The 111,793-nt window shown below is 63.0% G+C and carries 111 protein-coding genes and 1 tRNA gene (1 of these 112 cut by a window edge); 45 read left to right on the top strand and 67 right to left on the bottom strand.

Features of this window, described 5'->3' with window-relative positions:
- A protein-coding gene (purE, locus tag AC1Q6J_RS13915; RefSeq protein ID WP_492279872.1) for a 5-(carboxyamino)imidazole ribonucleotide mutase crosses the window boundary here: on the top strand, positions 1–436 show its 3' portion. 56 nt of this gene lie to the left of the window's left edge; the window shows 436 of its 492 coding nt (coding positions 57–492); its start codon lies off the left edge, out of view; its stop codon occupies positions 434–436.
- Between the two features lie 155 nt (positions 437–591).
- Positions 592–1,692, top strand: coding sequence for a 5-(carboxyamino)imidazole ribonucleotide synthase (locus AC1Q6J_RS13910; protein ID WP_492279871.1), 1,101 nt, complete (start codon positions 592–594; stop codon positions 1,690–1,692).
- Between the two features lie 49 nt (positions 1,693–1,741).
- Here AC1Q6J_RS13910 and aqpZ read toward each other — a convergent pair whose 3' ends face one another.
- Positions 1,742–2,455 (bottom strand): aquaporin Z, encoded by a 714-nt coding sequence (gene aqpZ / locus AC1Q6J_RS13905; protein WP_492279870.1) that lies wholly within the window; start codon positions 2,453–2,455, stop codon positions 1,742–1,744.
- A gap of 275 nt (positions 2,456–2,730) precedes the next feature.
- Between aqpZ and rpsU the strand changes: the two genes are divergently transcribed.
- Positions 2,731–3,033 carry a 30S ribosomal protein S21 gene (gene rpsU, locus AC1Q6J_RS13900; RefSeq protein WP_492279869.1) on the top strand — a complete coding sequence of 101 codons (303 nt, stop codon included), beginning with the start codon at positions 2,731–2,733 and terminating at the stop codon, positions 3,031–3,033.
- A gap of 108 nt (positions 3,034–3,141) precedes the next feature.
- Here rpsU and AC1Q6J_RS13895 read toward each other — a convergent pair whose 3' ends face one another.
- Positions 3,142–4,629 carry an aldehyde dehydrogenase family protein gene (locus tag AC1Q6J_RS13895; RefSeq protein WP_492279868.1) on the bottom strand — a complete coding sequence of 496 codons (1,488 nt, stop codon included), beginning with the start codon at positions 4,627–4,629 and terminating at the stop codon, positions 3,142–3,144.
- A 115-nt stretch (positions 4,630–4,744) separates the two neighbouring features.
- Here AC1Q6J_RS13895 and AC1Q6J_RS13890 point away from each other — a divergent pair, with 115 nt between their 5' ends.
- On the top strand, positions 4,745–5,854 hold the full coding sequence (locus AC1Q6J_RS13890; protein WP_492279867.1) for a substrate-binding domain-containing protein: 1,110 nt from the start codon (positions 4,745–4,747) through the stop codon (positions 5,852–5,854).
- Between the two features lie 87 nt (positions 5,855–5,941).
- Positions 5,942–6,388 carry a hypothetical protein gene (locus tag AC1Q6J_RS13885; RefSeq protein ID WP_492279866.1) on the top strand — a complete coding sequence of 149 codons (447 nt, stop codon included), beginning with the start codon at positions 5,942–5,944 and terminating at the stop codon, positions 6,386–6,388.
- A 75-nt stretch (positions 6,389–6,463) separates the two neighbouring features.
- On the opposite strand, the gene AC1Q6J_RS13880 is transcribed toward AC1Q6J_RS13885, so the two are convergent.
- The 8 genes from AC1Q6J_RS13880 to AC1Q6J_RS13845 form a co-directional block, all read right to left on the bottom strand.
- The gene (locus AC1Q6J_RS13880) at positions 6,464–7,423 is read right to left on the bottom strand and encodes a cell envelope biogenesis protein TolA (protein WP_492279865.1); all 960 of its coding nucleotides are present in this window, start codon (positions 7,421–7,423) and stop codon (positions 6,464–6,466) included.
- A 142-nt stretch (positions 7,424–7,565) separates the two neighbouring features.
- Positions 7,566–7,871 (bottom strand): copper-binding protein, encoded by a 306-nt coding sequence (locus AC1Q6J_RS13875; protein ID WP_492279864.1) that lies wholly within the window; start codon positions 7,869–7,871, stop codon positions 7,566–7,568.
- Positions 7,872–7,967: 96 nt separating this feature from the next.
- Complete coding sequence (locus tag AC1Q6J_RS13870; protein ID WP_492279863.1) at positions 7,968–8,438, bottom strand: cupredoxin domain-containing protein; 471 nt, start codon at positions 8,436–8,438, stop codon at positions 7,968–7,970.
- A gap of 13 nt (positions 8,439–8,451) precedes the next feature.
- On the bottom strand, positions 8,452–9,840 hold the full coding sequence (locus AC1Q6J_RS13865) for a multicopper oxidase family protein (RefSeq protein ID WP_492279862.1): 1,389 nt from the start codon (positions 9,838–9,840) through the stop codon (positions 8,452–8,454).
- Between the two features lie 11 nt (positions 9,841–9,851).
- Entirely contained in the window at positions 9,852–11,273 is a 1,422-nt protein-coding gene (locus tag AC1Q6J_RS13860) for a TolC family protein (RefSeq protein WP_492279861.1), read from the bottom strand.
- Between the two features lie 46 nt (positions 11,274–11,319).
- Positions 11,320–11,628: a hypothetical protein gene (locus AC1Q6J_RS13855; protein ID WP_492279860.1), complete on the bottom strand. Its 309-nt coding sequence runs from the start codon at positions 11,626–11,628 to the stop codon at positions 11,320–11,322.
- A gap of 43 nt (positions 11,629–11,671) precedes the next feature.
- The gene (locus AC1Q6J_RS13850) at positions 11,672–12,133 is read right to left on the bottom strand and encodes a hypothetical protein (protein WP_492279859.1); all 462 of its coding nucleotides are present in this window, start codon (positions 12,131–12,133) and stop codon (positions 11,672–11,674) included.
- Positions 12,134–12,238: 105 nt separating this feature from the next.
- Positions 12,239–13,336 carry a calcium:cation antiporter gene (locus AC1Q6J_RS13845; RefSeq protein ID WP_492279858.1) on the bottom strand — a complete coding sequence of 366 codons (1,098 nt, stop codon included), beginning with the start codon at positions 13,334–13,336 and terminating at the stop codon, positions 12,239–12,241.
- Positions 13,337–13,450: 114 nt separating this feature from the next.
- Between AC1Q6J_RS13845 and AC1Q6J_RS13840 the strand changes: the two genes are divergently transcribed.
- Entirely contained in the window at positions 13,451–13,834 is a 384-nt protein-coding gene (locus AC1Q6J_RS13840) for a VOC family protein (RefSeq protein ID WP_492279857.1), read from the top strand.
- A 60-nt stretch (positions 13,835–13,894) separates the two neighbouring features.
- Here AC1Q6J_RS13840 and AC1Q6J_RS13835 read toward each other — a convergent pair whose 3' ends face one another.
- The 5 genes from AC1Q6J_RS13835 to AC1Q6J_RS13815 form a co-directional block, all read right to left on the bottom strand.
- A complete protein-coding gene (locus AC1Q6J_RS13835; RefSeq protein WP_492279856.1) occupies positions 13,895–15,295 on the bottom strand; it encodes an NAD(P)(+) transhydrogenase (Re/Si-specific) subunit beta in 1,401 nt (466 codons plus the stop codon).
- Between the two features lie 13 nt (positions 15,296–15,308).
- Positions 15,309–15,629 carry a proton-translocating transhydrogenase family protein gene (locus AC1Q6J_RS13830; protein ID WP_492279855.1) on the bottom strand — a complete coding sequence of 107 codons (321 nt, stop codon included), beginning with the start codon at positions 15,627–15,629 and terminating at the stop codon, positions 15,309–15,311.
- Between the two features lie 11 nt (positions 15,630–15,640).
- Positions 15,641–16,768, bottom strand: a complete 1,128-nt coding sequence (locus AC1Q6J_RS13825) for a Re/Si-specific NAD(P)(+) transhydrogenase subunit alpha (RefSeq protein WP_492279854.1) — start codon at positions 16,766–16,768, stop codon at positions 15,641–15,643.
- Between the two features lie 71 nt (positions 16,769–16,839).
- Positions 16,840–16,992 (bottom strand): aa3-type cytochrome c oxidase subunit IV, encoded by a 153-nt coding sequence (locus tag AC1Q6J_RS13820; RefSeq protein ID WP_492279853.1) that lies wholly within the window; start codon positions 16,990–16,992, stop codon positions 16,840–16,842.
- A gap of 188 nt (positions 16,993–17,180) precedes the next feature.
- Entirely contained in the window at positions 17,181–19,070 is a 1,890-nt protein-coding gene (locus AC1Q6J_RS13815; RefSeq protein ID WP_492279852.1) for a M3 family oligoendopeptidase, read from the bottom strand.
- Between the two features lie 154 nt (positions 19,071–19,224).
- Between AC1Q6J_RS13815 and AC1Q6J_RS13810 the strand changes: the two genes are divergently transcribed.
- The 3 genes from AC1Q6J_RS13810 (at position 19,225) to mepK (ending at position 25,258) form a co-directional block, all read left to right on the top strand.
- Positions 19,225–20,739: a sigma-54-dependent transcriptional regulator gene (locus tag AC1Q6J_RS13810; protein ID WP_492279851.1), complete on the top strand. Its 1,515-nt coding sequence runs from the start codon at positions 19,225–19,227 to the stop codon at positions 20,737–20,739.
- A 333-nt stretch (positions 20,740–21,072) separates the two neighbouring features.
- Complete coding sequence (locus tag AC1Q6J_RS13805; RefSeq protein WP_492279850.1) at positions 21,073–23,169, top strand: L,D-transpeptidase family protein; 2,097 nt, start codon at positions 21,073–21,075, stop codon at positions 23,167–23,169.
- 427 nt (positions 23,170–23,596) lie between these two features.
- The gene (mepK, locus tag AC1Q6J_RS13800) at positions 23,597–25,258 is read left to right on the top strand and encodes a peptidoglycan L,D-endopeptidase MepK (RefSeq protein ID WP_492279849.1); all 1,662 of its coding nucleotides are present in this window, start codon (positions 23,597–23,599) and stop codon (positions 25,256–25,258) included.
- A 177-nt stretch (positions 25,259–25,435) separates the two neighbouring features.
- Here the strand turns inward: mepK and AC1Q6J_RS13795 are convergent, their stop codons facing one another.
- Together AC1Q6J_RS13795 and AC1Q6J_RS13790 are read right to left on the bottom strand one after the other, a co-directional pair.
- Positions 25,436–25,708, bottom strand: a complete 273-nt coding sequence (locus tag AC1Q6J_RS13795) for a DUF2312 domain-containing protein (RefSeq protein ID WP_492279848.1) — start codon at positions 25,706–25,708, stop codon at positions 25,436–25,438.
- A 173-nt stretch (positions 25,709–25,881) separates the two neighbouring features.
- Positions 25,882–26,184 carry a DUF1244 domain-containing protein gene (locus AC1Q6J_RS13790; protein ID WP_492279847.1) on the bottom strand — a complete coding sequence of 101 codons (303 nt, stop codon included), beginning with the start codon at positions 26,182–26,184 and terminating at the stop codon, positions 25,882–25,884.
- Positions 26,185–26,481: 297 nt separating this feature from the next.
- On the opposite strand from AC1Q6J_RS13790, the gene AC1Q6J_RS13785 reads away from it, so the two are divergent.
- Both AC1Q6J_RS13785 and pyk read left to right on the top strand, forming a co-directional pair.
- A complete protein-coding gene (locus AC1Q6J_RS13785) occupies positions 26,482–27,009 on the top strand; it encodes a DUF1036 domain-containing protein (RefSeq protein WP_492279846.1) in 528 nt (175 codons plus the stop codon).
- Positions 27,006–28,442 (top strand): pyruvate kinase, encoded by a 1,437-nt coding sequence (gene pyk / locus AC1Q6J_RS13780; RefSeq protein WP_492279845.1) that lies wholly within the window; start codon positions 27,006–27,008, stop codon positions 28,440–28,442. Before AC1Q6J_RS13785 ends, pyk begins: the two co-directional genes overlap by 4 nt.
- Before the next feature lie 16 nt (positions 28,443–28,458).
- Here the strand turns inward: pyk and AC1Q6J_RS13775 are convergent, their stop codons facing one another.
- From AC1Q6J_RS13775 to ykgO, 6 genes are all read right to left on the bottom strand, one after another.
- Entirely contained in the window at positions 28,459–29,934 is a 1,476-nt protein-coding gene (locus AC1Q6J_RS13775) for a DUF1254 domain-containing protein (RefSeq protein ID WP_492279844.1), read from the bottom strand.
- Positions 29,935–30,374: 440 nt separating this feature from the next.
- Positions 30,375–30,776 carry a phasin family protein gene (locus AC1Q6J_RS13770; RefSeq protein ID WP_492279843.1) on the bottom strand — a complete coding sequence of 134 codons (402 nt, stop codon included), beginning with the start codon at positions 30,774–30,776 and terminating at the stop codon, positions 30,375–30,377.
- A 164-nt stretch (positions 30,777–30,940) separates the two neighbouring features.
- The gene (locus AC1Q6J_RS13765; RefSeq protein WP_492279842.1) at positions 30,941–31,324 is read right to left on the bottom strand and encodes a hypothetical protein; all 384 of its coding nucleotides are present in this window, start codon (positions 31,322–31,324) and stop codon (positions 30,941–30,943) included.
- 176 nt (positions 31,325–31,500) lie between these two features.
- Entirely contained in the window at positions 31,501–32,469 is a 969-nt protein-coding gene (locus AC1Q6J_RS13760) for an alpha/beta fold hydrolase (RefSeq protein ID WP_492279841.1), read from the bottom strand.
- Positions 32,470–32,570: 101 nt separating this feature from the next.
- On the bottom strand, positions 32,571–33,227 hold the full coding sequence (locus AC1Q6J_RS13755) for a tetratricopeptide repeat protein (RefSeq protein ID WP_492279840.1): 657 nt from the start codon (positions 33,225–33,227) through the stop codon (positions 32,571–32,573).
- A gap of 135 nt (positions 33,228–33,362) precedes the next feature.
- Entirely contained in the window at positions 33,363–33,488 is a 126-nt protein-coding gene (gene ykgO / locus AC1Q6J_RS13750; protein WP_002713372.1) for a type B 50S ribosomal protein L36, read from the bottom strand.
- A 338-nt stretch (positions 33,489–33,826) separates the two neighbouring features.
- Between ykgO and AC1Q6J_RS13745 the strand changes: the two genes are divergently transcribed.
- Positions 33,827–34,858 carry an acyl-CoA desaturase gene (locus tag AC1Q6J_RS13745; RefSeq protein WP_492279839.1) on the top strand — a complete coding sequence of 344 codons (1,032 nt, stop codon included), beginning with the start codon at positions 33,827–33,829 and terminating at the stop codon, positions 34,856–34,858.
- 253 nt (positions 34,859–35,111) lie between these two features.
- Here the strand turns inward: AC1Q6J_RS13745 and AC1Q6J_RS13740 are convergent, their stop codons facing one another.
- The 5 genes from AC1Q6J_RS13740 to AC1Q6J_RS13720 form a co-directional block, all read right to left on the bottom strand.
- Positions 35,112–36,077 carry a tripartite tricarboxylate transporter substrate binding protein gene (locus tag AC1Q6J_RS13740; RefSeq protein ID WP_492279838.1) on the bottom strand — a complete coding sequence of 322 codons (966 nt, stop codon included), beginning with the start codon at positions 36,075–36,077 and terminating at the stop codon, positions 35,112–35,114.
- A 63-nt stretch (positions 36,078–36,140) separates the two neighbouring features.
- Entirely contained in the window at positions 36,141–37,124 is a 984-nt protein-coding gene (locus AC1Q6J_RS13735; protein ID WP_492279837.1) for a Bug family tripartite tricarboxylate transporter substrate binding protein, read from the bottom strand.
- A gap of 38 nt (positions 37,125–37,162) precedes the next feature.
- Positions 37,163–38,401, bottom strand: a complete 1,239-nt coding sequence (locus AC1Q6J_RS13730) for an FAD-dependent monooxygenase (RefSeq protein ID WP_492279836.1) — start codon at positions 38,399–38,401, stop codon at positions 37,163–37,165.
- A gap of 16 nt (positions 38,402–38,417) precedes the next feature.
- Positions 38,418–38,867 (bottom strand): MaoC family dehydratase, encoded by a 450-nt coding sequence (locus AC1Q6J_RS13725; RefSeq protein WP_492279835.1) that lies wholly within the window; start codon positions 38,865–38,867, stop codon positions 38,418–38,420.
- 21 nt (positions 38,868–38,888) lie between these two features.
- Positions 38,889–39,365 (bottom strand): MaoC family dehydratase, encoded by a 477-nt coding sequence (locus tag AC1Q6J_RS13720; protein ID WP_492279834.1) that lies wholly within the window; start codon positions 39,363–39,365, stop codon positions 38,889–38,891.
- 105 nt (positions 39,366–39,470) lie between these two features.
- Here AC1Q6J_RS13720 and AC1Q6J_RS13715 point away from each other — a divergent pair, with 105 nt between their 5' ends.
- The 3 genes from AC1Q6J_RS13715 (at position 39,471) to AC1Q6J_RS13705 (ending at position 41,742) form a co-directional block, all read left to right on the top strand.
- Entirely contained in the window at positions 39,471–40,241 is a 771-nt protein-coding gene (locus tag AC1Q6J_RS13715) for an IclR family transcriptional regulator domain-containing protein (RefSeq protein ID WP_492279833.1), read from the top strand.
- Between the two features lie 95 nt (positions 40,242–40,336).
- On the top strand, positions 40,337–41,206 hold the full coding sequence (locus AC1Q6J_RS13710; RefSeq protein ID WP_492279832.1) for an amidohydrolase family protein: 870 nt from the start codon (positions 40,337–40,339) through the stop codon (positions 41,204–41,206).
- Between the two features lie 53 nt (positions 41,207–41,259).
- Positions 41,260–41,742 (top strand): YbaK/EbsC family protein, encoded by a 483-nt coding sequence (locus AC1Q6J_RS13705; protein ID WP_492279831.1) that lies wholly within the window; start codon positions 41,260–41,262, stop codon positions 41,740–41,742.
- A 7-nt stretch (positions 41,743–41,749) separates the two neighbouring features.
- Here the strand turns inward: AC1Q6J_RS13705 and AC1Q6J_RS13700 are convergent, their stop codons facing one another.
- Together AC1Q6J_RS13700 and AC1Q6J_RS13695 are read right to left on the bottom strand one after the other, a co-directional pair.
- The gene (locus tag AC1Q6J_RS13700; RefSeq protein WP_492279830.1) at positions 41,750–42,748 is read right to left on the bottom strand and encodes a tripartite tricarboxylate transporter substrate binding protein; all 999 of its coding nucleotides are present in this window, start codon (positions 42,746–42,748) and stop codon (positions 41,750–41,752) included.
- Positions 42,749–42,824: 76 nt separating this feature from the next.
- On the bottom strand, positions 42,825–43,709 hold the full coding sequence (locus tag AC1Q6J_RS13695) for a LysR substrate-binding domain-containing protein (protein ID WP_492279829.1): 885 nt from the start codon (positions 43,707–43,709) through the stop codon (positions 42,825–42,827).
- A gap of 317 nt (positions 43,710–44,026) precedes the next feature.
- Between AC1Q6J_RS13695 and AC1Q6J_RS13690 the strand changes: the two genes are divergently transcribed.
- The 4 genes from AC1Q6J_RS13690 to AC1Q6J_RS13675 all read left to right on the top strand — a co-directional run bounded on the left by AC1Q6J_RS13690 (position 44,027) and on the right by AC1Q6J_RS13675 (position 47,140).
- A complete protein-coding gene (locus AC1Q6J_RS13690) occupies positions 44,027–44,347 on the top strand; it encodes a DUF485 domain-containing protein (RefSeq protein WP_492279828.1) in 321 nt (106 codons plus the stop codon).
- Between the two features lie 198 nt (positions 44,348–44,545).
- Positions 44,546–45,865, top strand: coding sequence for a solute symporter family protein (locus AC1Q6J_RS13685; protein WP_492279827.1), 1,320 nt, complete (start codon positions 44,546–44,548; stop codon positions 45,863–45,865).
- A gap of 75 nt (positions 45,866–45,940) precedes the next feature.
- Positions 45,941–46,684, top strand: coding sequence for a haloacid dehalogenase type II (locus AC1Q6J_RS13680; protein ID WP_492279826.1), 744 nt, complete (start codon positions 45,941–45,943; stop codon positions 46,682–46,684).
- A gap of 132 nt (positions 46,685–46,816) precedes the next feature.
- On the top strand, positions 46,817–47,140 hold the full coding sequence (locus AC1Q6J_RS13675; RefSeq protein ID WP_492279825.1) for a hypothetical protein: 324 nt from the start codon (positions 46,817–46,819) through the stop codon (positions 47,138–47,140).
- A gap of 70 nt (positions 47,141–47,210) precedes the next feature.
- On the opposite strand, the gene AC1Q6J_RS13670 is transcribed toward AC1Q6J_RS13675, so the two are convergent.
- Entirely contained in the window at positions 47,211–48,788 is a 1,578-nt protein-coding gene (locus tag AC1Q6J_RS13670; protein ID WP_492279824.1) for a gamma-glutamyltransferase family protein, read from the bottom strand.
- Positions 48,789–48,871: 83 nt separating this feature from the next.
- On the bottom strand, positions 48,872–49,786 hold the full coding sequence (locus tag AC1Q6J_RS13665; RefSeq protein ID WP_492279823.1) for a LysR family transcriptional regulator: 915 nt from the start codon (positions 49,784–49,786) through the stop codon (positions 48,872–48,874).
- Positions 49,787–49,952: 166 nt separating this feature from the next.
- On the opposite strand from AC1Q6J_RS13665, the gene AC1Q6J_RS13660 reads away from it, so the two are divergent.
- The 4 genes from AC1Q6J_RS13660 (at position 49,953) to AC1Q6J_RS13645 (ending at position 53,135) form a co-directional block, all read left to right on the top strand.
- A complete protein-coding gene (locus AC1Q6J_RS13660; RefSeq protein ID WP_492279822.1) occupies positions 49,953–50,651 on the top strand; it encodes a pirin family protein in 699 nt (232 codons plus the stop codon).
- Positions 50,652–50,809: 158 nt separating this feature from the next.
- Positions 50,810–51,409 (top strand): NAD(P)H:quinone oxidoreductase, encoded by a 600-nt coding sequence (wrbA, locus tag AC1Q6J_RS13655; RefSeq protein ID WP_492279821.1) that lies wholly within the window; start codon positions 50,810–50,812, stop codon positions 51,407–51,409.
- 156 nt (positions 51,410–51,565) lie between these two features.
- A complete protein-coding gene (locus AC1Q6J_RS13650; RefSeq protein ID WP_492279820.1) occupies positions 51,566–52,390 on the top strand; it encodes an alpha/beta fold hydrolase in 825 nt (274 codons plus the stop codon).
- A gap of 262 nt (positions 52,391–52,652) precedes the next feature.
- On the top strand, positions 52,653–53,135 hold the full coding sequence (locus AC1Q6J_RS13645; RefSeq protein WP_492279819.1) for a tetratricopeptide repeat protein: 483 nt from the start codon (positions 52,653–52,655) through the stop codon (positions 53,133–53,135).
- 84 nt (positions 53,136–53,219) lie between these two features.
- On the opposite strand, the gene AC1Q6J_RS13640 is transcribed toward AC1Q6J_RS13645, so the two are convergent.
- Positions 53,220–53,417: a DUF3606 domain-containing protein gene (locus AC1Q6J_RS13640; RefSeq protein ID WP_492279818.1), complete on the bottom strand. Its 198-nt coding sequence runs from the start codon at positions 53,415–53,417 to the stop codon at positions 53,220–53,222.
- 139 nt (positions 53,418–53,556) lie between these two features.
- Between AC1Q6J_RS13640 and AC1Q6J_RS13635 the strand changes: the two genes are divergently transcribed.
- Positions 53,557–53,880, top strand: coding sequence for a polyhydroxyalkanoic acid system family protein (locus tag AC1Q6J_RS13635; RefSeq protein WP_492279817.1), 324 nt, complete (start codon positions 53,557–53,559; stop codon positions 53,878–53,880).
- 185 nt (positions 53,881–54,065) lie between these two features.
- On the opposite strand, the gene AC1Q6J_RS13630 is transcribed toward AC1Q6J_RS13635, so the two are convergent.
- Both AC1Q6J_RS13630 and cpdR read right to left on the bottom strand, forming a co-directional pair.
- Positions 54,066–54,140, bottom strand: a tRNA-Val gene (locus AC1Q6J_RS13630).
- A gap of 105 nt (positions 54,141–54,245) precedes the next feature.
- Complete coding sequence (gene cpdR / locus AC1Q6J_RS13625; RefSeq protein WP_002713397.1) at positions 54,246–54,608, bottom strand: cell cycle two-component system response regulator CpdR; 363 nt, start codon at positions 54,606–54,608, stop codon at positions 54,246–54,248.
- Between the two features lie 224 nt (positions 54,609–54,832).
- Here cpdR and AC1Q6J_RS13620 point away from each other — a divergent pair, with 224 nt between their 5' ends.
- On the top strand, positions 54,833–55,720 hold the full coding sequence (locus AC1Q6J_RS13620; protein ID WP_492279816.1) for an N-formylglutamate amidohydrolase: 888 nt from the start codon (positions 54,833–54,835) through the stop codon (positions 55,718–55,720).
- Between the two features lie 532 nt (positions 55,721–56,252).
- Positions 56,253–57,035, top strand: a complete 783-nt coding sequence (hisN, locus tag AC1Q6J_RS13615; RefSeq protein ID WP_492279815.1) for a histidinol-phosphatase — start codon at positions 56,253–56,255, stop codon at positions 57,033–57,035.
- A gap of 19 nt (positions 57,036–57,054) precedes the next feature.
- On the opposite strand, the gene AC1Q6J_RS13610 is transcribed toward hisN, so the two are convergent.
- The gene (locus tag AC1Q6J_RS13610; protein WP_492279814.1) at positions 57,055–57,948 is read right to left on the bottom strand and encodes a LysR family transcriptional regulator; all 894 of its coding nucleotides are present in this window, start codon (positions 57,946–57,948) and stop codon (positions 57,055–57,057) included.
- A gap of 95 nt (positions 57,949–58,043) precedes the next feature.
- Here AC1Q6J_RS13610 and AC1Q6J_RS13605 point away from each other — a divergent pair, with 95 nt between their 5' ends.
- Together AC1Q6J_RS13605 and arfB are read left to right on the top strand one after the other, a co-directional pair.
- Entirely contained in the window at positions 58,044–58,811 is a 768-nt protein-coding gene (locus AC1Q6J_RS13605; RefSeq protein ID WP_492279813.1) for a sulfite exporter TauE/SafE family protein, read from the top strand.
- A 24-nt stretch (positions 58,812–58,835) separates the two neighbouring features.
- Entirely contained in the window at positions 58,836–59,255 is a 420-nt protein-coding gene (gene arfB, locus AC1Q6J_RS13600; RefSeq protein ID WP_492279812.1) for an alternative ribosome rescue aminoacyl-tRNA hydrolase ArfB, read from the top strand.
- A gap of 230 nt (positions 59,256–59,485) precedes the next feature.
- Here the strand turns inward: arfB and AC1Q6J_RS13595 are convergent, their stop codons facing one another.
- Positions 59,486–59,797: a hypothetical protein gene (locus AC1Q6J_RS13595; protein WP_492279811.1), complete on the bottom strand. Its 312-nt coding sequence runs from the start codon at positions 59,795–59,797 to the stop codon at positions 59,486–59,488.
- 310 nt (positions 59,798–60,107) lie between these two features.
- Here AC1Q6J_RS13595 and mutL point away from each other — a divergent pair, with 310 nt between their 5' ends.
- The gene (gene mutL, locus AC1Q6J_RS13590) at positions 60,108–61,922 is read left to right on the top strand and encodes a DNA mismatch repair endonuclease MutL (protein ID WP_492279810.1); all 1,815 of its coding nucleotides are present in this window, start codon (positions 60,108–60,110) and stop codon (positions 61,920–61,922) included.
- Between the two features lie 380 nt (positions 61,923–62,302).
- On the opposite strand, the gene rsmD is transcribed toward mutL, so the two are convergent.
- Complete coding sequence (gene rsmD / locus AC1Q6J_RS13585; protein ID WP_492279809.1) at positions 62,303–62,875, bottom strand: 16S rRNA (guanine(966)-N(2))-methyltransferase RsmD; 573 nt, start codon at positions 62,873–62,875, stop codon at positions 62,303–62,305.
- Between the two features lie 136 nt (positions 62,876–63,011).
- Positions 63,012–65,093, bottom strand: a complete 2,082-nt coding sequence (locus AC1Q6J_RS13580) for a pseudouridine synthase (protein WP_492279808.1) — start codon at positions 65,091–65,093, stop codon at positions 63,012–63,014.
- A 162-nt stretch (positions 65,094–65,255) separates the two neighbouring features.
- Between AC1Q6J_RS13580 and AC1Q6J_RS13575 the strand changes: the two genes are divergently transcribed.
- On the top strand, positions 65,256–65,702 hold the full coding sequence (locus tag AC1Q6J_RS13575; protein WP_492279807.1) for a nucleoside deaminase: 447 nt from the start codon (positions 65,256–65,258) through the stop codon (positions 65,700–65,702).
- 9 nt (positions 65,703–65,711) lie between these two features.
- Here the strand turns inward: AC1Q6J_RS13575 and AC1Q6J_RS13570 are convergent, their stop codons facing one another.
- The 3 genes from AC1Q6J_RS13570 to purD all read right to left on the bottom strand — a co-directional run bounded on the left by AC1Q6J_RS13570 (position 65,712) and on the right by purD (position 68,494).
- Positions 65,712–66,158 (bottom strand): GNAT family N-acetyltransferase, encoded by a 447-nt coding sequence (locus AC1Q6J_RS13570; RefSeq protein ID WP_492279806.1) that lies wholly within the window; start codon positions 66,156–66,158, stop codon positions 65,712–65,714.
- Positions 66,158–67,066 (bottom strand): alpha/beta fold hydrolase, encoded by a 909-nt coding sequence (locus tag AC1Q6J_RS13565; RefSeq protein WP_492279805.1) that lies wholly within the window; start codon positions 67,064–67,066, stop codon positions 66,158–66,160. The genes AC1Q6J_RS13570 and AC1Q6J_RS13565 overlap by 1 nt, the downstream gene beginning before the upstream one ends.
- Positions 67,067–67,225: 159 nt before the next feature.
- Positions 67,226–68,494, bottom strand: a complete 1,269-nt coding sequence (gene purD / locus AC1Q6J_RS13560; RefSeq protein WP_492279804.1) for a phosphoribosylamine--glycine ligase — start codon at positions 68,492–68,494, stop codon at positions 67,226–67,228.
- An 81-nt stretch (positions 68,495–68,575) separates the two neighbouring features.
- Here purD and xseA point away from each other — a divergent pair, with 81 nt between their 5' ends.
- Together xseA and AC1Q6J_RS13550 are read left to right on the top strand one after the other, a co-directional pair.
- Positions 68,576–70,036, top strand: a complete 1,461-nt coding sequence (gene xseA / locus AC1Q6J_RS13555) for an exodeoxyribonuclease VII large subunit (RefSeq protein ID WP_492279803.1) — start codon at positions 68,576–68,578, stop codon at positions 70,034–70,036.
- Positions 70,037–70,130: 94 nt separating this feature from the next.
- Positions 70,131–70,355 (top strand): DUF2093 domain-containing protein, encoded by a 225-nt coding sequence (locus tag AC1Q6J_RS13550; RefSeq protein WP_492279802.1) that lies wholly within the window; start codon positions 70,131–70,133, stop codon positions 70,353–70,355.
- A 3-nt stretch (positions 70,356–70,358) separates the two neighbouring features.
- Here the strand turns inward: AC1Q6J_RS13550 and lpxK are convergent, their stop codons facing one another.
- The 6 genes from lpxK to AC1Q6J_RS13520 are packed head-to-tail and all read right to left on the bottom strand — an operon-like array spanning position 70,359 to position 75,883.
- On the bottom strand, positions 70,359–71,369 hold the full coding sequence (lpxK, locus tag AC1Q6J_RS13545) for a tetraacyldisaccharide 4'-kinase (protein WP_492279801.1): 1,011 nt from the start codon (positions 71,367–71,369) through the stop codon (positions 70,359–70,361).
- Positions 71,362–72,666, bottom strand: coding sequence for a 3-deoxy-D-manno-octulosonic acid transferase (locus tag AC1Q6J_RS13540; RefSeq protein ID WP_492279800.1), 1,305 nt, complete (start codon positions 72,664–72,666; stop codon positions 71,362–71,364). The genes lpxK and AC1Q6J_RS13540 overlap by 8 nt, the downstream gene beginning before the upstream one ends.
- On the bottom strand, positions 72,659–73,372 hold the full coding sequence (locus tag AC1Q6J_RS13535) for a lysophospholipid acyltransferase family protein (protein WP_492279799.1): 714 nt from the start codon (positions 73,370–73,372) through the stop codon (positions 72,659–72,661). Before AC1Q6J_RS13535 ends, AC1Q6J_RS13540 begins: the two co-directional genes overlap by 8 nt.
- A complete protein-coding gene (locus tag AC1Q6J_RS13530; RefSeq protein WP_492279798.1) occupies positions 73,369–73,617 on the bottom strand; it encodes a DUF4170 domain-containing protein in 249 nt (82 codons plus the stop codon). Before AC1Q6J_RS13530 ends, AC1Q6J_RS13535 begins: the two co-directional genes overlap by 4 nt.
- A 60-nt stretch (positions 73,618–73,677) precedes the next feature.
- On the bottom strand, positions 73,678–74,499 hold the full coding sequence (locus tag AC1Q6J_RS13525) for a 3'(2'),5'-bisphosphate nucleotidase CysQ (RefSeq protein ID WP_492279797.1): 822 nt from the start codon (positions 74,497–74,499) through the stop codon (positions 73,678–73,680).
- Positions 74,486–75,883, bottom strand: coding sequence for a TldD/PmbA family protein (locus AC1Q6J_RS13520; protein WP_492279796.1), 1,398 nt, complete (start codon positions 75,881–75,883; stop codon positions 74,486–74,488). The genes AC1Q6J_RS13525 and AC1Q6J_RS13520 overlap by 14 nt, the downstream gene beginning before the upstream one ends.
- A 433-nt stretch (positions 75,884–76,316) precedes the next feature.
- Between AC1Q6J_RS13520 and AC1Q6J_RS13515 the strand changes: the two genes are divergently transcribed.
- The gene (locus AC1Q6J_RS13515) at positions 76,317–76,847 is read left to right on the top strand and encodes a DUF6101 family protein (RefSeq protein ID WP_492279795.1); all 531 of its coding nucleotides are present in this window, start codon (positions 76,317–76,319) and stop codon (positions 76,845–76,847) included.
- A gap of 165 nt (positions 76,848–77,012) precedes the next feature.
- On the opposite strand, the gene ubiA is transcribed toward AC1Q6J_RS13515, so the two are convergent.
- On the bottom strand, positions 77,013–77,945 hold the full coding sequence (ubiA, locus tag AC1Q6J_RS13510; RefSeq protein ID WP_492279794.1) for a 4-hydroxybenzoate octaprenyltransferase: 933 nt from the start codon (positions 77,943–77,945) through the stop codon (positions 77,013–77,015).
- A gap of 25 nt (positions 77,946–77,970) precedes the next feature.
- Complete coding sequence (locus AC1Q6J_RS13505) at positions 77,971–78,681, bottom strand: hypothetical protein (RefSeq protein WP_492279793.1); 711 nt, start codon at positions 78,679–78,681, stop codon at positions 77,971–77,973.
- A 166-nt stretch (positions 78,682–78,847) separates the two neighbouring features.
- On the opposite strand from AC1Q6J_RS13505, the gene AC1Q6J_RS13500 reads away from it, so the two are divergent.
- The 6 genes from AC1Q6J_RS13500 to AC1Q6J_RS13475 all read left to right on the top strand — a co-directional run bounded on the left by AC1Q6J_RS13500 (position 78,848) and on the right by AC1Q6J_RS13475 (position 84,910).
- Entirely contained in the window at positions 78,848–79,603 is a 756-nt protein-coding gene (locus AC1Q6J_RS13500) for a 16S rRNA (uracil(1498)-N(3))-methyltransferase (RefSeq protein WP_492279792.1), read from the top strand.
- A 117-nt stretch (positions 79,604–79,720) separates the two neighbouring features.
- The gene (locus AC1Q6J_RS13495) at positions 79,721–80,863 is read left to right on the top strand and encodes an ATP phosphoribosyltransferase regulatory subunit (RefSeq protein WP_492279791.1); all 1,143 of its coding nucleotides are present in this window, start codon (positions 79,721–79,723) and stop codon (positions 80,861–80,863) included.
- On the top strand, positions 80,860–81,837 hold the full coding sequence (hisG, locus tag AC1Q6J_RS13490; RefSeq protein WP_492279790.1) for an ATP phosphoribosyltransferase: 978 nt from the start codon (positions 80,860–80,862) through the stop codon (positions 81,835–81,837). The genes AC1Q6J_RS13495 and hisG overlap by 4 nt, the downstream gene beginning before the upstream one ends.
- A 132-nt stretch (positions 81,838–81,969) precedes the next feature.
- Positions 81,970–83,016 carry a glycosyltransferase family 2 protein gene (locus tag AC1Q6J_RS13485; RefSeq protein ID WP_492279789.1) on the top strand — a complete coding sequence of 349 codons (1,047 nt, stop codon included), beginning with the start codon at positions 81,970–81,972 and terminating at the stop codon, positions 83,014–83,016.
- On the top strand, positions 83,013–83,864 hold the full coding sequence (locus AC1Q6J_RS13480; RefSeq protein WP_492279788.1) for a ChbG/HpnK family deacetylase: 852 nt from the start codon (positions 83,013–83,015) through the stop codon (positions 83,862–83,864). The genes AC1Q6J_RS13485 and AC1Q6J_RS13480 overlap by 4 nt, the downstream gene beginning before the upstream one ends.
- 233 nt (positions 83,865–84,097) lie before the next feature.
- Positions 84,098–84,910 (top strand): DUF2076 domain-containing protein, encoded by an 813-nt coding sequence (locus tag AC1Q6J_RS13475; protein ID WP_492279787.1) that lies wholly within the window; start codon positions 84,098–84,100, stop codon positions 84,908–84,910.
- Positions 84,911–84,983: 73 nt separating this feature from the next.
- Here AC1Q6J_RS13475 and AC1Q6J_RS13470 read toward each other — a convergent pair whose 3' ends face one another.
- Positions 84,984–85,799: a L,D-transpeptidase gene (locus AC1Q6J_RS13470; protein WP_492279786.1), complete on the bottom strand. Its 816-nt coding sequence runs from the start codon at positions 85,797–85,799 to the stop codon at positions 84,984–84,986.
- A 289-nt stretch (positions 85,800–86,088) separates the two neighbouring features.
- Here AC1Q6J_RS13470 and AC1Q6J_RS13465 point away from each other — a divergent pair, with 289 nt between their 5' ends.
- Positions 86,089–86,859, top strand: coding sequence for a protein phosphatase CheZ (locus AC1Q6J_RS13465; protein WP_492279785.1), 771 nt, complete (start codon positions 86,089–86,091; stop codon positions 86,857–86,859).
- Between the two features lie 60 nt (positions 86,860–86,919).
- Here the strand turns inward: AC1Q6J_RS13465 and AC1Q6J_RS13460 are convergent, their stop codons facing one another.
- Together AC1Q6J_RS13460 and AC1Q6J_RS13455 are read right to left on the bottom strand one after the other, a co-directional pair.
- Positions 86,920–88,116, bottom strand: a complete 1,197-nt coding sequence (locus AC1Q6J_RS13460) for an MFS transporter (protein WP_492279784.1) — start codon at positions 88,114–88,116, stop codon at positions 86,920–86,922.
- A gap of 56 nt (positions 88,117–88,172) precedes the next feature.
- Complete coding sequence (locus AC1Q6J_RS13455) at positions 88,173–88,709, bottom strand: hypothetical protein (protein WP_492279783.1); 537 nt, start codon at positions 88,707–88,709, stop codon at positions 88,173–88,175.
- A 320-nt stretch (positions 88,710–89,029) separates the two neighbouring features.
- Here AC1Q6J_RS13455 and groES point away from each other — a divergent pair, with 320 nt between their 5' ends.
- From groES to AC1Q6J_RS13435, 4 genes are all read left to right on the top strand, one after another.
- Positions 89,030–89,326, top strand: a complete 297-nt coding sequence (groES, locus tag AC1Q6J_RS13450; RefSeq protein WP_006022237.1) for a co-chaperone GroES — start codon at positions 89,030–89,032, stop codon at positions 89,324–89,326.
- An 83-nt stretch (positions 89,327–89,409) separates the two neighbouring features.
- Positions 89,410–91,062: a chaperonin GroEL gene (gene groL / locus AC1Q6J_RS13445; protein WP_492279782.1), complete on the top strand. Its 1,653-nt coding sequence runs from the start codon at positions 89,410–89,412 to the stop codon at positions 91,060–91,062.
- A gap of 154 nt (positions 91,063–91,216) precedes the next feature.
- The gene (locus AC1Q6J_RS13440; protein ID WP_492279781.1) at positions 91,217–92,419 is read left to right on the top strand and encodes a hypothetical protein; all 1,203 of its coding nucleotides are present in this window, start codon (positions 91,217–91,219) and stop codon (positions 92,417–92,419) included.
- A 217-nt stretch (positions 92,420–92,636) separates the two neighbouring features.
- Entirely contained in the window at positions 92,637–94,181 is a 1,545-nt protein-coding gene (locus AC1Q6J_RS13435) for a phytoene desaturase family protein (protein ID WP_492279780.1), read from the top strand.
- A gap of 7 nt (positions 94,182–94,188) precedes the next feature.
- Here the strand turns inward: AC1Q6J_RS13435 and AC1Q6J_RS13430 are convergent, their stop codons facing one another.
- Both AC1Q6J_RS13430 and AC1Q6J_RS13425 read right to left on the bottom strand, forming a co-directional pair.
- Positions 94,189–94,587 carry an META domain-containing protein gene (locus AC1Q6J_RS13430; RefSeq protein ID WP_492279779.1) on the bottom strand — a complete coding sequence of 133 codons (399 nt, stop codon included), beginning with the start codon at positions 94,585–94,587 and terminating at the stop codon, positions 94,189–94,191.
- A gap of 167 nt (positions 94,588–94,754) precedes the next feature.
- Complete coding sequence (locus AC1Q6J_RS13425) at positions 94,755–96,419, bottom strand: L-lactate permease (RefSeq protein WP_492279778.1); 1,665 nt, start codon at positions 96,417–96,419, stop codon at positions 94,755–94,757.
- Positions 96,420–96,719: 300 nt separating this feature from the next.
- Between AC1Q6J_RS13425 and AC1Q6J_RS13420 the strand changes: the two genes are divergently transcribed.
- On the top strand, positions 96,720–98,465 hold the full coding sequence (locus tag AC1Q6J_RS13420) for an ABC transporter ATP-binding protein/permease (protein WP_492279777.1): 1,746 nt from the start codon (positions 96,720–96,722) through the stop codon (positions 98,463–98,465).
- Here AC1Q6J_RS13420 and AC1Q6J_RS13415 read toward each other — a convergent pair.
- The 12 genes from AC1Q6J_RS13415 to ybgF form a co-directional block, all read right to left on the bottom strand.
- Positions 98,462–98,938: an HPP family protein gene (locus tag AC1Q6J_RS13415; protein WP_492279776.1), complete on the bottom strand. Its 477-nt coding sequence runs from the start codon at positions 98,936–98,938 to the stop codon at positions 98,462–98,464. The two genes, AC1Q6J_RS13420 and AC1Q6J_RS13415, sit on opposite strands and share 4 nt — an antisense overlap.
- Positions 98,939–99,093: 155 nt before the next feature.
- Complete coding sequence (locus AC1Q6J_RS13410) at positions 99,094–100,110, bottom strand: TorF family putative porin (protein ID WP_492279775.1); 1,017 nt, start codon at positions 100,108–100,110, stop codon at positions 99,094–99,096.
- Positions 100,111–100,508: 398 nt separating this feature from the next.
- Positions 100,509–100,913 (bottom strand): histone, encoded by a 405-nt coding sequence (locus tag AC1Q6J_RS13405; protein ID WP_492279774.1) that lies wholly within the window; start codon positions 100,911–100,913, stop codon positions 100,509–100,511.
- Positions 100,914–100,954: 41 nt separating this feature from the next.
- The gene (gene glcF, locus AC1Q6J_RS13400; RefSeq protein WP_492279773.1) at positions 100,955–102,322 is read right to left on the bottom strand and encodes a glycolate oxidase subunit GlcF; all 1,368 of its coding nucleotides are present in this window, start codon (positions 102,320–102,322) and stop codon (positions 100,955–100,957) included.
- 16 nt (positions 102,323–102,338) lie between these two features.
- Positions 102,339–103,571, bottom strand: coding sequence for an FAD-binding protein (locus AC1Q6J_RS13395; protein ID WP_492279772.1), 1,233 nt, complete (start codon positions 103,569–103,571; stop codon positions 102,339–102,341).
- A 203-nt stretch (positions 103,572–103,774) separates the two neighbouring features.
- Entirely contained in the window at positions 103,775–105,268 is a 1,494-nt protein-coding gene (locus AC1Q6J_RS13390; protein ID WP_492279771.1) for an FAD-linked oxidase C-terminal domain-containing protein, read from the bottom strand.
- A 171-nt stretch (positions 105,269–105,439) separates the two neighbouring features.
- On the bottom strand, positions 105,440–106,132 hold the full coding sequence (locus tag AC1Q6J_RS13385) for a TetR/AcrR family transcriptional regulator (protein WP_492279770.1): 693 nt from the start codon (positions 106,130–106,132) through the stop codon (positions 105,440–105,442).
- Positions 106,133–106,283: 151 nt separating this feature from the next.
- Complete coding sequence (locus tag AC1Q6J_RS13380; RefSeq protein WP_492279769.1) at positions 106,284–106,601, bottom strand: AzlD family protein; 318 nt, start codon at positions 106,599–106,601, stop codon at positions 106,284–106,286.
- Complete coding sequence (locus AC1Q6J_RS13375; RefSeq protein ID WP_492279768.1) at positions 106,598–107,359, bottom strand: AzlC family ABC transporter permease; 762 nt, start codon at positions 107,357–107,359, stop codon at positions 106,598–106,600. The genes AC1Q6J_RS13380 and AC1Q6J_RS13375 overlap by 4 nt, the downstream gene beginning before the upstream one ends.
- A 429-nt stretch (positions 107,360–107,788) precedes the next feature.
- Positions 107,789–109,705 (bottom strand): ATP-dependent zinc metalloprotease FtsH, encoded by a 1,917-nt coding sequence (gene ftsH / locus AC1Q6J_RS13370; RefSeq protein WP_492279767.1) that lies wholly within the window; start codon positions 109,703–109,705, stop codon positions 107,789–107,791.
- A gap of 192 nt (positions 109,706–109,897) precedes the next feature.
- On the bottom strand, positions 109,898–110,941 hold the full coding sequence (gene tilS / locus AC1Q6J_RS13365) for a tRNA lysidine(34) synthetase TilS (RefSeq protein WP_492279766.1): 1,044 nt from the start codon (positions 110,939–110,941) through the stop codon (positions 109,898–109,900).
- Between the two features lie 241 nt (positions 110,942–111,182).
- Positions 111,183–111,793 (bottom strand): tol-pal system protein YbgF (ybgF, locus tag AC1Q6J_RS13360; protein ID WP_492279765.1); only part of this gene is annotated, 611 nt, incomplete at its 5' end.

The following is a 111,793-nucleotide window of genomic DNA, read 5'->3' as shown; positions in this document are numbered from 1 at the left end:
CCATGCCGCAGAGACCCTGACCGCGCTCGGCGTCGCGCACGAGGCGCGCATCGTCTCGGCGCACCGCACCCCCGAGCGGCTCTACAGCTTCGCCGGGGGGGCCAAGGCGGCGGGGTTCCAGGTCATCATCGCAGGCGCCGGAGGTGCCGCGCATCTGCCCGGCATGGCGGCCGCCCTGACGGAACTTCCGGTGTTCGGCGTGCCGGTGGAATCCAAGGCGCTGTCGGGCGTGGATTCGCTGTACTCCATTGTGCAAATGCCCGCCGGAATCCCGGTCGGCACCTTGGCGATCGGAAAGTCGGGCGCTATCAATGCCGCCCTGCTCGCCGCAAGTGTGCTGGCGCTCAACGATGCCGGCCTTGCAACCCGGCTTGCGACATGGCGCAAGCAACAGACCGAGGCCGTGAGCGAGCGCCCAGAGGAAGAAAACCAGTGATCCGGTTCTGACATTCGTACCCCATCTTCGCGGGCACAATACGAATGTCAGAACCAAAGGATCACTGGAATTATAATTTGTTAGTGTCCTTTCGTATCCGGCGTTCGCTCGGAAGGCGCTGCAGAGTGAAGCGAACGTCGGATACGGGACACTAAGTGACATCTTCAGGTCGGGTGACGCTGAAACCAGGCGACACCATCGGAATTCTCGGCGGCGGACAATTGGGCCGGATGCTCGCGCTCGCTGCCGCACGCCTCGGCCTCAAGGCGCAGGTGTTTTCGCCGGACCCGGATTCGCCGGCCTTCGACGTGGTGCAGAATGCGACCTGCGCGGAGTATGCCGATGTCGAGGCGCTTGAACTGTTCGCATCCGACGTCGCCGTCATCACCTACGAATTCGAGAACATTCCCTCCTCGACCGCGATGATCCTGTCGGCCCGCCGCCCGGTGCTGCCGGATCCGAAGGTGCTGGAAACCGTGCAGGACCGGCTCGCGGAAAAGAATTTCGTGAGCAAGCTCGGCATCGCCACCGCGCGCTATGCCGATGTCTCCTCCGCACAGGAATTGAAAACCGCCATCGGCCAGATCGGGCTGCCTGCCGTACTCAAGACCCGGCGCTTCGGTTACGACGGCAAGGGCCAGGTCGTGGTCCGCGAGGGCGACAATCCGGAAACGGTGTGGGCCGATCTTGAAACGCGATCCGCGATCCTCGAGGCCTTCGTGCCGTTCGAGCGCGAGATTTCCGTGGTCGCGGCGCGCAGCGCCAATGGTGAAGTGGTCTGCTACGACGTCACCGAAAACGAGCATCGCGACCACATCCTGAAGTATTCCTACGCACCGGCGCGCATCTCCGGCGAGCTCGCGGCGCAGGCCCGCGCGATTGCCGAGAAGATCGCGACGGCGCTGGACTATGTCGGTGTGCTGGCGGTGGAACTGTTCGTGGTGCCCGGCAAGGACGGGCCGAGCCTGCTGGTCAACGAGATCGCACCGCGGGTGCATAATTCCGGCCACTGGACGCTCGACGGCGCGTCGGTGTCGCAGTTCGAGCAGCATATCCGCGCCATCGCCGGCTGGCCGCTGGCGCATCCGGTCCGGCATGGCGATGTCACCATGACCAACCTGATCGGCGACGACATTCTCGACTACGGCAAGTGGCTGGGCGTCCCCGGCGCCACGGTGCATCTGTACGGCAAGGGCGCATCCCGCCCCGGCCGCAAGATGGGCCATGTGACCGAAGTCAAACCTTCCCAGAAATAAAAAGGGCTGCCGCGATCGTTCGCGGCAGCCTTGATCCGGAAATCAAGCGTCACTTGCCCGCGACGATTCCTTCCGGCTCGCCGCTCAGCCAGCGATAGACCACGCCGCCGATGACGCCGCCGATCAGCGGTGCGACCCAGAACAGCCAGAGCTGCTGAATCGCCCAGCCGCCGACGAACAGAGCGGGACCGGTGCTGCGCGCCGGGTTCACCGAGGTATTGGTCACGGGGATGCTGACGAGATGGATCATCACCAGCGCAAGGCCGATGGCCAGCGGCGCGAAACCGGCCGGCGCCTTGCCATGAGTCGCGCCCATGATGATGAACAGAAACATGGCCGTCATCGCCACTTCAGAGACGAAACAGGCCAGCAGGCTGTATTTGCCCGGCGAATGGTCCGCGTAGCCATTGGAGGCGAAGCCGCCCGCGAGGTCAAAACCGGCCTTGCCGCTGGCGATCACGTAAAGCAGCGCGGCGCCCAGAATCGCGCCGACCACCTGTGCAACGATGTACGGAATGACCTGCCCGCCGGGAAAGCGGCCGCCCGCGGCAAGCCCGACCGTCACGGCAGGATTGAGGTGGCAGCCGGACACATGACCGATGGCGAATGCCATGGTGACAACGCTCAAACCGAAGGCAAAAGAGACCCCGAGCAGGCCGATACCGACCTGTGGAAAGGCGGCCGCAAGGACGGCACTGCCGCAGCCCGCAAATGTCAGCCAGAACGTGCCGATCACCTCGGCGGCGTATTTCTTCGCATTCATGTCACGTCTCCCCTGAATCGCGGTGTTGAATCACCTCAATGGCGGGAACCGTAGAAATGGGAGTCTTAAGCCTTCCTGAATTCCCCCGAATCGCGGGCCCGGCGCGTTTAATTTGCCCCGGAATCATGACTTTCAGACCCCTGAAAATGGCCATCCACAGGTGGACATTCCCGGTTTGATCTGGTACATCCGCGCCTTCGATGAGAAGGGCATGGCCTTTAGCCGGTCCTTTGTCGTCTCCAGAATTTCCTGATTGAAACCAAAGAGGATGCCGCGTGCAGGTTCTCGTCCGCGATAACAATGTCGACCAGGCTCTCAAGGCGCTGAAGAAGAAGATGCAGCGCGAGGGCATTTTCCGCGAGATGAAGCTCCGCGGTCATTACGAAAAGCCCTCCGAGAAGAAGGCCCGCGAAAAGGCGGAAGCCGTTCGCCGCGCCCGCAAGCTCGCGCGCAAGAAGTTGCAGCGTGAAGGTCTGCTCCCGATGAAGCCGAAGCCGGTGTTCGGCGCAGGTCCGGGCGGCGACCGTGGCGCAGCCGGCGGCCGTGGCGGCGCTGGCGCACCGCGTGGACCGCGCTAAGCGTTTCGACCATTTTTGAATACGAAAACGCGGGCCTTGCGGCCCGCGTTTTTGTTTGAGTTATGCGCCTCTTCGCCTCTCCCCGTTCACGGGGAGAGGGAGCTATTTTCACACGTTCAGGTTCATCCACACCGCTTTCGGCTCGGTGAAATTCGCGAGAGCCTCAGTGCCGTGTTCACGGCCGAAGCCCGAATCGCCCGCACCGCCCCATGGCAACCGCACGTCGGTGTAGCCATAGGTGTTGATCCAGACAGTGCCGGCCTTCGCTTTCTTGGCGAAACGTTGTGTGCGTCCGATGTCGCGGCTCCACACACCTGCCGCGAGGCTGAACGCCGTGCCGTTGGCGATGCGGATCGCATCGGCCTCGTCCCTGAACCTGATGACGCTGACCACGGGGCCGAAGATTTCTTCCTGCGAAATCCGCATCTCGTGCTTCACATTCGCGAACACGGCCGGGCTGATGTAGTAGCCGCGGTCGCCGACACGCTGGCCGCCGGTCACCAGCGTTGCACCTTCCTTCTGGCCGATGTCGACGTAATCGAGGATCGACTTCATCTGCTTCTCGGAGATCACAGGCCCGAGTGCCGTGGTCTTGTCGGCGGTGTCGCCCATGCGCAGCGCCTCGGCACGCGCCGTGAGACGCGCGACCACTTCGTCATAGACCTTCTCCTGCGCCAGCACGCGCGAGCCCGCCGAACACACCTGCCCGGCATTGAAGAAGATGCCCGCCGCAGCCGCTTTGGTGGCCGCGTCGAGATCGGCATCGTCATAGATCACGTTGGCCGACTTGCCGCCAAGTTCGAGCGACACGCGCTTGAAGTTGCCCGCCGCGCCTTTGAGAATTCCGCGACCGACACCCGGCGAGCCGGTGAAGGTCACCTTGTCCACACCGGGATGATTGACCAGCGCATCGCCGACCACGCGGCCGGGACCCGGCACGATGTTGAGCACGCCGGGCGGGAGACCTGCCTCCAGCGCGAGTTCGCCGAGGCGCAGCGCCGACAGCGACGTCAGCTCAGCAGGCTTCATCACGATGGTGCAGCCGCAGGCCAGCGCAGGCGCCAGCTTCCACATGCCGATCATCAGCGGGAAATTCCACGGCACGATCGCGGCCACGACGCCGACCGGCTCACGCACCGTATAGGTCAGCGCATCGCTGCGGGTTGGGACGGTGTCGCCGTGAATCTTGTCGGCCCAGCCGGCGTAATAGGTCAGCGTATCGATGGCGGCGGGAATATCCTGCCGCAGCACGGCGGCGATCGGCTTGCCGGCGTCGCGGCTTTCCAGTTCGGCCAGTTCAGCGCTGTGCTGCTTCATCAGTTCTGCAAGCCGAAACAGGATGTGGCCGCGCTCGGCGGGCCGCATGGTGCTCCAGACCCCCTCGAAGGCGCGGCGCGCAGCGGCAACGGCGCGCTCGACATCGGCCTCGTTGCCTTCGGAGATGGTCGCGATGACCTGCCCGGTGGCGGGATTAAGGGTGTTGAAGGTCCGCCCCGACACGGACTCGACGTGCTGGCCGTCGATCAGCAGTTGCTTGCGCAGAACGACGGCGGCGTCGCGGGAGGTTTCGTGGGAGTACTCATATGCAATCGACATCATATTCCTCCTGTTATTTTCTCAGCTTCCGCCCCGAAATAACCGGAGTAAATATGATATGGTTTGCCAAAGGCTCGCGATCATATGAAATCCATTTCATAATAAAGGCGTCCCGATGCTTCAGATCGAAATCGAACCCGTCTGGCACTTTCACAAGGAAGGCAGCCCGCAAACCGCCGTGGTCATGCTCGGCGTGCTCAACGAAATCCGCAAAACCGGCAAACTCACCAATGCGGCAAACCACGCCGGCCTGTCCTACCGCCATATCTGGAATCTGGTCGAGCAATGGTCCGCGTTCTTCGGCGTGCCGCTGGTCGAAACCCATCGCGGCAAGGGCACGACGCTGACAGCGTTCGGCGAAAAGCTGGTCTGGGCCGGACAGCGCATGCAGGCCCGGCTCGGTCCGCAGCTCGAGAACCTCGCGCAGGAACTCGTCACCGAGATCAAGCCGTTCCTGCACCAGCGGCCCAGCGTCATCCGCGTTCATGCCAGTCATGGCTTCGCGGTTTCCAAGCTGCGCGAACTGCTCGATCGCGAGCCCGGCATCGGCGTCGACCTGCGCTATGTCAGCAACCAGAACTCATTGGTGTCGCTGGCGCAGGGCGCCTGCGATCTGTCCGGTGTCCACATCCCGCGCGGCGAGTTGCGCGCACAGGCCATCAAGGCCTGCCGGGAGTGGCTCGATCCGCGCGAGGATCGCGTCATCAATTTCGTGACCCGCGAAATGGGCCTGATGGTGAAGTCCGGCAATCCGCTCAAGATCGGATCGTTGCATGACCTCGTCGAGACCAGGGCGCGCTTCGTCAACCGGGATCATGATTCCGGCACACGCACGCTGTTCGATCAGTTACTGGCGCAGCAGGGGATCGATGAAGCAAGGATCAACGGCGCGCAGCAGATGGAGTTCACCCATGCCGCCGTCGCCGCCTACGTGGCGAGCGGCATGGCGGATGCGGCCTTCGGTGTCGAGGCAGCCGCCAAGCAGTTCGGGCTCGATTTCGTCCGTCTGCTGACGGAGGACTATTTCTTCGTTTGCCGCCGCGCGTTTCTCGACACCGAGCCGATCCAGCGCGTGCTCGATGTGATGAAGGGCGAAGCGTTTCACGATGCGATCACGCAGCTTCCCGGCTACGTCGCGGCAAATCCCGGAACGGTCAGCACGGTCAAGGAATTTCTGGATATCGTCGACCCTGCAACCAGGTCGCCCGTTAAGATTAAGCCTTAACCAATTATTAAGTCTGCGCTTGCGCCCGAAAGGCCCCGACCTAGCGTGCATGGGGCTGCTGTTTGCAAACCAGAACGGGTGCGTACCATGGCGTATGGAATGTATGGAGCGCTGATCGCCTCGCTCGGCGTGGTCGCGGTAACCGTTGTTCCGAACGAGGCATTTGCCGATCCGGCAGCCAGGCCTGTTGAAGGCTCTGTTTTGTCGAAGCCGGCTTTCCGTCCGTCAGCCGGCCGGCCGGTGCAACGTCACCGGGGACACAACGCCAGGGCATTCTGGCCGGCGGGCACCGCCGGCTATTTCTACGAGCCGCCGTATGCCGAATCCGGCGTCGATGTGGTGCCGCCTGTGTCAGGCGATGTCCGTTACACTTACACCTACGATGTGCCTTGGGATTGGTCACACCGATATCCACCGGCGGTCGCACCGTCCGACAGGCCTTATGTGCAGGATTGCACCAGGCAGACCGTCAAGGTCCCACGGCGCGAGGGCTCTGAGGAAACCGTCAGCGTGAATATCACACGGTGCTACTAGGAGACTTGCGCAGCATTCGGCACTGAATGAGAGAAGCCGTTGGTTCTCTCATTTCCGGTTGGCCGAAGTACCGATCTAGTTCGGCGATTCAGGCACCACGGCATGAAACACCGACTTCGCGGCCGAGACCACATCTTCCGTCACGGAAGAGAGCCGGCCCTGTTTGGCGCGCAGATCCAGCGGACGCGACGGAATGTCGGCCGGCGGGGTCAACCGCAAGCCATCGTCGGCCCGGATCTCGGACGATCCTGAGATCGGCTCAGGAAATGGCTTTGGTGGCGCGACCGCGGCTTCGCTCGGTCCCGGCGCGACAGTCACCGCAGGCGGCAGCGGCTGCATCGCCGACTGCTGCGGGACGGACGGCGCGTAGACCACACTGTTGACCCTGGCACGCTCCTGCGCTCTCGCCGGCTGCTCCTCGGCACGCGCGGCTTCCGGCGCGCGCGGCTGCTCGGCGCTCTTCTCGGAAGATTTGGCATTGCGCAGCCGCTCGATCGCGGCCCGCGCCAGATCGTTGGCATCACGCCTGTCATCAGGCGCGGCATTGGCCTCGGCCGGCAGCAGCGCAGCGGGAGCTGACTTCGCAACCGGCTTCTCACGCTTCTCGGCAGCAGCTTTCTCGCTGGCGAGTTTCTCGGCAGCAGCTTTCTCGCTGGCGAGTTTCTCGGCGGCAGCCTTGTCGCTGGCAGCTTTCTCGGCGGCAAGTTTTTCGGCGGCTCGCTTCGCGTTCTCCGCCCGATCGGCCGCAGACCGCTCCGCCGCGGCCTTTTCGAGGGCAAGCTTTTCGGCCTTGAGCCGGGCGGCCTCGGCCTTCGCGCTCTCAACTTTCGCGGCCCTGTCGCCGGAGTCGTCAGCTTTCAGCGTTTGGGGGGCAGCATCCTTCAAGGTCCCTGAGGGGGCCGATATCGCAGCCTTCGGCTTGTCCGCATCCGACTTGGCATTGATGTAGTGGGTGACGATGTACGCACCGACCACCGTCGCCACGATCGACGGAACAACCTCTAAAAAGTACTTGGTGAACAGCTTCTTGATCATCGCAACTCCCCGCGCCGTTGGATGCGGGAACTTTAGGGCCGATTGAGGGATCAACTGCGACGGATCGATGGCAATTGGAGAGAAAGGCCGGGTAACGGCTTTGTCAGGAATTTCAGGCGTTACCCGGCGCACGCAGGCTCCGCTATTTCGCCTTCGCGATCCCGGTCACGGTCATCTGCCCGTTAACCCTGTCGGCGTCGAACTTGACCTTGTCGCCGACTTTGACCTGCTTCAGCATCTCCGGGGTCTGGGCCTTGAAAACCATGGTCATCCCCTCGTCCATATCCAGCTTCTTGATCGGCCCATGCCTGAGGGTGATCTTCCCCGCCGCCTCGTCGATTTTCGTGACCGTTCCATCCACGGGCAGCGACTGGGCAAGCGCCTGCGTTCCGCCGGCAAAACCCGACATTGCCGCGAGGCAGGATGCTACAAGAACAAGTTTCCGCATGTTTTTTTTCCTCTGCTTCTCTTTGACCTGAAAGATGATTTCCAAAAATCAAGCGCTGCCCTGGAGGCGAACCTGAGGGCATGCCCGGAACCCGGTTCATTTCACGATGATTGTGCCAGACATGCCGGCTTCCCGGTGACCGGGGATGAGGCAGGAGAAGTCAAACTCCCCGGCCTTGGTGAATTTCCAGAGGATAGCGCCGGTCTTGCCCGGCGCCAGGCGCTTGGCATTGGGATCGTCATGCTCCATGTCCGGATTCTTCATCATCGCGGCCATGTGCTTGAGATTTTCGTCGAGCGTGCCGACGACAATTTCGTGATCGAGTTCGCCGCTGTTGCGAATGGCGAACTTGATCTGTTCGCCCTTGCGGACGTCGATCCGGTTCGGGACGAACACCATTTTCCCGTCCGTTTCACGCATGGTGATCTGAATGGTGCGTCCCGGCTTCCTGGGATCGCCGGGCTCGCCATAGGCGCGGCCATCCCCGTGGGAATGACCAGAGTCGGCTAGCGCCGCGGTGGACAGAGAGAGAGCCGCAAGCGCAGCGATAAGGAGTCGTGGTTGCATGTGGATATCCTTCTCAATGATTATGACGGGGAGATTTTCTGCCGGGCTTCACGACGTCGAACTCGGCAGCTTTCTTCTTCTCCAACGCGGCGGGAGGCTCGCGTTCGACCTTCTTCGGTTCACCCTTCCACTCGAAGGCGACCGTCCCTTCGGGGTGCTTGAACCAGCCCGGATCCTTGTAGTCGCCGGATGCGAGCCCCTCGCGCACCTTGACGACCGAAAACATGCCGCCCATTTCGACCGCGCCGAACTGGCCGAAGCCGGTCATCATCGGCAGCGTATTGTCCGGCAGCGGCATTTCCATCTCGCCCATGTCGGCCATGCCGGCGTTTCCCATCGGCATGTAATCCGGCACCAGTTTGCGCACCGACTTGACGAGATCGCTCTTTTTCATTCCGACGAAATTGCGAAGATCGTGACCCATGGCGTTCATGGTGTGATGCGACTTGTGGCAGTGAATCGCCCAATCGCCGGGCTTGTCGGCGACAAAATCGAAGGCCCGCATCTGACCGACGGCGCAATCGATCGTGACCTCTGGCCAGGCGGCAGCCTCCGGCACCCAGCCGCCATCCGTGCAGGAGACCTTGAAGTCGTATCCATGCATGTGGATCGGGTGGTTTGTCATTGTCAGATTGCCGAACCGGATGCGGACCTTGTCGCCCTTGCCGGCAACGATGTGATCGATGCCGGGAAAGACCCGGCTGTTCCATGTCCACATATTGAAGTCGGTCATCTCCGAGACTTTCGGCAAATAACTGCCGGGATCGATGTCGTAGGCCGCCATCAGAAACACGAAATCCCGGTCCACGCGCCGGAAGGCCGGGTCCTTCGGATGCACCACGAAGAAACCCATCATGCCCATCGCCATCTGGACCATCTCGTCCGCGTGCGGGTGATACATGAAGGTGCCGCTTTTCGTCAGCACGAACTCGTAGACGAAGGTCTTTCCGACTCCGATCGCTGGCTGCGTGAGACCCGTCACACCATCCATGCCGTTCGGCACCAGCATGCCGTGCCAGTGGACGGTGGTATGTTCCGGCAGCTTGTTGGTGACGAAGATGCGGACCTTGTCGCCTTCCACCGCTTCGATGGTGGGGCCCGGCGACTGGCCGTTGTAGCCCCACAGATGCGCGACCATGCCTGGTGCGAACTCGCGTTTCACCGGCTCGGCGACCAGATGGAATTCCTTCCAGTCGCCGTTCATGCGCCAGGGCAGCGTCCAGCCGTTCAGCGTCACCACCGGCTGATAATCCGGCCCGCTGGAAGGAAACAGCGGCGGCTGCATCGTGGTCGCCGTCGAAGTCGCGGCTTCGGGAATGCTGGCGGCCTGAACGCGGCCGCTGACAGCACTGGCGCCTGCCAGCACCGCCGCCGATCCGAGAATTGCTCTGCGAGAAATCATCGTTCGTCCTTTCAATGCTGAGGTGCTTCGGCGGATGCGCCGGGGATCGATCGTGCGGCTTCGCTGCGCCCAAGGACGCCGCCGCCCATCACCGCGGTGTTGAGATTTGTCGTCGCCAGCCAGAAATCCCGCTTCGCCTCGATCGCGGCCGTCGTCGCAGCGATGCGCTGACGCGCCTCCGCCAGCAACGCGAACACGTCGATCAGCATGCCGTTGTAGCGAAGCAAGGTCTCATCCGAGATGATCTTGCGCAGCGGCAGGACTTCGCGCTGGTAGTGGATCGCGATGTCATAGGCTGACCTGTAGCTGCGATAGGCATCGCGCGCCTCCGAACGGACGTTGACCGCCCGCTCCATCAGGCGATTGACCGCGTGCATGTAGGTGGCCTCCGCTTCCCTGACGCGAACTTCGCCGAAATCGAAAATCGGAATCTGGAGTTCGACGTCGAAGCCGCGATCGCGGACTTTCTCTCCGGTTGCTTTCTCGCGGGTCGTCTTTTCCGCGAATCCCGCATCGAGTACATTGATGAAGCGGGTTGCCTGGGTCAGTCCCCACGACTTCGCCAGGGCATCGAGTTCGATCCGGCCGATCTGCAAATCGACGTGACGGCGAACCGCCTCGGCCTCGATCCCCGGCAGCGATTGCGGCCGCGACGGCAGCGCTGGAAGCGCAGCCGTCATCCTGAACGCCAGATCGTCGCCCCACAGTCCCATGGCGCGGATCAGCGATTCCCGTTCACTGGCCGCGCGCTGACGCGTGGTGGCGAGCTGCGCCGTGAGATCGGCGTAGAACACCTGCTCGCGCGCCTGATCCAGCTTGTTCATGCCGCCGGTTTCGCCAAGCCGGGTTGCGAACTTCGCCGCGGTCTCCGCCCCGGACTGGGCCTGCGCAAGAAAGCTCGCAAGCTCACGCGCGGCGACGGCGCGATAGTAGGCCCGCCGCGTATCCGCTGCGACCCTCAGCGTTTCGCTCAGGGCGATGGTTTGCGCTTGCCGGAAGCGGGCCGCCGCGATCTCCGAGCGAACCGGCAACGTCGCCAGCGCCAGGACATTGGCGACGATCTTGCGTTCGACTTCGACCTCGACCGATCCCGCGATCCGCGACAGCGAAATGGCGGGATTCGGCGGCAGGCTGCCTTCCACGGCACGCGCTTCCGCGATGGCGAGTTCATTGTAAGCCGCCTGCAATCCGCGATTGTTGAGCAACGCGATCTGAACAGCCGCGTCCGCAGATAGCGGCTTTGACAACAGCCGCGCCGTTACGTTGCTGGCGGCCGCTGTTTCGTCCGGCGTGCGCAATGCGGCGGCGTCCTTGCCGAGGTCCTGCGAGACCGTGGCGGTGACGATGCCCATGCCGCCATCCGGCGAGAACGATGCACAGCCCGACAGCACAATGGCGCTGCCGGCAACCATCCATCGTCCGGCACGGCGCATGGCGTGATCTATGAAAGTCCTGAAATCCCGAGCTGGCATGTTGCACCTACTCGCTGGATTTCGGCACTGGCGTCACAAGCTCGTTTTGCTTCTGCCAGGCTGAGGGGGTGACGGGTCTCTGGCGCGTGTAGCGCCCGATCGTGGAACTGTAGCCGGCGCGCGGCGTCAGCACCGCGGGATCGGACGGGTCCGGGCCGGATGAGGCCGGAGGCTGTGTGGCGCAGCCTGCAAGCGACAGCAGGGCAACCAGCAGGAGCGGGGTACTGATTCGTCGTGGCACGAGCGCCGCCGCCGCCGAACCAACGGCAGCGAGCCTCGCCGGATTTTGCGCGGGCATCATATCCTCGAATGTCAAACGGCTTCGAAGGCGCGCGGCCGTTCAGCCGCTGCGCCGGCGATCACATCGACAGGAGGACGATTGGAGGACGATAGAGGAGGTCGGGAGCCTCGCCGGAAATTCCGGCGTCGGAAGACGCAACGACCGATGTGTGAATCATCGTTCGGAGTGTCAGCTCGAACAGGCTGGCGGGGAGCGCGCTGACACACATCACGCCGCAGCAGGCCGGCGTGCTAACGCCTTTCATGCCTGTATCGTCGACATTTGCGCCGGCATCGTCAGCTATCGCCATCGCACCATGATCATGACCGTGAGCGGCATGGTCTTGATGGGCCGCATCGTGCTGATGCCCCGAATGCTGGGTCAGCACCACACCCGGCGACACATCCGCCAGGCAATGCAGCGCCGTGGCGCTGTTGCCGAATGCAAATCCGGCGACCGGCATGACAACGCAAAGGGCATACAGCGCGACGAGAATGCGCGCCGCGTTGACCCTTGCTGCTCTGCTCAGCCTTTTCAGCATCCGGAACCGATACCCCATGACGACCGCGCGGACGGCGACGGTTCGGCTTCGAGGATTACCGTCAGAACACGGCGCAGGCAAGGCGCGCCGGGACCGTGATACGCATCAAGGTACCAGCACCAGGAAGATAAACACCGCGAACACCAGGATGTGAACCAGGCCGAACAGGATGTTGGTCCGCCCCGTTCCGAACGTCATCATGCTGACCAGCATGGTCATCGCCAGCAGCACCATGTCGCGCGCGTCGAGACCCAGCACCAGCGGTTTGTCGAGCACATAAGCGGCGACGGCGACCGCCGGAACCGTCAATCCGATGGTGGCGATCGACGATCCAAGCGCCAGATTGATGCTCTTCTGCAAATCATTTTTCCGCGCGGCGGCAAGCGCCGCGATGCTTTCCGGCAGGAGAACGAGAAGCGCCACAACGACGCCCGCGAAGGCCGGCGGCGCACCGATCGCCGCGGCGCCCGCATCGACCACCAGCGAGAATTTTTTGGCGAGCAGCACGACCGCCACCAGCGACACCAGCAGCAAGGCGATGCTCAGGATCAGTTCGCCGCCGGACGCGGAGGCATGATCGGCGGCCTCTTCCTCGCTCTCGATAATGAAGTAATCGCGATGACGAATGGTCTGGGTGTAGAGAAAGACGCTGTACAACACGACGGTGACAACGCTGACAAAGCCAAGCTGCGCTGCGGAATAGACCGGTCCGGGCGAGGACAGCGTGTAGTTCGGCAGGATCAGCGTGATGGTGGCGATCACGATGAGAACGCAGAGATAGACGTTGACGCCTGTGACCTGAAAATCCTGCTCGCGGTAACGCAAACCGCCGGCGAGGATGCAGACACCGACGAGACCGTTGCAGACGATCATCACCACCGCGAACACGGTGTCGCGCGCCAGGGTCGGAACGGACTTGTCGCCGAGCATGATGGTGGCGATCAGCGCGACCTCGATGACGGTGACGGAGAGGGTCAGCAGCAGCGTGCCGTAGGGTTCGCCGATCCTGTGGGCGATCACCTCGGCATGATGCACGGCCGCGAACACGGTACCGAACAGAACGACAAGCAGCACCGCCGCGAAGGCGAAGCCCGCAGGAGAGTGCGTGAAGCCGACGCCGGGAATCATCGTACTCGCGAACAGCAAAACAGCCAGCGCGGGGTAAATCCAGGCTGACCGCGGCATGTGTGGGGGGGCACTCATGCGTGCGATACTAACGGCACAGTAGCCAAAGGCCCAGTCAGCCCGGAGAAAATTTGCACGCGAAAGCGAGATGCCATAACAAAAAGAACTGTCTTTTGGAAGGAAACGAAAACAATGTTCTCTCACGTCATGATCGGGACGAACGATCTCGACAGGGCCAAGGCCTTTTATGACAAGCTGCTGGGCACGCTCGGCGTACCACCGGCCATCGTCGATCGGCATCGCATCTTTTATCGCACCAAGACCGGGACCTTTGCCGTCTCGAAGCCGATCGACGGCAAGCCGGCAACGCACGCGAACGGCGGAACCATTGGATTTGCCGCGGCCTCGCCGGAGGAAGCCCAGGCCTGGCACACGACCGGCATCGAGAACGGCGGCACAACGTGCGAAGATCCGCCGGGCATCCGGGGCATGGGCGACCTCAAGATGTATATCGCCTATTTGCGCGACCCGGACGGCAACAAGCTCTGTGCCATCCATCGCTTGCCCAAAGCATAAAAAGAGGCCGTGCATAGCGCACGACCTCGATTGTTTTCGAGAATTGAAAGCGCCGCCGCCCTACATCGCCTTAACGATGTTCTCGGTCATCTTCTTGGCGTCGCCCAGCAGCATCATCGTGTTGTCACGATAGAACAGCGGGTTGTCGACGCCGGCATAACCGGAAGCCAGCGAGCGCTTGATGAACATCACGGTGCCGGCCTTCCAAACCTGTAACACCGGCATGCCATAGATCGGCGACTTCGGATCTTCTTCCGCCGCCGGGTTGGTCACGTCGTTGGCGCCGATCACGAAGGCGACGTCGGCCTGCGCGAATTCCGAGTTGATGTCCTCAAGCTCGAACACCTCGTCGTAAGGCACGTTGGCTTCGGCCAGCAGCACGTTCATGTGGCCGGGCATGCGGCCCGCGACCGGATGGATGGCGTACTTCACCTCGACGCCTTCCTTTTTCAGCGTGTCGGCCATTTCGCGAAGCGCGTGCTGCGCCTGCGCCACCGCCATGCCGTAACCCGGCACGATGATGACCTTCTGCGCGTTCTTCATGATGAAGGCCGCATCGTCCGCCGAGCCGAGCTTGACCGGCTTCACTTCGCCGGTGCCCGCCGCGGCAGGGCCGCCGCTGTCGCCGCCGAAGCCGCCGAGGATGACCGAGATGAAAGAACGGTTCATCGCATGGCACATGATGTAGGACAGGATCGCACCCGACGAGCCGACCAGCGCGCCGGTGATGATCAGTGCCGAGTTGCCGAGCGTGAAGCCGATGCCCGCCGCCGCCCAGCCCGAATACGAGTTGAGCATCGAGATCACGACCGGCATGTCCGCGCCGCCGATCGGAATGATCAGCAGGGCGCCGAGCACCAGCGCGAGGATCGTGATCATCCAGAAGTCGAACGAGCTCTGCGAAACCACGAGGCCATAGATGAAGAACACCAGCGCCAGCGCCAGCACGATGTTGATGATGTGGCGTGCCGGCAGAATGATCGGCGCGCCGCTCATGCGGCCCGACAGTTTCAGGAACGCGATCACCGAACCGGTGAAAGTGAGAGCGCCGATGGCGACGCCGAGCGACATTTCAACAAGGCTCGATGCATGGATGCTGCCGCGGGCGCCGATGTCGAACGCGGCGGGCGCATAGAACGCGCCGGCTGCGACCAGCACGGCGGCCATGCCGACCAGCGAGTGGAAGGCGGCGACCAGTTCCGGCATCGAGGTCATCGGGACGCGGCGGGCGATCACCGCGCCGATGCCGCCGCCGATGGCGATGCCGAGGATCACGAGGGCCCAGCCGATGGTGCTGGTCGGCGGATGCGCCGCGAGCGTGGTGGCGATGGCGATGGCCATGCCGATCATGCCGAAGAAGTTGCCCTGGCGGGAGGACGCCGGGCTCGACAGACCGCGCAACGAGAGAATGAAAAGGACGCCTGCGACGAGATACAGCAGCGCTGCGAGATTCGCGTTCATGTGCCCTGCCCCGTCACTTCTGCTTTTTCTTGTACATCGCCAGCATGCGCTGGGTGACAAGGAAGCCGCCAAATATGTTGATGCACGCAAAAATCAGCGCCACGAAACCGAACGCGCGTGCCCACAACGGGCCGTCGTCGTTGCCGACCAGCGCAACGCCGGTCGCCAGCAGCGCGCCGACCACGATGACCGACGAAATCGCGTTGGTCACCGACATCAGCGGCGTATGCAGCGCAGGCGTCACCGACCACACCACGAAATAACCAACGAAAACCGCAAGAACGAAAATCGACAACCGGAACACAAACGGGTCGACAGCCTCAATTCCATGCATGTCGGCTCTCCTTATGCTTTCGGCTGAAAATTCGGATGGATGACAGCGCCGTCCCTGGTCAGCGCGGTGGCCTTCACCAGTTCGTCGTCCCACTTCACGGCGAGCGACTTGGCGGCCTTGTCGTAAAGCGTCTCGATGAACGACAGCAGATTGCGCGCATAAAGGCTCGACGCCGATGCCGCGACCTTGCCGGCGAGATTGGTGTAGCCGACGATCTTCACGCCATCGACATCGGCGATCTCGTTGGCCTTCGCGCCTTCGACATTGCCGCCGCGTTCGACCGCGAGATCGACCAGCACGGAGCCCGGCTTCATCGACTTCACCATGTCGGCAGTGACGAGTTTCGGCGCGGGACGGCCCGGGATCAGCGCCGTGGTGATGACGATGTCCTGCTTCTTGATGTGCTCGGCCGTCAGAGCGGCCTGCTTGGCCTGATACTCTTTCGACATTTCCTTGGCGTAGCCGCCGGCGGTCTGCGCGTTCTTGAATTCCTCGTCCTCGACGGCGAGGAACTTGGCGCCCAGCGATTCAACCTGCTCCTTCGTCGCGGGACGCACGTCGGTCGCGGTGACCACGGCGCCGAGGCGGCGCGCGGTGGCGATCGCCTGCAATCCGGCGACACCGACACCCATCACGAACACTTTCGCCGCAGGCACGGTGCCGGCCGCGGTCATCATCATCGGAAACGCACGGCCAAAGGCTTCAGCGGATTCGATCACAGCGCGGTAACCGGCGAGGTTGGCCTGCGAGGACAGCACGTCCATCACCTGTGCGCGGGTGATGCGCGGCATCAGCTCCATCGCGAAGGCCGCGACGCCGGCATCGGCCAGCGCCTTCAGCGCGGCTTCGTTGCCGTAGGGGTCCATGATCGCGATGACCAGCGCGCCCTTCTTGTATTTCGTAACTTCTGAAGCCTCCGGGCGCTTCACCTTGATGACGATGTCGGCGTCCTTGACGGCGTCGGCGCTGACGACAGCCCCCGCGGCCTCATAGTCCCCGTCCAGCAGGCCGGACTTGATGCCCGCGCCCGGCTCGATCGCGACATCGATCCCCAGCGCCTTGAATTTCTTGACCGTGTCGGGCGTCGCCGCAACACGTGGCTCCGCCGCATCGACTTCCTTGGCTATCGCAATTTTCATGACGCCTCCCGCAGCCGTTCGGCCGCGCATGACTTAATCACCGGCCACGCCGCCGGTACAACCATTTTCAATCAGGTGAGAAAGATCGCCATCAGGGCGATGATGGCGATGACGGCAAGCGTGCCGTACTTCGTCATCATGAGAAAACCTTCGTAGGTCTGCTCGTGGGCCGGATAGTCGTTACCGTCCGCCGTGGTGTACGCAACTTCGCTATGGTCAGACATCAATCCCTCCAGCGCCATTCCCAATTGTGACGCGAATTAGCCCAATTGCGAGGCAAGGGCAACTTTCGTCGTAGGCCGATTCCAAGGATTAAACACGTCCGCATGCAAGCCATGCAACGGCCCGGGCGGAAATTTCCGCGATGCGGAACGGGAGGTCCTCCCTTCCCGGCAATTGCCCTGAAAAGAGGCTACCCCATCGCCTCCAGCTCGGCGATCAGGTTCTCGATCACCGACAGCCCGCCGTCCCAGAACTTGGGGTCCTTGGCGTCCAGCCCAAACGGTTGAAGCAGTTCGGAATAATGCTTGGTGCCGCCGGCCGACAGCATCGCGAGGTAGCGATCGGCAAAGCCGTCCGAGGCGTTCTCGTAAACCGCATAAAGCGAGTTCACGAGACAGTCGCCGAACGCATAGGCGTAAACGTAGAACGGCGAATGGATGAAGTGCGGGATGTACATCCAGTACGTCTCGTAGCCGGGCTTGATCTCGATCGCAGGCCCGAGGCTTTCGCCCTGCACGCTGAACCAGATTTCGCCGATGCGCTCGGCGGTGAGTTCGCCGTTGCGGCGCTCGGTGTGGATCGCACGCTCGAACGAGTAGAACGCGATCTGGCGCACCACCGTGTTGATCATGTCCTCGACCTTGCCCGCGAGCAGCGCCTGGCGCTCCTTCGCGCTTTTGGTCTGGGCCAGCAGCCGCTTGAAGGTCAGCATCTCGCCGAACACGCTGGCGGTTTCCGCAAGCGTCAGCGGCGTCGGCGCCATCAGCGCGCCCTGCCTTGCAGCAAGCACCTGATGAACGCCGTGGCCAAGCTCATGCGCGAGCGTCATGACGTCGCGCGGCTTGCCCTGATAATTCATCAGCACATAGGGATGCGCCGACGGCGTGGTCGGATGCGAGAACGCGCCCGGCGCCTTGCCGGGACGCACCGGCGCATCGATCCAGCGATCATCGAAGAAACGCTCCGCGATGCTCGCCATCTGCGGCGAGAAATCGCCGTAGGCTTTCAGGATGGTGCTCTTGGCGTCATTCCATCCGATCTGGCTTTTCGCCGCGAACGGCAGCGGCGCGTTGCGGTCCCAGTAGGGCAGCGTCTTCTTTTTGAACCAGCGCGCCTTCATCCTGTAATAGCGATGCGACAGGCGGGGATATGCGGCGCGCACCGAGGCGACCAGCGCATCGACGACTTCGCGCTCCACCCGGTTCGCCAGATGACGCGAATCCGCGATGTCCTGGAAACCGCGCCAGCGGTCGGAGATTTCCTTGTCCTTGGCGAGTGTGTTGGTGATCAGCGCGAAGGTGCGCTCGTTGGCCTTGAAGGTTTTCGCCAGCGCCTGCGCCGCTGCCTTGCGCTTTTCCGGCGCGCGGTCCTGCAACAGCGTCAGCGTCGGCTCGATGGCGAGTTCCTTGCCCCCAACCTTGAAACGCAGCCCTGCGATGGTCTGGTCGAACTGCCGGTTCCACGCGCCATACGCAGTCTGCGATTTTTCGTGAAACAACTGCTCGACACGATCCTCGAGCTGATACGGCTTGTCCTTGCGCAGATCCTCGATCCACGGCCGGTAGTGGTTGAGCGACGGCACAGCCATCGCGCGCTCGATCATCTCGTCATCGACGCGGTTGAGTTCGAGCGCGAAAAACAGAAGATGCGTCGAGGCCGCCGTAATGCGTTCGGATACGTCGCCATAGAACTTCGAGATCGCCGCATCGACCGTGTTGCCCGCATGCGCAAGCCCGGCATAGGACGCCAGCCGCCCGGCCAGATCGTCGATCGCCTCGTAGCTCCTGATCGCTTCGGCCAGCCACTCCCCGCCGTTCGGCGCCGTGACCTGCTCCGCGATCTTGCCCTTGTAGGCATTCTCGAACGCCACGCAGTCGGCATCGAGCTTGTCCAGGTCGCGTGTCACCTCGGGGGCATCGATCGCCGGATAAAGGTCAGTCAAGTTCCACTCGGGCAGCCTGGTTGCCTTGCCTGACGTGCCAGACGCCGTCCTGGCGGAGGCTTTCGCCTTCAGAGCGGACTTGGCCGCAGATTTCGATTTTGCCGGAGATTTGCGGAGAGCCGAGGTGCGCGAAGCCATATTTCAATCCGTGATGTTCAAGATCGTGCAGGACGCATGACGATTGCAGCAGTTGTGGACAAAGCCAACTCTTAAGAGGTCGTTAATCGGCATCGGCGAGAGTGCCCCGATTCGAGACATGTTGTTGAGATAGTCCAGAGTTGCGGGGAATGCCATGGTTGCGACTGTTCTGATTGCCGACGACGACGCCGTTCAGCGCCGTCTGGTCGAGAACATGGTGCAACGCTGCGGTTACGACGCCGTGACAGTGGACAGCGGCGACGCCGCCCTCGCCCATCTGATCGATCCCGACACGAAACCCGTCGATGCCCTGGTGCTCGATCTCGTGATGCCCGGCCTCGACGGCATGGGCGTGCTGGCCAGGATTCGCGATATCGGCCTCGACCTGCCGGTGATCGTGCAGACCGCCCACGGCGGCATCGACAATGTGGTATCCGCGATGCGGGCCGGGGCGCACGATTTCGTCGTGAAACCCGTCGGCATCGAGCGGCTTCAGATTTCGCTGCGCAACGCGCTCAATGCCAGCGCGCTGAAAGGCGAACTCCAGCGCATCCGGCATCGCCGCGAAGGCAAGCTGACTTTCGCCGACATCGTCACCCGTTCCGAAACGATGAACCACGTCATCGCCATGGGCAAGAAAGCGGCGTCGTCCACGATTCCCGTGCTGATCGAAGGCGAATCCGGCGTCGGCAAGGAACTGATCGCACGCGCCATCCACGGCTCAAGCGAGCGCAGCGCCAAGCCGTTCATCACGGTGAACTGCGGCGCGATCCCGGACAATCTCGTGGAATCGCTGCTGTTCGGCCACGAGAAAGGCGCGTTCACCGGCGCCACCGAGCGTCATGCGGGCAAGTTCGTCGAGGCCAATGGCGGCACGCTGTTTCTCGACGAGATCAGCGAACTGCCGCTGGCGGCGCAGGTGAAATTGCTGCGCGCCTTGCAGCAGGGCGAGGTGGAAGCGGTCGGCGGACGCAAGCCGGTGAAGGTCGATGTCCGTATCGTGTCGGCGACCAACCGCAACCTGCTCAATCAGGTGAAGGCCGGCGCCTTCCGCGAAGACCTGTTCTACCGGTTGCACGTGCTGCCGCTGACAATTCCACCGCTGCGGACGCGCCGCGAGGACATTCCGCATCTGGTCCGGCATTTCATGGCGCGCATCGCGGCCGAGGAGAACCGGCCGGTCACGGGCGTCAGCGGTGAAGCCATGTCGCTGCTCGGACAGATGGCGTGGCCGGGCAACGTCCGTCAGTTGGAAAACGCGGTGTACCGCGCGGTCGTGATGAGCGATGGCGGCCAGCTCGGACCGGATGACTTTCCGCAGACCGGCGGAATACCGCCAGTTTCGCTGAGCGAAGCCGAACCGGTGATTTTGGACAGCCCGCCCTCCTCACCATCGGATATTGTTGCTGGTGCTGAAATACCTATTGCTCCTGCCTCCGCTCCTCAGAAGTTCGCACAGACCTATGGCACCCTGGCCATGCTCGGCGAGGACGGGGAGGTCCGGCCGCTTGAGAATATGGAAGCCGAGTGCATCCGTTTCGCCATCGCCCATTACCGCGGTCAGATGTCCGAGGTCGCGCGGCGGCTGAAGATCGGGCGTTCGACGCTCTACCGGAAACTCGACGAGGCAGCGGCCTCGGGCACGGAACCTGTCGGCCCCGCACGCTAAAGCGCGAATCACGCTCAGGCATGGAACGAACGCACGGCTTTTTCGCTTCTCTCTTTGAACCGTTGCGGACTGGTGACAGACACAGGAAAAGCGCGTGGCAATGCGCGCAAATCGTTGCAAGACATGCCGAATTGAAGTCATTTCGCAGGAGATGACTTCGAGTTGATCTGCGGCGACTGGCCGCTTCAAGCTGGCGCGTGTACCGTTTCGCAGTGTTTTCAATGCGGGATTGCGTAGCAAAGTCCGATCAAGCCGGCGCTTTTGCAACAGGTACTGACGGAAACCATCATGAGCTGTTCCACACAGGAGCAGTGTCGTCCAAGGGGTGCGAGAATGCATGACTTTTCGACCGGCCACCGCAAAGGCCTTACAGGCTTTGACCGGGTCCTGATGGCCGTGGCGGCCACCGTCCTCGCCGTTGCCGCAACCGGCGCCGTCGCTCAATCCGGCCCGGCAAAGAACCCGGCGGATCTTGCCATCGATGCCGCTATCCCGCTTCCCGAGCCCGCCAATGTACCGCCGCCGACCGCGAGCGACTTCAAGCCAGATACCGCGAAGCCTGACACCGCGGCAGGCGCGCCGGCTCCGAAGGAAGAAGCTGCTGCCCCGGCCGCACCTGCTGCGACACCGGTCACAACAGCAACCGTCCCTCCCGCTGCGACTGCCCCAACCGCAACGCCCCCGGCAGCCGCCGCGGCAACGCCAGCCGCCGAACCTGCGAAGGCTGCTCCCGCTGTCGCGGCCGCCGATCAGCCGGCCGCCGACAAGCTGCGCGATCTGATCGCGGCCAAGGGCGCGCGCTACTTCGATCGCAAGAACGAGCGCACCGCCGTCGAGAATTTCTACAAGGACCGCAACTACGCTCCGCTGTGGAGCGAAGCCGGCGCCGCCACCGCGCGGGCCAAGAGCGTGATCGCGCGTCTCAAGGACGCGGGCAGCGAAGGCCTGAACCCCGCCGATTATCCGACGCCGGATTTCGCCGCGGCTTCCGCGCCCGATGCACAGGCCGAGGCCGAACTACGCCTGACCGAAAGCATGCTCGACTACGCGCGCCACGCCCAGAGCGGCCGCATGCACTTCTCGCGCGTCAGCGCGGACATCTCCTATCCCGAGCATCCGGTCGATCCGGTCGAGGTTCTGATCAACGTCTCGACCGCGAAGGACGCCTCGGCGGCGCTCGAGGGCTACAATCCGCAGCACAAGGGCTACAAGGGCCTGAAGGCGAAGCTCGCCGAACTGCGCGGCATCACGGAAGACACCTCCAAGCAGATCGCAGAAGGCGACGCGCTGAAATTCGTCAAGCCGACCAAAAAGAACGCAAACTCCGTCGTGATGGAAGACGAGCGGGTGCCGGCCTTGCGCGCCAAGCTCCACGTCACGGAAAATGCCGACGACAGGCGCTACGATGCAGCGGTTGCGGACGCGGTTCGCAAATTCCAGTCGAACAACGATCTGAAGGCGACCGGCGTACTCGACAACACCACCGTGCGCGCCATCAACGGCCCCAGGAACGACCGCAAGATCGACATCGTGCGCGCCAACATGGAGCGCTGGCGCTGGCTGCCGCGCGAGCTCGGCGCAGCGGCGCTCGGCAACGCCTACGTGATCCTCAACATTCCGGACTACACGCTCAAGCTGATGCACAACGGCAAGCAGGCCTGGACCACGCGCGTTGTGGTCGGCAAGCCGGGCAAGCATGCGACGCCTGAGCTGACAGAGACGATGAAGTTCATCACCGTCAACCCAACGTGGAACGTGCCGCCGTCGATCATCTACAACGAGTATCTGCCCGCGCTGGCACAGGACCCGACGGTGCTCGACCGCATGGGCCTCAAGCTCGCGCGCGCCGCCGACGGCAGCGTGCGCATCTCGCAGCCGCCGGGCGAAGCCAATGCGCTCGGCCGCATCCGCTTCAACTTCCCGAACAAGTTCCTCGTGTATCAGCACGACACGCCGGACAAGCACCTGTTCGCCAAGGAAGAGCGCGCCTTCAGCCACGGCTGCATGCGCGTGCAGAATCCGGATCAGTACGCGGCGAACCTGCTGAGCATCGCGCTGCCGAAGGAAGGCTACACGCCGGAAAAGATCAAAGGCCTGTACGGCCGCAGCGAGCTCAACATCAACTTCCCGACGCCTATCCCGGTCAACATCACCTATCAGACAGCGTTCGTTGACGACGCAGGCAAGCTGGAATTCCGCAAGGACATCTACGGCCGCGACGCCCGGGTGATTTCGCTGCTCAAGGGCAGCGAGGGCAAGGAGATGGAAATGGCCGTCTCCCACGCCCAGCCGAACTATGTCCGGCCGACCAATGTGCGGGTTCCCGGCGACAGCTTCGCCAGCAACAGCGGCATGGGCTTCTTCGAACGCCTGTTCGGGGCGCCGACCCCGCCGCCGGCCCCGGTCCGCCAGCGCCGGGTGGTTCGCTAGGCGGCGGTTTCAGCCCAACCGGGCTGACTTTCCCCGGTTTTCACAGTTCCAGGGCCCCGCCAGTTGCGGGGCCCTTTTTGTTAACCATTGCCCACAAAGCATTCCGCCCCGGATCGGCCTGCCGGCCCTTTTTTGCCATACTCGCAGCGGCATACTTGGCTCTTCACGGGCCTGTGACAGACTTGGGCGAGACTTGATCAAGACTTGGATAGCGTAAGACTTGGGTAACGTAAGACTTGGGATCGCTAAGAACTTGGGATCGCTAAGAACTTGGGCAAACGAAGACTTGGGTAGACCTGACTGAGAAGCCTTGGGCGGGATTGGTAAATATCGATTAACCCTCCTGCCTTAGGACTATGTTCATCCTCTCCCGTTGCGTGGGGTAGCGGGGGATCACCTAACAGACTGATGGCTGACGGGATTCTGAGTGGCGGGCGGTTTTCCACGCAGCATTGGCTTTGAGTGGCTTTCGCGCACTTCGGTGCGCGTCGGCCTCGCCTCGCTGCTGCTGGTCGCGACCAATGCCCGCTCCGTCCACAACGCCACCGCCGACGGCGACACTCGCTCCCTCACCTTACACCACACCCATTCCGGCGAAGACCTCACCGTCACCTTCAAGCGCAACGGCCGCTACGACGAAAGCTCGCTGAAGAAACTCAACCATTTCCTGCGGGACTGGCGCAGCCAGGACTCCACCACGATGGACCGCCGGCTGTTCGACATCGTCTGGGAAGTCTACCGTGACGTCGACGGCAAGCAGCCGGTCCAGATCATCTCCGCCTATCGCTCGCCCGCCACCAACGCCATGCTCCGCCGCCGCTCCTCGGGCGTGGCGCGTCACAGCCAGCACATGCAGGGCCACGCGATGGATTTCTTCATCCCAGGCGTGCCCCTCGAACAAATCCGTTTCGCCGGACTGCGCCTGCAACGCGGCGGCGTCGGCTTCTACCCCACCTCCGGCTCGCCGTTCGTGCATCTCGATGTCGGCAGCATCCGCCACTGGCCGCGCATGACTCACGACCAGCTCGCGCGCGTTTTCCCGGATGGCCGCACCGTGCATGTGCCGACCGACGGCAAGCCGCTGAAGAACTACGAGCTCGCGCTGGCCGACATCCAGCGCCGCGGCAACGGCGAGGATGTCGGCACACCGTCGAAATCGAAAAGTTTCCTGGCTTCGCTGTTCGGCCGCAAGTCGGCGGATGATGAGGAAGAGGTTGGCAACGACGATGTCGCGCGTGGCGGCAAGGTTACGCAGGTGGCGATGGCCGCGGCGGACAAGGCCAAGGATGCTGCACGGAACGCCGCACAGGCCACCGTCACCGCCGCCGAAAAGGTTCTCGAACGCGTGCCCCTGCCGCGTGCGAAACCTGCGGGCGCATCGTCCTATCAGGTGGCATCTGCCGACACGAAGACCGCCGCAACACCCAAGCAGCAGCAACCCGCGCTCAAGCCGGTTCCGGCTGACGAATACGCTCCGCAGTCGCCGATCGACATCATCAATGCGCGCGGCTTCTGGGATAACGAGCCAGCGCCGAAGCCCGCAGCGCAGGCGCAGATCGCCGCCCTCAAGGCCCGCGGCGCGGTGGTCGCTTCCGATCCGCAGTTCACCGCAAGCCTGCCGCAGAATGTGTCGCAGGCACTCGCCTATGCGCCCGCCGATGCTCCGCTCGACCGTGCCCAGATCGTCGCCGCCAGCGCGCCCGTTCCGCGCGGCAGTTCCCGCCTCGCGGCGCTCGCCCCCAATCCGATGTCCGGCGCGGAGATCAGGGGTGGCGATGCAGCGATCGGAAAGACCCGCCAGGGAGCGATCGCGACCTCGGCGCGGATCAAGCAGGCCTCGCAGACCAACGACATCTGGATGCGCGCGATGATCCTCGCACCCAGCGCCAGCACCTCGCTGTCGGTCTCGTCGCTCGGCGATCAGGACATGACCGTGATGCGCGTCCACTTCGTCAAGCCGAACACGGCGGTGGCGATGACATTCTCGGAAGATCCGCAGATGGGCATCGTCTGCGAGAAGTTCACGGGCCCCGCGACTGCGACGCTGTCGACCACGTCGTTCGCGATGCGCACCGCCGCTCTGCGGTGATTTATCCTTTTCAGTTACTTCTCCCTCTCCCCTTGTGGGAGAGGGTGGTTTCGAGCGTCGGCGAGAAACCGGGTGAGGGGTTTGCAAACACGGCAAAGGTCACCCCTCACCCGCTTCGCGGCTACGCCGCTCAGCACCCTCTCCCACAAGGGGAGAGGGAAAGGGTGCCCACTCACCTCACAGCATCCCCAGCGCCTGCATGTACGTTTCCAGGATCGTCTCCTGCTCCTGACGCTCGTCGGCGTCCTGCTTGCGCATGCGGATGATGGTGCGCAGCGCCTTCACGTCGAAACCGTTGCCCTTGGCTTCGCCGTAGACATCCTTGATGTCGTCGCTGATGGCCTTCTTCTCTTCCTCGAGCTTCTCGATGCGCTCGATGATGGCCTTGAGCTGCCCCTTGGCGAAGCTGTGCGCGGTGTCGTCATTGCTTTTCTCAGCAGGCATAGCCATCGGAGATACTCCTGAACTCTGTATGAGGCTTGAAGGGAGCGTGCGCGGCACGTCATTCAAATTTTACACTCAAGAGTGTGGGCAGCCCCGTCAAGGCGGAGCCACGGTCATCCACAGCGACCCACAGGCGAAAGAAAAGCCTGTGGCGATCAGGCCGATTTTTCTTGCGTGTTTCAGTGACCCGTATGGCTCTTCTTCAGTGCCGCCTGCTGCTCTGGTGTCGCGTCGGTCTGATAGGTCGCCTTCCAGATCTCATAGGGCATGCCATAGACCGCCTCGCGGCTGTCATCCTTGCTGAGCATCACGCCCTTCTCGTCAGCGGCATCCTTCAGCCAGTTCGACAGGCAATTGCGGCAGAAGCCCGCGAGATTCATCAGGTCGATATTCTGCACATCGGTTCGCCCGCGCAGATGCGCGACGAGCCGGCGGAAAACCGCTGCTTCCAATTCCGTCCGGGTCTTCTCATCGATCGCCATGGTCATTTTTCCGCGATTTCATCAGTCATGCTGGCCGTCCGATACGGCCATCTCACATGGGATCGTATCCGGTCATTTTCCATATGGCGGAAAAAACCAAACCGGCCCGCGCCGCAATGCGGCAAGTAGCCTATTAACGGTTGCTCACAGTTTGGCGAAACCGCCAAGCCCCCTTATAGTGGCCGGCCTGACCGGACATGGGATCTCCGCCTTTTGCCGATCATGCTCAATGTGTTACGCGAAATCAACGAACGGTTGATAGTACCTGGTTAGATGACAGCCACGATTCCCCGCCGCATGACGCTTTCCCGCACGATCACCGCAGCCCTCGCCGGGCTTGTCGCGCTGATCGGGCTGTGCGCATGGAGCGCGCCGGCAGCCGCGGATTTCCGGCTCTGCAACAACACGTCAAGCCGGGTCGGCATCGCGCTTGGCTACAAGGACAACGAGGGCTGGGTCACCGAGGGCTGGTGGAACGTATCGTCCCGGGCCTGTGAAACCCTGCTGCGTGGAACGCTTGTCGCACGATACTATTATATCTACGCCATCGACTATGACCGCGGCGGAGAGTGGTCGGGGCAAGCCTTCATGTGTTCACGCGACAAGGAATTCACCATCAAGGGCACGGAAGACTGTCTGGCGCGTGGTTTCGACCGCACCGGATATTTCGAGGTCGATACCGGCGAACAGCGCGCCTGGACCGTGCAACTGACCGAATCCAGCGAACAGAACCCGCGCTCGCCAGGCCTTCCCGGCATGCCGAACGCGCCTGGGGCGGCACACCCCGGCGCACTTCCCGGCGCAGCTCCCGGAAATCCTAAATGAGACGCCTGCGACGCATCAAAATTCTCGCCACGCTTGGACCGGCATCGTCCGACAGCGCTTCCATCCGCAAGCTGTTCGAGGCTGGCGCGGACGTGTTCCGCATCAACATGAGCCACACCCCGCACGACAAGATGCGCGAGCTTGTGGCGACGATCCGCAATGTGGAGGGCAGCTACGGACGGCCGATCGGCATTCTGGTCGATCTTCAGGGACCGAAGCTGCGGCTGGGCAATTTCGAGAACGGCTTTGTCGAGCTCAACAACGGCGCGATGTTCACCCTCGATGCCGATCCGGCGCCGGGCAACAAGAACCGCGTCCATCTTCCCCATCCGGAAATCCTCAAGGCGCTGCGGCCGGGGCATGCGCTGCTGATCGACGATGGCAAGCTTCGCCTGATCGCCGAAGAGACCTCGCCCGACCATGCGCTGGTGCGGGTTGTAACCGGCGGAAAAATGTCCGACCGCAAGGGCGTCAGCCTGCCCGACACCGATCTGCCGGTGTCCGCCATGACGCCGAAGGATCGCGCCGACCTCGAAGCCGCGTTAGAGACCGGCATCGACTGGGTCGCATTGTCGTTCGTGCAGCGTGCAGACGACGTGATCGAGGCAAAGAAGCTGGTGCGCGGCCGCGCGTCGATCATGTCGAAGATCGAGAAACCGCAAGCGATCGACCGTCTCGCCGAAATCATGGAAGCATCCGACGCGCTGATGGTCGCACGCGGCGATCTCGGCGTCGAACTGCCTGCCGAGCGCGTGCCTGGACTTCAGAAGCAGATGACGCGCATGGCGCGGCGCGCCGGCAAGCCGGTGGTGATCGCGACACAGATGCTCGAATCGATGATCACGTCACCGGTGCCGACGCGCGCCGAGGTCTCTGACGTCGCCAACGCCGTGTTCGAGGGCGCGGACGCCATCATGCTGTCGGCGGAGTCCGCCGCGGGCAAGTTCCCGGTCGAAGCGGTGCTGACCATGAATCGCATCGGCGAGGAATGCGAACGGGATCCGACCTATCGCGGCGTCATCGCGGCGCAGCGGCCCGAACCCGAAGCCACCGCGGGCGACGCCATCGCGGACGCGGCGCGGCAGATCGCCGAGACGCTCGATCTCTCCGCTATCGTCTGCTGGACCAGTTCCGGCTCGACCGCGCTGCGCGTTGCACGCGAACGGCCGAAGCCCCCCGTGGTCGCCATCACGCCGAGCGTCAATACCGGCCGGAAGCTGTCACTGGTCTGGGGCGTGCATTGCGTCATCGCCGAAGATGCCCACGATCAGGACGACATGATCGACCGTGCCGCACGCATCTCGTTCCGCGACGGCTTCGCGAAAGCCGGCCAGCGCGTCATCATCGTCGCCGGCGTACCGCTCGGCACGCCGGGAACGACGAACATGGTGCGCATCGCCTATGTCGGCCCCGAGCGCGACGCCGACATCTGAAGGCGAGAGCGTCGTCCTACTTCGCTGACTGGCCCACCGTTTCCTGAACCCGCATTACCGGCGGAGGATTCCATTTCCCGGTCAGCGCGTCGGATTGAGGGCCATAGAGACGCATCGTCAGATTGAACGGACCCTTCGGCGCAGGGAGCCAGTTCGTCTCCTTGTCGGCTCCCGGACTCTCATTCTGGAAATACAGCGTCAGCGAGCCGTCGGCATTGGTCTTGAACGGCATCCAGCTGCTGACCGCAAAGCGATTGAGACTGTTGGCGACCTGGAAGCCGTCGGGATCGTAAAGCGTGACAGACCAGAACGCGCTCACCGGCGGCATGCTGCTCTTGTCGAAATTGATCGTATACCCGTGGGCTCCGTCCAGCGGTTTGCCGGTGTCGTCCGCAAGATTGAGCGGATAAATCGCATCCTCAGGAAGGTTCGCGCCGAGGCCCATCTGCGCGACCAAAGCACGCTTGAGATAGTAGTCGCCGTACACTCCCATGGTGTCGGTGTTCATCGACCAGCCGTTCACAACACGGGCCAAGGTCGGGACTTTCCATGCCATCAGTTTTTGCGCAGCTTCGGGCGCGGCCTCGATTGCTTTCTTCACGGCAGGACCGGCTCGCGAAAGATCAAAAGTCTTGCCGGGCTCGATGCCGATCCGCTTCATCTGCGCGATGATCGGCTGGTCGGTGATATGAGGCGGATTGATCTTGAGAATCTCGGATGCGTAGGCGAAGTACTTCCCGCCTGCCATCGTATCGACCTGAGTCTTGGGCGGTGTCTTCATGTCGATCGACGGATCGATCTTCACATCAACCGCTCTTGCCGGCTTTCCCCATTCCGACAACGGTGTGATCTTGTAGCCCGCCTGAATCTTGTGGACCGCGGCATAGTCCGGCGGACCATCTGTCTTGGTGCGCCCGATGATCCAGACTTGCGGCGTCGGCGCGTGGATGACCTGGGTTTCCTTCGGAAGCTTTAACTCCTCGACGAACCGGCCCCGCAGGTCGGGCCGCCAGTTGGGCGGAACGATCAGGAAATTTCCCGCCTGCGTTCCTGTGGTGCGCGATCCGGGAGATGCGAAAACGTCGGACCACATGTCGAGCATCGGTAAAAGATAGAATCGTCCACCTGTGTCCGGCACGGAGACAACGACAGGCTCCTTCGTCATATCCAGATAGCCGCTCGAATACAGCGTATCGAAATTCGGACGGACGACGGACTTCATGTCGGCAGACGGAAACTCCGGGATGTTCGCGAAGGTGTTCATCGGGCCACCGATTCCCTTGCCGGGTTCCATGTTCGTCAGTTGCTTGCGCGTTACATCCATCGTCACCAGCGGATAAAGGTAGACGTAGGCATCGGTGGCGACAGCAAGAGCTTCCTGCTCGGAAAGCTGAGCCGTTTGCGCCGCTGCGAATGGAGCCTGCTGTGTCCCTGCCGCCAACCCGGCGAGCAATATCAATCCGAAACGAATCCTCTTAACGGGAGTAAGCATCACACATCTCCGTTGCTTGATTTGGTTTCCCTGATTGCCTGCAAAACAAAAGGGGCGGGGCTCGCGCGCCGCTCCCGGGTTCGATCATCACAAGCGCGGCAGCTTTGCAAACAAGGCGCGCAACGCGGTCGCGTTTAATAGAATTAGCCGATCAATTGCATCGAAGTGGACGACGTGGGTGAAATCCGGAAATGCCGGGCAACGTCATCGATGCGGAGACTACTCTTGCGCCTGAACCGAGGCAATCGAACGCCGCGCCGATAAGTCAGACAGGATGACCGTTCCGAACCGGGACCTGCGGACATGCTTCACCCTCGCCCGCCGCGATGCAAACGACGGCGATGGGCCAGGCCACACTGCAAACTGCTGGCGAAATGATCCCCTTCATGCCCGACACATCGCCGGGCATGACAGTCACGGCGTCCGGTGCGACGCCCGGCTCAGGCGGCCTTGTCGGTGTGAATGACCGTATCGCGGATTTCCCGCGCCGTGCGGCTCACATCCTCGACGGTCCCCTGAGTCAGCTTCATCATGCGCTGGGCTTCCTCACCGTACTGGGTGAACGCCGTCTGCCAGAACTGTGCGTAGACCTGCTGGAGATCCTGCAACGAGCGGCAATCGTGGACCGAGCGGAAGAACTGGGCGTCCTCGCGGAGCCTCATGCCGACAAACTCGGACCATTCCTTGCCGACGGTTTGCATGTTGGTGCTGATCTGCGCGTTGAACTTCGCGATTTCGCTCAACATGGTTCCGTTCATTTCGCTGACACGCGCGAGATCGGGAAACGGAATCGTTTCAGCGACCTTGTTGAAAACATTGTCATTGTTCGATGGGGTTGTCATGTCCGACCTTCATTCTGCTGGAGCGAGAAAAGGACGCGTATAACAACGACACTCCATCATCGATCGATGGCAGCAGTATGATGTTCAGCACATCGTGAATGAAAAAAATCGCGCGCGCCGATGCACATGCATGTTGCGCGTGCGAGCCAAATCCAACAAGCGCTCTACCCGACGGCCGCGTGCTGCTCGCTCCGCATCACCAGCCAGCCGAACAACACCATATCGCCAAGCAGGACAAACGATCCGATGCCTGCGAAAGGCTCACCGGCCTTGTTGCCCGCGTGCAGCATGGCAACACCGACGGTCAGCGAAATCGTACCGATGATCCAGATCCAGACCTGAGCCAGCGCGAGGCGCGAAATTTCCAGCGCCGGATAAAGGCGATAGAAAATCCCGAAGAGAAACAACGATACCCACCCCAACAGGTTGAGGTGAGCGTGCGCTGGCATGGAGGAGTGGTCCTGCGACATCGCCATCACGATGCCCCAGGACATGCCGGCGAGAGCCGCGATGATGGCAGCAAAAAAACTCAAAGACGAAGCTTTCACAGAAATCTCCAATCAGAATCAAAATTGAGAAATGCGGCACGCGCCGCTGCGAAAGACGCCGAACTAGCAATGGCGGGAACAAAAAGCAACGCGCGGGGGGCCGTCACCGCCGAAATTACTTGCAGTTATGCGGCAATTCGCCAGTCGGCGCGTCAGCGGCGAACGGTCCGAGGAAATCAGTCGGACTTGCGCGCGGTGGCCGAAAGAACCTGGGCCTTGGCTGCGATCGCCTCGATCTCCGCAACAATCAGATCTGTTGCATAAACCTGCGGCATGTGACCGCCGTTCGGCAACACCACGAGTTTCGTCTGCGGCACGGCGGCTGCGAACGGCCGCGAATGAATGTCGGTCGAAACCGTCTTGTCGGCGTCGCCGGTAACAATCGTGACCGGAACCCTTATCGACGGATAGTTCGGCGACTGCCCGGCCATTTCCGCCTTCAGCGTCGTGAGGTCGCGGGCATTGTCGAGAAAAACCTGCGGCCGCAACACCATCCGCACAGCGGTGGCATCGACATAGCCGTCCGGCATCGCCTGCGGCGCGAAAACGTGACGTGTTCCCGGATCGACCAGAAACAGCCCCAGCGGCAGTGTGATGGTATAGGCGAGCAGCGGCCCGATCACCGGAATGGCCGCGATCTTGTTGAAATTGCCGACTCCGCCCGGCCACGGATATGCCACCGGCGACAGCATCATGATGGCCGCGACCCGCTTGGGATATTGTAACGCCATTGCCGGCATCAGCGACCCGGCCCAGGAATGACCGACGATGATCGCCTGATCGATGCCGAGTTTGCCCAGCGCCTCGTCGATCATCCGGGCCTGGATCGCAGGTGTCGAATCCCCGGCATGTTCGCGCGTGCTCCAGCCGTGGCCGGGCCGATCGATCAGGAGGACGCGGTGATGCTTCGCCAGCCTGTCGCCGAGCGGCTTGCGCATGGTTTGCAGGCTCGAACTCGCGCCGTGAACGAGGACGATCGGCAGGCCGGGCGCGTAAGTCGGGCCGAGTTCCACGACATGCAGCCGCGCGCCTTTGACATCCACAAACTTCCCCTGCGGCGGATAGGCGCGTTCAAGCGCAAAAACGCCCGCCTGCGTAACCAGCGCCAGCATCGCCAGCGTGACCACGGCAGCCAAAACAATCATGGAAAGAATCCGGGAAATTTTCTGCACGACGGGAATACGGACGGCCGGTGAAAAGGTTTCGCGTCACCGGCCGGCATGCCGGTTGGAACAATCGTGGCGGATTAAATATCCCGGCCCTCAACCTTCTCGGACAGGGTCTTCACGAGATCCGGGACACGTTCAAGGTACGGGTTGATGGCAAGCGCCTTGCGGAATGCGTCCAGCGCATGCTTTTCGTCGCCGGTCTCCTGCATGATCATGCCGAGACCCGCCAGGGCGCCAAAATGGCGCGGCTCGCGAATCAACACCTGCCGGATATCTTCCATCGAGCGGCTGTAGTCGTTCTGAAGGTAATAGATCGTCGCGCGCCGGTTCCACGCTTCGATATAATCGGGGCGCAACTTGATCACCGCATCGAGCAGTTTCAGCGCGACATCGGTATTCTTGCTGTCCAGCGCGAGCTTGGCCCGTGCCATCAGCAGCGCCGCCGTATCGCTCGGGGTCGCGGTCCACACCGCCCAGATGCGGGCTTCGACGGCCTTGGCGCTCTGCTGATCCGGCGCGGCCTTCAATGCACCGAACAGAAAATCGAGATTTTTGGCCTTGTCGCCAATCACACGCGGGAGCTTGGCGGGCGGCTGCGGCAGTTTTTTCTGCTTGCCGGGCGGTGTGAGCTGCGGAGCCTGTGCCGCGGCGGGCGTCGCGGCGAATGCCACGAGCGTCAGAGCGACAATCGCGAGTTTCAGGACAGCCGTGGTCCATTCCGTCTTGGATGTCATGACGGAAAGTCTAAACGCGGAAAGCGCCGCGTGCAAAGCGCAAGCGGCGTCAAACGGCTGTGATGTGAAGGAAGACCTGGCTAGACCTGCCAGCCGCTGACGGCTGGACGCATCATCGGACAATCGGGCGGCGAATCAGCCCTGGCGGGCCTTGAAGCGGCGCTGAACCTTGTTGATGACGTAAACCCGGCCCTTGCGGCGGACCAGACGGTTGTTGCGGTTACGGCCGCGCAGGGACTTCAGCGAATTACGGACCTTCATGGGACAATGCTCTCTGGAAGGCCGCGTTGCAGGCCGAGTATGAAACCGTTGGTTGATGGGCATATCCCGCAGGCAGGGCCGCGCGGGACAGGGCGGTTTCTATGCCATCGGAGGCACAAATGTCAATCCGATCAGGCAAATTCAGCCCGCTGCAACCGGGTCAAATTGCCCCGAAAGGAGCCAGTTTCCGGACTTTCCGCCGCCCAAATGTCCCTCTAATCACTCTAATCAGACATTCGAGCCGTCCGTGGCCGCCGTTCTTCATCTTTGGCGGCGCATGCGTTAAACACGGCCCTAGCCCCACCCGGAAGGCAATTTTGGACCCGTTGACCGCTGAAATGACTGACAATCGTCCGGCGGCCGCGAAAGCCGTCTCCTTGACCGGCACCCCGGAGCCCGGATTATCCGGCCGCCTGCCGCTGCCCGCAGGGGTCAATCTGAACCGCATCGAATGGGGGTCGGCGCTCCCCATCCTGTTCTACCATCTGGTGGCGCTGCTCGCCTTCATCCCCTGGTATTTCAGCTGGACCGGCGTGATCGTCGCCGTGATCGTTGCCCGCCTGAGCGGGCTGCTCGGCATCAATATCGGCTATCATCGTCTGCTCACCCATCGCGGCTTTCGCTGTCCGAAATGGTTCGAGCATGTGCTCGTAGTCATCGCCATTTGTTGTGTGGAGGATACGCCGGCTCGCTGGGTCGCTGTGCATCGCCGGCATCATCAGTATGCCGACGAGCAGCCCGATCCGCACAGCCCGCTGGTGAACTTCCTCTGGGGCCATATCGGCTGGCTGATCATCAAGAATCCTGAACTCAATCGCCTCGGGATCTACGACCGCTACGCCAAGGACATCCTGCGCGATCCGTTCTACGTCGCGCTCGAGCGCAACTGGCTTCAGCTCAAGATCATTCTGATCCAGTGGCTCGTGTTTTTCGGCGCCGGCTTTCTCGCCGAACTCGCGATGGGCGGCACGGCAATGCAGGCCGTGCAGTTCGGGTTGAGCATTCTGGTCTGGGGCGTGTTCGTGCGCACCGTGTTCGTCTGGCATCAGACCTGGGCGGTGAATTCCGTCACCCACCTCTGGGGCTACCGCAATTACCAGACCGACGAAGACAGCCGGAACAACGTCTTCGTCGGCCTCCTCGCGCACGGCGAAGGCTGGCACAACAACCACCATGCCGATCCGCGTTCGGCACGTCACGGTCACAAGTGGTGGGAGTTCGACACCACCTGGCTGACCATTCGCCTGTTCGAAAAACTCGGACTTGCGACAGACATCGTCCGGCCGAGCCCCCATGTGATGGCCAGGTCGGGGGCAACGACGGGCCAGACCATCACGACGCATGGTCCCGACGGCACCCCAACCCACTAGTGTCCTGAATCCGAAGTTCGCTTCATTTCGCAGCACCTTCCGGAGCGGACTTCGGATTCAAAAGGACACTAGAAACTATAGATTCCAGTGTGGTTTTGGTTCGCAAGTCCGCAAAGGAACGTGCTGCAGAAATGATGCGGACTTGCGAACCACCACACTAGGCGCGGCAAGCCTCGCGCTCTTTCTCCAGCCCGTCAAAAAGCCCGCCCCGGACAATCCCGGAGCGGGCTTTCTGCGATCCTGAAGCCGGCTGTTACTGCTGCGGCACGTTGGCGGTCTTCACGACACCCGCCCACTTGTCCATCTCGGCATCCACGAACCTGGTGAAGTCCGGGCCGACGCGCTTGCCGGGCTCGACGCCCTGTCCCGCGAACTTCTCGCGCGTCGCGGGCGCTGCGAGAATCTCCTTCATCGCCGCGACCAGTTTGGTGTAAGCGGCGTTGCCGTTGGCGGCTGGCATATAGAGGCCGAACCACGCGGTCGCCTCGAAGCCCTTCACGCCCGCTTCATCGAGAGTCGGCACGTTGGGCAGCGACGCGGCGCGCTCCTTGCTCGTCACCGCCAGCACGCGAATGGTTCCGCCGGAGGCCGCGGGCAAAACCGTCGGCAGCGTGTCGAACATGATCGGAATATGTCCGCCGATCAGATCGTTCATCGCAGGCGCCGCGCCCTTGTAGGGCACATGCACGATGTCGATGCCGGCCATCTGCTTGAAGAGTTCGCCCGACAGGTGATTGGCGCCGCCGATGCCAGCGGAGCCGAACGAATACTTGCCGGGATCCTTCCTGGCCATTGCGATCAGTTCGCCGACATTCTTGGCGGGGAAGGATGCCGTGACAACGAGCGCATTCGGTGCGCTCGCCACCAGAGCGACCGGAGAGAATTCCTTGCGCGGGTCGAACGGCAGTTGCTTGTAGAGGCTCGGATTGATGACGTGATGCGTGGCGGTCAGCAGCAGCACGCTGCCATCGTTGGGCGATTTTGCCACGACTTCAGAGCCGATGATTCCGGAGGCGCCGGCGCGGTTCTCGACGATGGTCGTGACGCCGAGCTTCTCGCCAAGATACTGCGCGACGAAGCGCGCAAGAATGTCGGTGGTGCCGCCGGCCGGGAACGGCACGATGATCTTCACGTTGTTGACGGGAAATTGCTCGCTGGCGCTGACGGCCGAGGTGGCCAGCAGGAACACGGAGCAGATCGCGGCAAAGAGTGATTTCATGATTTCAACCTGACTTGAGTTTGTATGGCGAGCATGGTCTTCGCCGGCGGGATCGATCCAGCCTCAGGGCTGACGCAGCAGTTTGGCGCGCTCAACCAGCGAGCGTTCGGAGAGATAGAATTCGCCAGCCCACTGCTGGTATTGGCCGGGCGGCTTCTGCCACTGGGTCTGACCCAGCGTCACCAGCAGCTTCTTGTATTCGTCGCTGTCGGCGGCGGCCTTGAAGGCCTTGTACAACCTGTCGACGACGGCGGGCGGCATTCCCTTCGGTCCGACGAGGCCATATGGCGCGGGATAAACGAGATCGTAGCCGAGGCTCTTGGCTGTCGGCACGCCGGGCAGTGACGCCACCGGCTGCGGATCGAACGACAGCAGCACGCGCATCTTGCCCGACTCGACGTAAGGCAAAATGGTGCCGATGGCATCGACGGTCGCCATGGTGTGGCCGCCGAGAATGGCCGTCACGGCTTCACTGCTGCCTTTGTAGCCGACATGGGTGATCTTCACGCCCGCCATGCCGGCTAGCGCCTCGGCCAGAAGATGCATGGTGGTGCCGGCGCCCGCGGTTGCCACGGTGAGAACGTCGGGATTCTTTTTGGCATAAGCGACAAAATCGGCTGGCGTCTTGAGCGGCGAGTCGGCATTGACGGCCAGCACGAAGGTGTAGCCGCCGAGACCCGCGATCCAGGTGAAATCCTTGATCGGGTCCCAGTCGACCTTCTGCATGTAAGGGTAACGCAGCAATCCGGCGGTCGCCGCCGCGATGGTGTAGCCATCGGGCGCTTCCGTTTTCGCCATCGTCGATGGTGCGAGCGTTGCACCTGCGCCGGGCCTGTTTTCGACAATGATCGGCTGGCCGAGATCCTTGGCGGCGAGTTCACCGAGCTTGCGGAATGTGGTGTCGGTCGCACCGCCTGCGGCAAAGCCTACAAGCAGCTTGATCGGCCGGGTCGGATAAGCATCCTGAGCAACAGTGACCTGCGATGTTACGGCGATCAAACCAGCCGCGAGAAGTCCGGACCGCATTGCATCCAAATACCAGCGCATCTTCGTCTCCCTCTTAATTTCCGGATTGTTTCCGGCTTCTATTGCGAAGCGTTCGAGACGCTCCATGATTTCCGGGTGTTCAAGGCATCGACATCGAAACCCGCAAGCTGCTTGTAGCGGCGTTCGACATCCTGAAGTTCGGTCGCTGCGTCACCGTGAGCGCCGTTGCGCGCCAGCGCGCTGACCCGCGCCATCACGTCACCTGCCTGCCGCCGATTTGCGAGTTGTACTTCGCTTGCGACCGGACGGCGCTGCGCGTCATATGCGCGCAATGCGTCCTCAACACTCGCGCCGGTCGCCAGTTCGTAGGCCAGCACCCGCGCATCGAGGATCGCCTGCGACGCGCCGTTGGAGCCGAACGGATACATCGCATGCGCGGCATCGCCCAGCAGCGCGCAGCGTCCGAACACCCAGCGCGGCAGCGGATTGATGTCCGCCATCGGGTATTCGTAGGATTCCGATGATGACGACACCAGCTGATGCACGTCCAGCCAGTCGAAGCGGTAATCCCTCACGAATTCGGCGATGACGCTGGTCGAAACCGGAAGATTCCAGTTGCCGAGTTCGGTCTCGGCGCAAGTGGTATCCTTCGGACGGACCAGCAGCCAGTTGATAACGCCATCGGCGATCGGATAGACCACCACCCGCTGGGTTTCATCGCCGATGATCACCATCGAACGCCCAGAGAGAAACGGCCCGGCCCTGGTGACGCCGCGATACATCACCCAGCCGTTGGACGCGAGCGGCGTCACCGCGCCGTACAGACTGTCGCGCGACGGCGAACGAATCCCGTCGGCGCAGATCGCAACGCCGGCCGTATAGGATACCGGACGGTCTTCGATCAGATCGGTCGCTGCAATGACCGCTTTGTTGCCGGCGGTATTGATGCCCGTCACGCGCTGCGCGACGCGGATCGCCGACGACCCCAGACGTTCGCGCACGGCATCGACAAGAAGCCGTTGCAGCGTGCCGCGATGAATGGAGTATTGCGGCCAGCGATAGCCGGCATCGAGCCCGCGCGGCTCAGCCCAGATCAACTGTCCCCTTGGATCGTAGTAGGCCAGTTCCTTGGTCGGCACGCCGACTTTCTCGAGCGTATCGCCGAGGCCCAGTTCGCTCAATTCGCGGACGGCGTGCGGCGGCAGGTTGATGCCGACGCCGACGTCGCGGATTTCACGCGCGGCTTCGAGCAGGAGAATGTCGCCCTGGCCGGCGGCGTGCAAGGACAACGCCGCCGTCAGTCCGCCAACTCCCGCGCCTATGATCGCGATCGGCATCGCGCCTCAACTCCGCTCAGGCTGCCGCTGCCGCGACGGGGAACTCCACCATCGCTTCGCCGACTGCGACCTTTTCGCCGTTCTGGTTCTTCACCAGCACATCGATCAGCACGAAGCGCGAGTTCTTGGTGGTCTGCTTGGCCTTGATGATGCCCGCCGGCTGGATGGTATCGCCCGGCTTCACCGGCTTGACCCAGCGCGTTTCGAGGCGGCGATGGATGGCGCCCGCAGGATAGGCCCAGTCGGTCAGCATCCGGGTGATCAGCCCGAAGTTGTTCATGCCGTGCATGATGATGCCGCCGAAATTGGTCTTGCCGAAATCGCCCTTCATGTAGTTGTCGTCGAGATGCAGCGGGTTGTAGTCGAGCGATGCATCACAGAACAGGCGAATGGATTCGCGCGAGACCGGGAACTTCGGGCCGTCGATGCTGTCGCCGACCGAGAGGGTTTCGAATATCGTCGTCATGTTTGAACTCCTCGCGTTCGCTTACATCGGCCGGATGGTCTGGCCACGGCCGGAACAGATCACGTCGCCGTGCTGATTGAAGAAGACGTTGTCGTGGACCACGAACAGCCGCTCGCGCTTGATGAACTTGTCGAGCGCGCGGGCCTGCAGCGTGATGGTGTCGCCGGGCCGCGCGGGCTTGTTGTAGCTCCAGGACTGTCCGGCGTTCACGGTGCCCGGCGAACGCATCCAGTCGTCTGCCTCGGTGCAGGCGAACATCAGCAGGATGTGGATCGATGGCGGCGCAATGATCCCGCCCCAGGGCGTGGTCTTCGCATAAGCCTCATCGAGATAGAGCGGGTTGGTTTCGCCGACAGCCTTGCAAAGGAGCGCGATGGCTTCCCTGGTCAGCAGGTAGGGAATCGTCTTGCGCGGTTCGCCTGGAACGATCTCGTCCCAGACCTTTCGCAAATTTTCGTCCTTCCAGAAGTCGGTCTCGAAAGCTTGTGCTTGCGCCATGGCAGTCTCTCATCTATGTTCATCAGGCGAACTTTATAGTCACCACACGAACACTATGGTCCGGCTTTCCGAACGTGACAAGCCCGATCTTGCGAGGATTTCAGAATGCCCAAGGAGAGTGACGGTTTCGTCCGCGCCATCGCGAGAGGATTTTCCGTGGTCGAGGCGCTGGGACGGCCGCCCGGACGGCACACGCTGTCGGAGACCGCGGCGTTCGCGGGACTGACGCGCGCAACCGCGCGGCGCATGCTCGCAACGCTGGTCGCGCTGAAATACTGCCAGGCCGACGGCCGTTACTTCAGCCTGCGTCCGCGCGCGCTTGGCCTCGGATTGTCCTATCTCAACGCGCTTCCTTATTGGGGCTACGCCCAGCGCGCGCTTGAAGACCTTCGCAATGACATCGGCGAATCCTGCGCGCTGGCCGTGCTCGACGAAACCGAGATCGTTTACGCCCTGCGTCTGCCGGCGCGGCGCATCCTCTCCGCCAATCTTGGAATCGGCAGCCGCCTGCCCGCGCATGTGGTGTCGCTGGGCCGCGTGCTGCTCGCGGCGCTGCCGCCGGATGAGCGTCAGCAATATCTCGCCACCGCCGAACTCAGGCAGATCGCACCGCGCACCGTCACGAATCCGGCCCAGCTCGGCGAGGAACTCGCGCGCGTGGAAGCGCAAGGCTACGCCTGGATCGACGGGGAACTCGACCCCGCGATCTGCGGCATCGCGGTGCCTGTGCGCGACCAGGCCGGCCACGTCGTCGCTGCCGTGAGCATCAACACCATTTCGGGCACCGTGACCGAGGCTGAGGCCAAGAAGAAGTTCCTGGTGGCGCTCAAACGCACCGCGCAGGATATCCGGACCCAGACCACCGCGAACGGGTGAGACTTCGCGCTTTGCACCCGGCCGGAAATTGATTATGATTTATAATCAATTTCCGCAGCGGGCTGACGCGCCTGCCAATACGCCGGAGTGTATGCATGCTGAATCCGGACGACCTGATCGCCATCGACATTCATACCCACGCCGAGGAGCCATGTGGCACCCACGGCGACGACGGCTACGACGATTTTCAGGCCGCGATGTCGGAGTATTTCAAGTCGCCGCACAAGCATCCGCCGACCGTGCCGGAGACCGCGGCCTACTATCGCGCCAAGAAAATCGGCGCCGTGATTTTTCCTGTCGATGCCGAACGCGAGACCGGCTTCCGCCGCTACAACAACTACGAGATGGCGGAACTGGCGGCGCAGAATTCCGACGTGCTGATTCCGTTCGCGAGCATCGATCCCGCCAAGGGCAAGCTCGGCGCGCGCGAGGCGCGAAAACTCGTCGCCGACTACGGCATCAAGGGATTCAAGTTTCATCCCACCATGCAGGGCTTTTATCCGAACGACCGGATGGCCTACCCGCTTTACGAGGCGATTGCGGAAGCCGGATCGATCGCGCTGTTCCACACCGGCCAGACCGGCGTCGGTTCCGGCATGCGCGGCGGCAACGGGATGCGGCTGAAATATTCCAACCCAATGTACATCGACGACGTCGCGGTGGATTTCCCCGACATGAAGATCATCCTCGCGCATCCATCCTTCCCCTGGCAGGAGGAAGCGCTGTCGGTCGCGACCCACAAACCGAACGTCTATATCGACCTCTCCGGCTGGTCGCCAAAATATTTCCCGCCGATCCTGGTGCGCTACGTCAACACCATTTTGCAGGACAAGATGCTGTTCGGATCGGACTGGCCGGTGATCACGCCCGACCGCTGGATGGCGGATTTCGAGAAGCTCGATATTCGCGACGAAGTGCGGCCCAAGGTGTTGAAGGCCAATGCGCGCAAACTGCTGGGCATCTGAGGCCTGACCGTGCATAAGGCTGCGTCAAACAGCACTTCTGGAATCGGACAAGCATGACTGTTGAATCCGTTCGCGCCTTCTTCGCGAAAAACGCACCTGACATTTCCGTCATTGAGTCCGACAGGAGTTCCGCCACCGTGGCGCTGGCCGCAGAAGCCTTTGGCGTAACTCCCGCGGAGATCGCCAAGACATTATCGTTGCGCGTGGGTGACCGCGTGCTGCTGGTGGTGACCTGCGGTACCGCCCGGCTCGACAACAAGAAGGCGCGTGCCGTGTTCGGCGGCAAGCCGCGCATGCTCAATGCCGAAGAAGCGCTGGAGGCCACCGGCCATCCGGTCGGCGGCATCTGCCCGTTCGGGCTGAAGACGCCGCTGCCGGTCTATTGCGACATTTCACTGAAGGCTTTCAGCGAGGTCGTGCCCGCTGCCGGCTCGATCAACAGCGCGGTGCGCATTTCGCCCGCGCACATGGCCAAACTGACAGGCGCCGAATGGGTCGACGTCAGCGAGATACGCGAACAGAGCGAAGTAGCGTGAGCAAGCGCTATTCCACCTTGCCGATCTTCTTCACCGCCGCGATCAGCCGCGCGCTGTCTGCCTCCACGAACTTCGCGAACTCCGGCGCATCCAGGTAGGCGACGGGACTGCCCGCGGTCTCGAAGGTCTTCACAACTTCCGGCGCGCGCACCGCTTCGCCCATCGCCTGACGCAGCTTTGTCATGATCGGCGCGGGCAACGCCGTCTGCGCGAACAAGCCCGCCCAGATGTAGAATTCGACATCCTTGTAGCCGAGTTCTTGAAACGTCGGCACATCCGGGAAACTTGGGACGCGCTTCGCTCCCCAGCCGGCGAGCACGCGCATCTTGCCGTCATCGACCTGCGCGCGAAGTGTGCCGGGCGCCGACGCCATCGCCTGCACCGTGCCGGTCAGCAACCCGGTCAGTGCAGGACCTGCGCCGCGAAACGGCACATGCAGCAGCTTGATCCCGGCGCTCGCCGCGAACATTTCCATGGCGATGTGCAGCGTGCCGTAGGGTCCCGACGAGCCATAAGGAATCTGGCCCGGCCTTGCCTTCGCATCCTCAACGAAATCCTTGACCGTCTTCCACGGCGCGGACGCAGGGACCGCCAGCATGGTCGGATCGGCCAGCACGCGCGCCACCGGCGCGAACTGCGACATCTCATAGGCCACCGGGCGGTCGAACAGCCGGTCGGCTTCCGGCAGCACCGCCAGCGACGACAGCGTCATCAGCAGCGTGTAGCCGTCAGGCTCGGCGCGCGCCGCCGCGGCATTGCCGACCGAACCGCCGCCGCCACCGGCGCGGTTGTCAACGATCACGGGTTTCCCCAGAATGCGCTCCAGCGCCAGCGCGATGGGGCGCGCCGCGAGATCCGCCTGCCCTCCGGCCGGAAACGGCACGATCATGGTGATGTTGCGCGCCGGCCATGCCGCCTGCGCATTGGCGTTGCCGGACAGCGTGTGCAATGCAACCTGCGACAGCGGCATAACCGCGGCCGCTTTCAGAAGCTCGCGCCGATTCATGGTGTCTCTCCCCAAAAGATTTTTTCTTTTTGACGTAGGGAGTTTCCGAAGCTTCGTCTTGATTTGCAAGCGAATGCTAGTTGAGGGAGGCCGATGTCGCCGTCGATCCGGAATTGGCGAGGCTGTCGGCAAGATAGGTTGCAAGCTCGCTGACAACGCGCGCGTTGGTCCGCCGCCCCTGCGAGTAGACTAGCTCGACGGTCGGCAGTTCCGGCAACCGCGAGCGATGACTGATGACGCGCAGCGGCGGTGCGACCAAAGCGCGCGCCAGAACGGTCACGCCCATCCCTTCCATGGCCGCTGATCTGAGACATTCGAAACTCGGGCTGACGAAACTCAGGTGCCACGGGCGCTTCTGCTCCTGAAGGGCCGCAATCGCGTGACGACGATAGGCGCAGCCCTCGGGAAAAACGATCAGCGGCACCGATTCCTGTGACGCAGGCTGGAAATTCGCAGCACTCACCCAGACGAGCTGTTCACGCAGCGTGACCGTGCCGTGCTTCGCGCCGGTATCCTGCTTGAAAAAGGCAAGATCGAAATCGCCGCGGGCGCTGCGTTTGAGCAGGTTCTCAGACTGGTTCGCCTCAACCTCCAGCCCGACCATCGGATGGAGCGTCTTGAATCCCGTCAGCCAGGTCGTGAAGTCACGCCCGAAAAAATCGAGCGGCACGCCCAGGCGCACAAAGCCCGTCAGCACATCGTCCGACATCGAGGCATAGGCCTCGTCGTTCAACTGCAGGATGCGCCGCGCATATTGAAGCAGCTTGCAGCCCTCCGACGTCAGTTCGATCACCCGGCCCTTGCGCCGCTCCAGCAGGCTCTTGCCGACCTGCTGTTCGAGCTTGTTGATCTGCTGGCTGACGGTCGATTGCGACCGTCCGACATGATCGGCGGCACGCGAAAAACTCATGTTGTCCGCGACCAGCAGGAACGTGCGCAGGCAGTCGATGTCGAAATTCATCTTGCTCCCCGGTATCGGCAAATACGATTTATGCCATCGCTTTAATTCATTTTGTCACTTAACGGCCCGGCGGTAAAGACGCAGAAGCAGGCTCTCGCAACCGTGAAGCCTGCCCAACCCGCGACAAAGCGGGAGCAAGATATTCGGAGGAAGCGGGCTCAAGCGATGCGACACCCTCGCATCCGGCGGCATCGCCTCGATCAGACTTTGACGAATGTTGGACGGCCGCGGATGGCGATCGCAACAGCGCGTTCGCGATGGCGGATGCATGTCCCAACGGATGCGAAGAAAACGGCGAATCAACCGGAGAGATGGTGATGACACGCGACACAGGAACGCTGGAGGCCGCGCACGCCTCGATCAGGGCGCTGATCGCAGAAAAACTGAAATACCTCGTGCCAATGACGATCATCTTCATGGTCGGTTATATCGGCTTGACGATACTCGCCGGCTTCGCCAAGAGCTTCATGGGCCTCAAGGTGATCGGAGCCTTCAACCTCGGGTTCTTTCTGATTGCGCTCAACTACGTGCTCTCGTGGGGTCTCGCGATCGTCTATGTGCGCGTCGCCAACAACGTCTTCGACCCGCTGGCCGCGCGGGCCGCCGCTGAAATCACAGCAGCGGGAGCCTCGCGATGAGCACGACCCTTTCGATTTTCATTGTCATTCTCCTCATTACGCTGGGCATCACCTATTGGGCTGCGCGGCGCACCAAAACAACGAGCGAATTTTACGCCGCCGACAGTCAACTGACTGCGGCGGAGAACGGCTTCGCGCTGGCGGGCGACTGGTGCAGCGCTGCCGCCTTTCTCGGCTTCACGGGCTTGACCGCGCTCTATGGCATGGACGGCGCGTTACGCGCTCGGCCCGCTGGTCGCATTCTGCACGGTCCTGTTTGTGATTGCCGAACCGCTGCGCAACACCGGCAAATACACGCTCGGCGACGTGATCCGCAGCCGCATGCATACCCGCACGTCGCTGCTGGCAACCATCGCCGGAACAGTCGTTGTCAATTTTGCCTATCTGATGCCGCAGATGGCGGGTGCCGGCGTGCTTGTCAAACTTCTGACCGGCGTTCCCTACGACTGGGCAGTGATCTTCGTCGGCGTCGCGATGATCGTATATGTCGGCTTCGGCGGCATGCTCGCGACCACCTGGGTGCAGATCGTCAAGGCCGTGCTGATGCTTGCGGCCGGAGCCATTATTCTGGTGATGATCCTGGCGCTGGTGAAGGGCAATCCCTTCACGCTTTTCGACGACGCCGAAGCGAAGTACGGCGCGAAATATCTGCTGCCCGGCAACTATCTGAAGAACCCGTTCGATCAGATATCGCTCGGTCTCGGCTATGTGCTCGGTCTCGCAGGACTCCCCCACGTCATGACGCGGTTTTATACGGTGCCTGATGCCAAAACGGCCCGGCGTTCGGTGGTGTGGGTGATGTTCCTTGCAGGATCGTTTTTCGCCGGGACCACGCTGTTCGGCCTCGCGGCTTCGATCTTTGTCGGACAGGATGCCATCAAGGCGGCAGGCGGTGGCGGCAACCTGACATTGCCGCTGCTGGCTCAGTATCTCGGCGGCGGCAAGGGCACCTTCGGCGGCGACCTGATGCTCGGTTTCGTCGCGGCGGTCGCGGTCGCAACCATACTTGCCGTCGTCTCTGCGTTGACGTTGTCAACCTCGGGCGCCATCGCGCACGACTTCTATGCCAACTGGCTCATGAAGGATAAGGCCGATCCGAAACGCGAAGTTGTTATCGCCCGTTGGGCTGCCATCGCCATCGGCGTGCTGGCGATCGCTCTCGGAATTCTGGCGCAGGGTGTCAACGTCGCGGTGCTGGTTATTCTGGCGATCTGCGTCGCCGCCAGCGCCAATTTTCCGGTGCTGATCCTGTCGCTGTTCTGGCGGCGCTTCAACACCGGCGGCGTGGTCGGCGGCATGAGCGTCGGCCTGATTTCGTCGGTGGTGCTGGCCATGATCGGCCCCGCGATGCGCGGCGCCGACGCCCTGTGGCCGCTGGTCAATCCGACCGTTGTATCCTTACCACTTGGTTTTCTTGGCGCATATCTGGGAACCATCCTCTATGGACGGGATCTCGAAAACGAAAAGCGCTTTGACGACTTCTCGCTTCAGGTACACACCGGCATTTCCAGGAAATAAGCGAACGTGCTGCCGCCTCGCATGGCTGCGGCACACGACCACAATAATCTCCCGCAAGAGAACGGACATGTCACGATGACAATCAAGGCTGTTGTATTCGATGCTTATGGCACGCTCTATGACGTACAGTCGGTCGCTACCGTCACCGGCGAGGCGTTTCCCGGCTACGGCGAACTCATCACCCAGATCTGGCGCATGAAGCAGCTCGAATACACCTGGCTTCGCTCGCTGATGGGACGTTACGAGGATTTCTCGGTTATCACACGGCAATCGCTGACGTTCACCCTCAAGGCGATCGGCCTGACGTTCGACGAAGAAGCCTTCGAGCGCATCATGGAGAAGTACGTCCATCTCGATCTTTATCCGGATGCGAAAGCGGCGCTTGCGGCGATGAAAGACCGCAAGCTCGCAATCCTGTCGAACGGCAGCACCGGCATGCTGAATGCGCTGGTGCGCAATACCGGCCTCGACACGGTTCTCGACGCCACCATCAGCATCGACACGACCAGAATCTTCAAGCCGTCACCGCGCACATATGAGCTGATCGAATCGGCTCTCGGCGTGAAGCCGAATGAGGTGCTGTTCGTTTCCTCCAATCCGTTCGACGCCTGCGGCGCCAAGGCCTTCGGCCTGAATGTGGCATGGATCGAACGCGTGACCCCGGAGGCGATGGCTGCCGAATTCATGAAGGCCGACCTCGTGCGGCCGCTGTCGATGTTCAAGGCGATCCGCATGCAGATGGACGAATTCGGCTGGGAACCGGACCATCGCATAGGTGCGCTGGCGGATTTGCCGAAGCTGCTCGCCGCACGTTCCTGATCGCGGGCAAGCCGCGGTGTTGCAGAATTGATTCGCCCGAGCGGACTTTGCAGTTCAGACATGCGGCCGGGGATCGAAACGCCTTCGATCTGGCACGATTGATGCTTCGCTTCACCTCAAGGAGGTGATGTGATGCGATCAGTCATTTTCTTGTTTCTGACAGTGGGACTGCTGGTAACCCGCGTCTGCTTCGCGCACGACGCGGACGGACGTCCGAACTGGATCGCCGAAGGTTCCTACCGAGGTTCCGATGGCGTTCATTGTTGCGGGCCGAGCGATTGCGAGCAGCTGAGTTCCGAAGAGGTTCAGGTCCGGCCCGACGGAATCTGGCTCACGCGATTCAAGGAGCTGGTTCCGTTCGAGCAGGCGACGCCGAGCGAAGACGGCAAGACATGGCGATGCCACAACCTCTCCGGCGAGAGGCGGTGCTTCTTCATGAAGTACGGAAATACATAGTCACAGGCGAGCGACCTCGCCTGTCGGTTGATGTGCCACCGGACGCGCGGCGTGCGTCCGGCCCGAGTGCTCAAATGCCGAGCGCGACGCCATCCTTGCGATGGTCGGTGGCGCCGAGCAAAACGCCGCGTTCGTGATCGATCCAGATCGCCTGACAACCGCCAATGGCGGCGTCGGCCCATTTCACATCGTGGCCGCGCGCCGCAAGCTCAGCGCCGATTTCCTTGCCAAATGTCGGTTCCAGCGACAGCACGCCTTCGAACGCGAACGAGCGCGGCGCTTCCGACGCGGCCTGTATGTCCATGCCGAGATCGAACACATTGGAGAGAAAATTGCCGTGACCGGTCGCCTGATAATGGCCGCCCATCACGCCGAACGGCATCATGCAGCGCCCGTTCTTCATCACCATGCCGGGAATGATGGTATGCATCGGCCGCTTGTTCGGTCCAAGCGCATTGGGATGACCCGGCTGGAGCCGGAAACCCCAGCCGCGATTGTGCAGCAGCACGCCGGACTTCGGCGCATAGATCCCGCTGCCGAACGGCTGGAACAGCGAATTGATGAACGACACTGCATTCAGATCGCGGTCCACCACCGTGACATAAACCGTGTCCTTGTGTTCGATGTCGTCCCAGTCGACGGCCGCGCTGGCGCGGGTCATGTCGATCTTGCTGCGGATCGCGCCAATATACGTATCCGAGAGGAAGTGCGCCGCATCGACCTTGCCATGCGCGGGATCGCAGAAGAATGCATCGCGCGCGCGATACGCCGCCTTGCTCGCCTCCGCCAGCAGATGCAAGCGGTCGACTTCCGGCATCGATTTGATGTCGTAGCCCGCCAGCATGCGCAGGATCATCAGCGCCGCCAGCCCCTGCCCGTTCGGCGGACATTCGATGACGTCATGGTCGCGATAGCTCGCCGAAATCGGTGTGACATCTTCCGGCGCGTTCGCGGCGAAATCTTCCACGGTGTGTACACCGCCGAGACCCTGCAACACGCTGACCAGTTCTTCCGCCACTTCGCCTTCATAGAAGGCCGCGCGGCCTTCGCGCGCGATGCGGCGCAATGTCTTGCCGAGTGCGGGCTGGCTGCGCCGGTCGCCGATCGCAGGCGCGATGCCGCCCGGAAGATAATGCGCCGCCGCCGCCGGATTGCTTTCGAGTTTCGCGCGATTGCGCGACCAGTCCGATGCTACGCGCGGCGTGATGCGGAAACCGTTCTCGGCGGCATCGATCGCGGGCTTGAAGATTTCCTCCAGCGATTTGCTGCCATGCTTGGCGGCGAGCTTGCACCAGGCATCGATCGCGCCCGGAACAGTGACGCCCTCGATCGAGGTCGGCGTGAGAGCCTTCACACCCTTCGCCATTGTCCTTGCGAGATCGGTCTTCGCGGGCGTGCGCCCAGAGCCGTTCAGCGCGACCGGCGCACCGGCTTTGGGCGAATACAGCACAAAACAATCGCCGCCGATGCCGGTCATCTGCGGTTCGACCACGCCCTGCAAGGCAACCGCCGCGATGGCGGCATCCATCGCATTGCCGCCGGCTTTGAGAATGTCGAGTGCCGCGAGAGTTGCCCGCGGGTGCGAGGTCGCGGCCATGCCGCGTTCCCCCACTGCGATGGAGCGGGACGGCGAGATGAAATTGCGCATTCAGGGAAACCTTCGAGGATGGAGGTGAAGATTACGCGGACTTGCCGCGCCGATCCACCCCTCGCCGGGAATGTGATGCATGACTATCTCGCAGCGCGTTTGGCGCGGCCGAGCTTTTTGGCGAGAAAATCCGCCAGCACTTCGACCCGCGCGGGGCGCGGCCCGCCCGGCGGCATCACCAGATGCACCGCACCCTCGGGCTGCTTCCAGTCCCTAAGGATCACTTCGAGTTTACCGGACGCGACGGCGTCGCCGACGATGAAATCCGGCAGATCCGCGATGCCAAGCCCCGCCAGCAGCGCCGGCATGGTGGCTTCGCCGTTGTTGACACGCAGTTGCCCCGATGGCCGCACCGTCGCCTGTTCGCCCGCCGCGTTGACATAGTGCCACACGCCCGGCGTCGAGAGATACGCGTAACCGAAGCATTTGTGCTGGGCGAGATGCATCGGATGCGTCGGCCGGCCGTATTTCTTGAGGTAAGACGGCGCCGCAACCGTATAGCGCCGCATGCCGCACAGCCGTCGCGCAACGAGTGACGAATCCGGCAGGCGTGCGATGCGAACACCGGCGTCGAAGCCCTCGCCGATCAGATCGACCGTCGCGTCGCTCAGATGCAGGTCGATGGAAACCTCGGGATAAGCGGCCAGAAACTCCGGCAGCATCGGGCTGATCACCCTCACACCGAACGTCATCGGCACCGCGAGGCGTACCAGGCCGCGCGGCACGGACGATTGCGCCAGCGCTTCGCTCTCCGCCGCCTCGCCGTCCATCAGAAGCTGTGTCGCGCGTTCGGACAGCTTCTGACCGGCATCGGTGAGCGCCAGTTGCCGCGAGGTGCGATTGAACAGCCGCGCGCCGAGCCGTTCCTCGAGCCGGCTGACGGCCTTGGAGACGGTCGCCTTCGACAGGGCCAATTCGGTCGCGGCCCCGGCAAATGACCGCATTTCCACGACTTTTGCGAAAATCGCCAGCGCCTCGAAGTCCGGGAGCCTGGACATGGTGGCCGTTCTCCATGGGTCAAATATAGAAACAATGAGTTTCAATAGTTTCTATTTATGCACCATCCGCGAATGCTTATCCATAGCCCATCGAATGGCAACGCGAACGAGGCAAGGGCCTGAGGCCATGCACCGGCGCAAAATTGCTCAAGAAGAGGAATATCTCATGATCGAACTTCGACCCTTCAATAAGCTCGGCAGTGCCGACCACGGTTGGCTCAAGGCGAAGCATCACTTCTCGTTCGGCAGCTACCATAACCCCGCCAATGTGAGCCACGGCAGCCTGCGCGTCTGGAACGACGACGAGATTGCTCCGAACACCGGCTTTCCAGCGCATCCTCATGCCAACATGGAAATCATCACCTTCGTCCGCGAAGGCGCGATCACCCATCAGGACTCGCTCGGCAACAAGGGCCGCACCGAGGCCGGCGACGTGCAGGTGATGAGCGCGGGCTCGGGTATCCGTCACGCCGAATACAATCTTGAGCCGGTGACGACCAAGATCTTCCAGATCTGGATCGTACCGACGCAGGACGGCGGACAGCCGACATGGGGCGCGAAGCCGTTTCCGAAGGCCGACCGCTCCGGCAAGTTCGTCACCATCGCCAGCGGCTTTGAGAACGACAACGACGCGCTGCCGATCCGCGCCGACGCGCGGGTACTCGCCACCACGCTGAAGGCCGGCGAGAGCGCCGAATACGCGATCGGCGAGAAGCGTTACGGCTATCTCGTGCCGGCGACTGGCAGTGTCGAGGTGAACGGCGTGCGCGCCAATGCCCGCGACGGCGTCGCCGTTCAGAAAGAAGCAACGGTGAAGATCACCGCACTGGAAGACACCGAACTCGTGCTGGTGGATGCGGCGTAAGCCGCATCCATTCCCCCCGATTGTCATGCGCGGGCGCGACCCGCGCATCCATCCTCTTCAGAAGAGTCTTGCGAAGGAGATGGATTGCCGGGTCAAGCCCGGCAATGACGATTCCCGTCGATCGAAAATCATACCTCAACATCACAAGGAGACTGACAATGGCCAATGTTCTTGTTCTTTATTATTCGGCTTACGGACACATCGAAGCGATGGCGAATGCCGTCGCCGAAGGTGCCCGCGAAGCCGGCGCCACCGTCGACATCAAGCGCGTGCCCGAACTCGTTCCGCCTGATGTCGCCAAGGCCTCGTACTACAAGGTCGATCAGGCGGCGCCGATTGCCAGGATCGAGGATCTTGCGAATTACGACGCGATCATCGTCGGCACCGGCACCCGCTTCGGCCGCATCACCTCGCAGATGGCCAACTTCCTCGATCAGGCCGGCGGCCTGTGGGCGAAGGGCGCACTGCACGGCAAGGTCGGCGGCGCGTTCTCCTCATCCGCCACACAGCACGGCGGCCAGGAGACCACGCTGTTCTCGGTCATCACCAACCTGCTGCACTTCGGCATGGTGGTGGTCGGCCTGAACTACGGCTTCGCCGGGCAGATGGGCGTCAAGGAAGTGACCGGCGGCTCGCCCTACGGCGCGACCACCATCACCGACGGAGACGGCAGCCGTCAGCCGAGTCAGAACGAACTCGACGGCGCGCGCTATCAGGGCCGCACCATCGCGGAAACCGCGAAGAAGCTTCACGGCTAACGATAAAGGCGGCGCTGGCGACAGCGCCGCTACTTCCATTCGTACTGAGCTTCGAAGACGCTTGCGACTAATGGTGGTCGCGCAATTGCCACGGGAACCGACTAGGATTCGCGCGCCGGGTTTATTCGGTCGTTTGAGGCAAGAGGAGCAAGCACCATGCCGACGATTAAAGTCAAAGACGGCACCGAGATTTTTTACAAGGACTGGGGCTCGGGACAGCCAATCGTTTTCAGCCACGGCTGGCCGCTTTCGGCAGACGACTGGGACACGCAGATGCTGTTCTTCCTGAGCAAGGGCTTCCGGGTCATTGCTCATGACCGCCGCGGTCACGGCCGCTCGACCCAGACCGCCGACGGCCACGACATGGATCATTATGCCGACGATCTGGCTGCGCTGACCGCGCATCTCGACCTGAAGAACGCGGTGCATGTCGGCCACTCGACCGGCGGCGGTGAGGTTGTGCATTACATCGCCCGCCATGGCGAAAGCCGGGTTGCGAAAGCGGCCATCATCGCCGCCGTTCCACCGCTGATGGTGCAGACGCCAGCCAATCCGGGCGGCCTGCCGAAAGATGTGTTCGACGGACTGCAAGCACAGGTCGCGGCCAATCGCGCCCAGTTCTATCGCGACCTGCCGGCCGGACCGTTCTACGGTTATAACCGTCCCGGCGCGAAGCCATCGGAAGGCATCATCCAGAACTGGTGGCGCCAGGGCATGATGGGCGGCGCAAAGGCGCACTACGACGGTATCGTCGCCTTCTCACAGACGGATTTCACCGAAGACCTGAAGAAGATCAATGTGCCGGTGCTGGTGATGCATGGCGACGACGACCAGATCGTGCCCTATGCCGATTCAGGGCCGCTGTCTGCCAAGCTGCTGAAGAACGGCATCCTGAAAACCTACAAGGGCTTTCCGCACGGCATGCCCACGACGGAAGCCGAGACAATCAACGCAGACCTCCTGGCGTTCATCAAAGGCTGACAGCAACCCATGACGCGAAAAGGCCCGCTCGGTGAGCGGGCCTTTTCATTTGTTCAGGGATTGCGACGCTTTCGCTGGCCGCCGCGCGCCTTTCGTGTGTGCGCAAATTGAGAATCTTTTCGCATTGCCGCCGGCTCCCCGCCCCTGCAAAATGGAAGGCGTGTCCTCGTTATGCCGCAACGGCATGCGGGATGTGTGCAACTTTGTATTTTTCTGAATTTCATCGGGACGGGGGGTCTTGCAAGTGTTCAGGTTGATCGGATTGACCGCGGCAGTCGTTGCATTCGGCGTGACCGTCGGCGCGCCCGCTGCGGAGGCGGGCAAGTGGGAAGACGGCGTGAAAGCGTTCGCCCGCAAGGAATACGCCGCCGCGGCGAAACTGTTTCGTCCGCTCGCGGAAAAAGGCAATGCTGTCGCGCAGTATCGGATCGCGATGATGCACAAGATGGGCCTCGGCGTTTCGAAGGACCGCAAACAGGCCCAGAAGTGGAGCCGGCTGGCCGCGAAGCAGGGCAATGCGGACGCACAGGTGTTGCTCGGAAGCCTGTACTACACAGGCGAAGGCAAGGAATCCGACGACATCGCAAAGGCGTATATGTGGTACGACATCGCCGCGACGCAGGGAAATGACGAAGCCAGGAAAGAACTCGCGGCCGTGTCCAGTCAGCTCAGTTCACAGCAGGTTGCGGAAGCACGTGCGAAGGCACAGAGGTGTACCTCCTCCGGCTACCAGCAATGCGATTGATCCGGGCAGCCAACGATCCGGTGATGTGAATCGCGAAATCAAGCCCGGCCTCGCGCCGGGCTTTTGCCTGACCTTGCCCGGCGCTTACTTGCCGAGATGCCGGCGCACGGCGGAGACAGAGGGGCCGACCTCCTCGATCGCGGCGGCGAGATCCCGCGGCGAAACATTGAGCCGGGAAGCCCAATAATTCGTAGCGTCGTCATCCGTCGTGTCGATTACAGGTGCGGGACGCGCACCGAGATTCGACGATAGCACGGACGCGACTGTCACAAGGCGGAGCATGCTTCAAAGTATCACGGAACCGACCTGCCCGCACCCGGCCGCGCGTCTCAGCGTTAATGAAACTGAAATTTGCCTTGAGCCCGCATCAGGTTCGGTTGCTATAATCGGCCTTCCAACGCGCATCGCCCGAGGCACGGCATTGGCTCAACCATTCATCGTCTCCATTCCCCACAAGCTGGGGAAGGAAGAAGCGACCCGCCGCCTGAAGGCCGGGCTCGGCAGCGTCCGCTCGGAATACGGAAAGATTCTTCAGATCAATGAGGAGATCTGGAGCGGCGATCGTCTCGCATTCCAGTTGACCGCGTTGAAACAACAGGTCAGCGGAACGATCGAGGTGGCGGAAGATCACGTCAGGCTTGAGGTGATGCTGCCCTGGCTGCTCGCAGGCCTGGCGCACGGCGTTCAGGCGACGATCCGGTCGCGTGCCACGCGCATGCTGGAGAAGAAAACAACGGACGTGTGATCGGCACGAACAAAGCCCGGCATTGCCGCCGAAAAAACGGCTGTTTTGGTCATGAAAAATCCCGCAGTCCCCAAGGAAACCCTGGGGGGCATCCGGGTCGTGACAATCGGCGACAAGCCTGGAGGAGGATTTCAGATGCTCGCAGTATCCCGAATATCGCGGGGCTGCGCACAAATGAGAAGGAATGGTGGGCGCGACAGGGATCGAACCTGTGACCCCCTCGATGTCAACGAGGTGCTCTCCCGCTGAGCTACGCGCCCTTAAAGACCACTGGTGCCGGGATGCGTCCCTATATCGGCTTGGATCGCCGCAGGCAAGGACGGGAAGACGTGTTTTGGGGCAAATTACCCCCGAATCGGCAGCCCTCAGGCCGCCAGCATCTTGTTCACTTCGCTGACCAGCTCGCGCAGGTGGACCGGCTTGGACAGCACCTTGGCGTTCTTCGGCGCCTCGGAGTCCGAATTCAGCGCGACGGCGGCAAAACCGGTGATGAACATGATCTTGATGTCGGGATCCAGTTCCGACGCGCGGCGCGCCAGTTCGATCCCGTCCATCTCCGGCATCACGATGTCGGTTAGAAGCATTTCAAAAGGCTCTTCGCGCAGCCTCTGATAGGCTGACAGCCCGTTGTCGTAGGACGAGACCTGAAACCCGGCATTCTCCAGCGCTTTCACCAGAAAGCGGCGCATGTCGTTGTCGTCTTCGGCAAGGAGAATTTTGTGCTGCATGGCCCTGATCGCGTGAATGGAGAAGTCCGCTGCCCTCTATTTGCCCCCATGGTAGTAAATTTCGGGTGAAGGTGAAGTTCCTATTGGCAGACCGGCCGGGTTTGCGTTCAATGATGTCCGGCAAAACACCCTGCTTTTCCGGCGAGAATGTGTTGCCCAGGCAGGCATTTCAGCAGCGGCGAGCATAACGCCGCGGATGAGGATGGCGAGGAAAAGAGGCGGCAATGACCCAGTTCGAGGACGAGTTGTCGCCTCCGTTCGAGATCATCGAGCCGCCGGTCTGGCGCGCGCCGATCATCTTCAATTCCCCGCATTCAGGATCGGTCTATCCGCGCGAATTTCTGGCTGCATCCCGCATCGATCAGGCAGCGCTGCGGCGTTCGGAAGATTCGTTCATGGACGAAATCATCGCCGATCTCACCGGCCGCGGATTTCCGATCGTGCGGGTGAACTTTCCGCGCTCCTATGTGGACGTCAATCGCGAGCCCTATGAACTCGATCCGCGCATGTTCGCCGGACGCCTGCCGAGCTTCGCGAATACGCGCTCGATGCGGGTCGCGGGCGGCCTCGGGACGATTCCGCGCGTGGTCGGCGATGGCCAGGAAATCTATTTCGAACGCCTCGATGTCGAGGACGCGCTGAACCGGATCGAGGCGCTCTACAAGCCTTATCATCGCGCGTTGCGCCGCCTCATCAACAAGGCGCACCAGGCGTTCGGCACGGTCATTCTGGTCGATTGCCATTCGATGCCGTCGGTGGGCGTCACCCGCGATGAACCCAGGCGCCCCGACGTCGTGATCGGCGACCGCTATGGCACAAGCTGCTCAGGCCTGCTGCCCGATGTCGTCGAGGAAACGCTGACCGGACTGCGATACTCGGTGGGCCGCAACAAACCCTATGCGGGCGGCTTTATCACCGAACACTACGGCAACCCGGCCAGCGGGCTGCATACGATCCAGCTCGAACTCAATCGCGCGATCTACATGGATGAGCGGCGGCGCGAGCGTGGCCCGCAATTCCGCAAGGTCGCTGATGATTTCATGGTGCTGGCGGAGGCGCTGGCTGCGATCCCGCTCGACAGCCTCGGACCGTTCCAGGCGGCGGCAGAATAAACTTCCGCCTGCGAATCTCTTCGCATGAGAAGTATCCGCGTTGCCGCCCTCGCCCAAGAAAAAAGGGCCACTCGCGAAAGCAAGTGGCCCAAGTCTAGGGAGGAAACGCCCAAGGAGGGCAGCAATAACGCGAGGCGTTATCGCACCGCAACAATATGCAACCGCAGCGCACTCAGAGCAAGTATTTTTAAAGATTTAGCCATGCCTTAGGCGCATGACAGACTTGCGGCATCTCAGTCGGGTAAAAATACAATTCATTAGAAATAACAATACTTTATAGAGAAATATGACAATTGGAGGATGCCAAAAAAGCATGAAAATGCACCCAAGAACTGAATATTGAATCCCATTCATTAGCTCGCGGGCTTTCATTTGCACCTTCGCTTTGGAATCTCAAAGTAAGGAATGAACATTCCGGTTAGTGGCCTGCTGTCAGAATTTCAGGCGGTTGCCCTGTCCGGACTCTTATAGGGCCGTAACAGGTTCGCACTTACACTCCATCAAGCACCATGGCCGCTCCAAAGGAATCCCCGTGACGGTTATCGACTTCACCGCTTTCATCGAACGACTGGCGACCGCTTCGGGCGACACCATCCTTCCCTTCTTCCGCACCTCGCTCGGCGTCGAGAACAAGAACACCGGACGCGATCTCGATCCGGTCACCGAAGCTGACCGCGCCGCAGAGGCCGTGATGCGCCGGATGATCAAGGACAGCTTTCCGCTGCATGGCATTGTTGGCGAGGAGTTCGGATCGGAGCGTGCCGACGCGGAATATGTCTGGGTGCTCGATCCGATCGACGGCACCAAGTCTTTCATCGCCGGCCTGCCGATCTGGGGCACACTGATCGCGCTGATGCACAACGGCGCGCCGGTATTCGGTATGATGCATCAGCCCTATATCGCCGAACGCTTCAGCGGCGACGGCGGCTCCGCGCGTTACGACGGCCCGTCCGGCAAGCGCAAACTGTCGGTGCGGCGCTGCGCGTCGCTGGCGGAGGCGACGCTTTTCACCACCAGTCCCCGATTGATGAAGTCGCCGGACCGCGCGCAGTTCGAGCGTGTCGAAGCCGGCGTGCGGTTGTCGCGCTACGGCGGCGATTGCTACGCCTATTGCATGCTCGCCGCGGGACATCTCGATCTCATCATCGAGACCGAATTGAAAGCCTACGATGTCGCGGCCCTGATTCCGATTGTCACCGGCGCGGGCGGCATTATCACCACGTGGGACGGCAAGCCTGCGCAATCCGGCGGCCGCATCGTCGCGGCTGGCGATCCGCGCGTTCACGAAGCGGCGATGAAGATCCTGAATACATAGAGCGCCTCAATCGCCTGCACTAAATCTTCGCAAACATCCTCAGGTGATCCGCAAGCTGCTGCACCGGCCGCGGCAACGACGGCCGGCTGCAGGTGCAGATCGCCAGTCTGCGGCTGGTCCACGGATCGCTCATCCTCACCGTCTTGATCTTTATTGAGCGGCTGTAGCGGCGCGCCGCGGCCTCTGGAATGATCGCCACGCCGACGCCGGCCTCCACCATCTGGCAGACCGCATCGAAACTTCTAAGCCGCGCACGTATCCGCAGACGGACTCCGAGTTGCGCGGCATGGGTCGCGATATGACTTTGCAAGGCGCTGGCCTCGGTCAGGCCGACAAACTCGCGGGCAGCGACATCGCGAAAGCCCGTCTGACGGCGCTGCGCGATCTCGTCGCCGGGCGGCACGATCAGCACCAGCCGATCGTCGCAGAACGGAAACCGATCGAGCCCCTCGGGCAGCATCGCATCGACCGCGAGACCGATATCGGCTGCGCCCGACGCCAGCGCCGTGGCAATCTCCACACTCTCGCGCTCTTCGATGTCGATGCTGATCGCCGGATATTTCGCCAGAAACGACGCCAGCGCCTTCGGCAGATGCTCGCTCGCGCCGGATGTGTTGGCCAGCATGTGGATGCGCGCCCTCAGCCCGCGCGCATAGGCGCTGAGCTCGCCCTGCATCGCCGCCATCTGATGCAGCACGATCCGGGCATGGTCGAGCAGGCTTTCGCCCGCGGCCGTGAGCCTGATGCCGCGCCTCTGCCGCTCGAGCAACGGCACCCCCAGCGCCGCTTCCATGCCCTTGATGCGCGCGCTGGCCGAGGCCAACGCCAGCGCCGACCGCTCGGCGCCGTGGGTGATGCTGCGCGCCTCGGCGACCGCCACGAACAACCGCATATCCACCAGATCGAAATGCATGGCCACGGCCCTTTACAGTGCCTTCGCCAAAGCCGAAGGCTTGTTCCGTATCCTCCAGATTGTGCAGTTTGCCGCCCTCGGTCAATGTACACGCCATGTCCAGTTCACTCTCCGATCCGATTCTCCTGATCGTCATCGCCGCGGTCTTCCTGCTGGCGGGCTTCGTCAAGGGCACCATCGGCATGGGCCTGCCCACCGTGGCGATGGGTCTTCTCGCCACGCGGATGCCGCCGGCGCACGCGCTCGCCATCGTGATCGTGCCCGCCATTGTCACCAACATCTGGCAGACTTTCATCGGCCCCTATCTGCGCGACATCGTGCGCCGGCTGTGGCCGCTGATGATCGGCACCGTGCTCGGCATCCTGTCGGGCGGCGGCCTGATGACGGGTCCCTATGCGCGCTACGGCACCATCGTGCTCGGCGTGCTGCTGGTGATCTATGCGATCATCGGGTTGTCCAAGGTCCGCTTCAGCGTGGCGCGCCGGAACGAGAAATGGCTCGGCGGCATTGTCGGCCTGGTTACCGGCGTGATCTCGGCTGCGACCGGCGTTCAGGTCATTCCCTCGATGCCCTTCATGCAGGCCATCGGCATGGAGAAGGACGAACTGGTGCAGGCGCTCGGTGTCTTCTTCACCACGGCGACCGTCGCGCTGGCGTTCAACCTCACCGATGCGGGACTGCTGAATGCGACCGTCGCCATTCCCGGCCTTGTCGCGATGGCAACCGCCTTCGCCGGCATGTACCTCGGCCAGCTTCTGCGCTCGCGCATGGATGCGGATACGTTCCGGCGCTGGTTTCTGATTGCGATGCTGCTGCTCGGGATTTATCTCGCGGGCGAAATGCTGGTGCGCATTCACGGCTGAGCAGGATCATGCTAGGCGTAGCCCATGATCCGGGTCACACGCGACATTACGATTGACGAGAAGGACCTCGACATCGCGTTCGTTCGCGCCTCGGGCCCGGGCGGACAGAATGTCAACAAGCTCTCGACCGCGGCGCAATTGCGCTTCGATGTACGGCGTCTCACGCTTGAACCGGACGTGCTGACGCGGCTGACCACGCTCGCGGGCCAGCGCATGACCAGGGACGGCGTGATCGTCATCCATGCGCAGCGCTTCCGCACCCAGGAGCGCAACCGCGCCGACGCCATCGACCGGCTGCTGGAACTGTTACGCGAGGCCGCCGTTCGCCCGAAACCGCGCCGCGCCACGAGGCCGACCCTCGGCTCCAAGATGCGCCGTCTCGACGGCAAGAAGCGCCGCGGTGACGTCAAGGCAAAGCGCAATACGCGCAGCTTCGACGACTAGTGGAGTAGATTTGACATTCGCTCCCCGCTGGCAGCGGGTTAGCAAAGCGAATGTCAAATCTAAACTCCACTAGACTTATATTTGCCAGTGGTCCTTTGATTCTAACATTCGCAAGAAGCCTGCTGAAGTGGGATGCGAATGTTAGAATCGGACCACTGGCACGAAAAACTCCGGCCGCGAACGCGACCGGAGTTCTGTCTTGCGGGAAAGGGCGGGATTTGCGGAACAGCTTACCGCTTGAGGCTACCGGCAGCGCCGCCGGCGGCGCCAGCCGCCCCGTTGACGGCACCGCCCGTGCCCGATCCGACAGTGCCTTTCGCGCCGGTCTGTGCGCCGCCCCCGGCATTCGCGCCCGAGCCTCCGACGTGTGAATCAACGCCTGCTCCTGTGTTGGCGCCACCGGAAATTCCAGCGGGGCCGTTGACACCGCCCTGCGCGCCGCCGCGAACCCGTGTGTCAGATGAAACGCCCTGTGCCAGTACAGCGCCAGTCAGCATTGCCGAGGCTGCGAGTGCAATTGCTGCAGTTTTTACGACCTTCATCCACTTCTCCTTGCAATGGCGAGGTTCAATCCGGCTTCGTTCTGGACGCCGTCCGCATCAGCCGGATGAATTCGCCGAGATATTTCTCACGAACGGCGCACACGCATGCAAACTGCGTCGTGTGACCATTGTTCAGAGATTTAGGGGTCATTTCGCGGAGATTCCGCCACAGGCCGACCGCATATGCGGCGATTCAATGAGTCCTGTGCGAAGCGGTGAAAGCCGCACAAATGGGACCGGATGAGGTTCCCTTTGATCCATCGAACCCGGTAAAATACGCCGCGCCGTATCGAGTCGCCCTGGAACCTCCATGCCCGTCCGCCAGCTCCCCATTCAGATCGTCAACCGCATCGCCGCCGGCGAAGTGGTGGAACGGCCCGCGAGCGCGGTGAAGGAACTGGTGGAGAACGCCATCGATGCCGGCGCTTCCCGCATCGACATTTTCACCGAGGGCGGCGGCCGGCGGCGCATCGCCATCACCGACGACGGCGCGGGCATGACACATGACGATCTCGCGCTGTCGGTCGATCGTCACGCCACATCGAAGCTCGACGACGAAGACCTGCTGCGGATCCGCACGCTGGGTTTTCGCGGCGAAGCGCTGCCCTCGATCGGTGCGGTGTCAAAGCTCAGCATTGCCACGCGGCATGCCAGCGAGCCCCATGCATGGACGCTGAATGTCGATGCCGGAGTGAAGTCCGATATTGTACCGGCGGCGCTGACAGCAGGAACACGCGTCGAAGTCAGCGATCTGTTCTACGCCACACCGGCGCGGTTGAAATTTCTCAAGACCGACCGCACCGAGGCCGAAGCGGTTCGCGAAGTCGTGCGCCGCCTGGCAATGGCGCGGCCTGATATCGCGTTCTCATTGTCCGGCGAGGAGCGCGCGCCCGTGACCTGGGCTGCCGCGCTGCCCGGTGCGGCGGGCCGCCTGACGCGGCTCGGCGATATTCTCGGGGCGGACTATCGCGCCAGCGCCATTGAGGTGCATGCCGAGCGCGACGGCGTGAGTGTCGAAGGCTTTGCGGCGGCTCCGTCTCTGACGCGCGCCAACGCGCTGGGGCAATACCTGTTCGTCAACGGCCGCCCGGTGCGCGACAAACTGATCCTCGGCGCGGTGCGCGCGGCGTATGCGGATTATCTGCCGCGCGACCGGCATCCCGTGGTGGCGCTGTTCGTAACGCTGGATACGCAGGACGTCGATGCCAACGTGCATCCGGCGAAAACCGAAGTGCGCTTTCGCAATGCCGGGCTGGTGCGCGCGCTGATCGTGCATGCGCTGAAGGACGGTCTCGCCCGCGAGGGCAAGCGCACCGCTGCGAATTCCGACGGCGCCGCGATCATGGCGTTCCGCCCCGGCAGCATTCCGCACGGCGGCTGGGACTGGCGGCGCTCGCCGAACTTCCCCGCGGCTCCCGCTGCGCCGGCTTATGCGAATGCGTTTTCCTCCCATACGTTTGCCGAAGCCGCGCAGGCCGCGTTCGATACCGGCGCGCCGACCGCCGACGTGCGCTACGAGCAGGCGCCCGCGAGCGAATTGATTGACCGCCCGCTCGGCGCGGCCCGCACCCAGATTCACGAAACCTACATCGTGTCGCAGACCCGCGATGGACTGGTAGTGGTGGACCAGCACGCCGCCCATGAGCGCATCGTCTACGAGCGGCTGAAGGCCTCGCTCGAACGAAACGGCGTCCAGCGGCAGATCCTGCTGATCCCCGAAATCGTCGAGATGGACGAAGCCACTGTCGAGAGGCTGGTCGCGCGCGCGGGCGAACTGGAGAAATTCGGACTCAGCATCGAATCCTTCGGTCCCGGCGCGATCGCCGTGCGCGAGACGCCATCGCTGCTGGGAAAAGCCGATGCGGCGTCACTGCTGCGCGATCTCGCCGAGCACATGGCCGAATGGGACGAAGCCTTGCCACTCGAGCGGCGGCTGATGCATGTCGCGGCCACAATGGCCTGTCACGGCTCGGTGCGGGCGGGGCGCATCCTCAAGCCCGAGGAAATGAACGCGCTGCTGCGTGAGATGGAAGTGACACCGAATTCCGGCCAGTGCAATCACGGCCGTCCGACCTATGTCGAACTCAAGCTCGCGGACATCGAAAAGCTGTTCGGGCGGCGGTGATCTTCGTTAGAGCGCTATAATTGGTTGAGGTCATCAAATGGCGAGTCATTGGAGAAGGCGACGCTCTCACCCACGACGTTTAAGGTCGGGAGGCATCACCTTCATTTCTGCCACTTGGGAGCTGAGATCAGAAAAACGCAAGAAACCGACGCCTGCTTATCGTCATCGTTGTCCAGATTGCGGCGTGATGGTTGTTAGCGTCCGGATGAAACGCGGTGGCTGGGCACACTTTGAAGGCGCGAACGGTCTAGGGCGGGTTAAACATCCCTGCTTTAACCGAGGTGACAGGCTCGGCCGACGACGCGATAACGAAACGCCTGACCTATTTGAAAAACAAGAACCGCCCAAGGACAAAATCGACTAAACTATCGAAACAATTGTTAGCCCATGGAATCACCGACGCTCGCCCGCAGAAACACGAACTCGGTATCGTCATAGGCGCGGCGCTCGAGCTCCTCGAATCCCTCGGGCGCCTTGAACTCCGCCGCCTTCGATTCCTCGACGACGACCAGCGCCTCCGGCGTCAGCCATTTGCCGTCGCGCAACGACGCCAGCGCCTTGTCGGCAAGTCCGCGCCCATAGGGCGGATCGAGAAACACCAGCGAGAACGGCTCGACCGGATAGGCGGGGCCGAGATTGGTCGCATCGCGGCGATAAACCTTGGTCACGCCGCCCAGCCCCAGCGCTTCGACATTGTTGCGCAACAGCGCTCGCGCCTCCGCGCCGTTGTCGACGAACAGCGTGAACGCCGCGCCGCGCGAGACCGCCTCGATGCCGAGCGCGCCGGTGCCGGCGAACAGGTCGAGCACCCGTGCGCCGTCGATCGGGTTCTCGTAGGCATGCATCAGGATATTGAACAGCGACTCGCGCAGGCGATCCTGCGTCGGACGGATATCGTTCGACGCGGGCGAGGCGATGTTGCGGCCTCTCAGACGACCACCAACGACGCGCATGACTAACCACCGTCATGCCCGGCCTTGTGCCGGGCATCCACGTCTTTTTCACCGGGGTTCGCAGAAGACGTGGATGGCCGGGACAAGCCCGGCCATGACGCCTTGAGAATTGAGGGTTGCGCGCGAACGATCACGCTCAGTCTTCCGTGGTGTCTCGTGGCTTCAGATCGCGCTTGCCCTTGTAGCCGCGCGTCGGGCGGCGCATTGGGCCATAGCCGCTGGCTTCTTCCTCGTTGCGCGCATGGGCCTCGTCGCTGCCCGCACGCGTCACCAGGATGCGGCGGCCCTTGCGATCCGCGATCAGACCGCTCTTCGTACCCGCAGGCTTGATGCGGCCTTTGCCACGCGGCGCATCTTCGTCTTCCGCGGCCTGCTTGACCGGCTTGTCGAACTGCGCACCGGACATCGCGACGATCTTCTCGCCGAGCTGCTCGCGCAGCACCCGCGACTTGATCTCCTCGACCTGGCCTTCCTCGATCTCGCCGAGCTGGAACGGCCCGTAGGAAATGCGGATCAGCCGGTTCACCTCGAGACCGAGATGCGCCATCACGTTGCGAACTTCGCGGTTCTTGCCTTCGCGGATCGCAAACACGATCCAGACGTTGGCGGCCTTGTCGCGCTCCAGGGTCGCATCGATCGATCCGTACTTGACGCCATCGACCTCGACACCTTTCTTCAACTCGTCGAGTTGAGCCTGCGTGACTTCGCCGTGGGCGCGGACGCGGTAGCGCCGCAGCCAGCCGGTGTCCGGCAGTTCCAGCGCGCGGGCAAGCCCGCCGTCATTGGTCAGCAGCAGCAGACCTTCGGTGTTGAAATCGAGCCGGCCGATGCTGATAAGGCGCGGCAATCCCTCGGGCAGATTGTCGAACACCGTCGGACGGCCCTCGGGATCGTCGTGGGTGGTCATCAGGCCGCGCGGCTTGTGATAGAGAAACAGCCGCGTGCGCTCGCGCTCCGGCAAGGGTTTGCCGTCGATAGTGACGACGTCGTTGGCCGTGATGTCGAGCGCCGGTGAATTGATAACGCGGCCGTTGACGGCAACGCGGCCCTGCACGATCCAGTCCTCGGCATCGCGGCGCGAACAAAGCCCCGCACGCGCGACGATCTTGGCGATGCGCTCGCCGGTTTTTTTCTTTTCCGGCGCGGCCCGCTGCGGGCGCCTGTCGAAATCGGGCTTGCGCTCCCGGTATTCGCCGCGGCCGCCGAACGCGGGGCGTTTGGCGAAGACCTTGCTGTCGTCCTCATTGTCGCGGCGCGGACGGTCGCGGGTTTCGCTGCGCGGATGTTCCTGCCAGTCGCTGCGGCCACGCGGCGCGCGGTCATCACGCGGCTTGTCGAAGCGCGGACGCGAAAAACGCGGACGCTCGCTCTGGTCGCGGTCGCCACGATCGGAACGGGGCCTGTCGAAACCACCTTCACGGCGCGGCGGACGGCTGTCGCTGTCACCTGACGGTGCGCGCTTCTGCCACGGTTTTTCGTCACCCCGATCCTCACCGCGGCTGAAATCCCTGCGCGGGCCGCGTTCCGCACCGCGCGCGGGCCGGTCGTCGCGATTGAACCGCGGGCGCTCGTCGCGCTGCGGCCGGTCGTCCCGGTTGAAGCGGGCGGGGCGTGCATCGCCGCCCTCGCCGCGCGGCCTGTAGGGCCGCTTCTCACCGAACTTCCTGTCTTCGAATTTTTTATCCTGAAAACGCCCGGCGCCGGCGCCGCGCGGCGCGCGGTCATCGCGATCACGCGGCTTGAAAGAACGGCCCTCACCGCGATCCTCACGCGGTCTGAACGAACGTCCTTCGCCGCGATCTTCGCGCGGCTTAAAGGAGCGTCCCTCGGGACGATCGCCACGCGGCTTGAACGGACGGCCTTCGCCACGATCCTCGCGTGGCTTGAATGAGCGCGCTTCGCCGCGATCCCGCGAGCCGAATTCCTTGCGCGGGCCGCGCTCCGGTCCGTCTTTCCGGAAATCGTCGCGCTTGCCGGCATAAGGTTTCGCCCCATAGGGCCGCTTGTCCCCGATTGGGCGCTTGTCGCCAAACTTGCGGTCACCGAATTTCTTGTCGCCGCGCGGGCCGCCAGACCGTGCGGGCCGCTCGTCGCGCGAGCTTCCACCACTGCGCGAGCCGCCGCCGGGGCGGCCTCTGCCGCCGGCCTTGTAGCCTCCACCCGCTCCGCCTTCACGGCGCGGCGGACGGCCGTTGTTTTTATCGTTGTCGCGGGGCATGAATGATCTCTCAGGACGTTGGCCGGAATATCGAACTGTCGCACAACGTGAAATTGGCTGGCGGCACGCGCCCTTGTAAATCAGGGCGCATTTTCGCGCAAAACCGGTTCTCGCGTTTGCTGAAGCCGTTGTACTAACAGAGTTTATCGCCGGAAACGAGGCATGACGGCACGATCTTTCATGGATTTGGCGCTGAAACAGGCCGAAATCGCCGAAACAGCCGGGGAAGTGCCGATCGGCTGCGTGATCGTGCGGGACGGCAGGGTGATCGCGCAGGCCGGCAACCGCACCCTTGCCGACCGCGATCCGACCGCGCATGCCGAGATTCTGGCAATCCGCGAGGCCGCCCGCGTCACCGGCAGCGAGCGCCTGACCGATTGCGATCTCTATGTCACTTTGGAACCCTGCACCATGTGCGCGGGGGCCATCTCGTTCGCCCGCATCCGGCGGCTTTACTATGGCGCGAGTGACCCGAAAGGCGGCGCGGTGGACTCAGGCGTGCGGTTCTTCGCCTCGCCGACGTGCCACCACGTGCCGGAAATTTATCCGTCGTTCGGCGAGAGCAAGGCCGCTGCGCTGCTGACGAATTTCTTCAAGTCACGACGATAGCAAGCCGGATCACAGGTTGATCTTCATGCCCTCATGCGAGGCGTCGAGGCCGAGCCGCACATAGAAGCGCTGCGCGTCGACACGGCGCTTGTCGGTCGTGAGCTGCAATTGCTTGCAGCCGCGGGCACGCGACTTGTCGATCATCGCATCCATCATCTGTTCGCCGATGCCGAGACCGCGCAGCGAACGATCGACCCGCACACCTTCGACCTTCGCGATCCAGCTTCCGTGATATGACATTCCGGGAATGAAGGTGAGTTGCAGGCAGCCCATGGCCGCACCCTCGTGATCCCAGACATAAAGCGTGTTGTTGGGGTCCGCCGCGATCGCATCGAACGCAGTTTCGTATGCCGCCATGCCCCCGGAGAAATCCTCGCGCCCGCGCGCGACCTCATCATCCGCCAGCATTTCAACAATCCGCCGGATGTCTTCTCGCCGTGCCTCACGTATTGCCATCAATCCTGCCCCTGAAAGAATTTAAGTAATGCATCTGCCGTTTCCCGCGGGTTTTCCTCGGCGAGGAAGTGGCCCGCGTCGATGGCTTGCCCGCTGACATTTGTCGCCCACCTGCGCCAGGTGTCGAGAGGGCCTGAGGCCGAGGACGCAATGCCCGCCCCGCCCCACAGCGCCAAAAGCGGCACCGTGATCCTGTTGCCGGCCTCAACGTCGGCTTTGTCCTGTTCGAAATCAGCATAGGCCCCGGCGCGATAATCCTCGCACGCCGCGTGAATGCGCAGCGGATCGCGGAACGCCGTCAGGTAATGTTCAACCGCACGCGGATCGAACGGATCGGGCGCATCCTCCTTGGCCCAGCTTTTGAAAGTGCGGCCGAAATAATCGTCGGGATTCGGCGCGATCAGATTTTCCGGCAATGGATGCGGCTGCGCCAGAAACGCCCAGTGATAAATCCGGAGCGCGAAGCCGCGATCCATCTTCGCCCAGTAATCATAGGTGGGCAGAATATCGAGCGTCGCGAAACGCGACAGCCGCCCGGGATGATCGAGCGCCAGCCGGTAGGCGACGCGGCCGCCGCGGTCGTGACCTGCGAGACCGAAATGCACATGGCCAAGCTTTTCCATCGCCTCGACCATCACCTGCGCCATGGCGCGCTTGGTGAACGGCGTATGGTTCTCGTCGGTTTTCGGCACGTCGGACCAGCCGTAACCAGGCAAATCCGGCATCACGAGCGTGAAGTTTTCCGCCAGCATCGGCGCGACGCGATGCCACATCACATGGGTCTGCGGATAGCCGTGCAGCAGCAGCAATGGCGGGCCCTTGCCGCCGACGCGGGCGAAAATGCGGCCACCGCGCGTGCTGATCCATTCGGATTTGAAGCCGGGAAAAAGATCGGCGAGATCGGGCATGGGATTCCTGAACCCTGTTGTTATCCCCGCGAACGCGGTGACCCATACTCACTGAATTCAATGATCGAACGTCAATCTTGCAACAACACCGTCCCGCGACGAAAATTTCAGATGAATAACAACATTCGGTGGTTTTAGGTCCCTGCCTTCGCGGGAAGGCTAGGATTTCTTCTCCCGCGCCACCGCCTGCCAGCCAATATCGCGGCGGCAGAAGCCTTCCGGCCATTTGATGAGGTCGATAGCCTCATAGGCCCGGCGCTGCGCCTCGCCGACAGTCCCGGCTGTCGCGGTGACATTCAGCACCCGCCCGCCGTTGGCGAGGATCCTGTTCCCGTCCGCCCTGGTGCCGGCGTGGAATATCTCGACGCCCTCGACCTTCGCGGCGTCATCGAGCCCCTCGATGGTGGTGCCCTTGGCATAGTCGCCGGGATAGCCCTTCGCCGCCATGACAACGGTGAGCGCGGGCTCCGGATACCAGCGCAGATCGAAATGTTTCAGTTCACCCTCGACCGATGCCAGCAGCGCCGGCACGAGATCCGACATCAGGCGGATCATCAGCACCTGCGTTTCGGGATCGCCGAACCGCGCGTTGTATTCAATCAGTTTCGGACCATCTTTCGTAATCATCAGACCCGCGAACAGCACGCCCTTGTAAGGCATGCCCATCGCCTTCATCGCGTGCAGCGTCGGCAGGATGATCTCGCTCATCGTCCGCTCGCGCACCGCGTCGGTGAACACCGGCGCCGGCGAGTAGGCGCCCATGCCGCCGGTATTCGGCCCCTTGTCGCCGTCGAAGGTCCGCTTGTGATCCTGCGCGGCAGCCAATGGCAACGCTGTGTCGCCATCACACAGCACGAAGAACGAGGCCTCCTCGCCCTCCATGAATTCCTCAACGACCGCCTCCGCACCTGCGGCGGTGAACAGCGCATCGACAGCGGCTTCGGCCTCATTCAACGTCATCGCCACCACGACGCCCTTGCCGGCTGCGAGACCGTCAGCCTTCACCACAATCGGCGCGCCCTGCTTGCGGATATAGGCTTTCGCCGCCTCCGCATCGCGAAAGCGTTCATAGGCCGCGGTCGGAATGTTGTTCGCCTTGCAGATATCCTTGGTGAAGCCCTTGGAGCTTTCGAGCTGCGAGGCGGCCTTGCTGGGGCCGAACGCCTTGATGCCCGCTGCCGTCAGATCGTCGACGATGCCGGCCGCCAGCGGTGCTTCAGGGCCGACCACCACGAGGTCGACCTTGTTCATCTTGCAGAAGCCGATCACCGCCGCATGATTCGCGACATCGAGCGCGACGCATTCGGCCTCGCGGGCGATGCCGGCATTGCCCGGCGCGCACCACAGCTTTGTCAGCAGCGGCGAAGCCGCCATTTTCCACGCCAGCGCGTGTTCGCGCCCGCCGGAACCGATCAAAAGGATATTCATGGATAAGGGTCGAACCAGCGTTTCTGGGATGATAGAAGGGTTTAACATGGTGTTTGACCACCGCAACAGATTCGAATCCTGATGAAATCGACTGCCGCCGAACCGCTGCCCAATTCACCGGAATTTACCGTTTCGGAGCTATCCTCGGCCCTGAAGCGCACGGTGGAGGACGCCTACGGCCATGTGCGGGTGCGCGGCGAAATCTCGGGCTTTCGCGGCCCCCATTCGTCGGGCCACTGCTATTTCGCCCTGAAGGACGACAGCGCCAAGATCGAGGCGGTGATCTGGAAAGGCGTCCATGGCCGGATGCGGTTCAAGCCGCAGGAAGGCCTGGAAGTCATCGCCACCGGCAAGCTCACCACCTTTCCGGGCTCGTCGAAATACCAGATCGTGATCGAGGCGATCGAGCCCGCCGGCGTCGGCGCGCTGATGGCGCTGATGGAAGAGCGCAAGAAGAAGCTCGCCGCCGAGGGCCTGTTCGATGAAGCGCGCAAGCAGCTTCTGCCTTGGCTGCCCGACGTGATCGGTGTGGTGACCTCACCGACCGGCGCCGTGATCCGCGACATCCTGCACCGGCTGGAAGACCGTTTCCCGCGCCGCGTGCTGGTGTGGCCGGTGCGCGTGCAGGGCGAAGGCTCCGCCGAGCAGATCGCCGCCGCCATCCACGGCTTCAACGCGCTTGAAGAAGGCGGCCGGATTCCACGGCCCGATCTTTTGATCGTCGCGCGCGGCGGCGGCTCGCTGGAAGACCTGTGGTCGTTCAACGAAGAGATCGTGGTGCGTGCCGCGGCGGAGAGCATGATCCCGCTGATTTCGGCGGTGGGGCACGAGACCGACGTCACGCTGATCGACTTCGCGAGCGACAAGCGTGCGCCGACGCCGACCGCGGCGGCCGAGATGGCGGTGCCGGTGCGCGCCGAACTCGCTATCGAGATTTCCAGCCTTGCGCGTCGCAGCTTCGCTTGCTGGCAGCGCAGCCACGAGCATCGCCGCGCCGAATTGCGCAGCGCCGCGCGTGCGCTCCCGAAAGCCGTCGACCTTCTGAATATTCCGCGCCAGCGCCTCGACCGCGCCAGCGCGCAACTGCCCCGCGCACTGCGCGCCAACGCGCATGTCTATGAGCGGCGGCTGTCCGCGATCGGCGGACGGCTGACGGTGACGGCGCTGCGCACGCAGATCGATCGCGGCAAGGAGAAAGTAGCGCGGCTGGCGGCAAGCGCGCGGCGCAGCGCGGATCTGCATATCCAGCAGCGCGAGACGCGGCTGAGGTATGTCGCGCAGCTTTTGAATGCGCTGTCCTACAAGGGCGTGCTGGATCGCGGCTTCGCACTGGTGCGCGACGAACAGGGCCAGCCGCTGCATGCCGCGGCCCATGTCGGTTCCGGCCAGCATCTCACCATCGAGTTCGCCGATGGACGCATCGGCGCGACGGCGGATGGCGAGGGAACAGTTGCGGCGAAGCCGAAAGCACCGCCGGCAAAGCCTGCGTCGAAGCGAACCACCGATTTCGGCGTCAAAAAGGTCCAGGGCGACCTTTTTTGAGCCGCCGAAAAGGGTTTCGCCGCCTCTCCTGTATGCCTATATTTAAGTCCTCTCTCCGGACGACACTCCGCCGGACCCGACAAGGACAGTTATCGTGCTCAATAAATTCGGGCCTTCCGGCCAGGGCGAAGCGCAGATCGAATATCTCGACGGCGATTTTCGCGTGACCTCCCCCGGCTCCTACGTGCGCTGCGCCATCACCGGCGAACACATTCCGCTGGATGAGCTGAAATACTGGAGTGTCGACCGGCAGGAAGCCTATGCGACGCCGGAAGCCGTGTTGCAGCGACATTATCCGGCGCAGCTGAAGAAGGCCTGAGATTTATCGCGTGCGGGCTTTCGCCAGCCGCGCGATCACAAAATTCCGCAATGTCGCTTCATCCTCGAACGTCAGCGTGACCGCGAAGGTCACGATGCGGCCGGCATGAACCTTGAGGCGCGCATCGCTGCCGAGGCGCGCCATATCTTTCCCGGTTGTCACCAGGGTAAGTGACTTTGCTGCGGCATCCGACACCAGCCGCCCGATCTCGTCCGGCGTGAACGGATGATGATCGGCGAAGGCCCTTTGCTCGATCACATTCACACCGCTGGCGCGCAACGTCGCGAAAAACCGCGCCGGATCGCCGATTCCTGCAAAGGCCAGTACGCGCTGACCGCGCAACCTGTCGACTGAGACTTGATCCGGAACAAGGCGCGCCCGCAGCACAGGCGCGCCACGCTTCAATACCGTGGCTGCAATGTCATTGGCTGCATCGCCCTGGCCGATCACAATCAGCGCGTCAGTGCGCGCGATCTGCGGTTCGAGAGGCGCGCGCAACGGCCCTGCCGGAAACACATCGCCGTTGCCGACGCCGCGCGCGGCGTCGATCACGATCAGCGACGCATCCTTCGCAAGCGCCGGATTCTGAAAGCCGTCATCCAGCAGAACAACTGTCGCGCCCTGCGCACGCGCCAGTGCGGCGCCGGCGGCGCGGTCCCGCGACACCATGACGGGCACGCCCAAAGCCATCATCAGCGGCTCATCGCCGACATCGGCTGCTGAATGCGACGCCGGATCGACGCGCAGAGGCCCTTGCAGCGTTCCACCATAGCCGCGGCTGACCACGAATGGCCGCTCGCCCAGCTCGCGCAGGAGTTTCACCAGCGCGAGCGTCGCCGGCGTCTTGCCCGCGCCGCCGAGGTGATAGTTGCCGATGCAAAGAACCGGAATTCCGGCGGATGAACCATCGCGCGACATCCGCTGCGCGGTAATCGTTCCATAGATCGCGCCGAGCGGCGCAAGCAATCGCGATAGCAATGATGGCGGCCGATACCAGAAGGCCGGCTCACGCATCGGAGCTCCCTCCCTCCAGCCGCAACTGCAGGAGATATGGCTCCAGCGCGCTGAGCGTCTTGTCCAGCGCGCCGCCGAGCCGGCTGACAACGGTTTCCGCCGCGCCAACCGAACGCTGCCGCGCGATCGGATTCACCAGCAGATGCCCGAGCGATTTCACGAAATCCTCGCCGGTCTCGGCGCGAATGGCCCCGCCGGACTGATTGAGCGCGTCGTAGATGTCGTCGAAGTTGAACACATGCGGCCCATGCAGGATCGCGGCACCGAGCTTGATGCCCTCGATCGGATTCTGCCCGCCATGCGCCACCAGCGAACCGCCCATGAACACCACCGGCGCCAGCCGGTAGAACAATCCGAGTTCGCCCATGGTGTCGGCGACGTAGATATCCGTCTCAGTGCCCGGCAGTTCGTCCTGCGAGCGCAAGGCGACCCGCATGCCGCGATCCGTCAGCATCCGCGCGATGGCCGCGCCGCGATTGGGATGACGCGGCACGATCACGCTCAGCAATTGCGGCATCCGCGCCGCCAGACGCCGATGCGCATCGAGAATGATTTCGTCCTCGCCGGGGTGCGTGGAGGCCGCGAGGAACACCAGCCGGCGCTGCATCGCCTCCCTGAGACGCTCCAGCTTTTTCACGTCCGCCGGCGGACCTTCGACGTCGAGCTTCAGATTTCCGGATGTGACGACGTTCGGGCAGCCCAGCGCCGCGAAGCGCTCGGCGTCGCGGTCGGATTGCGCAAGGCAGAGATCGAAACACTCCAGCAGCGTGGAGATCGTGCCGCGCAGTTTCTGCCAGCGCGGGAACGAACGCGGCGACATGCGGCCATTGATGATGACCATGGGGATGCGCCGCTCGGCGCTGGACAGGATCAGATTGGGCCAGATGTCCGACTCGATAAACAGCGCCAGGCCCGGCTTCCAGTGATCGAGAAAGGCCGACACGAAGCGCGGCGAATCGAACGGCACGTATTGATGAATGACGTCGGGCGGAAACCGCCGCGCGACAATGGCCGCCGACGTCACTGTGCCCGAGGTCAGCAGGATGCGGACATTCAGCGCGCGCAGCCGTTCGATCAGCCCGGCCGCCGCAAGCACTTCGCCAACGCTCGCGCCGTGAATCCAGATCAGCGGGCCGGGCGGGCGCTCCACGCCGGCAACACCGCGACGTTCGCCGAGCCGTTCGGGATCTTCCTTGCCCTGCTTCAGCCGCCGCGCGATCAGTGGCGCCGCCAGCGGCGCGGCAAGAGCCGACAGCCGCCGATACGCCGCAAGCGTCGCTGGGAGCGCGCTAGGCATGAAGACCCTCGTCCGGCAGTCCGACCAGTTCATAGGCCCGGCGCGTCACCTCGTTCAGCCGCTCCTCAAGTTGCAAGCGCAGCGTCTGCATCATCTCGGTGTCCGCGTCGGACGGCACCCAGAGAATCTCGCCCGCGGCAATGACACCGCGCCCGAACGGCAAATGAATGACGGAGCGATCCCAGTTGTTGAGGCGTTTGAACCGGCTGGTGGCGATCGCCACCGGCAGGATAGGCCGGCCGGACTCGCGCGCCAGCATGATGATGCCGAGTCCCGCCTTGCGCGCAACCTTCGGCACGTCCGCGGTCAGCGCCATATTGATCTTTTCTTCCAGCGTCCGCAGCATCATCTTGAACGCGCTGACGCCGCCCTTGCGGTGAAACTCCGTCCCATGATCGCCGGAACCGCGCACAGTCCCGACGTCAAGGCGTTTCGCCGCGATTGCATTGATCTCGCCGTCGCGATGACGCGAGATCAGAACCCTGGCGGAGTACTGCTTGAGCTTCAGGAACGGCATCATGAAGTGCTGGCCGTGCCAGAACGCGATGATGACCGGCATGTCCGGTTCGATCTGCTTGTAGACATTCGGCGGATCGAGGGTGAAGCGGTTGGTCCACCACACCAGACGCAGAAATTCGGCCGCGGTGAAACCCACGGCATGCTGCACCCAGCTCGAGCGGCCGAGATTTCGAAGGAATCGTTTCAAGGGGCGGACTTTGAATCTTGACCGGGATCGAGCAGCCGGTGGAGATGGACGATGAAATAGCGCATGTGGGCGTTATCGACGGTTTGCTGGGCCTTGCCCTTCCACGCCGCATAGGCGGCAGCGTAGTTGGGGAACAGGCCGACGACCTCGACCTTGTCGAGATCCTTGAAAGTCACGTGATCGAGGTCGAGAAGTTCGCCGCCGATGACGAGGTGAAGCAACTGCGGTTGCACAGTTTCCGACATGAGTGTTTTCCCAAAAACCAGTGACCGGCTCACGAATTCAAGCAAAAAACGTGCTCGCGATCACCACGGAATCGGATTTTCCCGAAAATGTTTGACAATATGCGCGTGCCGCGCATGCCCCGCCGCCACCAGCAGCCCGTGACGAACGTCGGTCTGATTATAAACCAGACGTTCTCCGGCCAGTGAGGTCATTTCCCCGCCCGCTTCGTGCACGATTAAATCGGCTGCGGCAAGGTCCCAATCGCGGCTGTGCCCGGCGGCAAACGCGGCATCAAGCCGCCCATCCGCCACCCGCACCAGCCGTAACGCCAGCGATCCGATTTTCGGGTGGAGCGATTCGCCCTCGCGCATCCCGCCCAGACGCTCGACCAGAGGTTTGGGCCCTGCAATCTTCGGAAAATCGATCGCGGTGCCGGACGCCGTCGCAATCCGCGCTCCGTTCAGCAGGGCGCCCCGCCCGCACGTTGCGAAAAAGAACTCGTCGCTTGCAGGCGCGAAAACCGCGCCGAGCAGCGGCGATCCGTCTGCAACCAGCGCGACAGAGACCGACCAGTCGTCCTGCCGCGCGAGGTAGGCGCGGGTGCCGTCAATGGGATCGACGATCCATGTCAGCGATTTGCCAAGCCGCGACGGATCGTCGGCGCTTTCTTCCGAGAGCCATCCGTAATCCGGTGTCGCGGAACGCAACCGCGCCTCGATGAGATCGTTGACCGCGATGTCGGCCTCGGATACCGGCGACGACTTGCCCTTGATCCAGGTTTTCAGCTCAGTGCGAAACAGATCGAGCGCCAGCGCACCGGCTTCGCGCACCACGTCGGCCAGCAGTGCAGCGTCACGCGTCAGGACGGTATCGCTCATCATATCGGAATCAGCGACCGGCAATCGTCAACTCCCCGACGCGCACGGTCGGTGCGTTGACGCCGTATTTGAACGCAAGGTCGTTGGCGGGAACCATCGATCTGAAAATCTCGAGCAGGTGACCCGCGATGGTCACTTCGCTCACCGCATAGGTCAGTTGTCCGTTCTCGATCCAGAATCCCGCAGCGCCCCGGCTGTAGTCGCCGGTCACGCCATTGACGCCTGACCCGATCAGATCGGTGACATAGAAACCTTCCCTGATGTCGGCGATCAGCTCAGCGGGCGACAGCGATCCAGCCTCAAGGTGAAGATTGTAGGGGCCGGGCGACGGCGACGACGAAACGCCGCGATGGGCGTGCCCCGTGGTGGCCAGGCCCAGTTCGCGCGCGGTCGCGGAATCCAGCAGCCACGTCGTCAACACGCCGTCGTCGATAATCGCCTGCTTCCTGGTTGCGACACCTTCAGAGTCGAAGGCCTGCGACCGCATCCCGCGCACGCGCAACGGATCGTCGATGACGCGAATATCCTTGTCGAACAATTGCTGACCGAGGCGATCCTTCAGGAAACTCGTCTTGCGCGTGATCGATGTTCCGTTCACCGCGCCGACCAGATGGCCGACCAGCGAGTTCGACACGCGCGGATCGAACACCACCGGCGCCTTGCAGGTCGCGACCTTGCGCGGGTTGAGCCGCGCCACGGTGCGCTCGCCCGCACGTTGCCCGACGCTTGCCGGGGATTCGAGATCGGAGCCGTGGATCGCCGACGTGAAATCGTAGTCGCGCTCCATGCCGGTGCCTTCACCCGCGATCGCCACCGCCGAGATGCTGTGGCTCGAACGCAGGTAAGACCCGTGAAAGCCGGTCGAGGTCACGAGCACCATGCCGCCGATACCCGCGGACGCGGACGCACCGCCGGACTTCGACACGCCCTTGACTGCAAGTGCTGCGGCTTCCGCTTCCAGCGCACGCCGCTCCAGTTCATCGACCGAGGGCACCTTCGGATCGAGCAGGTCGAGATTTGGAAACTGTTTCGCCAGCAACGACGGATCCGCGAGGCCGACATATTCATCGTCGGGCGCGACCTTCGCCATCGCCACCGCGCGCTCGGCGAGCTTTGCAGCATCGCCGCCGATGTCACTGGTTGAAACCACCGCCTGCCGTTTGCCGACGAACACACGCAAGCCGACATCGTCGCCTTCGGACCGTTCCGATTCCTCGACCTTGCCATCGCGGATCTCGATGCTCTGCGATACGCCGCGCACCGCGATCGCGTCCGCCGAGTCCGCGCCTGCGCGCTTCGCCGCTTCCACGAGACGCTGCGCCAGATCGCTCAACGCTGTCTGATCGAGCAATCCGGATGTCGTTGATTTTGGCGATGGCGACAATGACGCGTTTGGTGAAGAGTTCACAAACAAATTCCCGAGGCTTGAAGGCGAATGCAACATATCATGAGATGTGCCTGTTTTACGCGGACTTCAAGCATTTTCGGGGCCCCTTGCGAAAGATATTTCGTGGTCCGGTGGTCCGGTTCTGACATTCGCATCTTGTCTCAGCGGCATTCTTGCGAATGTCAGAACCAAAGGACCACCAGCAACTATAGTTTCCAGTGTCCTTTCGAATCCGACGTTCGTTACGGAAAGCTCGGCAAAAGGAGGCGAACGTCGGAATTCGGGACACTGGCAAGGTCTCGTCAATCATCCGCGCCAACCTCTCGTCAATCATGAGAACTGAAGCAAACACAGTGAGAGACGATTAACCAGCCTTCTTAAGCGGATTCGGACGCGGCTCTGGCATGTTCCTCCCATCGACCGGGAACATAATTCCGGCGTGGGAGATAAAGCCGTGAGGCGTCAATTCGGAGTCGGCGGGGTGCAACCCGTCGGGTCGAGCTGCATGTTGCAGCTCGACCCCCATTCTTTGCCGGTCAGCTTTGAGGCGCGCGATGGCCGCGCCGATGGCGGCGTCAGGCATATCGAAATCAATCGCGAACGCGTCACCGTGCGCCGTGCCGTCGGCGGCATCCGCATGGCGATCAATGTCCGTGTCAGCGAATTTCTCGGCATCGCATGCCGTGAAACCAACGACGGACGCGCGCTCGTTCTGGTTCACAGCGATCCGTCGCTGTCGGTACCGCTGCTGGTCACCGCGGACGATCTGCATCTGGATATGGCCTGGCAGATGTGGGGCGATCTGTTTGCCCTGCCGCAGATCGAGGACGAAGCAGGCGATGCCCGCGAGCCCGCGCCGCGCCGACGCCGCCGCAATATCATCAAGGATCGCCGTCCGAAGTTTCTCGTGCGCCGCAAGGCTGGCCGCCCTGCAATGGAGCAGTCCATTCATCGCGGCGAACGCGAAATCATCGCGCGCCACTAGTACCCACTTTCCGAAGTTCGTGATCCGTTTCAGCACTACCTTGCGCGAACTTCGGAAAGTCATGGGTACTAGCAAACTTAGGATTCCAGTACCGCTTTCTATTGGAAGTTCCTGACCGGACTTGCAGCTGACACTGCAGGAACTTCCAATAGGCGGTACTGAGATCTAGAAACTCCGCAGCACAGCGTCGGCGAGCAATCCGGCGAACAGCAGCAATCCGGCGTTGCGGTTCGACTTGAACAACCGCAGGCACAGGGCTGAATCATCGATACGGATGGTCCGCACCTGCCAGACCAGATGTGCGGCGAACGCCGCCAGTCCGATCCAGGCGAACCACTGCGAGCCGCCGCGCCACAACGCGGCGCCGATCAGCACCACGGCAATGCTGTAGAAAATCGTCAGCGCGAGTTGCGTCCGCTCCCCAAACAGCAGCGCCGTCGACTTGATGCCGATCAGCACATCGTCCTCGGTATCTTGATGCGCGTAGATGGTGTCATAGGCAATCACCCAGGCGATCGAGCCTGCGTAGAGAAAAAGCGCCGTGGCATCGATCCGCGCCAGGATGACAGCAAATCCCATCAGCGCGCCCCACGAGAACGCGAGACCCAGAAACACCTGCGGCCAGTAGGTGACCCGCTTCATGAAGGGATAGATCGCAACCACCACCAGCGAGGCAATGCCGGTGAGGATCGCAAAGCCGTTGAATTGCAGCAGCACCGCAAGCCCGACCAGCGCCTGCACCACCAGAAAAATCGCAGCCTGTGTCACCGTCACCTGACCTGACGGGATTGGCCGCGACCGGGTGCGCTCGACCTGGTTGTCGAGATCCCTGTCCGTGATGTCATTCCAGGTGCAACCTGCGCCGCGCATCGTCACCGCGCCGGCAAAAAACAGCACGATGACCAGCGGCAGTCCGCGCACATCATGGGCGATGCCCGCGGCTAGGGCCGCCGACCACCAGCACGGCAACAGCAGCAGCCACCATCCGATCGGCCGGTCGAACCGCGACAGCCGCAGATAGGGCCGCGCCCACACAGGCGCAAGGGTATCGACCCAGTTCGAAGTGGAGTCAGCGACAGGGGTCGCGGCGTTGCTCATCCCAACCCTTCCCGGTGGAAGCGCATCAGCGTGTGAGGACGTTGCCGTTCAGCGTATCGAAGGTGCTGCCGCCGCGCTTCAAGGGCTTGGCCTCGGGCAATGTTGCGGAGCCGAGCGCTTCGCTCAGGCTCGGACCTGCCGGTCCCGCCTGCTGCTGCTGCGTCGCAGCCGCGCACACCCGCTGTTGCAGTTGGGAGGTATTGGCGTGGCCCTTCTTCATCTGCGCGCCGACCTCGGGCGGGATGCCGCACTTCTGCGCGTGGGTTTCCACGAACTTGATCATTTTCACTTCGGCTTGCGCGAAGTTGCCGATCAGCTTGCAGGCCTCCTGCGGCGGCGCCTTGCGCTTGCCGGCAGCCTGAATCAGCTTGGCCTTGGCTTCGGCATCCGCGCGCAGCGGCATGAAGCCCTTCTGACACTCCTCCGCGCCCGGCGGCGGACCAGCCTGCTGCGGTGGTGCGCCGAAACCGCCGCCACCCACAGGCGGCGCGCCGCTGGTGAAGGCGCTGGGTGATGGGGCTGGTCTTGCGGGCGCAGCGGTTGCGCCGTTGACGGGCGGAAATGGCGATGTGGCCGGCGCACCATTCACCGGAGGAAACGGCGAAGCATTGCTCGCGGGAGCCGGCGCGGCCTGCCCCGGCAGCGGTGCCGGAAATGCGCCCTGCGCGCGGACATCCGCGGCTTGCAGAACGAAGGTGGCGGCAGCCAGCAATGCGATAGAACGGTAGGCGGTCACGGATTCTCCTCCGGCGGGTTCCGATGTCCTTAACAAGGGCTTTTACGATTCTCGATGCCGCTTAACAACCCGATGAATCCGGCAGCAGCGCGGCAGGACACCGCCCGATGAGCTGCCAATTTGCAATCATTCAGCTAGAAGTCGGAAGATTAACGGATTGGAGCCGATGCCCAAACTCGATTTTCGCAGCCCACGGCTTTTCGTCGATGCCCCACTTGCGGCTGGCACCGGCATCGCGCTCGACCGCGACCAATCCAATTATCTCGGCAATGTGCTGCGGCTCGCGGCAGGCGACACCGTGCTGGTATTCAATGGCCGCGACGGCGAGTGGCGGGCCAGCCTCGCGGGCCGCAAACGGCCAGACCGCGCGGAGATTATCAGCCAGACCAGAGCGCAGGACGGCCTGCCCGATCTGCAATACGTGTTCGCGCCGCTGAAACACGCGCGGCTCGACTACATGGTGCAGAAAGCCATTGAAATGGGGGTTTCAGCACTGCGGCCGGTGACCACCCGGTTTACGCAGGCCAGCCGCGTCAATGTCGAACGCATGCGCGCCAATGTTATCGAGGCCGCGGAGCAATGCGGCATTCTCAGCCTCGCCGAGGTGCGCGATCCCGAACCGCTCGAGCGCTGGCTCGGCGCGCGCGACGGGCGGCGCCTTCTGGTGTTCTGCGACGAAGACGCCCCGATCGCCGACCCCATGGCCGCGTTCGCCGGCGCGGACGGCACCAAGGGCACGGACGTGCTGATCGGGCCCGAGGGCGGATTTGCCGAGGAGGAACGCGCCCTGCTGCTGAAGCAGCCGCACGTCGTGCGGCTCGCTCTCGGTCCACGAATCCTGCGCGCCGATACCGCTGCGGTCGCGGCCCTGGCCGTGGTACAGACGGCACTCGGCGATTGGGGCAAGCCAGATGCACGCTGAGGTTGCATTCCGGAAGAGCTCTCATTAAGCCCTTTTCCGGATCGTCGTCGAAACCCCCGCAGTCCCGTGTTAAGGGACTGCCGATTCAAGCCCTTACCCATTCTGTTGGACGTTGAGATGAGCCAGACCAGTGCCGCAACCGCGACCGGGTTCGCCGCGCAGGCGGAGACCCTGCTGCAAACATTTGCGCGGGCTGGCTACACCCATGCGCGCCCGCCAATCCTGCAACCGGCGGAGCCGTTTCTCGATCTGTCCGGCGAAGACATTCGCAAGAGCCTTTATCTGACGACCGATGCCAGCGGCGATGAGCTTTGCCTGCGGCCGGACCTCACCATTCCGGTGGCACGGGACTACCTCGCGTCATCCCGCGCGGGTGCGCCGGCGGGATTTTACTACCTCGGTCCGGTGTTTCGTTATCGCGGCGGAGCCGCCAGCGAATTCAACCAGGCCGGTGTGGAATCCTTCGGCCGTCAGGACCGCGCCGCGGCCGACGCGGAGATGCTGGCGCTCGGTCTTGAAGCCGCGGCAGCGTTCGGCGTGACCGGCGTGGATATCCGGACCGGCGATGTCGCCCTGTTCGCGGCACTGATCGGCGCGCTCGATCTTTATCCGGTGTGGAAGCGTCGGCTGATCAAGGATTTCAATCGCAAGATCTCGCTTGCGCAGGACCTCCAGCGGCTGACGCTGGAGACCGGCAAGACCCGCAACGAATATGAAGGCGTGCTGGCGGCGCTCGCAGGGTCCGACCGCAAGGCGGCGCTGGCGCTGGTCACCGATCTGATGTCGATCGCGGGCACCAGCAATGTCGGCGGCCGCACGGTATCGGAAATCGCCGACCGCTTTCTCGAACAATCGACACTGAAGGGCGGCGCGTTGCCGCGCGACGCACTGCAACTAATCGAGCGTTTCCTTGGCATCGCCGGCGAACCGGATGACGCGGCAGCGCAACTGCGCGCACTCGCGGCGGACGCGAAGCTCGACCTGAGCGCCGCCATCGACCAGTTTGAAAGCCGCACCGGATTCATGGCCGCGCGCGGCATCGACACCAAGGCGATCCGCTTTTCCACCGCCTTCGGCCGAGGCCTCGATTACTACACCGGCTTCGAGTTCGAACTGCACGCCAGGGGCAGCGGCGCGGAGCCGCTGGTCGGCGGCGGACGCTACGACGGGCTGCTGACCCGGCTTGGCGCACGCGAGCCCATTCCAGCGGTGGGCTTCTCGATCTGGATCAAAGCGCTTTCGCAGGGGAGCGCCGCATGAGCACGCCGTTCGTCGTTGCCGTCCCGTCCAAGGGACGCCTCCAGGAAAACGCCGAAGCCTTCTTCGCGAAGGCGAACCTGACACTCTCGAAACCGCGCGGCGCGCGCGAGTATCGCGGCACCATGCCCTCCCTCGACAATGTCGAGATCGCCTATCTGTCGGCCAGCGAGATCGCAGCACAGCTTGCACGCGGCGCCGTTCACCTCGGCATCACCGGCGAGGACCTGATCCGCGAAAGCATCCATGACGCCGACAGGCGCGTGATGTTGATCGAGAGTCTCGGCTTCGGCAGCGCCAATGTCGTCGTGGCCGTGCCACAGGCGTGGATCGATGTGCGCACCATGGCGGACCTCGACGATGTCGCGACCTCGTTCCGCGCCCAGCACAATCACCGCATGCGGGTGGCGACCAAATACATCAACCTGACGCGCAATTTCTTCGCCGGCCATGGCGTCGTCGATTATCGCATCGTGGAAAGCGCCGGCGCCACCGAAGGCGCGCCCGCGGCGGGAACGGCTGAACTGATTGTCGACATCACCACCACCGGCGCGACCCTCGCCGCCAACGGGCTGAAGGTGCTCGACGACGGCGTCATGCTGCGCAGCCACGCCAATCTGGTCGCCTCGCGTGACGCCGACTGGTCGGACAGCGCACGCGAAACCGCGCGAATCATCCTCGATCACATCGCGGCCAGCGCCCGCGCCCGCAAGTACAAGGAAGTCCGCACCCGCTTCGCCGCCTGCAACGACGCGCTGCTGGCCGAGGCCCACAACCGCTTCGGCGTGGTATCGCCGTTCGGCGGGCCGACCTCGTCGGGCATGGTGACCTTGCACTGTCCACCGGCCCAGCTCTATGCGCTCGGCAGCTTCCTGCGCGACCACGGCGCGGAAACGGTGTCGATCGCGTCGCTGGAATATGTGTTCGACCGCGACAATCCGCTTTTCGCCAAACTCCAGACATTCCTGGGGCAATGAGGTTTGGGGATTGCGGCAACGCACGCTGCTGACGCACCGTGGCGACAGCACCCGGCAACTCCCATATGATACGCGAGGGCGCGTGATGCCGGATGACATCGTGTGCGCAAGGATGTTTCAGGAAACCGACCGATGACGCCGAGTGCCGATGTCTCGAACCTGTCAGGCAGCAGCCACACCCCGGCCGCGCAAGGCCTTTCCATCGTCGTGCCCGCTTTCAACGAAGCGGCGGGTCTGGCGCGGCTGCATGAACGTCTCTGCGCCCTCGCCGGAAAGCTCAGGCAAAAGTACGGCCTCGCCTGCGAAGTCGTCTATGTCGACGACGGCTCCACCGATGCGACGCTGAGCATCGCGCGCGGCCTGCCGCCGTCCGCCCTCGACGTGCAGGTGGTGTCGCTGTCGCGCAATTTCGGCAAGGAAGCGGCGCTGATGGCCGGGCTCGATCATGCCCGCCGCGGCGCGGTGCTGTTCATGGACGGCGACGGCCAGCACGCGCCGGAACTGGTGGAGCGGCTGGTCAGCCACTGGATCGATGACGGCTACGACGTCGTCTATACCGCCAAGGCCCATCGCGACAATGAATCCGTTCTGCGGCGCATGGGCGTGCGCACCTTCTACACGCTCATCAACTGGGGCTCGCGGCAGAAAATTCCCGAGGATGCCGGCGACTTCCGCCTGTTGTCGCCGCGCGCAGCCGCCGCGCTGCGCCAGCTTCCCGAGCGCAACCGCTTCTTCAAGGGCCTCGCGAGCTGGATCGGCTTCAGGCAGATTCGCGTCGACTACGAGCCCGAAGCGCGCGCGCATGGCGTCACCAGCTTCAGCCCCGGGCACTTGCTCGGTCTGTCCATCGAAGGGCTGACATCGTTCTCGGTCGCGCCGCTGCGCGTGGCGAGCCTGCTCGGGCTGCTGCTCGCGTTCGTGGCGTTCCTGTTCGGACTGTCGATCCTGTGGGAGACCATTATCGACGGCAAGTCCGTCCCCGGCTATCCCTCGTTGGTGGTCGGCCTGATGACCATCGGCGGCGTGCAGCTCATCATGATCGGCGTGGTCGGCGAATACATCGGCAAGATCCTGTCCGAGATCAAGGCGCGGCCGATTTACTTCGTCGCGGAGCACAGCGTGAAAAGCGCCGACACTTCCACTGCCGCCGGCAAGACACCGCAGACCGCGGCTGAATGAGCGTGAGTTCGCCGCCGCGTCATATCTGGCTGTGCGCCGACGACTACGGCATGAGTCCCGGCGTCAATCGCGCGATTCGCGATCTGATCGTTCAAAAGAGGATCAACGCCACGTCCGTCATGGTGGTCGGTTCCGCTGTGGACCGCACCGAGATCGAGGCATTAACTCAAGCGGCAGCGGCCAATCCAGATTGCGCCATCGGATTGCATGCGACACTGACCGCGCCATTCAGCCCGCTGACCATGCATTTCAAGCCGCTCAACGGCGGACAGTTTCTGCCGCTCGGCAGGCTGCTGCGTGCGAGTCTGCTGCGGCGGCTCGATCCGGAAATCATTCAGGCCGAACTGCTGGCACAGATCGCGGCCTTCAGGCAGATGTTCGGCCGCGCGCCGGACTACGCCGACGGCCACCAGCATGTGCAACTGTTTCCGCAGATTCGCGATGCGTTTCTTGCCGCGGTGAAAGACGCTGCGCCCGGCGCCTGGGTTCGCCAGTGCGGCCGCATCCAGCCGCTGGCGCAGCGGCTCGACAGCCCGAAGGCACTGCTGCTCGATGTGCTCAGCGAAACATTTCGCAGGAAAAGCACGCGCGCGGGCATTGCGTTCAATCCCGGATTCGCCGGTGCATATGACATGGTGCGGGGACGTGAATTCGCAGGTGCGATGCAAGGCTTCCTCAACGGCCTCCCCGACCGCGGCCTTGTGATGTGCCATCCCGGCTTCGTCGACGAGACGCTTGTCAGCCTCGACGAGGTCACGCATCAGCGCGAACGCGAATTCGCGTTTCTGAGCGGTGACGATTTCCCGCGTCTGCTTGCCGCATGCGGCGTCACACTGAATCGCGCGTGATGCGCTGCGTCTCGAAGGGCGACGGCGACGTTCAGGACAATCATCCTTCGAGGCTCGCCGCGAACGCGGCTCGCACCTCAGGATGACGAACGGTTCGATTTTCCAGTTAAGGCTTTTTGTCGCACCGCGATGACCGGCTTTCCTAAATTTAATTCTGTCCGGGACTTAACCCGACACAATGCGGCCCTACATCATGACCCGCATTCGGATGCCGGATGCTTGAGGAGGGAATCATGACACCGCAGGAACGCCAGCTGGTTGACGATCTGTTCGAGCGTCTCGCCAGGATCGAGAACTCACCGCGCGAGCCGGACGCGGAGGCAGCGATCATGCAGGGTTTGCGGCGTGCGCCGAACGCTGTTTATGCCCTCGTGCAGACCGTATTGGTGCAGGACGAAGCGCTCAAACGCGCCGACGCCCGTATTCGGGAGCTCGAAGGCGGCGCGCAGCAACCGCAGCCCTCCGGCGGATTTCTCGATTCGGTGCGGGACGCGATTCTCGGCCCCGGCCAGGGCCGCGGTTCCGTGCCAAGCGTCCGTCCCGGTGACGGCGCGCAGCGCGGTCCGGTCTGGAACAGCGGTCAGGCGCTCAATCAGGCCGACCGTATGGGTGGCGATCCGCGCATGAACGACCCGCGCATGAATGATCCAAGGGCCGGGAATCCGGGCGGCGGACTGTTCGGCGGCGGCAATGCCGGTGGCGGCGGCTCGTTTCTCGGAACGGCAGCGGCCACCGCAGCCGGCGTGATCGGCGGATCGATGCTGATGAACAGCATCCGCGGCATGATGGGCGGCGGCAGCCATCAGCAGAGTTTTGGCAACACCGCGGAGTCCGGCGGCGGCAAGATGCCATGGGACAACAGCCAGTCCTCCGGCAGCCTCGCACGCGACGCCGGCCTCAACGACGTCGGCAAGAGCGGCAACGACAGCCAGCGCCAGAGTTCCTACGACCAGGCCCAGGCCGATGCCGATCAGGACCAGGATCAAGACCAGGACGACGACGAGGATTACGACGACTTCGGTGACGGCGACAGCGATTACGCCTGATTGACGCCGTCACCCCCCAAACGAAAACGGCCGCTGAATTCAGCGGCCGTTTTTTTTGCAGGTAGAGTTCTGCTTAGATCACGATGACCTTGGTGCCGACATTCACCCGGCCATAAAGATCGATCACATCTTCATTGCGCATCCGGATGCAGCCCGACGACACCGCGGTGCCGATGGTCCATGGCTCGTTCGAGCCGTGAATGCGATACAGTGTCGAGCCGAGATACATCGCTCGCGCGCCGAGCGGATTTTCCGGGCCGCCTTCCATATGACGCGGCAGATCGGGGCGGCGCTTGAGCATTTCCGGCGGCGGCGTCCACGCCGGCCATTCCTTCTTGGCGGAGATCGTCTTCACGCCCGACCATTCGAAGCCAGGTTTGCCGACGCCGATGCCATAGCGCAGCGCCCTGCCGCCGCCCTGCACCAGATAGAGAAACTTGTTCGGCGTATCGATCACCAGCGTTCCCGGCGCATGCCGGCCGTCGTACTCGACCACCTGCTTCTCGAATTTCGGATCCATGCCGGGGCGGCCCGGCTCGATACCGACATCGCCCTGCCGCATGTCATGGCGATATTGCGGGTCCATCGGCGGCAGTCCGCCACGTGACGGCATCTGCTCGTAGCGTTGTTCGTAACGCGGCGCCTGATAGTTCGGATCGCCGGACTGACCGCCGCTGAAAAGAAACTCGAGCAATCCACCGCCCATATTGGAATTGGATCGCTCGTTATAGGCGACGCGGATCGGCATCGGAGGCGTTGACGCTGGCTGCGCGTAAATCACGCGCGGCTCGGGGACAGGCATATCGTCGTCATATGCGAAAGCCTGCATTGAACTGGCGCCGAAACACACCGCGCCGGCGACGAGCGCGAGGGAATATTTTCTGGACATCGACGTACTCTGCACTGTTTCGTCGTTGACGCGCGGACAGCGCGCCTTGAACACGAACATTTAAGGTTAAAAGCGCCTCGGTTTGGTAAACAAACGCGGCTTCCGGATTCACCACATCCACAAGCGAGGCCTGTTCTTGGCGACAGCGTTTATTTTCGATGAACGCAAGACCTGCATGGTTAACCGTTGGTATGCGCCGCCGGATACTTCGTTGAAGCAACGGTTCCGTCCGAAACCTCGCGTTAAATCGCGTCGCGTTAAAAGCGCTTCATCAGGGATGGGGAGACCAATGGCTGTTCAGCGCAAACGATTCCGTATTGAAGCGATCCAATCTATCGGCGTGCCGGCATTCGATCATGATGAGGACGACGTCACTCCGCATCATCATCAGATCATGAGCGAGCTGCGCGCCATTCGCGCGCAGATGGCGTCGCATCACCGCGGCCCGGTCGCGGAGCAGGATGAAAGCCCGTCGGCACAGGAACTGACCGAAGCCCAGCAACTGCTCGGAAGCTATCGCGCGCAGATCGAACAGTGCGAGAAGCTGAAGGTCGAGCTTGATCTGATTCACGACGCCATCAACCGCACCAAGCAGGAAATCGCCGTGCTTCACGGCAAGAGCTTCAGCGGCGACGAAATGGCCAAGGTCACCGGCGAATTGGGCGCGGTTGTCGGCGGCACCGAGGAAGCCACCCAGCAGATCCTTGAAGCCGCCGAAGCGATCGATCAGGCCGCGAGCGCGCTGGGCAAGGCCATGTCGCCGGACCAGCAGGCCCAGCTTAGCGAGGAAATCCAGGACCGCGTCGTCGGCATCTTCGAGGCGTGCAACTTCCAGGATCTCACCGGCCAGCGCATCAGCAAGGTGATGACAACGATGAAGTTCATCGAGCATCACATCAACGTCATGATGGAGATCTGGGGCGGCGTCGATGCCATCAAGCAGCACGCTCCGGCCATCGTCGACACCCGCGTCGGCGATGCCAAGCTGTTGAACGGCCCCAAGGGCATGGATGACGAGGGACACGTCTCACAGGACGATATCGACGCGCTGTTCGGCTAAACGCCGCGACAACCCGGAACAGACGCAAGAACCCGGAGGCCACGCCTCCGGGTTCTTTGTTCAGGACGGACGCCGCAAGGCCGCGAAGCAGGCCAGCGCCAGCAGCAGCACGCCAATCAGCATCTCCAGGGCAACCCGGCCCGACCAGCGGTCGATCACATAGGCCAGCACGAACGGCGACAGCGCCTGACAAATCTGCGCCGGCCGCGCGATCCGCCCCACCACGCGCCCATAACCAGCGGCTCCGAACAGCGCCAGCGGCAATGCCCCGCGTGCGATGGTGACAACGCCGTTGGCCGCGCCGAACATCAGCGCGAACACCGTCGCTACGCCGGGTGAAAATCCCGCAACCACGAGAAGCGCGAACGCGCACGCCATCAGCGCCATGGCAAGCCTCGCCACCCAGAGCGGATGCAAGCGGCCGCCGGACATGAAGTCCGCAACGCGTGTCAAAACCTGCGCGGGCCCGAACAATGCGCCGATGACCACCGCGGTGCCTGCGTCGATGCCGCCACGCTGCAGGATCGTCAGCAAATGCGCCAGCGTTCCCGATTGCACAATGGCATGGGCTGCGAACCCCGCCGCGACCAGAAGAAAGGGCACGCCGACGGACGGGATGATGACCGCTGGCTTGACGGGCGGAGCGCCCTCCGCCACCGACGGCGGCGCGTAGACGGCGTTACGCGGCAGCGCGAAGGCATAGAGCGGCGCGATGATGAACGCCATCACGCCCGCGAACACGAAGTAAACGCTGCGCCAGCCGCCATGGGCAATCAGCATCTGGGTGGTCGGCCATGAAAATGTCGAGGCAAGACCGCCGACGAAGGTCACCAGCGTGATCGGCCGCCGCGACGCTGTGCCGAAAATGCGCGCCAGGGCGGTGAACGCGGGATCGTAAAGATTGCAGGCCATCGCGACGCCAAGCAGCACCCAGCCTGCGATATAGACCCAGTAATGACCGGCGAGCGGCAGGATCAGGAGGCCGAGAGCGCCGATCAGCGCACCACCCGCCATGATGTAATGCCCGCCATGCCGCTCGATCAGGCTGCATGTGAACGGCGCGGTCAGCCCGGAAACGCCAAGTCCGATCGAAAATCCGAGAAGCGCTTGCGCCAGCGACCAGCCATGGGCCGCCGCGATGTGGGGCATCGTCAACCCGGGCGGGTAGAACAAGGCACCCCAGCCAAGGACTTGTGTGATGCAAAGAACGATGACGGCGCGGCTGGGCCCGGAGCTTAACACCTTGGGCCCGGCCATTGCGCTTGCACTTCCCCGACGTCGGTTATCGGTCCGCCGGGGTCAGACCCCTCGCCTCAGGCGCGCGGTGCGCAGCGGACATACACCATGGTTCCATAGCGGCTCGACGCATCCTTGTCGATGAACCGCGTCATCAGCACGCGCCCGTCGAACGAGACGATCTCGCGATCCTTCTCGCCTCCCACTGGGCCGGCCGGACCGATATAGTTCTTGCCGCTCTGGCTGCCCTTCAGGCGCAGTTCCTGCGGCGTGGCCTCGTCCGGCAGATGCATGATGACGCCGCCCGTGGCGCCCTGTCCGATGACGTAGGGATTCTTGCACTGGCCGCGCGCCGCGGCTTCGGTGCGGGCGCGATCTTCCGGCTTGTGGAACGAGGCGAGGCCCCAGCGGCCGACGATCTCATCCGCCCGGATGGTGGCCGGCACCTCCGGTGCGACGCCCGGCTCCTGCACCGTGGGCTGTGATCCGCCGCCGAAACCGCTGAACCCGCCGAAACCCCCGCCGCCGCAGGCACCGAGAAAGCCCGACAATAACGAAATGGCTGCCAGCGTGACGATCCTGGAGCCTTTTGTACGCTCACTCACTGTGGTCATGGTGTCTCCCGGCAAGAACACTTGGCTGCCTGCCAGACCGACAGACCCGCCGTCACACTGCGTGAGCTGACCCCCGTCAATACGCAGCGTTCCCCTTTATGGTTTCCAGATCATCCTATATTGGCCTCACCAAGGCCTTAAGAGCCTTGCTTGACAGGATCGGCGGCAACCCATATTCCCGACCCCGTCATTAGCACTCTTGGAGCGCGATTGCTAAGGGTAAGGCCTCGTCCCCTCAAGAGGTTAGCTGAGCCCATTATCCACGGCCCGCGCCCCGCCGCACGTCAAATCTTACCTAACCAACGCCCAAAGGACATCCGATGGCCAAGACAACTTTTCGCCCGCTGCATGATCGTGTCGTCGTCAAGCGCATCGACGCCGAAGAGAAGACCAAAGGCGGCATCATCATTCCTGACAGCGCCAAGGAAAAGCCCTCGCAGGGTCAGGTCGTCGCCGTGGGCCCAGGCGGCCGCGACGAAGCCGGCAAGCTGATCCCGATCGATCTGAAGGCCGGCGATACGGTGCTGTTCGGCAAGTGGTCCGGCACCGAAGTGAAGCTCGACGGTGAGGAACTCCTCATCATGAAAGAGTCCGACATCATGGGCGTGCTGAAGTAAGCAGCGCCCCTTTCATCTGCCGTCATCCTTCGAGGCTCGCGCCTCAGGATGACGGGAACACACATCATCAGGAGTAAACCCCAATGGCTGCCAAGGACGTAAAATTTTCCGGAGACGCGCGCGATCGCATGCTGCGCGGCGTCGATACCCTCGCCAACGCCGTCAAGGTGACGCTCGGCCCGAAGGGCCGCAACGTCGTTATCGACAAGAGCTTCGGCGCACCGCGCATCACCAAGGACGGCGTCACCGTCGCCAAGGAAATCGAGCTTGAGGACAAGTTCGAGAACATGGGCGCGCAGATGCTGCGCGAAGTCGCCTCCAAGACCAACGACACCGCTGGCGACGGCACCACCACCGCCACCGTGCTCGCCCAGGCGATCGTGCGCGAAGGCGCCAAGTCGGTTGCCGCCGGCATGAACCCGATGGATCTGAAGCGCGGCATCGACATCGCCGTGACCGCCGTGGTCAAGGACATCGAGAAGCGCGCCAAGCCGGTCGCTTCCTCCGCTGAAATCGCGCAGGTCGGCACCATTTCGGCCAATGGCGACTCCACCATCGGATCGATGATCGCCAAGGCGATGCAGAAGGTCGGCAATGAGGGCGTCATCACGGTTGAAGAAGCCAAGTCGCTCGACACCGAAGTCGACATCGTCGAGGGCATGCAGTTCGACCGCGGCTATCTCTCGCCGTATTTCGTGACCAACCCCGAGAAGATGACCGCCGAGCTGGAAGACGCCTACGTCCTCCTGCACGAGAAGAAGCTCTCCGGCCTCCAGGCCATGCTGCCCGTGCTCGAAGCTGTCGTTCAGACCGGCAAGCCGCTGCTGATCGTTGCCGAGGACATCGAAGGCGAAGCTCTCGCGACCCTCGTCGTCAACCGTCTGCGCGGCGGCCTCAAGGTCGCAGCCGTCAAGGCTCCGGGCTTCGGCGATCGCCGCAAGGCCATGCTGGAGGACATCGCGATCCTCACCGGCGGCCAGCTGATCTCCGACGATCTCGGCATGAAGCTCGAGAACGTCACCGTGAAGATGCTCGGCCGCGCCAAGAAGGTCGTGATCGACAAGGAAAACACCACCATCGTCAACGGCGCGGGCAAGAAGCCTGACATCGAGGCGCGCGTGAACCAGATCAAGGCGCAGGTCGAGGAAACCACCTCGGACTACGACCGCGAGAAACTTCAGGAGCGTCTCGCCAAGCTCGCCGGCGGCGTCGCGATTATTCGCGTCGGCGGCGCGACCGAGATCGAAGTGAAGGAAAAGAAGGACCGCGTCGAGGACGCGCTCAACGCAACCCGCGCGGCCGTTCAGGAAGGCATCGTGCCGGGCGGCGGCACCGCGCTGCTGCGCGCCAAGAAGGCCGTCGGCCGCATCAGCAATGATAACTCCGACGTGCAGGCCGGCATCAACATCGTGCTGAAGGCGCTGGAAGCTCCGATCCGCCAGATCTCCGAGAACGCGGGTGTCGAAGGTTCCATCGTTGTCGGCAAGATCCTCGACAACAAGACCGAGACCTTCGGCTTCGACGCGCAGAACGAAGAGTATGTCGACATGGTCGCCAAGGGCATCATCGATCCGGCCAAGGTGGTTCGCACCGCCTTGCAGGACGCAGCCTCTGTCGCCGGTCTCCTCGTCACCACCGAAGCGATGGTCGCCGACATTCCGAAGGAAGCAGCACCGGCGATGCCGGGCGGCGGCGGAATGGGTGGCATGGGCGGAATGGGCGGCATGGGCTTCTAAGCCGGGCCGCACGCCTCAACGACATCATCAAAGGCCGCCTGCGGGCGGCCTTTTTTATTGGCTCATATTCAAGAATCACCGCGACAATCCGTCCGGGTTTTGAGATTGTCCGCCGTCTCCACTCGCGAACCATCCCGATTCAGGATCGAAAATCATGCGCGCATTGATGATTGGCTGCACCCTCGCTCTGGTGGGAGCAGGACCATGGCCGGCAGCCCAGGCTCAGACCGCCAAGGACGCGAAAGCCGCGCCGGCTGCGAGCGAGGTCCGCTATTTCAATGCGCTGGGCGATCTCCTCGGCGACCTGCCGGTCGATGCGTTCATCAGGGAAACACGCCAGGGCGGCAAGCTTGTCTCGTCGACACTCGATGTCTGCTACTCCGTATCCACCGCCTCGGACCGGAAGGACCGTTTTGTCATCGACCTGAAGGTAGAAGGCGAGAAACTTTCCGGCAGCGGACAGAGCATCGAAAACAAAACGCCCGTCACCGTCAGCCTGATCCGCAAGGGCAGCAAATCCGTTTCGTTCGACGGCAAGATCACGGTGGGCAGCCACCTCACCTCGGTGTCGTCGCCGGACAATGCCGATGTCGACGAGAAGGAATTCCAGCAGTCACAGGTGGCCGACGACGACCTCAGCGAAACGCCGAAGGACTTCACGCAGGTGTCGCCGCAATCGGTGGCGGTGCGGGTGAAGCGCGAAAATTTCGCCCCCCTCGTCAAAAGCCTCAAGGGCCAGAACGTCCAGATCGCCCTCGACAGCATCGCAACCGACTGCAACGCGCTGCGCTCCGGCCATCAGGTGCTGCGCCTCTTCATTGATCCCGCGCGCGCCCCCGCCTTGCTGGCGAACTTCAAGACGGCCCCCGGTGTGGTCGCGGCGGGCTGGACCTCCGGCACCTACGATATGGAGCGCGCGATCCGTTTCACCGCAGGCGACTGGAGCGACGGCGGCAAACTGAACAGGGATAAATTCGCGGCGGCGCTCACCACCCTGGCCGCGAAAGTCATGTCCGCGAAACCGGCGGCATCGGCGTGGAATGAGACCACCGGAGAACTCACCTTCACCCTCAAGCGTCCGAGCCAGCTTGCTCCGGCGCTGGAGCTGACCGAGACGCTGGAAATCACCGCGCTGGTCGGCCCCGACAAACCGGGCGGTTCGGATCGCCTGATCGTCTGGCTCGGCGTTCCCTCCAGCAAGACCACCGACGAGACCGCGGCCCCTCAATTGCGGTTTTCCGAAGATTCCGGCGGCGAGGAAGAAAGCACGTTCAACGACGACGACGGGATGATCAAGGCCGTCGCCGCCGAACTGAAGGGCCAGCGCTGGGACACCGACAAGGCATCATGGAAATAGTCAGCCTCGTGCCCGGCCATCGTAGTGTGATGATTTTAGGTTCACGCAATAGACGAACCGTCATCCTGAGGTGCGAGCTCTTGCGAGCCTCGAAGGATGGCGGATCGTGAAACGCCGGCGGCCTTCGAGGCTTGGCGGCTTCGCCGCCCGCGCACCTCAGGGTGACGGCGCATCGCGAGTCGATGTAAAATCATCGTACTCAAGGATTGGATAGCGCATGGCGCGCTACGATGCCGTCATCATTGGCGCGGGCCTCGGCGGCCTGACCACCGGCGCAATCCTCGCACGCGCGGGCCGCAAGGTGCTCGTGATCGAGCGCAGCAATTCGGTCGGCGGCGCAGCCTCCAGTTACAAGGTCGGCGACCTGTTCGTCGAGGGCTCGCTGCATGAGACCAGCGATCCGCATGATCCGCGCGATCCCAAGCACGATCCGCTGACGCGCGCGGGCGTACTCGATGCCGTCAAATGGATTCCGTCAGGCGCCTTCTATGAAGTGCGCGGCGGGCTGGTTGGCGCACCGCTCTCCCTGCCCGACAATTTCGACGCGGCCCGGCGCATATTGATCGAGCGGTTTCCGGATGCCCGCGACGGCATCGGCCGCTTGCTCGGCGAGATGGAGCAGATCGCGTCCGCAGCGGGCATTCTGTCGCGCGGCGCGCATGTCTTCAAGACACCGATGCAAGCCATCGCCGCAATACGGGATCTGCTGCCCTCGATCCGCGACTGGAATCTGTCGCTGTCGCAGAAACTCGACCGCGTGTTCGGCGGCAACGAAGCGGTGAAAGCCGCGCTGGCCGCGAACCTGTCCTATTATCACGACGATCCGGCGACGACCTGGTGGATGTTCTTCGCTGCCGCTCAGGGCAGCTACCTGCTGAGCGGCGGACGCTATGTGCAGGGCGGATCGCAGCGCCTCTCCAGTGCGCTGGCGCGGGCGATCAAGGCCGCTGGCAGCGATGTGATTTTAAGGCGCACCGCGAGCAACATCGGCGTCGATGCACATGCGCAGATCGCGAGCGTCACCCACACGGCCAGGGACGGCAGCGATCCGCAGACCGTGGAGACCACGCGTGTCATCGGCAACGCCGCACCCGAAACGCTGGCCGAGTTGCTGCCCGACACCAGTGGCGCGAAACTCACCGCGGCCTATGGCCATCGCCGGCGGTCGATCTCGCTGTTCATGCTCACGCTCGGCCTGATGAGACCGCCGCGCGATCTCGGCTTTAGCAGCTATTCGACGCAATTGCTGCCCGGCTGGATGACCGGCCTGAACGACTATGCCCAGGCCACCACATTGATGGCGAGCGAGCCTCATGAGCGGATGCCGCCGCTTGCCATCGTCGATTATGCCGCGATCGAGTCAGGCGTTCCTGCTCCGCCGTATGTTCTGTCCATTGTCGGTCCTGACCTGCTGTCGAACTGGGCCGATGGCGATCAGGACAGTTACCGCGCCAAACGCGCGCGCTGGCAGGATGCGATCGTGGCCTATCTTGAGGGGCATTATCCGGGACTGACGCAAGCGATCACCGCGTCGACGTTCAACACCGCGCTGTCGGTGCGGCAATATCTCGGCGCACCGCAGGGCGCGGTGTACGGATTCGCACCGCTGCCGCCGCGCTCGCTGTTCAGTGCTTTGCGGCAAACGCCCGCGACGCCGGTGCCGGGACTGTATCTGGCGTCGGCCTATGCGGGATTCGGCGGCTACACCGGCGTGATCCAGTCCGCCGGCGCGTGCGCCGACGTGATCCTGCACGAGCGCTAGAGCCCGCTCAGTTCGTGCTGATCCGGAATCGCAGCGTCGTCGCGCCGATGAACGAGACGAAATCGCCCTGCCGGTTCCAGGTGGCGGCGGCACCGAGCGCATTCAGCAATGCGTCATCAAGCTGCGCCCGCTCGGGCGTGCATCCGCGCTCTTCCATCGCCCCCGGAACGAAGATGACGGTATCGTTGGCGACCGAGAACTGACCCTTGCCCGACTTGCACCACAGATCGAGCTGCGCCTCGCCGTTGTCACCGATCTCAAGCGTCGGAATTTTCTTCGATCCCGGCTGCGGACGCGCCTCGAGAGTCATTTCCGCTCCGAACGGAAACTCGCTCGCCGCATGAGCCTGACCGATCATGCCGACAGCAAAAGCAAGACCGGCGAGAGCGTGTCGCAGAACCGTCATGAATGACCTCAAGAGTTTCAAACCGCGCGCGGTTCTAGACGTTCGCGTCCCGATTTTCCAGTGCGTGCGCGGCTCAAATTGACGCGCATGTCGCGGACGGAAAAGCCAAAGAAAATCCCCGCGGCCTGCGCCGCGGGGATGCTTTCACGCGTTACAGCAACGATGGGTTACTTCAATACCATCGCCGTGAACGGATAGACGTAGGCCTGCAACGTCACGAGGAAGCCGACCAGACACGCCAGCACGATCGAGTGCCAGAACACGTAACGCAGGATCGATCCTTCGTGGCCGTACCAGTTGGTCGCGGTGGACGCCACCACGATGGACTGGGCGTCGATCATCTTGCCCATCACGCCGCCGGACGAGTTCGCCGCGGCCATCAGGATCGGCGACAGGCCGAGCTGTTCCGATGTGATCTTCTGCAAGTTGCCGAACAGCACGTTCGAGGCCGTGTCGGAGCCGGTCAACGCCACGCCCAGCCAGCCGAGCAATGTGCCGAAGAACGGATACAGCACGCCGGTCGCAGCGAACGCCAGACCGAGCGTCGCGTCGACGCCCGACAGGCGCGTCAACGTGCCGATCGCCAGCATCGCCGAAATCGTGATCAGCGAAATCGCGCAGACCTTGATGGTGCGACCGTACTCACCGATCAGCCTGGCGGGTGAGAAGCCCATCAGGATGCCGGAGATGATCGCCGCGATCAGCATGCCCGTTCCGGTGAACGACAGGTAGGTGAACGAGAACACGGCGCCTTCGGGCGTCGGCTTCGCGGCCACCGGCGGCACCTTGTTGATCATGTTGTGCAGATCGGGAACGGGATAGTTCCAGGTGAAGATCGAGTTCGCCCAGGTCTTGAACGACCCGGTGCCCCAGATCAGCATCACGATGCAGACGATGATCCACGGCAGCAGCGCGCTCCAGAGCTGGGACTGCGTCAGCGGCGTGGTGTCCAGCGGCTTGGCCGGCGCCATCGTCGCAGCGGATTCGTCATTGCTGCGCAGCGCCGGCGACGTCCACAGTTCCTTCGGCTGCCAGACCTTCAGGAACAGGATCAGCGCGCCCATCGAGATCAGCGACGCGCCGATGTCGACGATCCACGGATTGATGTAGTTCGAGATCACGAACTGCGGGATCGCGAACGAGACAGCGGTGACCAGAATGGCCGGCCACACCTGCATCATGCCGCGCCATCCGGCGAAGGCCCAGATCACCCAGAACGGCACCATCAGCGAGAAGAACGGCAACTGCCGTCCGACCATCGCGCCGAGAACATAGGGATCGAAGCCGGTTACCGATGCGAGGCCCTGGATCGGCGTGCCGAGCGCGCCATAGGCGACCGGCGCGGTGTTCGCGATCAGCGACAGCCCGGACGCGGCCAGCGGCGAGAAGCCGAGACCGATCAGCACCGCGCCGGTGATCGCCACCGGCGTGCCGAAGCCCGACGCGCCTTCAAAGAAGGCCCCGAACGAAAAGGCAATGAGAAGCAGCTGCAAGCGCCGGTCGGTGGTGACGCCGCCGATCGCCCGCTGCAACAGTTCGAAACGTCCGGTCTCGACTGTGATGCGGTAGAGGAAGATGACGTTGAGTACGATCCAGCCAATCGGGAAGAAGCCAACGACGACACCGAGCAGCGACGCGCGGATCGACATGCCGGCCGGCATGGTGAAAATGGCAATCGCGATGACGTTGGCGACGATCAGCGCGATGATCGCAGCGATATGCGCCTTGACCTTGCCGCTCGCGATCAGCACCAGAAGCGTGACAACGGGGATGGCTGCCGCGATCGTCGACAGCGCGGCATTCCCCAGCGGGTTATAGATTTGATTCCACATTGCAGTTCCTCTCCACGTCATTGTTGACGACGCCAGACCAGAGCGTGGTTGGTCAAAGCGTCTGCATGCCGGAGAGCACAAGCGTGTGATGAAAACCGTGAGCGCGGGCCGGGGCCCCAAAACGCTCACAATGCCAAATGAAACGGGCTCCCCGGCCCTTTCGCAGTCGGCGGCATGCTAGTGTGAGCGCCGCGTTGTGGACAAGATGTCGCAGGCCCGGCAGCCTGCGACTTTCGTCTAATACTTGAGTATTTCTAATTCTTTTCAGGGCTTTAGCGCCCGTCCAAGGAGAAAAAATCTGTGAATGGGATCGGCTCGACCCTCAAAACGGTGTGGCGGATTGCAGCACCCTATTTCCGCTCCGAGGACAAATGGGCAGGCATCGTCCTGTTGACCGCGGTGATCGTGATCGAACTCGCGACGGTGGGCATCAACGTCCTGCTGAATTCCTGGAACAACCGCTTTTACAACGCGCTTCAGGAGCGCAACTGGGACAGCTTCGTCTCCGAGATCATCTACTTCACGGTCATCGTCACGATCTTCATCATCATCGCGGTCTATCAGCTCTACCTGAACCAGTGGCTGCAGATCCGCTGGCGCAAATGGATGACCGAACGCTATCTCGGCGAATGGCTCAGCAACGCCAACCATTACCGGATGCAGCTTCAGGGCGACGCCGCCGACAACCCCGACCAGCGCATCACCGATGACGTCAAGCTGTTCGTCGACCGCACCCTGAACATCGGCATCGGCCTGCTGAATTCGATCGTTACTCTGGCGTCGTTCGTGGTCATCCTCTGGACCCTGTCGAGCGCGGCACCGCTGCATCTGTTCGGCAAGGATATCGACATTCCGGGCTACATGGTCTGGGGCGCGCTGATCTACGCGGCGCTCGGCACGTGGCTGACGCATCTGATCGGCTGGCCGCTGGTCGGACTGGATTTCAGGCAGCAGAAATACGAGGCGGATTTCCGCTTCAATCTCGTCCGCGTCCGCGAGAATTCCGAACAGATCGCCCTGCTCGACGGCGACAACGCCGAACGCCAGCGCCTGCTGACCCGGTTCGGCGCGGTGGTCGAGAACTGGCTCGGCATCATGAGCCGCACCAAGAAGGTGACGGCCTTCACCGCGAGCTATTCGCAGGCCTCGGTGATCTTCCCGTACATTCTGGTCGCGCCGGCTTACTTCGCGGGCAAGATGCAGCTCGGCGGCATGATGCAGACCGCATCCGCGTTCGGCAGCGTGCAGGGCGCGCTGTCGTTCTTCATCTCGACCTATCGCACGCTGGCCGAATGGCAGGCCGTGGTCGCCCGCCTCAATGGTTTCGAGGCCGGGATCGGCGCGGCGAAGGCGCTCGCGGTGAGTCCCGACTCGATTCAGCCGGTTGCCGCGCAGGGCACGGACGTCATTGCCCTCAATGACCTGCTGCTCACGCTTCCGAACGGCAAGCCGCTGGTGCAGGCCTCCGGCTTCAAGCTGAAAGGCGGTGAGCGCACGCTGGTCACAGGCCCTTCCGGCTCGGGAAAATCGACGCTGTTCCGCGCCATCGCAGGAATCTGGCCGTTCGGCGAGGGCGCGATCTCGATTCCGAAGGGCGCGTCACTGATGATGTTGCCACAACGGCCTTACTTCCCGGTCGGCTCACTCGCGTCGGCGATCACCTACCCCGCGAAGAACGACACCTACAGCACGGCACAACTGGCCGATGTCCTGAAGCTCGTCGGTCTCCCCGCGCTGGCGGAGCGGCTTGGCGAGGACGGACACTGGAACAGAATGTTGTCGCTCGGCGAACAGCAGCGGCTCGGCATCGCGCGCGCGCTCCTGCATACGCCGCAATATCTGTTTCTTGATGAAGCCACCGCTTCACTGGACGAGCCGTCGGAAGCCCTGCTCTATCGCCTGATGGTGGAAAAGCTCCCGCAGACCACGATCGTTTCGATCGGCCATCGCAAGACGCTCGAGGCCTTCCACCAGCGCGAGGTGTCGCTGAAGCGGTCCGGTGAGCAGTTCACGCTCGGAGAAGGCGAGCGGGTTGCGACGGTCTAAAGCCAATGCTCGGGCCAGTGCCGACGCCAGATCCAGCGGTGCCAGACAAAGGCAAAGGCTGTTAACAGCACCGCCCCGGCGAGAACCGGGGCAACAATGAATGTCCACGGAAGATTGAGCGACACCACAAGCAGCGGATTGATTCCGGCCGGCGGATGAAACGTGCCGGTGAGGAACATCGCGAGGACCGCGAGGCCGACCGCAAGGGCCGCGGCCCATGGCTGGGGGCCTACCGCATGCACCACCATCAACCCGGCCAGCGTCGCCACCAGGTGACCGCCGATCAGGGCGCGGGGCTGCGCCGGCACAGCGTCCGGAGAACCGATCACCAGCACGATCGATGTCGCGAACGGAATGACGGCCAGCGGATAGGTCAGCGTGGCCGACAGGAACTCCATGGCGCCGATCGCCAGCGCAGCGCCGAGGCCAGCGATGGCGCCGGCCTTCAGCCTGCGCTGCCCCGCTTTATCCAAAAGCCCCGACGATCTGTCTCGCCAATTCCTTCTCACAGCGAACCTGTTGCCATATCCGAAACCAAAGAAAAAGAGCGGCAGATTTCTCTGCCGCCCTCACATCCTTCAGAAGAAGGAGATTACTTCAGAGCTCCGAATTACTTCAGAGCGCCAAGTTACTTCAGAGCACCAAGGGTCACGTCAGCCGAGAGCTTGGCGATGAACTGGTCGCCGCACCACTTGGAGCCGAAGCCGCCCGGGTTGATCGCGCTGAACGAGCCGGTCTGCTGAGCAGTGAAGTCGCTGGTGAAAGCGTTACAGCCAGCCTTCGAGAGATCCGAACCGGAGTAGCGCAGATCGAGGGTGAACACCTTGTAGGTGAAGCCCACGCCGACGTTCCAGGTGTTGTAGTCGTCGTACTTGATGCCGTTCGGGAACGGGCCGGCAAAGCCGGGAGCAACCACGTTGGTGCCGTAGAACGAGTCAGAGGTGCCGAGCCACTGGCGGCCGAATTCACCCGACACGTAAGCGCCGATACCGGTGGTGCCGAACAGGGTGCCCGGCGCGGTAACCTTCGCGGTGATAGATGCGTAGGTGCCGTCAGCGCCGGTGTTCAGGAAGTTCGGCGAGTAGAACACGTTGCCGCCCATCGCGAAGTAGTCGTTAAAGGTGTAGTTCACCTTGCCGTACACTTCGTAGAAGCTGACGTCCTTCTTCATGCCGTTGAAGCTCGGCAGAACGAAGCTGGAGCCAGCGGGGCAAACCGCTGCGCCGGCTGGACCACCGAAGCTCTCGGTGCATTGCCCGCCTGGATACAGATAGCCCCAGACACCGAAGTCGAAGGCGAACGCGCCGAAGGTCGGGCGGATACCGGCGTAGACGTCGATTTCAGCGGCAGCGCGGTTGGTGAAGGAAATGCTCTCACCGGCGACACCGGCGTAAAGCTGCAGGTTCGGGTTGATGTTGTAGCGCGGCTCGAAGTAGGCAGCGACCGAACCGTTCTTGTTGGACTGGGTCACGCCGCGGAACACGTAATTGGTCATGACCGCCGCGCCGAAGGCGACGTCCCAGGGCGACACGACAACCGGCGCAGGAGCCTTGGTGTAGACCTTGCCCAGATCGGCGGCGGAAGCCGAACCCAGACCCATCGCAGCGATCGCAACTGCTGCGACTGACAAACTTACTTTCTTCATGACGATCCCCATCATCGTTTAAAATTCAGTCCGATTGCCGAAGGTCCGAGTGACAAGCGTTAATCGACTGCGCGGAATTCATTTCGTGGCGTCAATGTGATGGTCAACTTCCCGTGCGTGAAGCAAAAAACCCAAGCAACTGCCGCCTTTTTAGGCGTTTCAGGGCTTTGGGGTGATGTTCTGCCGCAGTGTTGCATTCTGACAACAAATTTCAGCCCCAATTTGCCTGTCGGGCCGGTACACCCCGGCATTTCCGCCCGGGTTCCCTTGGTAACCCCACAGGCCTCCTGAGGGCTGCGTCCGATTCGCCCTGCCTGAGTGCAACAAAAAAGCCGCAGCGAATCCGCCGCGGCTTTTCCAAAAAGGCACCGGCAGCCCTGCCGAAGCAGGTCCCGATCTTAGTTGTTGCTGTCGTCGCCACCGGAGCCGAAGCCCGACGACCAGCTGGGGGTCGAAGCAGGAGCCGGGCTGGACCAGCTCGATTCGGACGCCGGAGCCGGCTCGGGAGCCGGAGCTGCGGGCTTCGGAGCGCGCTTCTTCGCAGCCTTCTTCTTGGGAGCGGCCTTCTTCGGAGCAGCGGCCTTGGCGGAGGATTTTTTCGCCGACTTCCTGGCGGACTTCTTTGCAGATTTCTTGGCCGCCTTCTTGGCGGACTTCTTCACGGCTTTCTTCGCCGACTTCTTGGCGGATTTCTTCGCGGCCTTCTTCGCCGATTTCTTGGCAGCCTTCCTGGCGGTCTTCTTCGCCGCCATCAGCTTCTTGGCTTTCTTGCCCTTCGATTTCTTCTTTTTCGCTTTAGCCATTGTGGTCCTCCTGTTTCCACCAGCCGCATCTCAGCCGGCGTTCAGGCACTCCCAACGCGGGGGCCCTTCATCGATCTCGTCAATAGATCCGGTCGAGGACCGCCTGTCGCCCAGTCGAGCAGCTCAATCGTATGCACCACGGGGACTGACGTTCCATCGGTACTTTCCACAGAGCCTATCTGCACCATGCAGCCGATGTTGCCGGCAGAGACGACGTCCGGCTTCGTCGATGCGATGTTGGCGATCTTTCGTTCGCGTAGTCGCTTCGCAATGTCGGGCTGGAGGATGTTGTACGTTCCCGCCGAACCGCAACACAGATGACTCTCCGGCACATCTTTCACCACGAATCCGCTCTTGGAAAGCAATTCTTTCGGAAGCTGCGTGATTTTCTGTCCGTGCTGCAACGAACATGCGGAGTGATACGCTACGACGAGATCGTTTTTGCTTCGCGGCCACGCGATGTCGAGACCTGCAAGATACTCGGTGATGTCCTTCGCAAGAGCCGAAATACGTGCGGCTTTTGCTGCAAAGGCCGCGTCTTCGCGCAGCATGTAGCCATAGTCCTTGATGGTCGTGCCGCATCCCGATGTGGTCACGAGGATGGCGTCGAGACCGTTTCTGTCGATCTCATTTGTCCACACCTCAATGTTTGCCCGCGCGCGTTTCAGTGCGTCGCCATCGTCGCCCATGTGATGGGTCAGGGAGCCGCAGCACTGCTCATCGGCCACCAGCACCACCTCGATGCCCTGGCGGGTCAGCATCCGGATCGCCGCCTGGTTGATGCCCGGCGACAGAACTTGCTGGGCGCATCCCTGCAAAAGCGCCACGCGGCCGCGCCGTTGACCCTCGGCGGGGAAGACCGTGCCGCCGGATGGCCCGGGCGCGGGCAGGCGTCCCGGTGCAAGCGCGAGCATGGCGCGAAGACGGCCGGAGAATGTCGGCGTCGTCCGGCCTACGGGCGAGACTGGCAGCAAGGCTGCGAACGGCCGGGCCAGCCGCGCGCCCAGCATGCTGATCCGGAACAGGCCTGGGCGCGGCAGGACATAGGCAAGAACGCCGCGCAGAAACCGTTCCGGCAACGGCCGCGCATACTCTTCCTCGACCCTGACCCGCGCCTGATCGACGAGGTGCATGTAGTTGACCCCCGAGGGACAGGTGGTCATGCAGGCAAGGCACGAGAGGCAGCGATCGATATGCTTGACCACCTCCTGCGTCGGCTTGCGGTCGTTCTCCAGCATGTCCTTGATCAGGTAGATGCGGCCACGCGGGCTATCGAGCTCGTCGCCGAGCAGAACGTAGGTCGGACAGGTCGCGGTGCAGAAACCGCAATGCACGCAGGCGCGCAGGATCTTGTCAGCTTCCCGGATGTCAGGATCGGCGAGCTGGCTTAGGGAAAATTCGGTCTTCATGGGTTGCGGTTCCGGATCATGTGCGCACCATCCGGCCGCGATTGAGAATGTTTTTGGGATCGAAGCTCGCCTTGACGCGCTGGCCCAGCGCCGCAACGCCTGCGTCCTGCGGATGGAAGACATCGACCGTATTGCGGACCTGGTCGGTGGCGCGAACCAGCGTGGCGTGGCCGCCGATCGGCTTCAGCCGTTGCCGAAGCAACGCGGCATGGGCGTCGGCCACGGGCGGCAGCGCCGCCCAGATCAGCCCGCCGCTCCAGTCGTAGATCACGTCGCCGCCGGTCTCGCGCGCCAGCGCCTGACCGAATGCGCCGCCCGAAGCCGGCGGACAGACGATGCGCCACACCGGCCACGCGCCCAGCGATCCCGCCGCCGCGAACGGCGTGACATCGCGGAGTGACGCCCAGACCGCGGCGGAGGCGTCGTCCTCGATCATCTCCGCCGTCCCGAATGACGCGAGCGCCTTGCTCACCGAGCCTGCGCGATGCGGCACCGACGCTCCGATGCCTTCGAGGCGGATCAGCGTCACCGCCTGCTGCGACGATCCAAGACCGGCGAGCCCGCCGTTCGTATCCCGGAAAACGGACAACGGAAGGTGCGCCGCACCCGACACGTCGTAGGGCGATCCGAGCGCCGCGGTCATGGCCCGGTTCGCCGCCACATCATCGAGGCCGCGCAGCACCAGCGTGCGCTCGGTTTCGGCTTTCGGCATCACCTTGAGCGTCACCTCGGTCATCACCGAGAGCGTGCCCCACGAACCCGCCAGCAGTTTGCAGAGATCGTAGCCGGTGACGTTCTTCACCACCTTGCCGCCGGTCTTGAACGAATCCCCGAAACCCGAGACCGCGTTTGCACCGAGCAGGTGGTCCCGTGCGCCGCCGGCCTTGATGCGCCGGGGCCCCGCGAGCCCGGCCCCGATCATGCCGCCGACCGTCCCCGCCCCGCGCGGCGTTCCCAGCAGCACCGAGGTGTCCATCGGGTCGAATGCGAATTGCTGATTCTTGGAATCGATCAGCGACAGCAGATCGGCCATCGGCGCCCCGGCCTGCACAGTGACAATCAGCTCATTCGGCTCGTAGGACGTCACCGCGTTCAGCGCGGACAGATCCAGCACCGCATTGGTCGCCATCGGCAGTCCGATCGCACGCTTGCTGCCGTGCCCGACGATCTCAAGCGGCTGTTCGGCCGCGAGCGCGCTGCGCACGGCCTCCTCCACATCACTGGCATCGCGTACCTTCAACGTATCCACGTCACACCTTGCCTTGCCTGTCTCGATTCCTGCTCCCCTCCCCCTTGCGGGAAGGGGGTGGGGGCATCACGGCCTCTTTGCTCGCGGCTTACCCCCCTCCCTGACCCTCCCCCGCACGGGAGGAGGGAACGAAGAACGCAGGCTCCCCGCGCATGGGAAGAGAGCAGATCGCGGCGGGACGAGAAGTCAGAAACTCTCATCACTCAAAATCGCGGAATGTCGGGGAAGGCAAGCTTGCCGCCGTGGACGTGAACCCGTCCGAGTTCGGCGCAGCGATGCAGGGTCGGAAACACCTTGCCTGGATTGAGCAGCCCCTGGGTATCGAACGCGCATTTCAGCCGCTGCTGCTGGGCCAGATCGATATCGCTGAACATCTCCGGCATCAGATCGCGCTTCTCGACGCCGACGCCATGCTCGCCGGTCAGCACGCCGCCGAGCTTGACACAGAGCCGCAGGATGTCGGCGCCGAAGGCTTCCGCCTTGTCCATCTCCTCGGGGATATTGGCATCGTACAAAATCAGCGGATGCAGATTGCCGTCGCCGGCATGGAAGACGTTGGCGACACGCAGGCCATACTTCTCGGACAGGTCGCGAATGCCGGCCAGCGCTTCCGGCAGCTTGCCGCGCGGAATGGTGCCGTCCATGCAAAGGTAATCCGGCGACAAGCGCCCGACCGCCGGAAACGCCGCCTTGCGCCCGGACCAGAACAGCAGCCGCTCCTGCTCGGAGTTCGAGATCTGCAAGGTGGTCGAGCCGCAGGCGCGCGCGATTGTCTCCACGCGCTCGATCAGCTCATCCACCTCGGCCTTCGGACCATCGAGTTCGATGATGAGAAGCGCCTCGACATCGAGCGGATAGCCCGCATGGACGAATGCTTCCGCCGCGACGATGGCGTTCCTGTCCATCATCTCCATGCCGCCCGGAATGATTCCCGCGCCGATGATATTGGCGACGCATTGGCCAGCCGCCTCGATCTCGGCGAAGCCGACCATCAGCGCCCGCGCGGTCTCCGGCTTTTGCAGGATGCGCACCGTGACTTCGGTGACGACGCCGAGCAGGCCCTCCGAGCCGGTGATGATCCCCATCACGTCGTAGCCGTCGGTTTCCGGCGCCTTGCCGCCGATCCGCAGGATTTCGCCGGTGATCAGCACGAATTCGCAGCCCAGCACGTTGTTGGTGGTCATGCCGTATTTCAGGCTGTGAACGCCGCCGGAGTTTTCCGCGATATTGCCGCCGATCGAGCAGGCGATCTGCGACGACGGATCGGGCGCGTAGTAGAATCCTTCGTGCGCGACGGCCTGGCTGATGGCGAGATTGGTCACGCCCGGTTCGACCACCGCGACACGGTTCTCGAAATCGACCTCGCGGACCCGCTTGAACTTGCCGAGGCCCAGCAGCACGCCGTCCTTAAGCGGCAGCGAGCCGCCGGACAGCGATGTCCCCGAGCCGCGCGGCACCACCTTGATGCCGTTGTCGTGGCAATACTTCAGAACCTGCGACACCTGTTCGGTGGTGTCGGGCAGCACCACGACCATCGGCGGCTGGCGATAGGCCGTCAGCGCGTCGGATTCATAGGGCTGCATTTCCCGCGCACTCGAAATCACGCCTTCGCCCGGCACGATTTTTCGCAGGGCCGCGACGATCTCATCACGGCGGGCAAGCACGGCCTGATCCGCTTCAGGCATCATGATGGACATACGCGCACTCCAAAAAACCGGCGCGTCGTATCACGCCTTGCTGTTCTGATATATCAGCATGTCCTGCACGATTTGAACAGTTCCAAACTGGTATAGCGAATCCGGGGTCGCTGCATTTCACATGCCTGGAGATGTTCGGATTCGAAGAAAGTTGGTCGAGCCGGATGCGGCCTATCCGACCAGCGCGCCCAGTTCCCGCCGCGCCGGCATCACCGGCATCACCGCCTGCACCACGAGACCTCGGGCACGGGCATCGAGCACGCCGACGGCCCGCAGCGCGAACAGCGTGATCGCCTGCACCGCATCGCGCAGTTTCACCGGGTCATCGATATCGGCGGACGCCAGCGGGCCCACCAGCGATTCGTGGAGCGCCCCGATCAGGGCGGTGGCGGCCAACGCAATATCCTGCGCCGGAAGGTGCCCTGCCCGCACCGCCGCCTCGATTCGGGTTTCGACCTCGGCGGCGATCTCGCGGCGGCTGGCGACGCGGGATTCGGTGACATCGACATCCACCGGCTCGGCCAGAATGCCCCAGGCGAGCTTGCGATTCGACACGACATGCACGGCGATGGTGGTGACTGCGGCCGCAAGCGCCGACGAAGGCCCGGGCGCGGCGTCGGCGGCGCGGCGAATCGCGGTGAGTTCCGCCCGCGAGACATCCGCGATCAGTTCCGAGATCAGATCGGCTTTTGAGGGGAAATAGCGATACACCGTGCCCGCCGCGACATTGGCCCGGTTGGCGACCGGCGCGATTTGAACCGCGGCCATTCCGCCTTCAGCAGCGGCATCGCGCGCTGCTGCGAGGATCGCATTGCGGCGAGCCGCAAGGCGCTTCACGACCTGATGAGTTCGCCTGTAAACCATTGACGGCGTTTATCTCCCGAAAAGAAGTGAACACCAGTTCAAAAGCGGAGACAAGCGTTTCGGTGAGCCGCGATTCAAATTCGCAGTGCAGCAAAAAGAGATTTCGGTTTCGGCGCGATTGCCCGCACGATCCGGCCCGGTTATTCCGAAATCAGCCGCTGAATCCCAGCGCGCGCGCCAGCGCCGCCACGGCCATGCCAGTGAGGACGGCGACGAATTCGTTGCGCCGGATAATGGTGATGGCGATCGCCGCACCAATGGCGAACAGAACGACCGCACCGCCATTGACCGCGACCGGCAGCGACGCGGCGACAATGATCGAACCCGGCAGCGCATCGAGCATCCGGCGCACGCGCGGGGTGATGGTGACGTAGCCCATCAGCCAGTAGCCGCCGAGACGCGAGGCGACCGTCACCGCTGTCATCACGGCGAAGGCGATCATCACATCGGAGCGCATGAACTCGCTCATGCGGCGCCTCCGTGTCGCGCGACCTCACCCGGCGGATCTTCCATCAATCCGGCGCTGATCGCGCCCGACACCGCGCCGGCGATGATGAACCACCAGCCCGGCACCAGCCAATGCATCGTCAGCGCCACAACGCCGGCCACCGCCCACGGGATCGCCCGGCGCGGACCTTTCCACGCCGGCACCAGCATCGCCGCATAGAACGCCGGCACCACCAGATCGACGCCGTACTTCTTCGGATCGCTCAATTGCCCGGCCAGCAGATATCCCGGCAGCGACGACACGAACCAGAGGACGTAGAGCACGATGCCGCCGCCGACGAAGAACGATGCATCGGCGCCGCCATGGCTGCGGTAGCGCGTGGCGGCGAGCCAGCCGCCGTCGGTCACCAGCAGCATCGATGGATACGACTGCCACCACGGCAGCGTGCCGAACCACGGACGCAGGCTGGCGCTCATCAGCGAGAAGCGGATGTTGACGGTCGCCGTGAGCAGCGCCAGCGTCGCGATCGACGACACCGTCAACGTATCCGGCCAGGATGAAACCGCGACGAACTGCGACAGCCCGCCATACACGAAGGCCATCATCGCCTGCACTTCGGTGAGGGTGAAGTTCTTCTGCGCGCAGAGCGCACCGAACGCCATGCCAAACGCGAGCGTGCCTGGCAGCAACGGCGCAATGGCGACAATGCCGGGCATGATGGCATTGCGCGACCAGCAGGCAGGCGCGTGGAAATGATCTGGGGGAACAGGGGCCGTCATCGAGTCATCCGCAAAAGAAGTGATGCGTGCGGCGAATGCCGTGGAGGGTCAAGCCGCACATCTGCGGGGCTGACCGGCATTCCGGGCAGATCGCAAGGCAAATGGCGGATGAGATGTATCTGCGCACTCGGTGTCGTCCCCGCGAAAGCGGGGACCCATGGGCTCTCAAACTCGAGGTCGCGTCATCCTGAGGAGCGAGCCGCGTCTTTGCGGCGAGCCTCGAAGGATACGCGGAGCAAATGCGGACCACGCCATCATCCCTCGAGGCTCGCAAGTGCTCGCACCTCAGGATGACGGCGGTCTGCTCTCAGGTTCAAGGATTATGGTCCCCGCCTTCGCGGGGACCACATCGAATGTTTGGCAAACATCTGCGCGCAAAGAAAAAGGCCGGTTCGCGAACCGGCCTTTCCCAAACCTATCGTTTCGCGCTTACGCCTGCGGCTGCGGCTCGAGGCCCGCATCCGGACGCGGACGCGGCTTGCCGGCGGGCGGCACCGCCGAGGTGCGCGGGCCGGCCGGCTCCAGCACCGATTCACGGTTCGGCTTCTTGCCGGCCAGCAGATCGGTGATTTCGTCACCCGACAGGGTCTCGAATTCGAGCAGGCCCTTCGCCAGGGTTTCGAGATCATCGCGCTTCTCGGTGAGAATACGCGTCGCTTCCCTGTAACCCTCTTCGACGAAGCGGCGGATTTCCTTGTCGATCTTCTGCACGGTCGCCTCGGAGGCATTCTGCGTGCGCGACACCGACATGCCGAGGAACACCTCGTCCTGGTTCTCGCCGTAGGACACCGTGCCGAGTTCTTCCGACAGGCCCCAGCGCGTCACCATCATGCGGGCAAGCCGTGTGGCCTGCTCGATGTCAGACGATGCGCCGGATGTGACCTTCTCCTTGCCGAAGATCAGTTCTTCCGCCACGCGTCCACCCATCATGATGGCAAGACGCGAGGTCATCTGCTCGAGCGACATCGACAGCTTGTCACGCTCCGGCAGTTGCATGACCATGCCCAGCGCCCGGCCGCGCGGAATGATGGTCGCCTTGTGGATCGGATCGGTCGCGACGACGTTGAGGCCCACGATAGCGTGACCGCCTTCGTGGTACGCCGTCAGCATCTTCTCTTCCTCGGTCATGACGAGCGACTTGCGCTCCGCGCCCATCATCACCTTGTCCTTGGCCTCTTCGAACTCGGCCTGCGTCACCATCCGCTTGTTGCGGCGCGCAGCGGTCAGCGCAGCCTCGTTGACAAGGTTCATCAGGTCGGCGCCGGAGAAACCGGGCGTGCCGCGCGCGATGGTCTTGAGGTTGATATCCGGCGCCAGCGGCACCTTGCGGACATGGACCTTGAGGATCTGCTCGCGGCCGACGACGTCCGGATTCGGCACCACGACCTGACGGTCGAAGCGGCCGGGACGCAGCAGCGCGGGATCGAGCACGTCGGGACGGTTGGTCGCGGCAATGAGGATCACGCCCTCGTTGGCCTCGAAGCCGTCCATCTCGACCAGCAACTGGTTCAGGGTCTGCTCGCGCTCATCGTTGCCGCCGCCGAGGCCGGCGCCGCGATGACGGCCGACCGCGTCGATTTCGTCGATGAAGATGATGCACGGCGCGTTCTTCTTGGCCTGCTCGAACATGTCACGCACGCGGCTGGCGCCGACGCCGACGAACATTTCGACGAAGTCCGAACCCGAGATCGTGAAGAACGGCACGTTGGCTTCGCCGGCGACAGCGCGCGCGATCAGCGTCTTGCCGGTGCCCGGAGGGCCGACCAGCAGCACGCCGCGTGGAATGCGGCCGCCGAGGCGCTGGAACTTGCCCGGATCGCGCAGAAACTCGACGATCTCCTGCAAGTCCTGCTTGGCTTCATCGACACCCGCGACGTCCTCGAACGTCACGCGGCCATGAGCCTCGGTGAGCATCTTGGCGCGCGACTTGCCAAAGCCCATCGCCTTGCCCGCGCCGCCCTGCATCTGGCGCGACAGGAAGATCCACACGCCGATCAGCGCGATGAATGGCAGCCATGACACCAGCAGCGATACGAACCACGGCACGTTGTCACCCGGCGGCTTGGCGGTGATCGATACCTTGCCGTCATACAGCCGCTTGATCAGTGTCGGGTCGTTCGGCGCGTAGGTATGGAAGGTCGAGCCGTTGGTGAAGGTGCCGTTGATGTCCGGCCCCTGGATGACCACGTCGCGGACGCGGCTCTGGTCAACCTCGGTCAAAAGCTGGGAAAACGAAATGTCCTGCGAGGCAGCCCGCTGCCCCGGATTCTGGAACAACGTGAATAATGCCAACAGCAGCAAGACGATAATGACCCAGAGGGCGAAATTGCGCAGATTGGCGTTCATTGGGCTTCCTTCGTGACCGCATGGATCGCGGCCTGATGTCCTTGGGTCTTCAACACGTTTTCGGTGCGGATTGCATTACAATCTAGGTGTGGTCCCCGCCGATGCCAAGGGAACCTCTCGGGACTATTTAACGCATCTTAACGCCATTCCGGGTGAAATAAGGGCGGTTTGGCGGGGCTGTTTCAACAGTGGTTAAGGCAAACCAGCCATCTTCCCGCCGCGCCGCGGGGCGGGGCCGATGTGGATGCGGTTATTCTGGATGCTGATGAGGGCCCCGGCCAGCGTCTGTTTCAGTTGAATGCCGCGACCCGGCTTCTTCCCGGCCGTGGCCTTGTCCATCGCCTGCAACAGCGTCTCGACCTTGCCGAGTTCGGCCGGTCCCTCGTGACCGGCGCGATTGATCGCGCGCATCAGCAGCCGCACCCGGATTTCATCAGCCAGGACCGCGAAAGCCGCGAGGTCGAAGCTGCCGGACGTCGCTCCATTGATGCTGGCCAGATAGCGCTCTGCGCCATCGGCCATGACCTCGAGCGCGGCGTTGGCGCGGGCAAGACGCAGCGCAAGCCGCGCGAGGCCCCGCGCGTCGGCGCCTTCCGCCGCAAGCGCCGGCATCAGCGCGCGCAGCCGCGGACGGGTGAAGCGCGGGTCGTGATTGGTCGGGTCGTCCGCGAATGCGATTCCGGCTTTCGCAAGCGTGGCGACCAGCCGGGTTTTCGGCACATCCAGGAAGGGCCGCGCCAGAACCACACCGCCGCGATCCGATTGCCGCGCCATCGCCGCCAGTCCAGCGATGCCGCTGCCGCGCGACAACCGCATGATCACGGTCTCGGCCTGATCGTCCCGCGTATGCGCGGTGAAAATGTGGGACGCGCCATGGCGCGACGCGGCGCGGAGCAGCAGCCGGTAACGCGCATCGCGCGCAGCCGAGGGCAATCCGGTTTCCGGCTTCTCGCCGCGCCAGCGCAGCGTGCGGTGTTCGATATCGAGCGTCCCGGCAAGCTGCCTGACGTCGCGCGCCTCACGCGCGGCCTCCTTGCGCAGACCATGGTCGACGGTGATCGCGAGAAGACGCGGGCCCTTTTTCAGCGCGCGCCGCCAGCGCGCCGCCAGCCACATCAATGCCATTGAGTCCGGGCCGCCGGACACGGCAAGCACCACGGCGGGCGCGGCCTTCCAGTCCGCGAACAACTGCCGCGCTTCCTGTGCCGAGATCGGCGATGCATCGGTGCTGGACATTCAGGTCAGAAGCCCGGTCCCAAGTCGGGAGAGAAACACAGGCATCAGAATAGATGGTCTACGCCGCCATTGCGAGCGCAGCGAAACAATCCAGCCTCTGCGTTATCCCGGGCGCGATGCAGCGTGTAACGCTGCGTCGCTGAACCGGGACCGCGTCAGAGGCTGTGGTTGAAACGGCCCCCGGCTCTGCGGAGCGGCATTTCATGCCGCACCGCGTCCGGGGCACAGAGCGATCTTGATTTTAGCACCCCACCCGCTTCTGCTCGCGGGCCACGCCCTGCTTCACTCCGTTCGAGGCACGGGGATATTTACGGGTGACTTCGCCGAACGCGGCGCAGGCGGCTTCCTTTTCCTTCAGTGCCGCGAGCGACTGGCCAAGACGCAGCAGCGAGTCCGGCGCTTTCGCCGAGGTGTCGAACTTCGTGGTCACACCGAGAAAGGCTTCTGCGGCGTCACGGTACTTCTGCCGCTGGTACAGGCTCTCGCCGAGCCAGTACTGCGAATCCGGCAGCAGCGCGTCGGTTGGATACTTCTGCGCGAAGTTGCGCATCGTCTCCTCGGCGAGCGTGTAGTCCTTGCGCTGGATATAGCCGATGCCGAGATCGAACTCGTCGCGCGGCGTCGCGGACGGCGGCAACGTGGTCAGCGATGCGGTGGTGTTCGGAGCCTGCTGCTGCACCGGCCGCTGCGCCGGCGCTCCATAAGGATCGCGCGGGCCGCCGACATTCGACAGGTCGAGCGGTTCGCCTGCATCACGCCCGCCCGGCGCACCCACCTGACCACCGGACAAAGGTGCCTGCCCACCGCCCAGCGCGCGCGGCACGCCTGGCGCATTCGGATTCTGACTTGGGT

The organism is Afipia sp. MLSD5-FHT05B12 (genome assembly GCF_058793355.1).
Note: the sequence above shows the minus strand (reverse complement) of the source record. Positions and strands in the feature narration are given on the sequence as shown.

What these genes read in the sequence shown, in the direction of transcription:
- aqpZ (WP_492279870.1), bottom strand. Translation starts at nt 2,455, where the DNA reads ATGAATGCGAAGAAATACGCCGCCGAGGTGATCGGCACGTTCTGGCTG.
- AC1Q6J_RS13895 (WP_492279868.1), bottom strand. Translation starts at nt 4,629, where the DNA reads ATGTCGATTGCATATGAGTACTCCCACGAAACCTCCCGCGACGCCGCC.
- AC1Q6J_RS13890 (WP_492279867.1), top strand. Translation starts at nt 4,745, where the DNA reads ATGCTTCAGATCGAAATCGAACCCGTCTGGCACTTTCACAAGGAAGGC.
- AC1Q6J_RS13885 (WP_492279866.1), top strand. Translation starts at nt 5,942, where the DNA reads ATGGCGTATGGAATGTATGGAGCGCTGATCGCCTCGCTCGGCGTGGTC.
- AC1Q6J_RS13880 (WP_492279865.1), bottom strand. Translation starts at nt 7,423, where the DNA reads ATGATCAAGAAGCTGTTCACCAAGTACTTTTTAGAGGTTGTTCCGTCG.
- AC1Q6J_RS13875 (WP_492279864.1), bottom strand. Translation starts at nt 7,871, where the DNA reads ATGCGGAAACTTGTTCTTGTAGCATCCTGCCTCGCGGCAATGTCGGGT.
- AC1Q6J_RS13870 (WP_492279863.1), bottom strand. Translation starts at nt 8,438, where the DNA reads ATGCAACCACGACTCCTTATCGCTGCGCTTGCGGCTCTCTCTCTGTCC.
- AC1Q6J_RS13865 (WP_492279862.1), bottom strand. Translation starts at nt 9,840, where the DNA reads ATGATTTCTCGCAGAGCAATTCTCGGATCGGCGGCGGTGCTGGCAGGC.
- AC1Q6J_RS13860 (WP_492279861.1), bottom strand. Translation starts at nt 11,273, where the DNA reads ATGCGCCGTGCCGGACGATGGATGGTTGCCGGCAGCGCCATTGTGCTG.
- AC1Q6J_RS13850 (WP_492279859.1), bottom strand. Translation starts at nt 12,133, where the DNA reads ATGCTGAAAAGGCTGAGCAGAGCAGCAAGGGTCAACGCGGCGCGCATT.
- AC1Q6J_RS13845 (WP_492279858.1), bottom strand. Translation starts at nt 13,336, where the DNA reads ATGAGTGCCCCCCCACACATGCCGCGGTCAGCCTGGATTTACCCCGCG.
- AC1Q6J_RS13840 (WP_492279857.1), top strand. Translation starts at nt 13,451, where the DNA reads ATGTTCTCTCACGTCATGATCGGGACGAACGATCTCGACAGGGCCAAG.
- AC1Q6J_RS13835 (WP_492279856.1), bottom strand. Translation starts at nt 15,295, where the DNA reads ATGAACGCGAATCTCGCAGCGCTGCTGTATCTCGTCGCAGGCGTCCTT.
- AC1Q6J_RS13830 (WP_492279855.1), bottom strand. Translation starts at nt 15,629, where the DNA reads ATGCATGGAATTGAGGCTGTCGACCCGTTTGTGTTCCGGTTGTCGATT.
- AC1Q6J_RS13825 (WP_492279854.1), bottom strand. Translation starts at nt 16,768, where the DNA reads ATGAAAATTGCGATAGCCAAGGAAGTCGATGCGGCGGAGCCACGTGTT.
- AC1Q6J_RS13820 (WP_492279853.1), bottom strand. Translation starts at nt 16,992, where the DNA reads ATGTCTGACCATAGCGAAGTTGCGTACACCACGGCGGACGGTAACGAC.
- AC1Q6J_RS13815 (WP_492279852.1), bottom strand. Translation starts at nt 19,070, where the DNA reads ATGGCTTCGCGCACCTCGGCTCTCCGCAAATCTCCGGCAAAATCGAAA.
- AC1Q6J_RS13810 (WP_492279851.1), top strand. Translation starts at nt 19,225, where the DNA reads ATGGTTGCGACTGTTCTGATTGCCGACGACGACGCCGTTCAGCGCCGT.
- AC1Q6J_RS13805 (WP_492279850.1), top strand. Translation starts at nt 21,073, where the DNA reads ATGCATGACTTTTCGACCGGCCACCGCAAAGGCCTTACAGGCTTTGAC.
- AC1Q6J_RS13795 (WP_492279848.1), bottom strand. Translation starts at nt 25,708, where the DNA reads ATGGCTATGCCTGCTGAGAAAAGCAATGACGACACCGCGCACAGCTTC.
- AC1Q6J_RS13790 (WP_492279847.1), bottom strand. Translation starts at nt 26,184, where the DNA reads ATGGCGATCGATGAGAAGACCCGGACGGAATTGGAAGCAGCGGTTTTC.
- AC1Q6J_RS13785 (WP_492279846.1), top strand. Translation starts at nt 26,482, where the DNA reads ATGACGCTTTCCCGCACGATCACCGCAGCCCTCGCCGGGCTTGTCGCG.
- pyk (WP_492279845.1), top strand. Translation starts at nt 27,006, where the DNA reads ATGAGACGCCTGCGACGCATCAAAATTCTCGCCACGCTTGGACCGGCA.
- AC1Q6J_RS13775 (WP_492279844.1), bottom strand. Translation starts at nt 29,934, where the DNA reads ATGCTTACTCCCGTTAAGAGGATTCGTTTCGGATTGATATTGCTCGCC.
- AC1Q6J_RS13770 (WP_492279843.1), bottom strand. Translation starts at nt 30,776, where the DNA reads ATGACAACCCCATCGAACAATGACAATGTTTTCAACAAGGTCGCTGAA.
- AC1Q6J_RS13760 (WP_492279841.1), bottom strand. Translation starts at nt 32,469, where the DNA reads ATGATTGTTTTGGCTGCCGTGGTCACGCTGGCGATGCTGGCGCTGGTT.
- AC1Q6J_RS13755 (WP_492279840.1), bottom strand. Translation starts at nt 33,227, where the DNA reads ATGACATCCAAGACGGAATGGACCACGGCTGTCCTGAAACTCGCGATT.
- ykgO (WP_002713372.1), bottom strand. Translation starts at nt 33,488, where the DNA reads ATGAAGGTCCGTAATTCGCTGAAGTCCCTGCGCGGCCGTAACCGCAAC.
- AC1Q6J_RS13745 (WP_492279839.1), top strand. Translation starts at nt 33,827, where the DNA reads ATGACTGACAATCGTCCGGCGGCCGCGAAAGCCGTCTCCTTGACCGGC.
- AC1Q6J_RS13740 (WP_492279838.1), bottom strand. Translation starts at nt 36,077, where the DNA reads ATGAAATCACTCTTTGCCGCGATCTGCTCCGTGTTCCTGCTGGCCACC.
- AC1Q6J_RS13735 (WP_492279837.1), bottom strand. Translation starts at nt 37,124, where the DNA reads ATGCGCTGGTATTTGGATGCAATGCGGTCCGGACTTCTCGCGGCTGGT.
- AC1Q6J_RS13730 (WP_492279836.1), bottom strand. Translation starts at nt 38,401, where the DNA reads ATGCCGATCGCGATCATAGGCGCGGGAGTTGGCGGACTGACGGCGGCG.
- AC1Q6J_RS13725 (WP_492279835.1), bottom strand. Translation starts at nt 38,867, where the DNA reads ATGACGACGATATTCGAAACCCTCTCGGTCGGCGACAGCATCGACGGC.
- AC1Q6J_RS13720 (WP_492279834.1), bottom strand. Translation starts at nt 39,365, where the DNA reads ATGGCGCAAGCACAAGCTTTCGAGACCGACTTCTGGAAGGACGAAAAT.
- AC1Q6J_RS13715 (WP_492279833.1), top strand. Translation starts at nt 39,471, where the DNA reads ATGCCCAAGGAGAGTGACGGTTTCGTCCGCGCCATCGCGAGAGGATTT.
- AC1Q6J_RS13710 (WP_492279832.1), top strand. Translation starts at nt 40,337, where the DNA reads ATGCTGAATCCGGACGACCTGATCGCCATCGACATTCATACCCACGCC.
- AC1Q6J_RS13705 (WP_492279831.1), top strand. Translation starts at nt 41,260, where the DNA reads ATGACTGTTGAATCCGTTCGCGCCTTCTTCGCGAAAAACGCACCTGAC.
- AC1Q6J_RS13700 (WP_492279830.1), bottom strand. Translation starts at nt 42,748, where the DNA reads ATGAATCGGCGCGAGCTTCTGAAAGCGGCCGCGGTTATGCCGCTGTCG.
- AC1Q6J_RS13695 (WP_492279829.1), bottom strand. Translation starts at nt 43,709, where the DNA reads ATGAATTTCGACATCGACTGCCTGCGCACGTTCCTGCTGGTCGCGGAC.
- AC1Q6J_RS13690 (WP_492279828.1), top strand. Translation starts at nt 44,027, where the DNA reads ATGACACGCGACACAGGAACGCTGGAGGCCGCGCACGCCTCGATCAGG.
- AC1Q6J_RS13685 (WP_492279827.1), top strand. Translation starts at nt 44,546, where the DNA reads ATGGCATGGACGGCGCGTTACGCGCTCGGCCCGCTGGTCGCATTCTGC.
- AC1Q6J_RS13680 (WP_492279826.1), top strand. Translation starts at nt 45,941, where the DNA reads ATGACAATCAAGGCTGTTGTATTCGATGCTTATGGCACGCTCTATGAC.
- AC1Q6J_RS13675 (WP_492279825.1), top strand. Translation starts at nt 46,817, where the DNA reads ATGCGATCAGTCATTTTCTTGTTTCTGACAGTGGGACTGCTGGTAACC.
- AC1Q6J_RS13670 (WP_492279824.1), bottom strand. Translation starts at nt 48,788, where the DNA reads ATGCGCAATTTCATCTCGCCGTCCCGCTCCATCGCAGTGGGGGAACGC.
- AC1Q6J_RS13665 (WP_492279823.1), bottom strand. Translation starts at nt 49,786, where the DNA reads ATGTCCAGGCTCCCGGACTTCGAGGCGCTGGCGATTTTCGCAAAAGTC.
- AC1Q6J_RS13660 (WP_492279822.1), top strand. Translation starts at nt 49,953, where the DNA reads ATGATCGAACTTCGACCCTTCAATAAGCTCGGCAGTGCCGACCACGGT.
- wrbA (WP_492279821.1), top strand. Translation starts at nt 50,810, where the DNA reads ATGGCCAATGTTCTTGTTCTTTATTATTCGGCTTACGGACACATCGAA.
- AC1Q6J_RS13650 (WP_492279820.1), top strand. Translation starts at nt 51,566, where the DNA reads ATGCCGACGATTAAAGTCAAAGACGGCACCGAGATTTTTTACAAGGAC.
- AC1Q6J_RS13640 (WP_492279818.1), bottom strand. Translation starts at nt 53,417, where the DNA reads ATGCTCCGCCTTGTGACAGTCGCGTCCGTGCTATCGTCGAATCTCGGT.
- cpdR (WP_002713397.1), bottom strand. Translation starts at nt 54,608, where the DNA reads ATGCAGCACAAAATTCTCCTTGCCGAAGACGACAACGACATGCGCCGC.
- AC1Q6J_RS13620 (WP_492279816.1), top strand. Translation starts at nt 54,833, where the DNA reads ATGACCCAGTTCGAGGACGAGTTGTCGCCTCCGTTCGAGATCATCGAG.
- AC1Q6J_RS13610 (WP_492279814.1), bottom strand. Translation starts at nt 57,948, where the DNA reads ATGCATTTCGATCTGGTGGATATGCGGTTGTTCGTGGCGGTCGCCGAG.
- AC1Q6J_RS13605 (WP_492279813.1), top strand. Translation starts at nt 58,044, where the DNA reads ATGTCCAGTTCACTCTCCGATCCGATTCTCCTGATCGTCATCGCCGCG.
- arfB (WP_492279812.1), top strand. Translation starts at nt 58,836, where the DNA reads ATGATCCGGGTCACACGCGACATTACGATTGACGAGAAGGACCTCGAC.
- AC1Q6J_RS13595 (WP_492279811.1), bottom strand. Translation starts at nt 59,797, where the DNA reads ATGAAGGTCGTAAAAACTGCAGCAATTGCACTCGCAGCCTCGGCAATG.
- mutL (WP_492279810.1), top strand. Translation starts at nt 60,108, where the DNA reads ATGCCCGTCCGCCAGCTCCCCATTCAGATCGTCAACCGCATCGCCGCC.
- rsmD (WP_492279809.1), bottom strand. Translation starts at nt 62,875, where the DNA reads ATGCGCGTCGTTGGTGGTCGTCTGAGAGGCCGCAACATCGCCTCGCCC.
- AC1Q6J_RS13580 (WP_492279808.1), bottom strand. Translation starts at nt 65,093, where the DNA reads ATGCCCCGCGACAACGATAAAAACAACGGCCGTCCGCCGCGCCGTGAA.
- AC1Q6J_RS13575 (WP_492279807.1), top strand. Translation starts at nt 65,256, where the DNA reads ATGACGGCACGATCTTTCATGGATTTGGCGCTGAAACAGGCCGAAATC.
- AC1Q6J_RS13570 (WP_492279806.1), bottom strand. Translation starts at nt 66,158, where the DNA reads ATGGCAATACGTGAGGCACGGCGAGAAGACATCCGGCGGATTGTTGAA.
- AC1Q6J_RS13565 (WP_492279805.1), bottom strand. Translation starts at nt 67,066, where the DNA reads ATGCCCGATCTCGCCGATCTTTTTCCCGGCTTCAAATCCGAATGGATC.
- purD (WP_492279804.1), bottom strand. Translation starts at nt 68,494, where the DNA reads ATGAATATCCTTTTGATCGGTTCCGGCGGGCGCGAACACGCGCTGGCG.
- xseA (WP_492279803.1), top strand. Translation starts at nt 68,576, where the DNA reads ATGAAATCGACTGCCGCCGAACCGCTGCCCAATTCACCGGAATTTACC.
- lpxK (WP_492279801.1), bottom strand. Translation starts at nt 71,369, where the DNA reads ATGCGTGAGCCGGCCTTCTGGTATCGGCCGCCATCATTGCTATCGCGA.
- AC1Q6J_RS13540 (WP_492279800.1), bottom strand. Translation starts at nt 72,666, where the DNA reads ATGCCTAGCGCGCTCCCAGCGACGCTTGCGGCGTATCGGCGGCTGTCG.
- AC1Q6J_RS13530 (WP_492279798.1), bottom strand. Translation starts at nt 73,617, where the DNA reads ATGTCGGAAACTGTGCAACCGCAGTTGCTTCACCTCGTCATCGGCGGC.
- ubiA (WP_492279794.1), bottom strand. Translation starts at nt 77,945, where the DNA reads ATGAGCAACGCCGCGACCCCTGTCGCTGACTCCACTTCGAACTGGGTC.
- AC1Q6J_RS13500 (WP_492279792.1), top strand. Translation starts at nt 78,848, where the DNA reads ATGCCCAAACTCGATTTTCGCAGCCCACGGCTTTTCGTCGATGCCCCA.
- AC1Q6J_RS13495 (WP_492279791.1), top strand. Translation starts at nt 79,721, where the DNA reads ATGAGCCAGACCAGTGCCGCAACCGCGACCGGGTTCGCCGCGCAGGCG.
- hisG (WP_492279790.1), top strand. Translation starts at nt 80,860, where the DNA reads ATGAGCACGCCGTTCGTCGTTGCCGTCCCGTCCAAGGGACGCCTCCAG.
- AC1Q6J_RS13485 (WP_492279789.1), top strand. Translation starts at nt 81,970, where the DNA reads ATGACGCCGAGTGCCGATGTCTCGAACCTGTCAGGCAGCAGCCACACC.
- AC1Q6J_RS13480 (WP_492279788.1), top strand. Translation starts at nt 83,013, where the DNA reads ATGAGCGTGAGTTCGCCGCCGCGTCATATCTGGCTGTGCGCCGACGAC.
- AC1Q6J_RS13475 (WP_492279787.1), top strand. Translation starts at nt 84,098, where the DNA reads ATGACACCGCAGGAACGCCAGCTGGTTGACGATCTGTTCGAGCGTCTC.
- AC1Q6J_RS13470 (WP_492279786.1), bottom strand. Translation starts at nt 85,799, where the DNA reads ATGTCCAGAAAATATTCCCTCGCGCTCGTCGCCGGCGCGGTGTGTTTC.
- AC1Q6J_RS13465 (WP_492279785.1), top strand. Translation starts at nt 86,089, where the DNA reads ATGGCTGTTCAGCGCAAACGATTCCGTATTGAAGCGATCCAATCTATC.
- AC1Q6J_RS13460 (WP_492279784.1), bottom strand. Translation starts at nt 88,116, where the DNA reads ATGGCCGGGCCCAAGGTGTTAAGCTCCGGGCCCAGCCGCGCCGTCATC.
- AC1Q6J_RS13455 (WP_492279783.1), bottom strand. Translation starts at nt 88,709, where the DNA reads ATGACCACAGTGAGTGAGCGTACAAAAGGCTCCAGGATCGTCACGCTG.
- groES (WP_006022237.1), top strand. Translation starts at nt 89,030, where the DNA reads ATGGCCAAGACAACTTTTCGCCCGCTGCATGATCGTGTCGTCGTCAAG.
- groL (WP_492279782.1), top strand. Translation starts at nt 89,410, where the DNA reads ATGGCTGCCAAGGACGTAAAATTTTCCGGAGACGCGCGCGATCGCATG.
- AC1Q6J_RS13440 (WP_492279781.1), top strand. Translation starts at nt 91,217, where the DNA reads ATGCGCGCATTGATGATTGGCTGCACCCTCGCTCTGGTGGGAGCAGGA.
- AC1Q6J_RS13435 (WP_492279780.1), top strand. Translation starts at nt 92,637, where the DNA reads ATGGCGCGCTACGATGCCGTCATCATTGGCGCGGGCCTCGGCGGCCTG.
- AC1Q6J_RS13430 (WP_492279779.1), bottom strand. Translation starts at nt 94,587, where the DNA reads ATGACGGTTCTGCGACACGCTCTCGCCGGTCTTGCTTTTGCTGTCGGC.
- AC1Q6J_RS13425 (WP_492279778.1), bottom strand. Translation starts at nt 96,419, where the DNA reads ATGTGGAATCAAATCTATAACCCGCTGGGGAATGCCGCGCTGTCGACG.
- AC1Q6J_RS13410 (WP_492279775.1), bottom strand. Translation starts at nt 100,110, where the DNA reads ATGAAGAAAGTAAGTTTGTCAGTCGCAGCAGTTGCGATCGCTGCGATG.
- AC1Q6J_RS13405 (WP_492279774.1), bottom strand. Translation starts at nt 100,913, where the DNA reads ATGGCTAAAGCGAAAAAGAAGAAATCGAAGGGCAAGAAAGCCAAGAAG.
- glcF (WP_492279773.1), bottom strand. Translation starts at nt 102,322, where the DNA reads ATGAAGACCGAATTTTCCCTAAGCCAGCTCGCCGATCCTGACATCCGG.
- AC1Q6J_RS13390 (WP_492279771.1), bottom strand. Translation starts at nt 105,268, where the DNA reads ATGTCCATCATGATGCCTGAAGCGGATCAGGCCGTGCTTGCCCGCCGT.
- AC1Q6J_RS13385 (WP_492279770.1), bottom strand. Translation starts at nt 106,132, where the DNA reads ATGGTTTACAGGCGAACTCATCAGGTCGTGAAGCGCCTTGCGGCTCGC.
- AC1Q6J_RS13380 (WP_492279769.1), bottom strand. Translation starts at nt 106,601, where the DNA reads ATGAGCGAGTTCATGCGCTCCGATGTGATGATCGCCTTCGCCGTGATG.
- AC1Q6J_RS13375 (WP_492279768.1), bottom strand. Translation starts at nt 107,359, where the DNA reads ATGACGGCCCCTGTTCCCCCAGATCATTTCCACGCGCCTGCCTGCTGG.
- ftsH (WP_492279767.1), bottom strand. Translation starts at nt 109,705, where the DNA reads ATGAACGCCAATCTGCGCAATTTCGCCCTCTGGGTCATTATCGTCTTG.
- tilS (WP_492279766.1), bottom strand. Translation starts at nt 110,941, where the DNA reads ATGTCCAGCACCGATGCATCGCCGATCTCGGCACAGGAAGCGCGGCAG.